The following is a 115,343-nucleotide window of genomic DNA, read 5'->3' as shown; positions in this document are numbered from 1 at the left end:
GGTCAACAAACGCTGGCTGGGAGCAGTATTTTAATGGATAAAGAGCTAAAAAGGACTACTGATGGCGGCGGTACCTGGGAGACACCAGATTCAACTAAGTTTGATTCTATTTTAGGTATTCAAGGCTCCAGTATTTCATTACCCTCAGATGGAGAAACTAGTGTCTCTTTGTTTAAAGCTACCGATATTCCATATGGGATCGGGCATTTTGAGAATAGAATTGCTAAAGATTCTGTCCGTCTAGTTATTCCTGGGAATACCGGGCAAAAGGGTAAAACTTACTCAGGTAAAATCACTTGGACAATGGATAATCTTATTTAACTAAAACCATAAACTCAGTTGTGCAGCAGGTTTTGCTGCACAACTAGTAAAGGAGAATTTATATGGAACGATACGGCTGGATGATTATTTTGGCAGTTATTGGGGCGATTGCTTTGATTGCTTTCTTTTTTTTCCTGTTTGGCGATATGGAGAGAATTAAGGAGCTGAAAAAGCCTAAAGTACATTACGTATTAAATGCATCTCTGTTGCTGATTGCCGCAATCTGTATTGTCTTAACAATTTATCTATATTTTGATGTACAAGAACAAATTCGGCTGTTAGAGAATATGACGTAAGGAGAATCTATTATGCAGGTACTAGTGTTAACTCACAATATTTTGTCGGAGCAAACATTTCAAGAAAAGCTTCAGCAATTAAATCATGAAGTTTTTTGCTCGAAGATAATGTTAGATACATTGAAGGAAAAACCGGAAAGCATTTTGAAATGTTTGTTTTATCAGGTGATTATTCTGAGCGAAAATTTGAGTAATCGGGAGGTTGCCGATATTTTGGCTAAGTTAGGTCAAACGAATCGCATTATTTTGCGTAAAGTAGTAGATAAGCAGACTAAAGAAGAAATTCAGACGATGGAGGAATGGGGAATTAGTGACTGGATCCAGACAACAGTTCCAATAGATCAATTAAGAGAAGTACTTTCTGAAAAATTAAGTGAACAAAAGCTTCAAAACCAAAAAATCATTTCGTTTCCTTTTAATGAAAGTGATCAGGAATTCCATTCTTACAAACAGTTTATCAGTAGCTTATCCAAAAAAGAAAAAAAGGTCTTCGAAAAATTAATTGCGTCAAAGACCCAATTAGTGTCAAGAGAAGAATTTTGTGAGTACTTGTGGCAAGATGTACCATCGAATTCCCATCTTTCTCAGTTATCATTAATCGTAAAGAAAATTCGAAGAAAATTTGTAGATTTCGGATTATCTGAAGACATGTTGATCACTGTGTGGGGGCAGGGATATCGACTGACATCAACCTTTTTTGAAGAGTGTCCAATACCAGTGGTGGAAAAAGTGAGTGAGGGATAGTAGCTCACTTTTTTTCATATTAAATGAGTACCTGGTTGATAGACGGCATTTAATAGAAATTATCAAGAATCCTAATATAAGAATGATGTGGTCTCGACTTTATATTGCCCATTCAATATTGGCTTAATGTTTTGTCAGACCGAGTAGGCATGGTTTCTAAAAGTATTGACAAGTATAAGTTAACGTGATATTTTTATATGACTATAATTCAAAAATGGTCATATAGAAAAGAGGGTTGAAATGCCAAAATTTAATGATTCAGAACGTCTGATCATAAATGATCTACTTTTAGAAAATGGAGAGCAATTGTTTACTGCCTTTGGTTTAAAAAAAGTTACAGTTAGTGATTTAGCTAAAAGTGCAAATATCTCTAAAGGATCATTTTATGCCTTTTATCCAAGTAAAGAACATCTGTACATGACCATCAATTTCTCAATGCAACAGGCAATTTTTGCAGAAATGAATGATGAATTAGCTAAACATCGCTCGATGGAAACTGAAAAACTTACTTTGTACATTTTCAAGTGGATGTTTGAGAAAGTAAAAGAGTACCCTTTATTGCTTAACATGGATAATGAAACAATTCAACATCTTCTTAGAAGGCTGCCGAAAAAATTTATGGATGCGCATACCTTAGATGATGCAAAAATGATAGATAACCTTAAAAAGTATGGCATCGTATTTAGAAGTGAGACAGTGGTCATTGCAAAAGTTGTTCAAGGGATTTTTTCTTGTACAAAATTATTTATGAATGATACTGATGGCGATAAAGTATTGACTATCCTGCTAGAGGGGTTAGTGAATCAATTAGTTTAGGATCGTTGTTATCTGATCCTTTTTTATTACATCGAATATGACCATAATTGCATTTTGGTAATATGAAAAAATCGAATGAGCGTAATAGATTAGTGTATCCTCATTTATTACTTTCTCATATGCATTTGGAGGGTACTGCTATTCTAATAATAGAAAGAGGAAAAAATGAAATCTACTAGCCTACAGGCGTCAGTCTATAGATGGGCACTACATCTTTCAGCGATATCAGTAATTGAGCGTATCCCGTTTTTTTATCAAAAATTTTATCGATTACAGTATTCATTGAACCGAGAGGCTAAGTTAAAACAAAAATATGTAAAAAAGAATAAACTCTCGGATGAGACTCAGCAAGTTGAGCTGTACAAGTTATCGCAGATACGTGATTTTTCAGAGAGTAAGATTATTTTTTATATTCACGGTGGCGCATTTACGATGAATATTACTCAGGCTCACTTTAGTTTTTGTAAAGCATTGAATAATTCTTTATCTGGTTCTGTTATCACTTATTTCCCTATTTATTCGTTAGCTCCGATTAAAACATTCAGCGAAATCTTCGAGGAATGTCTTTACTGTTAGAAACAGGTAGTTAATGATCATCCTGGTAGTCCTATTTATCTTATTGGAGATTCGGCAGGAGGAATGCTTGCATTAAATTTGATTAATTACTTGAAAATTACGGATGCGTTCATGCCATCCAGCATTATTTTGATTTCTCCATGGTTAGATGGTCATTTTAAACTTCCGGTTAGCATGTCCTTGCAAAAGAAGGATAAAATGTTGGGCTTGGGATATATGAAATTGATTGCAAAGGAGATCGATGACTTAACTGACCCTCCTCATCTATCAATGGATTGTTTCAAGTTTGATTATGAAAGCTTTCCAAGGATTTTAATTGTAGGTGGGGAAGCTGAAATTCTAGCACCTTCGTACCGAGCGTTCTCTCATAAACTACAAAATATTCACTCTGAAATATTAACAAGTTATTTGATGCCCAACATGCAACATGTATCTACACTCTTTCAGTTCATTCCTGAAAGCCGAGAGGCAATGATAAAAATAAAAGATTTCATTGAACAATCGTGATTCAAAATCATGGTAAACGCTCTCAGCAATTTAGCTGGAATTTAAGTTTAAAAAATTTCTTATCGTATTAAGTGATAAAGAGATTTTTTAACTGGAATAGCCAGAATTAAGTAAAGTTATCTAAAAATACTGAACGTTACAGTAATTGCATTCGTGGCTTTTTGAATCTAACTTAAAATAGTCAGAGTGTTAGATGCAACATTACCATAAAAATGATATATCAACTTGTTCTGGTAAATTTATCAATGGATTGTGAAACTAAAGAAACGACAAAGTTTAAAAGGTCAAAAAACTGGGGAGCTCCAATCTTTCTATCGTAGATTTAAGGAAGGTTTTACTAGAGCAAAAATTTGTTTAATCAGAAAATAGCTTATTACAAATCAACTAGCCTATATGCAATAAGAAAATTTATAATGGAGGCTTATTAATGAGATGGAAGCAAATTTATTTAAAGAGAGCAGATAAAATATTTTACTGTAATTACTGGATTCATAGTAAAAAAGCCATGAACATAATTGTTACTCATACTCCAATTACATCGACAGATGAAATGAAAAAAACTTATGAACCACTAACAAACTATCCAGTAAATATCTTTGCTTTTGATTTTAGCGGTACTGGAAAGAGCAAAAACGGAAATTATTTGTCGAGAGAGAGTATAGTCAACGATTTAGATTTCCTAGTGGATCATATTCAGAAAAATTTTTCAAATCGTATTTATCTTTATGGCAATACTGGAATTGGTGGTATTTTCGCACAATATTATCTAAGTAAGCGTAATAATTTGAAAGGATTTGCTCAGTTTTCTTGTTTATCTTTCGGTAAAACTGAAGGAATGGGGTATACGACACAGCTGGTTAGGATCATCTGTCCCATTTTAAGATTTATTCCTAATTTTAAGATCAATATGAAACCACCAAAATATTCTGGTTATCATGCAGATCTGGATGATGAAGTATATAGAAAAATGGAAAAAGGACGAAAAAATTTTTGGATGACAGATAGTAAGCTCTTGCTGGCTCTTCTTGAAATGGCCGTTGCTAAGGATAGTGCTTTAAAAAGGAAGATTACAGTTCCGACATTGGTTTTTAAAACAAATCATGATCGGTATTTTACACAAAATCATTTTGATGAATATTATGATCGATTGAAATGTCCAAAAAAATGATCGAAATAGATGACGTTCATAATAGCTATTACATTTATAACGACTATTTCTGCAAACATGTTTTTGAATGGTTTAAAAAGATTGAGAGTGAAATGAATTAGTAAAAGATGACAACTATCAAAAAATTCACAGCTTTCTTTGCTTTTTCAATTCTATTTGCAGAGAGCCATTACATTTTTGGGAAGACTATTCAACGGATACAATGGATAAAATCTCTTTTTCAATATAAATTTTATTTCTGAAAGGAAAAAGTTGATACAAACTTACCCAACGTAACCATGGAATTAGCTAAGTTTTTAACACCTGAGCTAAAGGATATAGATGCCGTAGGGTTAGGAGGCTACTATTATAAAGAAGGAGTATTAATTTTGAATCCTACGGCAACGAGGACTTAATTAAATAATTTACTAAATGAGGGAGTTAATTTATGGACACACGATCAGCAGAAAAAAAAGATATCCCCGCTTTATCAGAGTTGTACACCCATTTCTATAAACACAATGCTTTATTACAGCCAGATGATTGTGTAGCAGTAAAAGAATCTGGAAATTATCCTAAATGGATTTTAGATCAACCGTTACATACAATTTTTCTGGCAGAATCTGAAAACAAAATTATTGGATTTATTCATTTAGAAATAGTCGAAACGCCGAACTATCCTTCAGTTGTTGCACATACCTTTGGCCAAATTACTGATCTATTTGTGTTAGAAAACTATCGTAGAAAAGGCGTGGGTAAACAGTTGATAACCGCAGCAAAACAATGGGGTGCCTCAAATAATTTGGATTATCTTGAGCTTCTAGTTTTAGGAAATAATCCTCAGGCAATCAACTTTTACCAGAAAATGGGCTTGAACGTTGCCAGACTTATTTTGAGAAGTGAATAAGGCTTGTAATTTAGAATGTCAAAGAAGATTAGAAAATGTCTATTAAGGTTATTGATACAAAAATTATTCAAAACAAGAGAATTAGGCGAGTGATCCTGCAATCCAAGAGATACACTCTGAACCAATCTATGACACCAAGAGTGAAACCTGAGTATTTTAGAAAAGATCATTAATAATTACGGAATATTGACGGCAACGGTATTAGTTAATGCCTTGGAAAATTCTAGTGAAAAAGAATATCAGATTAACGGATATATGACTGAAGAAATCCAGACAATAGTGGAATTTGGTCTTTAGCAGATGAATCTGCTAAAGGTACAGTATATGTAGACCGACTATATTATTCACTACTTAAGGAAGAATAGGAGAAAATGCTTGATTAAGAATTTAGTCAGATAAAAGAGTCTAGTTAGTTGTTAATGCACACGTTCTATTTGAATTTTTAGATTAGTTAAAGTGTTCTAAAGTTGATAGAATCAGCTTCAGGATGCTTTTTTATTTATGGTTTCAATTGTAGGAATGGAGTGTGTTGTAATAGTTTATCCCTAAGTTGGTTAGTGTTAGCGAAAAAAATTAATTACAATATTCTTTATTGTGGCAAGCTTTACTAGATTTTTTTCTAAAGTCGTACGTATCCTATAAATCAAATTTCTTGATAATATTTTTCGCATAAAAATAGGTTTCTTCAAATTGCTCGTCCACGTTTGGATGATTCGCTATACGCTTAATATCAGTTGATAAATTAAGTACATATTCTTTGGTGAAACTTTCTACCAATTGAAGTACACCATTTTTCCAAATTGCATCATCAGAATGAAGTACTTCTAGAATATGAGGAGTAAAATCTGCTTGAAATCTTGGCAATAGTTCCATTAGCTCTTTTGCTACCGGCCAATTCAGGTCCTGCAGCCACATAAGCAAATCACCAAGAATAGGTAATACCTCACTGTTAGTTGCAGTGGACAATCTCTCGATAGCTTTAGTATCGAATTTGTCTTTTGGGACTAATTCATTTGATTTCATGAAAGATACCTCGACAAAGTGGGATTTGTTGGTAATAGTATATCAAGTTCTCCTTGACTCTCTCAACATTATATTTTTAAAAAGTAATCGGACTAAAGTATGGTTTTTGTCGTTCGTGAGTGTGATAAGCTTTATACAAGTTGTTTTATTTTTTGTAGATTATTGTATTTGACCAAATATTGACGGAAATGATAGGAGCCTTACCATGATAAGAAGAATTGGAAGAAGAAATGTAATTTGGATCGTTTTACTCGTAGTATTAGCAGGGTCTTTATTATTTAGAAATCTTATTAGTGCTTACAGCTGGGCATTTATAAAACTAGTCCAACCAATAATTGGTCTGTTCTTGTTTCTAGTGATTTTGCTTTTAATGATTTTTAGAAAGAAAAGTAGAAATCTAGCGATGTGTATTTCTTTACTATTAAGTATTCTGACAATCAGTCCCATTCTAGTGACAATGAATAAGATTGCTATTCCTTATCCAGCGAATGTGAACAAGACAAAGCCAGCGTTGACTGTTGCATTTCCTTTTGAAAAAGACACGATTGTTGGTTGGGGTGGAAATAACATGGAAGAAAATATACCTCATGCGATGTGGGCCTCTGAAAGATGGGCCTATGATTTAGTAATGGAACCTTATGAAGTTGGAACATCTGAACTTTCAGACTATGGAATTTACGACCAAACAGTTCTATCACCCGTTGAAGGGACAGTTGTTGCTGCTAAAGATTCAGAGCAGGATATTCCAGCGGGAACAGAAGAGTTTATCACTAGCGAAGGAAACCATGTTTACTTAAAAGTAAAGGAAACTGGTACGTATATTCTTCTAAACCACTTGAAAAAAGATTCAGTTTTGGTAAATGTGGGTGATGAAGTCACGGTTGGACAAAAACTAGGTCGTATTGGAAACAGCGGATCAACCTCTGAACCACATTTACACATTCACCATCAACGGCAAAATCCCAATGATGTGCCGTATCCCGTATTGGCTGAAGGGCTGCCCCTATATTTCTCAATTGATGGTAAATCAGAAATGCCAGTGAAGAGAACAAAGATTGAGATACCTGCACCTTAAATATTTTCGAATAAAAAAAACTTAATCTATTGCTAGTAAATGTTATACTTTCAATAAACTAAGGTAAATGAGTTAGAAGAAAACTAAAGAGGTTCAGATTTATAAAAAGTGGTAGGAGGAAGAATAAATGAACGATAATACACAAGTATCAATTGACGGGGTTCAGCAGGCAGAAAAGATTGTTTACCAGTATATGCAGCCCTCACAGCTGCTGCATTATCAAAATTTGAGTGAGCTGTTTGGGGCGACCGTTTATGTTAAGCATGAAAATCAAAACATGGGTGGCAGCTTTAAAATACGAGGCGGTATCAATATAATGCATCAGTTGAAAAAAGAGGGAGTACCTGGAGTTATTACCTTCAGTACGGGGAATCATGGCATTTCGGTTGCTAAATCTGCACAGTTTTTTGGCTTAGAGGCAATTATCGTAGTGCCAAAACATAATTCTCCTGAGAAGAATCAGCTAATTAAGGATGCTGGCGCAACTTTGGTGGAAGCCGGTGAACATTTCGAGGAAGCTGCTGCCTATGGACAAAAGCTGCAAAAGAAAAATCAGTATCGTTTTATTCATGCGGCGAATGAACCGCATTTAATTCACGGTGTAGGAACGGAATTTACCGAAATCCTTAGACAGCTTCCAGATATTGATGTTATTATTCTTCCAATTGGTGGTGGTAGTGAACTAGCGGCTGCAGTGACTGTTTTCAAAGCACTAAAACCATCAGTCGAAATCTATGCTGTCCAAGCTGAAGCCTCAAAAGCTGCTTACTTGTCGTGGAAAAAGGGCGAGATCACACAAGCTGAAAATAAAACCTTTGCGGGCGGTTTTGCGACTGGGGCTGGATTTGATTTGACCTTTGATATTTATAAGGATCACTTGACCGACTTTATTTTGTTAAGTGAGGAAGAGCTGATGGAAGGAATTGCTTGCGCGTTTACTTATACTCATAATGTCGCTGAAGGAGCAGGCGGATCAACACTGATTGCTTGCCGCAAAATAGCTGATCGAATAAAAGGGAAAAATGTCGTGCTCCAAATGAGTGGTGCGAACGAATCTGCTGATAGATATCTTATGGCTCTAAATAAATACTTGCGTTAAAAAACTTTCGATTCCAAGACTAACTGTTTCTTGTCCTGGAATCGAAGTTTTTTATATCAGCATTAGTATCAGATAATGGTTCGTCGTCTGTGGAGTAACCAACTATCAAATGAGTGTAACATCAGATATCCTTTTGCAAGAATTTCATTACATCCTTAACAAAGTCCTTTTCTTCTTCATAAGCAGCATGACCAGAATTAGGATAAATAAGTAAATGACTATTTTTGATTTCTTGAGCCATTTTTAAGGTTGCTTCAACACCAGCTATTTTGTCCTTTTTTCCTCCGATAAGCAATGTCGGGCATTGAATTTTATGCAGCTCATCATATACATCGTGTTTTAGACAAGCTTGTGCCTGAATGAGAAATCTAGTTAAATCTTTTGGCTTTCCAACCCTACTAATAACAGGATACATTAATCTGATTTTCTTTAGTTTTTTGGGTGTGTAGGACTGTTCCATGGTGTCAATTATCAAAGCTGCATAGTCGTTATTTTGAGCAAAAGAAATCCAGTTATTTGTAACTCGCTTAAGAAGAGCTTCGGCTTGAGAAGTTGATACTGTTAAGATAAGCCTTTCTACCACATCAGGAAAATTGATTGTAAACTGCTGCGCGATCATTCCGCCTTGAGAAATCCCCATCATAAAGCACTTTTTTATGCCTAATTTATCTATGGCGATTTTTTGATCAAGTGCCATATCTTTTATACTATAATTCTCTTCAATTTCATCTTTTCTGCTAAATACATATACTTTGTATCTCTTGGCCAATTTCCTGTAGGTAAGTGCTAAGACTGTTGCTTGTCCTCGAACTGATTTAATTCCATCACTTAAGCCGGGTAATAGAATCAATGGCGTAGATCCTGAACCGAATACTACATAGGGCATTACCGTTCCATCAATAATAACTTCGTCCTCCAGGGCTTGATAAACCATCCTTAAACCTCCTTGATTACAACAAGCTGCTGTTAATTTGACTGCGTTCTACATTGAGCATCAATTTTATGCATAATTAAATTAAATCTTTCAGGTTCCTCAAGATTGGGGGAGTGAGCCGAATTCTCAAATAGAATAAATTCTTTGTGAGGAGCATCTAGAGCTCCCAAGTATTCTCGGGCGAGATCCTGAGAAACCTGATAGTCATATGCTCCTTGAACAATATAAAATGGAATATCAAATGATAGCGATGATACAAAAAGATTATCATTTAGTAGAACAGGAAACAGGTGTACCATTGAAAAATCAGCACCAAGAAACCATTTAACTTTTTCACTAATCGTATAGCCTTTAAAACTAAAAAGTGACTTGATTACCATGGACTTAAAGGTTAGTCCTTCCGGTAGACCCTCGTGAAGATGTCCAATTCCATATTTAATTAGTGTATTCGATCTTGCCATAAGATAATCAAGCTGATGGCCTTTTTCTTTTATAAAAGGAAAAAGTGGTTCTTCTGGGTCAAAGTTCTTCAATGTCGCAATCGTTTCTTCATCAGCAATCCTTTTTGCATGATCCATCATATAGTAATATGCCAAGCGCTCTGACTTTTTTTGGTTGGATATTTGACCCACACCAATATAGGCGAAATAGTCTTCAGGATATTGCTCGATGGTTTTTACGCCCAGATATGACCCCCAGGAATGGCCTAAAAGATATATTTTGTTTTGTTCAAAATGTTTTTTAAGATATTCTGTCACTTCGTGGGTATCCTTAACCATAGTTTCAATAGTCATAGATGAAGCATCAGTTTTTCGGGAGTATGACATTCCAGAGCCTCGCTGATCCCAATAACAAACAGTAAAATATTTTTCTAGCGCTATAGGCTTTTTGATTTTTTCCAAATAAGAAATAAACTGTAGCATTGGAGTTCCAGGACCACCATGTACATACAAAAGAACGGGGTTGCGAGGATTCTCACTGCGAATAAACATTCCTTGCTGAAGCCCATTTACTTCAATCCAAATCTTTTCGGAAATAGAACCTTCAATTTCTTGCTTTGATTGATCTTTTAACGGTGGAAGATTACCTGAACTTTCAAATTTAACTATCAAAATACAGATGACCATTATTAGTAGGAATGAATACGCTCCGTAGATCATGGAAAATCCCTTCTTTCTTTTGTCTATTTTTTGTCCGTACCTTATAGATGATTTAATCTCCTTGAACCAAAAGTGAACATGTGTCATTTAAATTATAAAGTGAAGGCCAGAGGTGTGTCAATATAAAAATGAACATCAGTCATTTTCGTGAAGATAACTGGATAATATAGAGATAAGCGTAAAGAGGTGGTGCAAGATTCTTTAAATATTTTGTAAAAGCAGAGAATTCTACTGACGAAAAAAATTTGCCAATTATAGAAAAAACAGGGTAGAATTTTCTTTTTTTTGCGTAACTTTATTTGTGACTAAAAAAGGTCGATTGCTAACGAATTTTTCTTTTTTTCAAATGTACCGAATGTTGTTTATCTTTTTTATTGCTTTTTTTTGGAAAATCTATTGATTTTAGGTTCAAAGTTATTTATCCTATAAATGAAAACGTATTACTAAAATTGAAGAAAAATTTGAATATATCAGAAATATCTTTAAAACAACAACTACATATTCTAAAAATGAAAAAGGGGTTAGGAACATGGCAGGAATTGAACTTCAAAAACGAACAATCTTTAGTACTCGAAAACGGGAGAATCTTGAACTAAAATTTGAGCAAGCCTATCAAGCTTCAAAAAAAGAAGCCACACATCATTCAGAAAATGTAGCACAGATAATTCAAGCAGCGGTAGCGGTTATGGTTCGCAATGCTTTTTACGTGGGTGATTTTTCTTATTTGTCTAAGAACTTGATTCGCAAGCTGTTTTTGGATGGAGAAGTTCCAGCTTCTGTGCGTCATCTCTGCATTTACTTTGAAGATTATTTTACACCAGAAGAGTGGAGCACCATTATCAGCCATTTATATAAAGACGAAAAAGAATACAGCCAACTTACCGAGGAAGCTCGTTCACATATTGCTCCTTTGCGTCCAGCACTTACTTCTGGTGTGCAAACGGGAGAAAGAAAACTAAACTTGAAGGCATCATTTTTAGATGGAAACAATAAAATGCACAGCTGGAGTCTGAGCAATGTCGTAACTTGCTTAACTACTAAGGAACGCATTGATTTGTTAAATATCTTTGGCGAGTTAACTATTTTCCAAAAGGACGGCCTGCGCCAGTTTACGGAAGTTGTTTGGATGTATTTTGCCGTTGATGAGCGCTTACGCGATTTCGACACCCGCGACGAGAAAGATCCTTTCCATAAACCAAAAGAAACGGTTCAAAACCAACCAGAAAATGCTTCGATTAACAAACAATCAGCTGAAAAGTCCGTATCAAATGATCGTGATGAAGAAAAGACAATTGATGATCAACCAACTACGTCCGTCCAGCCGCCTGTCAATCAGTCGAAGCAAACGTCCCAGTCGAAGAAGAAGACCGGCAAGACACCAACCGATCACATGCCCAGCATGAAAAACTTAACTGCCTCAGGCAAAAAGCAAAAAAAAGAGAAGGACTTGAAGATAGAAAAGGTCCTGCGAAAGGGTTCCGGCAAGAAAAAGAATCGCAAGCGGAATAGGCGGAAGTAGTGTTTAGACATGTAGATAAGGAATAAGTTGATGTGGGGAATTGAGGAGCAAGTACTTCATTTGTCACGTGGTCTTCAGGTATCACAAGCAACTATTGTCTCATTTGATCAAGTCTTTGTTGAAACAGGCGGTTTCTTAGCTAGTACTTTCAAATTAATGATCAATGAAGCAGGAGAGAGTAAGGCTAAAAAATGGTGAGTTGAAACTATTCGATTAATTATCTTTCTTTTTTGTAGGTTCCTCTTTAGTTAATTCAAATAGTTGAGCTGCGGACAAACTATTTTGTGATATGCATTAATATGTAGACAAAATGAACATTTGATAATTGAGGCATCCATGATTGATCTGTTTCTATTCTTGCCTAATCTTCTGGGATTATCTGCCAGTTTCTATGACCTGAAAAGTCAGTCTAGTAAAAGGTTGTGAAAACAATTGTGAGTTTTTATCCAAAAGTCTTTTTCTTGTAAAATTAGTGGGAGAGCTTCAAAGTAAGTAATATCTTTAAAAAGTGTTTACTAGAAATTTAGCGTCCTAAAACATCAATTGATTTCATTACGAGAAGAACAGGTGAAGGGAAAAAAGTGTGACAATTGCAGGTGTTCAAGAAGGAAAAATTGTTTACTAGTACATGCAATCCATGCAGCTGCTGTATTTGAGTGATTTATTTGGTGCAACGGTTTATGTTAAGCATAATAATCAAAATGTGAGGCAACATTAGCAAAAAAGAGCCTGCACCTGGGATTATTACCTTCAGTACAGGAAATTTTGGGATACCAGTCGCTTAATCTGCACAGCTTTTTGTTTTAGAGAGAATTCTTGTGATATCAAAACATAATTTTCTTGAGAAGGATTAGCTAAACAAGGAAGCAGCTGCTTATGGACAAAAGTCAAAAAAATCGACATTACTTTGTTCATGCTGTGAATGAATCACATTTAAGTTACGGTGAAGCAACTGGATTTACGGAAATACTTAGGCAGATTCTTAGCATTGATGTGATTATTCTTCCGCTCGAAGATGGGAGTGAGCTGACTGCTGCCACAGCTGTTTCTTAAGTAATAAACTCATCAGTCGAATTTTATGCTGTTAAAGCTGAAGCTTCAAAAGCTGCATACTTGTCGTGGAAGCAGGGCGAAATTAAACAAGCTGAAAATAAAGCCTTTGCAAGTAGTTTTGCGACTGGGTCTGGATTCGATTTGACTTTTGGTATTTATAAAGGTCAATCGATCGATTTTATTATGTTAAGTAAAGAAGAATTGATGGAAAGGAACCTATACGCATTAACCTTTACCCACAATGTAACCGAAGGAGCAGGGGATACCGTGTTCTTATTTATGTTCCAGGCGAGGACAACCTCAAATGCTGTTCACAAATTGAATGGGTGCAATTTTTTTCGAAAGCATAACAATATCCGTAATTTCTTCTGGAGATTCTTTTCCACCTTTTTTAATCCATAATAAGATAATTGCAAGGATACTTGATAGAACAATTTCTAATGCATACTCCTCAGGAATTTGAAATTCCTTTACGACCTCTTGATTTTTTGCTGCTAATTTTTCTTTAACCACTGCGATTAATAAAACTTTGAATTTTTCTATAAAGCTTTTGCTGCCTTTATCAGTGACTAAGCCATAAACAAGTTGAAAATCTTGTTGGACATATCTTAAGGATTCAAGAATAGCGTCATAAGAGATCAGCAAATTTGGGTGCTCGTTGTCAGAAGAGCTAGATAAGAAAATTTCTGATAAATTCCTCAAAACATCATCCTCTAGTTTTTCCATTAAATCATATTTATCAAGATAATGCAGATAAAAGGTTCCTCGACTAATTCCAGCCCGTTCAATAATGTCCTTCACTGAAATCTCCTCGATCCCTTTTTGAGAAATAAGTTGAGAAAATGCTTCCCGAACATAAAATGTTGTATTTGTTTTGCGCTTCATTTTATTTACCTCCATGTGCTATTTATTCAAGACTTGCTTTTAAATATACACTGCCAAGCAAAATGTACATTGTTCTTACACTACCACCATCTTACAATTAAATAGACATCATGTCTATTTAAAATCAAGGAGGAAATCGATGGCATTTATTGAGGTGAAGAATAGTTGTAAACGGTACTACATGGGAGAAAACACGATTGTAGCTAATGATCGTATCAGCTTTTCTATCGAAAAAGGGGAATTAATAGTTATTTTAGGGTCTTCTGGAGCTGGAAAATCTACTGTATTGAATATTTTAGGAGGGATGGATACTAGTGATGAAGGAGAAATATGGATCGATGGTGTAGACATTTCTCAATACAATGCACGCCAACGCACAGCATATCGTCGAAGCAGTGTAGGATTCGTCTTTCAATTTTATAATTTGGTTGCGAATTTAACAGCTAAAGAAAACGTAGAGCTTGCTTCGGAAATTGTTGATCATGCCGCGGATTCTTATGAGGTTTTAGAACGTGTTGGTTTGCAAGATCGCATCAATAACTTCCCAGCACAACTATCTGGTGGCGAACAGCAGCGAGTAGCAATCGCAAGAGCTATTGCAAAAAATCCCAAAATCTTATTATGCGATGAACCAACAGGAGCCTTGGATTATCAAACAGGAAAACAAGTGTTAAAAATTTTACAAGAAATGTGTCGCGTTCAAGGAAGCACAGTGATCATTATCACCCATAATGCTGCAATTGCTCCTATGGCTGATCGATTAATTCATTTGAGAGATGGAAGAGTGCAAAATACAAAGATCAATGTATCGCCAGTAAGTATTGATTCAATTGAATGGTAGGGAGGATAACATCATAAAAAAGAAGGCTTTGTACAAAGACGTTTTCCTTGCTATTCGAAAATCTAAAGCACGCTTTTTCTCGATTTTTTGCATGATTGCTTTAGGAGTATTTGTTTTTGTTGGACTGAAGGTAACAGGACCTGATATGCGAGAAACTGCTGAACAATTCTATAATCGGAAAAACTTAATGCATTTTACTGTTCTTTCTTCTTACGGGCTAGACAAAGAAGATCAAAAAACATTAAACCAATTATCGGACATCGAACATGTTGAATTTGGCTATTTCAAAGATGTGGTTTTGAGGGATTCTACGAAAAGTATTCGTCTTTTTTCAGTCCCCTCTACTATTTCCCGCTATCAGGTAATGTCAGGAAGACTCCCTGAAGAAGCAGAGGAAATTGCTATGGATTATTTAATGAAAGAACGCTATCCTCTTGGAAGTGCAGTAGAAATTGACGCTGCGGATTCAGTAAAAAGAAAATCCTTCAAAGTTGTTGGTCACGTAAAATCATCTGAATATACGGATAAGAATGACCGTGGTTTTTCTGATGTGGGGACAGGACAATTACAGGGATACGCAATAGTAAATACAGATGTATTTGATTCAAAGTCGTATCATATTGCCCGAATAACCTATAGTGATATGAAAGAAGTATCCACGTTTAGCGAAGTGTATCGAGCTTTAGAGAACAAGCATAGAAGACAATTAGAAAAGACCCTTGAAGACCGTCCAAGACAGCGGCTACAAATGGTAAAAAAGGAACCACAGGAAAAAATCGATAAATCGAAGGCTGAACTCACTAAAGCTAAACAAATACTTACAGAGCAAGATGAGTTGTTTAACAAAGAACAGAAAAGGTTAAGCGAGCAAGGGCTCGCTTTACCAGAAACTGCTATTCATGAAATGTCGGCAGTAAAGCAACGGTTAGCTGCCGAAAAGCATAAAATTGAACATCAAGAAAAATTGATTCAAGAAAAGCAAAGAGAATTGAATGATTTAGAGCTGCCAATATATACCATTAATGCCAGAAGAGATACCCCGGGATTTAACTTGTACAAAGACAATACACAACGAATTGATCGCTTATCGAACCTTTTTCCAATCTTTCTTTTCGGAATTGCGGCACTTGTTAGTCTCACAACGATGACACGTTTTGTTGATGAGGAACGGATTAACACAGGGACGCTGAAAGCTTTAGGCTATAGTGATCGCGATGTTAAGGCAAAGTTCATTATTTATGGATTTGTAACTGGCGGTGCAGGCACTGTTGCGGGAGCTGTTTTAGGTCATTGGCTTTTACCCAAAGTCATTTTTGAGGCGTATGCTTCAACATCTACATTCTCAGCGGTTCAACTTCGATTTTATCTGGAGTATGTGTTGTGGGCTCTCTTAATTGCACTTGCTTGTACTGTTCTTTCGACCTATTTTGCATTGGCTGTTGAATTGAAAAACGAGCCAGCAAAATTGCTCCTGCCTAAGCCGCCACTAAGCGGTTCAAAAATTTTCTTAGAAAGAATTTCTATACTGTGGAAGAAGATGAGCTTCACACAGAAAGTGACAGCGCGAAATATTCTACGTTACAAGAAACGAATGATTATGACAATTTTTGGTGTAGCGGGCTGCACGGCACTATTGATTGCGGCTTTTGGTATGCGCGATTCACTGGAAGGAAGATCTGAAAAGCAATTTGGCCAAATTCTTCGGTATGATCTGATCGCCGTAGAAAAGGAAAGACCCACGCTTGAAGAAAAGGAACAACTGGGACACCATTTGAACAATTCAGAAGGAATAGAGTATTTGCCCATACACTTTGAAGAATTATCAATGACTGGTGGAATTAATCAAGAAAAGCAAACAGTCAATTTAATCGTGTATCAGTCTACCCAAAAAATGAAAGAATTTGTACAGTTGAAGGATCGAGAGAGTCAAAAGAATTTACCATTGACAAATCAAGTAATTTTATCTGAAAAATTAGCTGTGCTGTTTGTAGCTTCTGTGGGAGAACGAATTCGATTGGCTGATTCTGATAACAAAAAACATTCAATGACCATCGATTCGCTTACAGAAATGTATATGGGCCATTATATTTTTATGGAAGCCGAACAATACGAAAAAATTTTTCAAAAAGATTTTACTCGCAATGCCCATTTAGTAAAATCAAAAAATAAAAGTAAAAGAAAGATAGACCAGCTATCTAAAGAGTTAATCCATTTAGATGGAATAAGAGGTGTACAGCAAAATGAAAAATATCAGCGGCTGATATCATCTGTATTAGCAAGTTTGGGAAAAGTCATTTGGGTACTGATTATTTGTGCGATCTTATTGGCAGCTGTTGTCATATACAATTTGACGAACATCAATATTTCTGAACGTTTGAGAGAGTTGTCTACCATAAAAGTACTAGGTTTTTATGACCTTGAAACTACGCTGTATATTTATCGTGAAACGCTGGTTCTTTCATTTATTGGAATTTTTGTTGGATTTGCGATGGGGTGTGGGTTGCATTACTTAATCATCGAAGCCTTGCCGCCAGATGATTCGATGTTTAATCCTAATTTGTGGGGAAGTAATTTCCTACTTTCTGGAAGCATTACTATGCTGATCACCATTTTGATCAGTTTGATTGTTCATTGGCGAATAAAACATGTGGATATGCTAGAGGCATTAAAATCAGTAGAGTAAAACTAAAAGGCAAATAAGCCTATTCAGTATTTTTGGATAGGCTTATTTGCCTTTTAAGTTAGATGCGGCTTCTCTGTTATAATAAGTAAAACCTCAAGTGCTCTTATTTAAGGAAATGAACAATCGATTGCGTCAAAGTTTGGAATAAATCAGCTGTTTCCGATACAAGCTCTTCTATTTCTTGACTATTTTTAATGGAACTAAGTGCTGCATACTGAATAATGCCGTCCACCGAAACGCCGATAAATCGAGTAATAGACGTTATTGGAATAGTTAGTTGTATTTCTTCTTTTTCAATGCTTGCTATAAAATAGTCAATCGTCTTTGATTGAGCATAATCGATGGATTGTTTAAATATTAACCGAGACAAAATAGTCTGTTCTTTTTCAACATCATAAGCATAATAAACTAGAAGTTCAAAAAACATCCTTCCACCAACAGTCTGTAATACCTCCTCAACAAATCTTCCTATCGTCAGGATAACTTCTGTAAGAATAGTTGTCGCTGGCTGTTTTGAATCTAATAGAATATCTACCTCTTTTTCCAAGGGATAATTGATGGGAATACGATTAATCAAGTCGATAAAAATTTCATCAATATTAGCGTAATAGCGGTAAATTGCCCCTTGGCTAAATCCAGTTTTTTTAATGATGTCTCTCATAGATAAATGAAATAACGGCATTTCCTCTAATAGTTCATTGGTACATTTCAAAATAAAGGTCTTTTTTTCCTCCAGATAGGCCTCTGATACTTTCGGCATAATCCATTCTCCCATTTCTTAACATAACGTTGATCGTTTTATCATTGTAGTACAAAAATAGGGGATAGTAAAGCTAAAACTGACATAGTGTCATTAAAAATTGTACCTTTCACACGGTATCGCTTAAAAGATAAGCGGAGGGACCAAATTAAGTTTAGGATAGAAAACCAAGAAACATCTATCCAAGATTTTGATCTCTTGCTCTTTTTTTCAAATAAACAAATAGACAGGCAAATAGGATACTAGTACTTGCTGAAATAATTGAATAACTTAGACTACTGCTACTAAGCAATTGTGTAAAAGCATTTAGACTTGCATGATAAAGTACGCATAGCCATAAACTATTTGTCGTAAAGAAAATACTCGCCAAGATAAAAGAATTGCCCACTAAGCCAATTAGAAAAATAAGTAAATTAAGCAAAGTCATAGAAAACAGTGATCCATCCAGAATGAAATAGAAAAGATGCCATGTCCCCCAGGCAATACTTGTCAAACAGGTAGCTGCAACAAACGAGAATTTCCTTTCTAGTGTTGGTTGAAACATGTATCGCCAACCAATTTCTTCGATGCCACCAAAGATGAGCGATGCCACCAACAATTGAATAAATTTATTGATTGGAAAGGGATCAAATTTCATTCCAAAATTAAGTAGTAAAAAGAAAATTACCATTAAATATGCAAAAGGAGACTGGCGAAGAGAAAAAAATTCTTTTAAGACGGTCAAATAACTTTTTACTTTACCAGAAGTTTTAGCTGTAATCAAACCGGCAAGGGCTGTTGATCCGCCACCAATTATTAAGCCGATGAAGCCCAAAGTATTCCCGATAGTAGATATACCTAATTGATTAAAAATGAAATATAGTAGGGATGTTGGAATCATTAATCCAAAACTAATTAGTAGAAACTGTTTAATAATTTGTTTAGTGGTCATCTAAAGCCTCTTCCGTTGTTAAATCTATTCTCCTATAATAGTACCACTTTATTGTATTTTTAAACAGATATAAAAACAATTTTTGTGAATATAGTATTAAAAATGAGATAATTCATTTTTTAGAAGTGTTTGTTATGTTTTAATCCAAAATCAAGATTTGACTCTAATGTGTAGGTTAGATCTCTAAAGTTTTTGGTGTCTATTTCCCTGGGAGTATCAACAGTTCTTCCTCATTCAAAGTTTAAACCGCTTATTAGTTTATCCGAGTAACAGTACTTGTTCGACATTTATGAGGATGACTCAGTAGTAATTTTCATTTCACCAAAAAACCTTCGATCTTAAGGTAAATGAAGGTGTATCCTTTACTACTTGCCTTTTAGCGTAATAAAGGATAGTAATTTTAGGCTCCTTAAAGATACATTACATTATAGTAAAAATAAGGAAGGATGGTTATCAGAACCGATCTCTGAAGATTATTTCTGGTCACGGGAAGACTCACAAATACTAATTATAAGGAGAGATTATAGAGAAGGCGATTTTAAGAACGACTATATTAAACCTAAACGGTTAAACGAAAAACTAAAAAATTTAAATTCCCTGTTGATTGCGCTATCATAATGTGCTATTATTCGATTACAGCAAAATAACGTTATTGGCATGTTACTGATTATGCAGGCAAGACCAAGACAAACTAACACTTCAATGTTGATTGAGGCGTGGTTTGGCTTGGTCTTTTTTACTGCTTTAAGGAGAGAGAATAATGGATTACAGAGAAGTAGGAAGAAATGTATTGCAACAGGTTGGGGGAAAAGAAAATGTGGTCAGCTTAACCCATTGTGCCACCAGACTGCGTTTTGAACTCAAAGATAAAAAGAAAGCCAACACGAAAGCCTTAGAAAAAACACCTGGCGTAATTAGTGTGGTGGATAGCGGCGGACAATACCAAGTGGTGATTGGCAACGAAGTCCAAACAGCCTTCAAGGAAATTCAAAAGGAAGTGGGGACTTCAGTTAAAAAGGGCCCCTCTTCAGACAACCAGGAAAGTATTATTTCAAGACTGATTAGTGTCATTTCTACCACCTTTACACCGATGATTCCAGCTATAACGGGTGCCGGGATGGTAAAAGCCATTTTAGCAGTCTTGACCTTGACTGGTGTATTATCAGACAGCAGTCAAACTTACATCATTTTGAATACGATCGCTGATGCAGCTTTTTACTTTATGCCCGTACTCTTAGCTTATGGGGCAGCGATAAAGTTTGATGTCAGCCCAATTTTGGCGATTACTGTTGCCGGCATTTTGCTTCATCCTAATATTTCACAGCTTTTTTCTACTGGTGATGCCGTTTCTTTTCTAGGGATTCCGGTATTAGCAGCAGATTATGCGGGATCGGTTTTACCGATTATCTTTACTGTTTGGATCATGTCCTATGTAGAGCCCTTTGCGGATCGAATTTCGCCTTCGTTTATTAAGTTCTTTACTAAGCCGATGCTGGTATTTTTAATTATGGGGCCTTTAGCGTTGGTTGTCATTGGGCCATTTGGAACGTTACTGAACGATCTTGTAGCAATGGGTGCTGAATGGATTAACGGCAAAGCAGCTTGGTTAATTCCATTTTTGATGGGTGGTTTGCAACCATTCTTGGTGGTTACGGGTACAGCTTGGGCAATGACGCCAATCGCTACTATGCAATTGAGCAGTACGGGTTCTGAAATGATCAATGGACCAGGAATGCTGGCTTCTAATATTGCTCAATCAGGCGCTACCTTTGCTGTAGCTGCGAAAACTAAAAACAAAGAATTGAAGCAGCTGGCTGTTTCCACTGGAATTACTGCTTTAATGGGAATTACTGAGCCCTCACTCTATGGAGTAACCTTGAAGCTGAAAAAACCGCTAGTTGCTTCCATGATTGGTGGTGCGATTGCAGGTTTGTATGCTGGCTTAAGCGGTTTGGTGAGATATGCCTTCGTTTCTCCTGGCTTAGCAGCTTTGCCAGCCTTTATTGGAGAAAATCCAATGAATATTGTTCACGCAATTATTACGTGTGTGATCGCTTTTGTTGCAACCTTTATCATTGCTTATTTAATCGGATTTGACGACACTTCTGATGAATCAGAGCAAACGGCAACAACCGCAGCAATCATTGTTGAAAATCCGGTAAAAGGAACCGTGTATCCTATTTCTGAAGTGAACGATGCTGTTTTTTCTAAGGGGTTATTGGGAAAGGGCACAGCCATTCATCCAGAAGAAAACAGCATTTATTCACCTGTTGAGGGAGAAGTCATTACTATTTTAGAATCTAAACATGCGATTGGTCTACGTTCTAAAGAAGGTATTGAATTATTGATCCATGTGGGGATCGACACCGTGAATCTAAAAGGGGAACCCTTTGAAGTATTTGTAAAAGCAGGAGATCAGGTGTCAGCAGGACAATTGTTAATTAACGCCGATTTCGCTGCTATTAGAAACGCTGGCTACGATGATACAGTGATTGTGGTAGTGACCAACAGTGAAAATTACGCAGGAATTAGTGAGGCAAGCGGAAACTTGAAGGAACACGAACCATTGATACAAATTAGTTAAGGAGAGGATTTTTGTGCAATACAAACAGCTTTCAGCATTTCCAGAGAAGTTTTTATGGGGTGCCTCCATTAGTGCCTACCAGGCAGAGGGTGCCTATCAGGAGGACGGGAAACAACCGTCTATTATTGACAAGTATCAGCATACAGAAGGGGTAGCTAATTTTGAATTTGCCTCGGATTTTTACCATCACTATAAAGAAGATATCCAGCTGTTTAAAGAATTGGGCTTAAAGGCTTTTCGCTTTTCCATCGCTTGGACGCGAATTATGGATATTGAAAATAATAAAACCAATCAAAAGGGAATTGCTTTTTATCATCAAGTGATTGATGAATGCCTGAATCAGGGAATCGAACCGATTGTCACTATGTACCATTTCGATTTACCCTATTTTCTTGAGGAGCAGGGTGGTTGGTTAAATCGGGAAACCATCGATTATTTTGTGGACTACGTACAGGTATTGTTTGCTGAGTATGGTGACAAGGTGAACTATTGGCTGACAATTAATGAGCAAAACACGATGATCCTTCACCCTGGAGCGATTGGTTTGCCACCAAGTGGAGAGCTGCCTTCAAAAAAAGAACTCTTTCAAATCAATCACCATGTTTTATTGGCTCAAGCTAAAGTAATTCACTTGTATCATCAGTTGAAGCTTAAAGGAAAAATTGGTCCAGCAATCAATTTAACGGCTATGTATCAAGCTACCTCCAGTCCAGAAGATGCAATTGCAGCCCATAATTGGGAAACATTGAGAGGCTGGTCTTTCTTAGATGCTGCAGTTCGTGGGAAATACAATTATTTGTTTGAAAACTATTTGAATGATCGGGGATTATATCCTAAAATTGAGGCAGAGGATCAGGCAATTTTATCCTCCGGCAAACCCGATTTTATTGCGATTAATTATTATTCAACTGCCACCATCGCTGCCAGCAAAAATGACGGATCAGACGTCTCCGCTAGAGCGGGGGATCAACAGATCATGCTGGGGGAAGAAGGTGTCTACCGAGCAGCTGAAAATCCTTATGTAGATAAAACGCCATATGGCTGGGTAGTTGACCCTACTGGACTACGATTAACCTTGAGGAAATTGTACGATCGCTATGATTTACCTATTTTAATTACTGAAAATGGCTATGGGGCACCCGACATAGTTGAGGAAGATGGACGAATCAATGACCAGGATCGAATTGATTATCTAGCCAAACATATTTTGGCTATTCAAGAAGCTTTAACAGATGGTGTAGATGTTTTTGGTTATTTACCTTGGTCAGCGATTGATGTTGTTAGTACCCATCAAGGCTTCAATAAGCGTTATGGTTTTATATATGTTGACCGAACCGATGAGGGTCTTAAAGAATTAAAACGAATGAAAAAAGAAAGCTTCTTTTGGTATCAAAAAGTAATCGCAAGAAATGGCTTAGCTTAGAGAGAACGGTGGATCTAATGAGAGTAACTAAAACGTTAAACAACAGTCTAATTCTTTGCTTAGATAAGCAGGGCAAAGAAGTGATTTTGATGGGGAAAGGGATCGGATTTCAACTAAAGAAAGGCGATTTGGTTCCAGCTGACAAAATCCAAAGAGTATTTAAATTAGATTCACTTTCTGATGCCCTAAAAAAGGATTACATCAAACTGTTTGAGGCTGCTCCGGATGATCTAATTATTTGCGTCAAGCGAATTATCGATTATGCCAACACCAAGTTTGACTTTAAGCTGAATAAAAGTCTATTTTTTACCCTGGTTGATCACTTGAAATATGCCATTGAACGCAGTCAAAAAGGCATTGTTTTTCAAAATCGCCTGCTGATTGAAATTCAAAAGTATTACCCGAAGGAATTCGAGATCGGCTGCTATGCTATCCAGTTGATCAACAAAAAAATGAATGTTCAGTTGCCAGAAGAGGAGGCTGGAAACATTGCGTTTCACATTGTAAATGCCCAAAGTGAACAAGCAAATATGGAAGAAACCATGCTTTCGGTAAGAGCACTAAAGGATATCCTGGCTATGCTAGGGTATCTGTTTCCCGAGAAAAAGGTTGATAAAGATTCGATGCTTTACTTAAGATTTGTGACGCATTTACAGTTTTTTATTGCCCGAATGATTAAAAAGGAAGAGCTGCCGGAGAAGGATGATTTTTTGCTGGCTTCAGTGAAGCAGCGTTTTCCGAAAGAGTATCGGGCGGCCCTGAAAATCAAGGAGTACATTCAAGAAGAGATGGGTGCCTCAGTGAATCAGGATGAACTGCTTTATCTAACACTGCATATTTCAAGGGTGTATTGAATGAAGAAATATCGGCTGCACAATATAGAAAGACTTAGATTAACTGTTCCTTTTTAGGGGAGCAGTTTTTTGTTTAGCAGAGTGCAAAGCGTAGCTTCTGTGAATCATCTGCTTGGGTGCATCTTTACCAGTTTCTCAAAACTTTCTTGACTTAAGTATAATAAGTATATATATTATAAGTATACTTATAAAAAGAGGAATCAATATGAAATTTAGTTTTGAAGTTGAAGCAGAATTAACCCCGCAACAAATATGGCCTTATTACGCGGAAGTAAACAACTGGTATAAATGGGAAGATGACTTGCAGCAAATTTCATTAGATGGACAATTTAAAACGGGCACAGTTGGTAAAATGACTTTAGCAGGCCAACCACCAATGAATTTTACATTAACCTCAGTTAAGGATAATGAACATTTCACTGATGAAACAACAATTCCTGGTGTGGGAACAATTTCTTTCCATCATGAATTGAAGGATCTAGGAACAAAAACACGCATCCGTCATTCTATAGAATTTACTCCGACCGATCGCAAGGAAAATGTCGAGGATAGCCGATTTTTAGCAGGTATTTTTTCTGACGTGCCAGCAGCAGTTTTTGCGTTAATTGAGGCAGTAAGATGAATCAGTTTCCTTCGAAATATCAAGATAGCTCAGATCATTCGATTGGTTTCTCTTTTATCCGAGTCTATAATATTTGGCATAGACAAATCAAAACAGCGTTAGCTAAGATTGGCTTGACTCATCCGCAGTTTGTGGTAATTGCTTCACTAGGTTACTTAGCTCAGTTTGATCAAGAAATTACTCAAGTAAATATTGCCGGTACATCAGATATTGATGTAATGACTGTTTCTACAATTATCAAGAATCTCGAGAAGAAACAGCTAGTAAAGCGAACAGCTTCTATTAAAGATACACGAGCAAAATCTGTTCAATTAACTACTGAAGGAACTGAAATAATGATAAAAGCCATGGAAATTGTAGAGGAAATCGATCAGCAATTCTTCGGCCAGCTGGGAAATGAGCAAGCAGCTTTTAATCAATTACTACACCGCTTATCACACATAAAAGCTGATTAAGAGTTTTGAGCGAATACAGGCAGGCATTTCCGTTTTAGACAGTTACTTTTGCTGAAAATTCTTTAATTTTCCGATACACTTGATTTAAGAATAGAAATTTTGGGGATAAAACTGGAGGAAATTATGGAAAAATTGCTACACTACTTAAAAGAGCTGCAGCAAAACAATGATCGAGAGTGGTTCCATGCTCATAAATCGGAGCGTTTAGCTGCTGTTCAAGCGTTTGAGCAGCTTGTTCACGAATTGAATGCTGAGCTGATGAAAATGGACGAGACGATTTCTTTGCATGAGCCTAAGCAGTTGACCTACCGATTAAATCGAGACATTCGGTTTGCTAAAGATAAAACACCGTATATGCCGGCTTTTCGAGCCAATATTGCTCCGAATGGCAAAGATTTTATCCCAGTCGGTTATTATCTCTTTCTAATGCCTGGCGATCGTTCTTTTCTTGGTGGTGGCTTGTATGCAGATGGTATGTCAGAGGTAACGAATGCCATTCGAACTCGAATTACTCGTAAGCCTGAAGAATTTTTGAATATCATTGAACAGCCAGAATTTGCAAGGATCTTTGAAGTACAAGGGACAAAGTTGAAAAGAATTCCCCGTGGCTTTGAGGAATACAAGGATAGTGAGTTATCGGAATGGTTAAAGCATAAAAGCTGGCACTTGGCTTACAACTTGTCAGATGACGCCTTGCTATCTTCACAAAATTTTGTTGGGGAAGCTGTGGAAATTTTCCAATTAATGAAGCCCTTTAACCATTTTATCAATGGCGCACTTTAAGAGGAATCGCTGAAAACTTTTGATTTTGAGAGTTTTCGGCGATTTTTTTGAGACTAAAGCTTTATCGACTAACAAATCATAGAGACAGGAACTGAAGGATTTAAAGCATTAGGCTCTAGAAGTTTTAGAATCAAAAGAGGACAGTGCACATACTTTAACATCTAAAGATTGTCTTGAAAAATTGATTCGACAGATTAGAGAGTGTTTCAACTGCTCTTGTGGTATATTTTTATTAGTGAAAAAGTTTTTTGTAGAGAGGTAGCGTCTTAGGATGGAAATTAGCAGCCAGTTAGAAAGAATTTTGTCCCTCACTTTTTCTTCTGAGATAAAGGCGAGAATCGACAGAGAGCTTTTGATAACCAATTTTTCAAAAGGGAAAATCCTCTTAAGAGAGGGGGAGCAAAGCAAACATGTACATATTATTTTGCAGGGGATCGTTCGAGGCTACTATATTGATCGTGACGGCAACGATATTACTAAATGTTTGGCGAGTGAGGGCGGCTTCTTTGCAACGGAAGGTCTGCGGTCTGATGAGCCAGCAACCTTTACCATCGAGTGTCTAGAGGCAGGTCGGAGTATTCAAATTCCTTATGTCTGGCTGCGGCAGCTGCTGGCAGAACAGCCGATGATCAACCATAAACTTCGCGAAATGTTCCAGGAAGAGGTTGCCGTCCAGGAGCAAAGGAGTCGCAATTTGCTGCTGCTAACTGCTGAGGAACGTTATATCGATTTTTGCGAGACCTTTCCAGAGTTAGTTGAGCGTATCCCCTTGAGGTGTATCGCTTCATACATTGGGATTCACTTCGGTTCCCTCAGTCGCATACGCAATAATCTGAACTTAACTTAGGTGAAGGACAAGCATTCCTTTTTGCAGCATAATGCTGACAGAAGGGAGTGCTTTATTTTGCAAAATGTTTTAATTACAGGAGGAACCAGTGGCATTGGCTATAATTTAGCTAAAGAATTTGCCAGAAGAGGATTCGATTTAATTTTAGTTTCTTCCAATCAAGAGAATCTTAGCACAGCGCAACAACAACTGGCCACTTCATTTAATTGTAAAGTGATAACCATTCAACAAGATCTCTCGCAGATTGGATCCGCAAAAAGGTTAGTAAAAGTTTTGAAAGAAAACAAGCTAAAAGTGAATATTTTGATCAACAATGCCGGATTTGGATTGGTAGACCGGACGGAACAGATTGATTATCTTGAAGATGAGAAGCTAATGATCTTAAATACAATTAGCTTAGTCCAGTTGTGTAAACTGCTGTTGCCGGAAATGTATCAAAATAAGTCGGGAAAGATTTTAAACGTAGCTTCAACTGGAGCTTTTCAGCCTGGCCCTTACACCTCTACTTATTTTGCCAGTAAAGCTTTTGTTTTAAGTTATAGTAAAGCCATTCGAATTGAAGCAAGAAAAAGAGGCGTTCAGGTTTGTACCTTATGTCCCGGACCCACTCGAACCAATTTCTTTTTCCGCGAAAGAACTGAGACACCTAGCAACTCAATGAGTGCAGAGGCTGTAGCGCAAATTGCTGTTCAGGGATTAATGAAAAACAAAAATGTCATCGTACCTGGCAAGCTCAATCGAATCATGCAGCTGGCTACAGAGGCAATAAAAACTAAATTTGTCGCTAACATGAAGCGAAACGAAGTAATTAAGCGGTCAACGGAATAATGATAAGCGTAGCGATCTTTGCAATTGCATCAAAATTAGGAGCAACCAAGCAAAGTACTGCTCAGATTATTATTAATTTGAAGAGCAAGGATTATTTGCAAGCGGAAAAAATGCAGAAGATAGCCGATCAGTTAATTTAGTCATCACTGATACAGGAAGAACCGTTTTTCAGCAAAGCAGCGAGCAGGTCTGGGGCTTTTTACAGATGCTTTTTCAGGACTTTTCTGATAAGGAACTGGAAATATTGTGGGCACTGCTCAAGAAGCTGTATGCTTTTGATGGGAAAAGGTAGGGCGGATTTGAAGAGGACGGAAGAGAATTGTAAAAAAACACCTTCGATTAGTAGGCATTTGCCTCAAAATCGAAGGTGATTTGCTTTCAAAAAAGCAGGTCTTTTTATACTAAGGATTTTTCAACCAAATTTTCTCAATCACCTCACGGGGTGCGTCATCTTTGAATAAACGCAGTTCCTCTTTAAATTCCTCTACAATCATCGGATGCTCTAGCATGAGCGGGTTTGCTCCAAGCAATTCAGATTTTCCTTCGCGGATTACCAGCAACAGTTCTTGGCTAAATGAAGGAAAGGCCTCTGCAGAAAAGCTTTCTGAAATACGACGATACAGTTGGATACTGGTAAGGATCGCTTTCATTGTATGACCTTCTACTAGCAGGTTTTCTAAAATATACCCAAAAATAAAGGAAAGATCTTCCTCCAGCTTACTCAATTGGTTTTGATCCGAAGAGTACCGTGAAATTACTCGGTCAAAGGTTCGGTCTATTCCTTCCGTACTACTATCATTAGTCAGCATCTCTTTTATCCTAAAAGCAAAATCAGCATCCTTATGCATGGTATATTCAACTAAAATCAGCAAATCACTCTTTGACAGTCTTTCTAGTTGCATTTTAACCCCTCCATTCCAATGATATCCCTTACAAAATAATCATAGCAAGGATATGAACGAATTACTATTGCTTTTTTTCTCAAGAGAATCTAGACAGGAAAGCTTGTGGAAAGCCCTTAGTCACGCTAAACTAAAGAAGTAAGGAGGTTGGAAAATGAATACCAGCTTGTTGCTGCTTTATATAATCGTCATCGGCGTCTATAACATTTGGCTGAACATCAGCCGGCGCAAGGGGAAACAAGTAAATAAAAAATTAGTGATCGCCCAAGTCGTTCTGAATCTGATTTTGGCAGGGTGGGGCTTGCTTTACCTCTTTTTCGGCTAAAAAAAACCAGATACGACGAAGTATCTGGTTATCTGCTATACACAATTTCAGCACCAAAGGGCATTAATGCTAGACGAGCCAACTTCAGTGATTGAGCCGCAAAGGGAATCCCAATGATGGTGATGCACAAGAAAAAGGCACTGATTAAGTGACCGATTGCTAAAGGAATACCTGAGATAATCAACCAAATAATATTAACAATCAAATTTATTCCCGTTGTATGGTAAACAACATCCTTACCAAATGGGGCTAAACTTAAACTAGCGAATTTGAAACATTGCAGTCCGATGGGAATTCCAATAATGGTAATACACCACAGAATACCGGCCAAACACCAAGTGATGCCGCCCACCAAACCGCCAAAAATGAACCATATAATATTGCCTAAGCACGACATATTTCATCTCTCCTTTGCTAATAGTGTACCATTTTTAGCAAAAATTTCCTCCTACCAAGGATGGATATTGGGAAAACTAGCAAACGCAAACCTTACAAATAACTTTTACAGTTTAGAAAGGCGGAAAAAAGATGCGTGAATCATTTCAACTACTATCAGTTGACCAGCAAACACCACTGCAGGGGTATTTTTGGAGCTGTGAAAATCCAAAAGCTGTCCTGCAGCTGAGCCATGGGATGGCTGAGCACATTTTACGTTATGAGTCTTTTGCCGAATATTTGAATCAGTATCAGATTGCGGTAGTGGGGCATGATCATTTAGGGCATGGAGGTTCGGTAGAAAATGAACGCTATGGACATTTCCATGACAATAAGGTGGAAAACGGCCTGGTTGCCGATCTTCATCAGGTGACTCAATACGCCAAGCAAGAATTCGGTAAGCTGCCTTATTTTTGTTTGGGACATAGTATGGGATCTTTTGTGCTGCGTAATTATTTATACGACTATGCTTATGAATTAGATGGAGCAATTATTGTTGGCACAGGACAGCAGCCTAAGTGGCTAACTAAAACAGGACGAGGTCTGGCAAAATCTTTAGCTAAAATCCAAGGGAAAACGCACTACAGCCGTCTTATTGACCGAATTGCTTTTGGTGGCAATAATCGACGAATTCCACAGCAGAGGACAGAAAAGGATTGGCTGGTTAGCTTGCCAGAGGAAGTGGATAACTATTTATCCGATCAACTGTGCGGATTTCTTTTTACTTTGGGTGGGTATCAAGAGTTGTTTTCATTAATTATCGGCTCACAGGATCAAGAAAAAATAGCCCAGCTGCCTGCTGATTTGCCTTTGCTTTTCTTGTCAGGCAAGGAAGATCCGATCGGTGATTATGGAAAGGGTGTACTGAATGCTGCCAAGGCCTATCAAGAGGCTGGCTTGGAACGAATCGAAGTCCATTTATATGAAAATGCCCGACATGAGGTACTAAATGAGCGGCAAAAGGAACAAGTATATCAAGATTTAATCAAATGGTTAAAAAAATTTCAAACAATTTGATGTTCTTTTCCTCAAAAAAATGATATGATAGGAAAAATATTTTTTTGAGGTGATCGATTTGCCTGCACGCTTTTTAATAGATTATCATGAACAAAACGATTGGCTCCCCATGGCTGGGACGCTGCAATCGCCAATTAATATTGATACCACGCAAACAAAGACGGTTACTGCTAAGGAAGCTTCTAGTTTAAAGCTGTTTTTCAATTCGCAGCAGCGCTCCTTTTTAAACAACGGTCAGAACCTGCAGCTGTTATGTCAAGGCAAGGCTCGTTTGAATGGGCGCCGCTTTTCATTCGTTCAAATGCATTTTCATGCGGAAAGTGAGCATACCATCAATCAGCAGCATTTCACATTGGAGGGACATTTTCTTTATAAGGCTTCCAATGGACAGATGGCGGTCGTCGCAGTGCTGTATACTTTAGGTCGTCACAACCCAGCTTTTGAACAAGTCCTGCATCAGTTTGCTCAAGAGAAAGCAGACGGTGATTGTGCCGTAGATGCCTTGTTGCCTACTGACAAAAGCTACTATCATTATTTAGGTTCACTAACTACACCGCCTTTGACGGAAAACGTGGAATGGTACGTGCTCCAGCAAACGATGACGGTGTCCCCAGAACAGGTAGCTGCCTTTGAAAAAATTCACGGGAAAAACTGCCGTGATTTGCAGCCATTAAACGACCGGACTGTTTTGCATTTCGAGGAACGATAAACGCGCAAGCCCTAAGAGCCTGCGCGTTTTTTTGGTCAATGACCTCGTTTTTTTTGACGTTTCTTTTCTTGCCGCTGTTGAAACCGTTCCTGCGCTAGTTGTTCCTTTTGCGCTTTGGATTTTGAACGACGGGCTGTTTTCATTTCTTCCCGCGCCTCCTGCATAGCAAGCTGCGCCTTGGTAGAAACAACCGGTTGCCGTTTTTCACGGTTAATCATTCGCTGCATACGTTTCGGACTAAGCCTTTTCGTTTGCTTCAAAGGCTTAGTAGTAGAAGCAGCTGGCTGATCCAATAGCTTTGGCAATTGGTGACAAACGAAATCAAAAACCTCGCTGTCTTTTGGTTCAGGACCGAACACATAACGAATTGCCTGATAACAGGTCTCGTCCGTCTCGATCAATCCGCACCAAAAACTGCCATCAAAGTAAATGGTTAACTTCAAGATGACACCTCCCTTTTTGGATGATCGAGCAATGGACGACCCGGGAGGGAAGGCTACTGACATTTTCATGCGGCGGACTACCAACCGCCTCGTGTTTTTATGCTCGCTTTTAGTTTACTTGTTTTTCAAGTGTTTTACAAATAGGCTTCTGCTTCTTCACGAGTCATAAAGAAGTTAATTCCGCCAGTGGAATCCACCCAGCGATCCGGGTTAAAGTTTTTGGCCTCTACCCATTCACCGGTTCGATAAACGAAATTCCCGTCCGCGTAAGCTACGGCTTCATCATAATCCTTATTGGTATACATATCCTTAATACTCAAAACCTTAGCCTTGTCACAACGACAGGTATTATTCGTAGCGGAAGTTCTTCTGGCATCAGCCGGAATCAACAATTGAACAATCCGATAGTCAAAACATTTTTTGTAGCCGATAATAGGGCCTTCTTCAGGACAGTACATTTTAAAATAGTTGGTCTGATCGTCATAGATCACATCCTGCAAATTAGCGCCCTCCAGCATCGAAAAATACATATTTGCTCCTGAGATATCCGCTCCTTGCAGATTGCAGCCCCGTAAGTCCGCACTTTCAAAGGAGGCATTTTTCAGCAGCGCATCAGAAAAATCGCAATCAATACATAAGCAATTTGTAAAATCAGCCCCGGTTAAATTTGCATTGGAAAAATTGACACGTTCAAATTGAATATCATGAAAGGGAGCACCAGCCAATTGACGAAAACTATAATCGTGATCTTTTAAAATTGCGGCCATTTTTTTCACCTCTTTTGATTAATTCCTGCGATTGCTCCAGTTTAAAATAAATGCAATACAGCGGGACAGTTCCTCAGAATCCAAGCCCTCTCGCTGCAACAAATAGAAATTCCGGCGATAGCCCTCTGGCAGCTCCTCATAAATGAGACCTTCAGCGGCTCGTTTGGAAATGATAGATCGTCCAATGCCAGACTTGAGCATTTCGCGGATGACCTCATTATTGTGCACCTCCAGCAATGGCGGCGTCAAGTTGTTTTCTTCTAAATAACGTTTTGTGTAGTAGTACACTCCAGAAGAAGCTTCCCGTACCAGCCAAGGAGCAGCATCCGGCTTGCCGGCTAAAACCAGCTGATCCTCCATTAAAGTATAGCGTTGAACCTTTCCGGTAGAAAGAGGTTTTTCAATAAAACCTACATCCACCTCGTGTTTGCTGAGGGCTTCTAACACCTCCACCGAATTCAATAAACGAATCGAGAAGCTGATCTCGGGAAAGAATGGAACCAATTCCTTCATTAATTGAGGCAGCAGATACACCGCAAATGTGTGAGAAGCCGCAATTCGACAAACTACCAGCTGATCTCGTTCACTGGACAATTCGCTTAACAGCCCATTCCAGTCTTCCAATAAATTCAACGTTCCTTGATAAAGCATATCTGCCTGAGGTGTTGCGACAATTTCTTTCCGACCATTACGCAAAAACAAGGTCGTCTTTAATTCTGCTTCCAGCTGCTTGATTTGACTAGAAACAGAAGGTTGGGAGATAAATAAAACCTCTCCCGCTTTTGAAAAATTCCTCGTTTCATAGACAACCCGAAACGTCTCCAACAATTTGAACAAAGAAACCACTTCCATTTACATATCTTATAGTAACTATTATAACAATCATTCATAAAAATAGTTAGAAACAGGTATAATCTATTTGGGAAAGGAATGATTCAATGAAAAACTATCCAATTTTGCCAGGATTGCTGCTGTCCTTTGCAGTTGCGGCAGTTAGTAAAGGCTTAGCCATATTTTTTCCAGAAATCGGCGGTGCAACGATTGCGATTCTGTTAGGTATTTTATTAGGCAATACGTTTTTCCGTCAGTCTGAGCTGGCAGTGGGAACTAAATTCTCCGAAAGCCGCTTGCTGGAATACTCGGTGGTACTATTAGGCTTTACCGTTACCTTCCAAACCATTAGCGAAATTGGCTTAAAAGGAATAATTTATGTCGTACTGATGATGAGTATTACAATTACCGGCGCTTATTTGATTGGCCGTAAACTGGGCTTTGGTGAAAAAATGCGATTATTGATGGCCGGCGGCAATGCAGTCTGCGGTTCCTCAGCTATTGGCGCAATTGCCCCAGCCATTGGAGCAAAGGATGAAGAAAAGGGGCAGATTATCACCTTAGTCAATCTTTTGGGCACTGTAATGATGCTGACGCTGCCATTTTTGGGAATCGCACTTTTTGGAGATGATTTATTAAGTAAAAGTGCTTTACTGGGGGGAACCCTTCAATCAGTAGGGCAGGTCGTTGCCGGTGCCAGTCTAATTGATGCAGCAACCGTACAATATGCGATGCTGTTCAAAATTATGCGGATTATGCTGCTGGTAGTAGTGGTCTTTGTCTTTGAACAAAAGGTAAAACAAACAGCTGCCACGAGTGATTTGCCAGCTGCAAAAAGTAGAAAATTGCCTGTTCCTTGGTATGTAATTGGTTTTCTAATTGCTTGTATCCTGAACAGCTTTGTTCCATTGCCACACATTTTAGACACAGCTGCCCATTTTATTAGTACCTGGTTCGAAACGACAGCCTTGGCTGCTATCGGCCTGCGCCTGGACTTCAAGAAATTTTTAAAGGAAGGCCCACGTTTCCTAATTTACGGTGTTTCGGTGGGGGCAGTACAGACAGTGAGTGCTGTAATTTTGATTTTTCTGTTGAGGATTTAAAGCTAGGGTGTTTTTATAAAGCTTGTCACTAATTAGAAAAATTTATTAGCACTAGTAAAGGCAGACGTGTAAAAGCGTCCTGCCTTTTTTTGGCAGTCTATGATAATATCTAAGAGAGCGCAAATACGACTAGTAATAGTGAAACGAATGTAGTTATGGGCTAGGGTTCAGTCTTTGCTGAAGCTATAGAAAATAGATAGGTACTGCTGACAAGCTCAGCCACGTATTGGAAAAATTTGAGCTAGAATACTATCAGGAGTTTAACAGTCAATTTAGGAAAATGGGGGACTATTATGAAATTCGATTACCACGTTCATACTAATTATAGCGACGACTCAGAATATCCGATGGAGGAAGTCGTGACGGATGCAATCAAACAGGGAATTCAGGAGTTATGCTTTACTGACCATGTAGACTATGGTGTTAAGTTGGATCATGATGACCCCGTCCCTGCTGGCAAAAACGAAATGCTGCGCAATGTTGATTATCCGGCTTATTTCCAACAATTCAAGGAACTAAAAAGGAATTATCAGCAGGAGATCACTCTGCGTTTTGGTTTAGAGTTTGGCATACAAAGAGAAACAATTCCTAAGTTCGAAAAGCTGTTTTCTTCGTATCCTTTTGATTTCATTCTGTTATCGATTCATCAGATCGACAATCAGGAATTTTGGACAGGGGAATTTCAAGTTGGGAAGACCGATGCTCAGTGTTATCAGGAATATTATGAAGAAATGTTGACGGTTGTTAAAAATTACCACAATTATAGCTGTCTTGCGCACATGGACCTAATCCGACGTTACTTGAACAAGGATAAGAATACCTTTGAAGCAAACAAAGCAATGTTGAGTGAAATTCTCAGCTATATTATTGCAGACGGTAAGGGAATTGAGGTCAATACCTCTTCAATTCGTTACCAAATTCCTGATACCACACCTTCAGTAGATATTTTGAAGCTGTACCAGGAATTAGGCGGCACAATTATTACCATTGGCAGTGATAGTCATACCCCAGAACAATTGGGTGCCCACATTGAGGAAAGCAAAAAGCTGCTGAAAGACTTGGGCTTTAAACACTACTGTACCTTTGAAAAAATGAAGCCTCATTTCCACCCGCTTTAAGACGTTGGTCGCAGGAGCTATTCCTGCGACTTTTTCTTTTGGCGAAAATCATTTGGCGTTTGGCCGGTTTTTTGTTGGAATAATTTGAAAATCGAAGGCGTACTCTTATAGCCGATTGCTTCAGCAATTTCAGAAATACTGTAATTTGTATTTTGCAGCATGATTTTGGCTTCAGAAAGCCGCTTCTGATCAATTAATTCTTGAAAGGTGCTGCCGGTTTTCGCCTTGATCATATTGCTGATATAGTTTTTATTGTAACCAAAATGATCCCCTAGCTGTTTTAAAGAGACTTCACAATAGTGATCATTAATGTACTTCAACAGCTGAAATATCTCTTTTTTTTCACTGTAAGTATTGTTGGTATACAGGGTTGTCGTGTTGGAAAGCTCAACTAGCAGAGCGCTTAACAACAGATTCAAGGAGCGAGCTTTGTTTCGTTGTGGCTGAAAGAATTTTAGCGCCATTAGTTCAATAAGCTGTTTGGCAATTTTTTGTTCAGTTAAATCAAACACCATAAAATTATTATGAGAAGCCTGCTTTTGGGAGGCTTGGACAATAAATTGGGTCACTATATCTTCTGATTGTGCCAGATTATTCAATAGCTCTGTGGGTATCGAGCTATCTTGAACCAAAATATTAAGAATTAAATCCTCCTCTCCAACATAATCAATTTGCTGAATAATATTGCGATCCATCAAAATTAATTGTCCCTGTGATAACGCCACGCGGTCCCCATTAATCCATTGAACACAGCTGCCTGTGTACACATAGTTAAATTCTACAAAGCTGTGGGTGTGAGCAGGAGTGTGAGAAAAGCGAGGATGCTTATTAATAAATATATTTCCTTCCTCAAAAAAATCTACCACGGGAATTTTTGGCACAATCGATTCCTCGTAATTCAAATTCATTTCATTAATATTTTTTCCACTTTGCCGCTGCAGTGTTTCTACCGGAAGTTCTTTCTGCAAAAGCTCTCTTAATTCGTGCATCATTTTTTCCCTTTCATCAATTCGCTAAAAACAGTTTAACAAATAATCTGTAGATTTGATACTAAAATTCTAGATTTATGAAATTGCAGCGGAGGATTGAAAGCGGTTAGAATAAAGACATCAATTAGGAGGGAAGGAAATTATGACACATCAATTGAAAAAGAATACAGCTAAGGAATATACCCCTTTAGCCACAGCAGCTGGTATTGGATCAATGTTAGGTTCAGGATGCATCGTGGGTCTTTCCGCAACTATTCCTGTCTGGCAGCAGGGTCTTTCACTAACTACAGCTCAAGTAGGGATACTCTCAGGAACCTTAACATTCGCTATTGCTTTTGGATCGTTAATGGCAGGGAAAATAACGCAGCTTTTCGGCTTATTTCGCTCCTTTAACTGGGGAAACCTATTTTATGCTATTGGAGCCGGCATTTGCGTGATGTCCACCGGCTTTTATCCACTGCTTTTAGGAGTAGTTGTTATGGGAATTGCTTCTGGGGCTGATTTGCCTATCAGCTTGACGGTTGTTTCTCATGATGCTCCAGATGAGACCACTTCTGCCCAGCTGGTTTCTTCCACCCAAGTTTTTTGGCAAATAGGTATTTTTATTTCTTATATTTGTTCATTTCTATTATCAGGAATTGAAGGCGTGATGGGGGCTCGGATTGTCTTTTTAATCCTGTTTGTTTTCTCAGTTGTTGCTTGGTTGTGGCGAATTACTTCAAAAAAATTCAAGCGATTTCATGAAGAAGGCCTACGTCGCAGAGCCAATAGTAAAGTGGTTGCTGATGCACCGGCAGTTTCCATTAAGTCTGTTTTATTCGGATCACAGAAGAATAAATATTTAGGCTATTTCGCGGCAATTTTAATTTTTTATGTTTGCTGGAACCTGCTAGCTAATACCTGGGGGCAATTCCAAACCTATGCTTTAACAAATGCAGGAGCTACTCAAACTCAGGCAACAGGTTTAGGAATCATTTTGAATGTTGTATCGCTCATCACAACAATCTTATTTGCTTCTGTATCGGGTGGGAAATATCGCAATAAGGCCTTCTTTGTTGGCGTTTTTGTCCAATTTGCAGCAATGATTGGGATGGCTGTTTTAGGTGGCGGTGCTGGCTTTATTGCCCTGGCTGTAACGATTGGTTTCTATAATTTTGGAAACCCGATGGCTGGTGAAGCAATCTATAAAGTTTGGACTCAGGAATCCTTTCCACCAGAAGTACGAGCAGGATTGCAAGGATTCATTAATGGATTTTCACGAATCTGTTGCGGCTTATTCGCTTTTATCACCCCGTTTTTAGTAGCGCCTGGAACTATTCAGGTTTCTATGTATGGTTTTGCTGGAATTGTTTTACTAGCAGCAATTGCCGGCGTTTGGATGATGTCGTTGCAAAAACGATATACAACTGAGAAAGAACTGACTTTAGACAGTGTTCATTCAGTAAAGTAGAGGAGAGAGATCAATGATAAACGAAAATAGTTCCCGATGGCTATGGTACTCTGGCGACTTTGAGATTCGGCAAAGCCTATTACAAAATTTTTCTCGTGAAGAACGGGCGTATGATTGGCCAGCTTATTGGTATATGGATGATTGTCATCGCAATGTGAAATTTAAGCGCTATTATGATTTAGCAGAACCAACTGAATTTAAAGTTGATGCCAAAGGAGTTGGTTACGTAGAGATAAATGATCAAAAATTCCCCTTTGGCCAAACCTTAACTTGTCCGGCTGGTCATAATAAAATTCGCGTTTTTGTAGGGAATACGGAGGGGCTGCCGGCGGTCTACCTTACTGGTGAAATTATCAAAAGTGATATTGGCTGGGTCTGCAGCAACTTTATTGAAGAACACCCAGCCGGTTGGAGTACACTTTATACCAAAGTCGATCAAGATCCTAATCAGGTTTACCATGCAACTGAACCAGTAGCCTATCTAAATAAAAAAGAAATACAGGGAGGGGTTCTATTCGATTTTGGCCGCGCGATCTTTGGCAAACTGCTTATCAAAGAATTAAGGGAAGGAAAACCGGTAACTGTTTGCTTCGGTGAGTCTGAAACGGAAGCGCTGGATGAAGAAATGTGCTATTACAAAGAAATTTCAGCGACCACAGCAACCTCTATCAGAAAACGAGCCTTTCGCTATATCTTCATTCCTAGGATAAAAGCTGAAGATGTGGAAGTTTCCGCTGTACATGAATTCATTCCACTAGAAAATAAAGCAGCCTTTCGTTCTGATAATCCGCTGTTAAATCAAATATGGGATGTTTCAGTTGAGACCTTCACCTTGTGCAGCGGCTTATTTTTTATTGATGGAATTAAACGTGACCGCTGGATTTGGTCGGGAGATGCTTATCAATCCTATTTCATTAATCAGTATCTATTCTTTGATGAGGATATCAATAAACGAACCATGTTGGCTCTGAGAGGTCAAAATGAAATTAAACAGCATATGAACACGATTGTTGATTATTCAATTTTATGGTTAATTGGTGTTGAAAATCACTATATGATGACCAACGATGTCGATTTTTTACAGCAAATCTATCCTAAAATGGTTATCATGATGACTTATTTACAAAATCAAACCAACGAACTAGGGTTTATCTATGGACGAGAAAAGGATTGGATTTTTATTGACTGGTCTGAAATGGATAAAGAGGGGACCTTGGCTGCTGAACAGGTCCTGTTACTGAAGGCATACCATTCGATGATCGTTTGCGGATCAATTTTACAAAAAGAAACCACAGCATACCAAGCCGCATATGATCAGCTATACAAAAACCTGTTGGACTATTTCTGGGATGATGAAAAGGGAGCCTTTATTGATTCTTATGAGTCCGGCAAACGTCATGTAACCCGCCATGCCAATATTTTCGCTGTACTGTTTGATTTAGTAAATCCTAAGCAGCAGCATTCAATTTTAGAAAATGTTTTATTGAATGATGAAATCACTCAGATTACCACTCCATATTTCAAATTCTTTGAGCAAGATGCCCTGTGCAAGCTAGGTGAAACAGCGCGTGTTTATGAAATCATTTTGGATTATTGGGGTGGGATGTTGGCTCATGATGCAGTGACCTTTTGGGAGGAGTACAAGCCTGAGGAAACAGGTGCAGATAGGTATGAAATGTACGGCGATCCCTTTGGTAAGAGCTTATGCCATGCTTGGGGAGCCAGTCCGATTTATCTGTTAGGTCGTTATTTTGTTGGCCTGGTACCAACTGCTCCTGGCTATGAGAACTTTGTCGTTGAACCCAAGCTGAATAATTTTGACTCACTAAGCTGCCAGTTTCCGATCAAAGATGGTTTAGTAACCCTAAACAAAACTGGAGATGAAGTCATCATTTGGACGAATAAAGAGGGCGGAGAGGTGCACTTTAATCAGCAGGTGTTCCCATTAGTTAAAGACGAACCTCTTCATTTAAGTATGTCACTGCAGCCTGTTTAACTAGCTACTCTAGTTTGGAGGAGAAATCATGAGAAAGAAGATGTACCTAAGGGAAAAAATCGGTTTTGCCTTAACCAATCTAGGAAACATTCCGATTATGACCTTACTGAACACCTATTTATTAATCTTTTACACTGATGTGATTGGGATCAATCCAGCCGTTGTAGCCACGCTGTTTCTTGTGTCACGTATGTTTGATGGGATCAGCGATCCTATCCTCGGCTACTTCATTGATAAGTTTCCACAGACCCGCTTGGGAAAATATCGAGTGATTTTAGTTTTAGGAACGATTGTTTGCTGCATCAACTATCTGTTTGTCTGGTTTGCTCCCTTACTGCTTGTTCAGCATCAGGTACTGGTAATCGGTATTTCCTACCTTTTACTGGGAGTGACCTTCGATTTGATGGATATTCCTTTGAACAGTATGATTCCTATTTTAACCAAGGATGAGAATGAACGAAATGTTTTGTCTTCTATTAAAGGTGTATCTTATACAGTGGGTCCAACCATTCTGAATGTACTAGCACCTTTAGCTATTGCTGCATTTACTGATAAGACTGATGGGTATTTGTTGCTGATCAGCGGTACAGTACTAACTGTTTTGTTCTTTACAATTGTTGGTGCTGCTTGTTTAAAAGAAAGGAATTTAGAAGCAGAGGAGCCGGAAAAAGCAGCGGTGCATTATTCGTTTAAGGACATCGTTGCCATTTTTAAAATCCGAAGTGTTTCTGTCCTTTTCGTATCAATGCTTTTTGTTACAGCAGCGACGAATATTTTCAATGGTACGATTTTGTATTACATTACCTACCTGTTAGGGGATGAACGGATATTTAGTATGGCTAGTTTAGTCGGCTTTTTTGGAGCCCTGTTCGCAGGAATGATTGTTCCCAGCGTCTCTAAAAGAATAGGTAAGGAAAATGTTTATATTTTGGGCCTTTTTATTGCCAGCTGCATGATGGTGGCCATTTTATTCTTCCGGCAGCAGGTTATTCTTTTCATTGTATTCTATTTATTCATTCAATTTGGACTCGGACTAATCAACACCATTCAATACAGTATTTCGGCTGATAATGTTGATCGGGTATACGAAACTATGCATATACAAAGTGCGGGATTGATTGCCTCTTTAAACTCTTTTGTTATGAAGGTGGCTATGGCTTTGGGAGGTGCAGCGCCAGGCTTTATTTTAAATCATTTTGGTTATGTATCGAATCAAGATCAATCGCCTGAGGCTCAAACGGGAATCCTGCTGGCAGCCTTCATCGTGCCTTTTATTTTGTATATCATTACTATTTTAGTATTTAAAATAGGTTATAAAAATATCGAAGCTGGAAAGTTAACGACGGTTGTCGATAAAGTGGACTAAGGAATGAGAGGAGGCAGCTGGCCTGCCTCTTTTTTTCGTCAGAATGTTGACATTTCCATTAGCTGTACATGAGCTAACTATTTTTTAAGTTGAACCCTCTGAATAAGTAAATGCCTAAAACCGCATTAAAGCCAGTTGCCGCAAAAACACTAAAACGTTCAGCTATGCCAAAAAAATCTTTCGGAACGATTCCAACGCCAATGGCTCCTGCCAGCATTAACAGAAAAGCCAAAGCAGCCCAAAGTGCTAATGAAGGATAGGCGTTGTTGCGATAGCCAGAAACGATGATGATTACTAATGATAAAACCGATAGCAGCACAACCAGTGCCGTAACAACACCATGCATGGTATTTTGAAAAGAACTGACCTCCCATTTATCGGAAAGAGGAAATATGCCGTAACCAATCGCAGATACCCAATTCATGGCTGCAAATAAATAAATCCCAACTCGTAGTCCAGTCGTAAGCTTTCCTTGAATAAAGACACAAACCATCATGATAGAAATCATTCCACAAATCTCATACAGAGAGGACAACTGATTCCATAGCAAAAGAGACGGGGCGTTGGAAGCACTCAAATCACTTACCGCCTGCTCCATCCAGCGATAGCCAGGATAAGCTAAGGGGCTAAAAATTACTGCGGCGGTATAAGAAATCAGACTGACAACTCCTAATAAACCTAACCAATGAATGAACGATTTTTTCATGAAATACTCCTTTTTTTACTAATAGATTTATTATACTAAAGGATTAAGGGAGAGGATAGTCGTGTATAATAAAAAAGAGAGACAAAATACCTGAAAAGGAGCGTTTAAATGACAACGATTACTCAATTATTAGGCATAAGGTACCCAATTTTTCAAGGTGCAATGGCACAAATATCCAGATATCCTTTAGCTGCGGCAGTTTCCAACGCTGGGGGCTTAGGGATTATTGCCTCTGGTGACATGACTGCAGCCGAGCTTCAAGCAGAAATTAGGGCATGCAAAGCATTAACCGATCAACCATTTGCAGTAAATCTGATGCTGATGGCCCCAAATATTCCAGAATTAATCGAGGTCATTGTGGCAGAAAATGTCAAGGTGGTAACGACTGGAGCCGGAACACCTAAAAAATATATGCCGCAATTAAAATCAGCGGGCATCAAAGTAATTCCGGTGGTTCCTAGTGCAGCCTTAGCTAAGAAAATGGAAGCTCTAGAAGTGGATGCAGTTGTTGCAGAAGGCTCTGAAGCTGGAGGGCACATTGGCGAACTCTCAACCATGGTTTTAGTTCCACAAGTGGCCGCAGCGGTTAACATTCCAGTAATTGCTGCAGGTGGCATTGCCAATGGAAAAGGTATGGCAGCTGCTTTTGCTTTAGGTGCTGAAGGAATTCAAATGGGTACGGCCTTTTTGTTAGCGGAAGAATGTCCGATTCCTTTAAATGTAAAAGAATTTGTAGCAGCTGCCGGAGAACTGGATACTGTAGTGACTGGTAGAAATGGTGTTGCTCCGGTCCGCAGTATTAAGAATAAAATGATTGAACAATACCAGCAATGGGAAAAAGAAAATATGCCCTTCGAAGAATTAGAAAAGCTGACATTGGGATCAGCAAAAAAAGCCGCCGCCGGAGATATTGAACAGGGTTCAGTAATGGCTGGGCAGGTGTCAGGAGCCATACATGAGATTAAACCTGCTAAAAAAATTATCGATGATGTTCTGGCAGAAGCCAAACAAACGATTAAGCAGCTGCAGGTGGAGGTTTAACAGCAAGTGTTTAATCACCCCATGGTTTTTCACTTTATCAGTAAAAACCATTGTATTTGTTTACTAAATATTTTATGATTAGTTTACTTGTATAGTAGTAAGGAGTTTGGCTTATGAAGGTTGAGTTTATTGGAATTGGTGCAATCGCTGAGATTATGGCACAGGAAATAAAGAAGATTAAGGGAATTGATTTAGCTGCTGTTTATGGCCGATCGCTTGAGAAGGCAGAGCAGTTTGCACGGACGTATCAGGTACCCTATTTCACGGATCAGCTGACTGATTTTTTCAGGTTGCCGGAAATCGATTTGGTTTATATCGCGACACCACATAGTTATCATTATCAATACGCAAGGGAAGCTATCCAACAGAATAAGCATGTCCTATGTGAAAAACCTCTAGCGATGAATCATCGGGAAGCTGCTGAGCTTTTTTCACTAGCTGCCGAAAAGAAGCTGTTTTTAGGAGAGGCTTTCTGGACTAGATTTAATCCTGTGTTTAAAGAACTGCAAACCATTCAGAATAATCAGTTGATCGGTTCGTTCAAATCATTGATCACCAATATAGGCGGAAACAGTCTAACTAATCGACGCTTAATCGATCCTAATCTCGGTGGTGGTGCACTAATGGACACAGGGATTTACGGATTGAATTTACTTTTTGAAATTTTTGGAACCGACTATAATGATTACACAACAATCGTAAACATTGGGGAAACAGGTGTTGATTTGCAGCATACATTATGCTTTACGTATCGCAATGGCAGCAGCGGTGTCTTAAATGCAACCATTCAGGCAAAAACCTTAAATGGGGCTTTAATTAGTGGAGAAAAAGGCTATATCAAAATTGACCATCTTTCAGAATTCAACCAATTAGAGGTTTATAATGAGAAAAGGGAACGCATCTATCTTCAGCAATTGCCTGAGGGGATGACAGGCTATACCTATGAATGGTTGGCTGTGAAGGAGTGCCTAGAAGCAGGCTGGACTGAGCTTAAGGAAGTACCGCCTGAATTTACGTTAGAGGTGTTAAGTCTTACAGATCAAATTCGCCGTGATTGGCACATGAAATATCCTATAGATTAAGAGGAGGTGATGGTGGTGAAGCGATCACGCTATGTCGTATTAGACCATTTAAAAGAGTTGGCTGATTTACAGGAACAAATTACCACCAGCGAGGTTGCTGAAAGTACACATCTTAGCCGTAATGTTGTTACTACGTATCTTTCGCAATTATTAGATGAAGGCTTAGTTGAAAAAACGGGAACTCGCCCCGTTTACTGGAGGCCAATTTCCGAAAAGAAGGATGCCTTTTCAAGCTTTATTGGTGCTAAGGGCAGTTTGAAGGCAGAAATTGACGAATGCAAGGCTGCTGTTACCTATCCTCCTAAGGGTTTTCCGATTCTAATCACTGGTGAATCAGGGGTAGGGAAGAGCTATCTGGCTTCTTTGATTCACCAGTTCGCGCTTGAAGAAAAAGTCATCACTTCTTCAGCTAATTTTGTCACATTGAACTGTGCGGACTATGCTAACAATCCAGAACTTTTGTCATCTGTTTTATTTGGTTATCGCAAAGGTGCCTTCACTGGAGCAGATCAGGATACAGAAGGACTAGTTAAACAGGCGGACGGTGGTTTTCTTTTTTTAGATGAAGTCCACCGATTGAACAGTGAAAATCAAGAGAAATTGTTTACTTTGCTGGATTTAGGGCAGTACTATCCCTTGGGAGAAAAAGAACAGCCGGTTGAGGTAGATTTGCGTTTCATCTTTGCTACTACTGAATCGTTAGATCAATCGCTGCTGCGAACCTTCCAACGACGTGTTCCCATGACGATTAAATTGCCAGCTTTTCACGAACGGCCGATTCATGAACGCTTGGAAATTACCTTTGATAATTTTGTGCGGGAAGCCCAGAATTTACAAAAGGATTTTGAGTTAGGGTTGGCGGAAGTTTTTCAATTAATTAATCAGCAATACAGAGGGAATTTAGGGGATTTAAAAAACCGAGTACGACTGCTTTGTGCTCGAGCCTTCATGGAACAGCAGACTGAATCTGTCATTCAAGTAGGCAATTTAATAGAAGGCGCAATTTCCATTTCAAAGGATACGAATTCGTCTCAAGTTACGGAAGAAATTTTTGAGCAAAGCTTCAGCTATTTAATAGAAGAACTATTTGTTTTAGAAAAAATTGCTGATATGAATGAATGCCGATTTTCCATTCGAAAGGAACTGAAAAAGGTTCGAAGACAGCTTCAAAGTCAAGCGAGTCATTCGTTAATTATTGATAGCTTTGTTCAACAGCTTCAGCAGCAGATAAACGAGTTCCAGACTGCTTATGGTATATTCAACCAGTTATCAACTGAGGATTTAACGGAAGCCGCACTAATTTTGTCATTATTTTTAGAATCTTCAGCAACGTTGGAAAATCGCAGTATGCTTGAAAGAATTAAAGCGACCTATCCTCGTTCCTACTATTTAATTGGGGAATTTGTAGCAAAATTGCAGCCGATTTTTGCATTTGAAATGGAACGGGCTGAATTGCTGCAATGTTTGCTGCTGTTTATTCTAGTGGGGGAAGAGTATCGTACCATTGAACAGGTTCCATTTGTCTGCCTGCTGCTGTCTCATGGGAATGTGGCCTCTAGTATTCAACGAGTAGTAAACAGCTTGTGCCAAACCTACTTATTTGAAGCTTTTGATATGCCGATCGATGCCTCCATCAATGAAATTATTGTCGAAGTAGAGAGCTTTTTGCAAAAGCAAAATCGGCGGGATCAGGAAGTTATTGTTTTATTTGACATGGGTTCCTTAAGTCAAATGTATAAGGAAATTAAAAAGCAATCAGATGCGGATTTGATGGTAATTAACAATTTAACTACTTCGATGGCCTTAGACATTGGCTTGCAGGTACAGCAGCAGGTACCTTTCAAAGAAATCGCTAAAAAAGCGGAACATTATAGTGAACTAACCAATGTTCAGTATTACGAGGGCCTATCACAAAATCGCAACATCATTGTTTCCTGCATGTCAGGGGCAGGTCTTTCAGAAGAGATCAAACGAATCATGATAAACTGTCTAGCTGAAGAGACAGAAATTATTACAATGGACTACAAGGATTTGAAGCAAACGCTGAATTCTCACGAGCTGGATTATTTTGCCAATACACAAATGATTTTGACAACGACTGATATTGACTCCTTTGAGGAAATTTCAATTATTAACATTTATGATGTGATGGAGCCAGAGGGTGCTCAGCTGGTTAAGCGGCTGCTCATGCAAAATGGCGAATCGGAGACGGCCTGCAACAAATTGCTGAAGCAGTTTCTGCAATTCTTCACGATTGAAGGAATCGGTGCCCGCTTACAATTTCTTAATCCTGAGATCGTAATTAAGGAAGTTCAAGAAATTGTTGAAAAATATGAGCAGTATTATGAACTAACGCTAACAGGTCGCGACAAATTGAATCTTTATATGCATATTGCCTTAATGATTGAGCGGATGATGGTTAGTTCTCGTCGAAATGAGGCAGCTGCTAGTGACGAAGAAACCCTGGATGCGGAACGCAAAGAATTTTATTCCGTCTCAAAAAACGTCTTTCATGCAGTTGAAAGAAAATACAATATCTTTGTCGATGACTATGAGCTTTCGTTAATGTATGAACTGCTTAAAATGCGTTTTTAAGCTTAAATTAGTGCTTAGTTTGTTAAGCACTATTTTTTTGTGCTTAATAACCCCTGATAGAACAAGTTAGAAATAGTTGGCACGCCATTTGCTTATATTATAGATGAGAAGGAGGGGACGAGATGACAAAGTTTGCAATCGCAACTCATGGAAATTTCGCTAAAGGCCTGCAAAGCACGTTAGAATTATTCATTCCAAATGAGGAGATCGCGTTTTTATCAGCCTATGTAGAAGATGAGCCGCCAATTGATGAACAATTAGACACATTCTTTGCTTCATTAGGAGCGGATGAATTAGCAGTCGTTTTTACGGATTTATTCGGCGGCAGCGTGAATCAAAAAGTTTTATTGGCCAGTGAGGGACGACAGGTTCAAATTATTGCCGGGTTCAATTTACCAGTGATTTTAGAAGTTGTTTTAAATAAAGAAAACTTGACAGTAGAGAATTTGAAGCATTATTTAGAAACAAGCAAAAATGCAATGCAGCTGGTAACACCAATGGTAGAAGAGACAGTAAATGAAGAGGATTTTTTCGCATAAATAAAGGAGAGAAAAATTATGATTAAAGCATTACGAGTAGACGAACGTTTGGTTCATGGACAGATTGCCATGGTTTGGTCAAAAGAGCTGAAGCTTCAAGGATTAGTTATCGCTAATGACGAGGTAGCGAATAATGATACGCAAAAAATGGCGCTGCAAATGGCCGTACCTAGCAATATTAAATCAATCATGAAGGATATCGATGGTGCCATCGCTCTGTTAAAGAATCCCAAGGCTAGTTCTATGAATCTAATGGTTTTAGTGAAAACTGTAGAAGATGCGTTAAAAATTGCCAAAGAAATTCCAACAATCGAATATGTGAATATCGGGAATGCCGGCAAAATGATTAACGAACCGAAAAAAGAAATTACCAAATATGTCATGCTGACTGATTCTGAAATTGCCGCATTAAAGGACCTGGTGGAGGTTTATCCAGAAACAGCCTTCCAAGCAGTACCAACAGAAGACAAAGTATTAGCTAGTACGATTATCAAGGATCAAAAATTATAAGATAAGGGGTGTTACACCATGTGGGATGCATTTTTAGTAGGATTAGTCGTCTTCCTTTGTGTCGGAGGGCATGAATTAATCGGGTTTTCATTACTGTTTCGGCCAATTGTTGTCGGACCATTCTTAGGCTTATTAATGGGTGACTTGCAAACTGGCTTAATGATCGGGGCAGCGCTAGAAACTATTTTTATGGGAGTTATCAACATTGGAGGAGCTTCAGCAGCCGAACCTGGCTTGGCAACAGCTTTAGCCACAGGATTTGCGATTAAATTAGGTGGTGGAGTGGATGCAGCGATAGCACTGGCTTTACCAATTGGTATTTTAGGTCAACAAATTAAACTAGCTATTTATATTTTATTCAGTGGTTCAATGGCTCCAGTATTCGACCGTTTAGCAGCGGAAGGCAAACAAAAACAATTTACTTATTTACACTTTGGTGTGTGGGCCATCTGGTTCTTTGCTTATTCGCTAATCCCATTCTTTGCCATGCTGTTCGGTGCCAATGCGGTTCAAGCCGCTTTAGACATGATTCCAGAGGTCATCATGAATGGTTTATCCATTGCTGGAAATCTATTGCCAGCTGTTGGTATGGCTATGCTGTTAAGAATGCTTTGGGAAAACAAGATTGCCGTGTTCTTCTTCCTGGGATTTATCTTTGTCGCCTATCTAAAATTGCCATTAGTCGCCGTAGCCGGAATTGCTTTTGTGATTGCAATCTTAATCGCGCAACGGGATTACCAGTTAAATAAACTAGAAAAAGCAAAACCAGTTGTTGTCCAAGCAGCCGATGGGGTTGATCAAGAAGAGGAGGACTTTTTCGCATGAGTAAATTGGGGAATGATTTAAGTAAAGAAGAGAAAAAATTAGTCCGTCAAATGTTTTGGCGCTCGCAAACCTTATATGTTTCAGTAAATCCAGCTAAACAAGGAGCCAATGGTTTTTGCTACTCCATGATGCCTTTTATCAATGCTTTTTACAAAGATGAGGATCAGCGCAAAGAAGCTTTGGTTCGTCACATGTCTTATTTCAATACAACAGTTCCAATGGTTTCCTTCATTATGGGGATTGCTGCTTCGATGGAAAAGGAAAACTCTGAAAAGGAAGGCTTTGACGTAGCTTCCATTAACGCAGTAAAAACCAGTTTGATGGGTCCTATGGCTGGGATTGGCGATTCAATCTTTTGGGGTGTTTGGCGCGTTATCTCAGCTGGCTTAGCTGTTGGTCTGGCAACTAGCGGAAATGTGTTAGCGCCGATCATATTCTTGGCAATGTTTAATATTCCGCAATGGTTAACTAGATATTATGGTGCTTTCTTAGGCTACTCTCTTGGATCAAAATATATTGAAAAGCTTTATTCAGAAGGTTTAATTGGCATCTTAACGAAGGGTGCCAGCATGGTAGGTTTAATGATGGTAGGTGCCATGACTAGCTCGATGGTGATCTTTCAAACCAAACTTTCCTTTGATATGCAAGGCGAGACAGTCATGAAGCTGCAGGAAATGCTGGATCAAATCTTTGTCGGCATCGTTCCATTGCTATTAACGCTGCTTTGTTACTATCTATTGAAGAAAAAGGTGAGTATCACTACCTTGATGTTAGGAATTATTGTTTTAGGAATCGTATTATCCGCATTGGGAATTGCATAGGAGGACGAAGAAATGATTACGTTTGATGCAGCAACGGGTATTTTTCATCTTCAAGGAAAGCACACGAGTTACTTCATGCAAAAAAACGAACAAAATCATCTTTTTCACCTCTATTGGGGGAGTCGCTTAGCCAAGCGCCTCCCCGATTATGTATTGAAAGAGATAAAACGCGCCAGCTACATTGCCGATACTGACCATATTAAGGAATATAAGTTAGAACGTCTGCCTCAGGAGTATCCGGCCTTTGGTAATAGTGATTTGCGCAAGCCGGCGTATCAGTTAACCTTTCAAAATGGGACACAAATCAGTGATTTCCGATATACTGCTCACGAGATTACTAAAGGCAAACCAGGTTTAGAAGGATTACCGAGCTTACGGGAAAGCGATGATTGTGAAACTTTGATTATTAAGCTTCATGATGCGTATCAACAAATGGATATGTTTTTGTTTTACACTCTTTATCTAGAAGCTGATATCATTACGCGCCATATTGAATTAAAAAATACTGGTACAACTGCCGTAGAAATCAATCAGCTAAACAGTGCTTGCGTTGAACTGCCATCTAGTGATTTAGACTTAATGCACTTAAGCGGTTCGTGGGCCCGAGAAACCCACATTCAACGAACCCCTTTAAGTCAGCTAAATTATCGGGTGGAAAGTACGCGCGGCAGCAGCAGTCATGAACACAATCCGTTTATTGCTTTAATGGACAAGGAAGCTACTGAAACTGCCGGATCGGTTTACAGCATGAATTTAGTTTATAGTGGAAATTTTGAAGCCACTGTTGATGTGGAAATGCAGGATGCAGTCCGGATGCAAATTGGCATAAACAGCTCACTATTCGATTGGCAGCTTCAACCAGGGAAAAGCTTTGTTTCACCGGAAGCCGTTTTAGTCTATAGTCAGCACGGACTGCAGGAATTAACCCACAAATATCATCGAGCCTATCAAAATTACCTATTGCCGCCGAAATTTGCTCAACAGGAACGACCAATTTTAGTGAATAGCTGGGAAGCCTGCTATTTTGATTTACAAGAAGAGGCCCTGCTGGAATTAGCCAGGTCTTCTAAGGAATTAGGGGTAGAGCTGTTTGTTCTAGATGATGGCTGGTTTGGTCATCGTGATGACACGAGTAGTTCCTTAGGGGACTGGTTTGTGGATCGGCAAAAATTCCCGCAAGGCTTGGAGCATTTTATTGCTCAAATTAAGCAAATCGGTTTGGACTTTGGTATTTGGGTAGAACCGGAAATGATTTCTGAAGACAGCGAGTTGTATCGTCAGCATTCTGACTGGTGTGTTGAGGTGCCTGGGCGTTTGAAATCTTACTCTCGCGGCCAATTTGTTTTAGATTTAACCAATCCTGCAGTGCAGGATTACCTGATCGAGACCTTATCAGAGCTATTTCAGCGTTATGACATTGATTATGTAAAATGGGATATGAATCGCAGCATGACTGAAGCAGGATCTAATGCTCTGACCAGTAGTCAGCAAAAAGAATTTTATCATCGGTATATGCTCGGTTTATATCGTGTGTTAGCAAAAGTAACAGAGGAATTTCCAGAGATTCTTTTTGAGAATTGTGCTGGCGGTGGCGGACGCTTTGATCCAGGGATGATGTATTACATGCCGCAAACTTGGACAAGCGATGATACGGATGCGATTGAACGCTTGGCCATTCAAGAAGGCACCAGTCTGATTTATCCGACCATCTCTATGGGGGCTCACGTTTCTCAAGTACCAAATCACCAAATTGGACGGGTAACTCCTTTGAATACCCGTGGTGTGGTTGCCATGCAGGGAAACTTTGGCTATGAAATGGATTTATCAGCACTTGGTTCAGCAGAAAAACAAAAAATAAAAGACCAAATTGACCAATTTAAACTCATTCGTTCAACGGTGCAATTAGGTAAATTTTATCGTTTAGCAGTACCTAACAAGGAGAATGCCAAGGCTTGGCTGTTTATTGATGAACAACAGGTAGTCATTTCTTATGTCCAAATTCATGCGAAGCCTAATTCGCCATCCAAGCGGCTAAGACTGATCGGATTAGAACCGGAGGCTTTGTATCAGCTGCCCACAGGTGAAAAACGATACGGAGACGAGTTAATGGCCTTTGGTTTAGCTATTGATACTGTGAAGGAAGATTTTTACAGTCAGCAATGGGTTTTAAAGAAAGAAGAGGATGCGTAAATGAACGACTGGTGGAAAAAAGCCGTTTTTTATCAGATTTACCCGAAAAGCTTCAATGATACAAACGATGATGGCATTGGAGACATCAATGGAATCCGAGAAAAGCTGCCATACTTAAAGGAACTAGGTGTGGATGCCTTATGGATCAGCCCGATTTATTTATCGCCGCAAATTGACAACGGATATGATATTGCAGACTATCGTACGATTGATCCTATGTTTGGCACCAATGCAGAGATGTATCAGCTGATCGAAGAAGCTCATCGCGAAAATTTGAAAATTGTCATGGATTTCGTAGCAAATCATACTTCAGATCAATGTGTCTGGTTCCAAGAAAGTCGCAAATCAAAGGACAATTACTTTAGTGATTTTTATATTTGGAAGGATGCGAAGCCAGATGGATCTGCTCCCAATAATTGGGGCTCCAGTTTTGGCGGTTCAGCCTGGTCTTGGGATACATCACGCCAACAATATTATTTGCATTACTATGCGAAGGAACAGCCCGATTTGAATTGGGAAAATCCGACCGTTCGCGCCTATATTTATGATATGATGCGCTTTTGGAAGGCTAAAGGGGTTGACGGCTGGCGAATGGATGTCGTTACATCGATTTCAAAAGATTGGGATTTTCCAGACAATCCTAGACCATTTACTACTGAGAACCAGCAAAATGGTCCGCGAATGCATGAGTTTATTCATGAAATGAATCAGGAGGTCTTAAAGCCCTTTTCGATGATGAGTGTCGGAGAATCACCAGCAGCCAAATCAACCGATGGCCATTTGCTAGTGGATCCGCAACGTGAGGAGCTGGACATGATCTTTACCTTTGAACATATGCATGTGGATCGAGTGAAAGGCAATGTTAATGGACGTTGGGCATTAAAACCGATGGACCTGCCAGCCTTGAAAAAGATTTTAGCCTCTTGGCAAAAGGAATTGCGAGGGCGGGGCTGGAATGCCTTATACTTTGAAAATCATGATCGGGCTCGAGTAATTTCTCGTTGGGGAAATGATGAAGAATATCGTTACGAATGTGCTACTGCATTTGCAACTGTTTTGCATGGTCTGCAGGGGACACCCTTTATTTATCAAGGAGAAGAAATTGGCATGACCAATCCTAAATTTGCGATTGATGAATACGAGGATGTGGAGCTGCGAGGCAATTACGAGTTTTATGTAAAACAGCAGCAGACGATTTCAGAAGAAGAATTTCTAGCAGCTGTTCACAAAATTACTCGTGACAATGCACGAACCCCCATGCAATGGGATAACAGCCAAAATGCTGGCTTTAGCGAAGCGGCTCCATGGTTTAAAGTAAATCCAAATTATCCAACGATCAATGTAGCTGCGGATAAAACGAGCGAAAAATCAGTCTTCAAATTTTATCAAAAACTGATTGAACTTCGTCACACGGAGGAGCTGTTAACAGAAGGCGAGTTTGAACTTTTGTATGAGGAAGATCAAGCCCTGTTTATTTATAAACGAACCTATGGTGAAGCTGCGTGGTATGTTTTGGCGAATTTTTCTGATCAAAAGCAAGCAATTCCAGATGAACTGCAGCAATTGACAGGAAGCTTCATCATTAAAAATAATCAGGCTCGTCATAGTATGCAGGAAACATTAGCTCCTTATGAAGCGTTCATTTTAGCATTGTAGATAATAAAGCTGCAGACATTTGGCTCTGCAGCTTTATTATTTGCTGCTTTGAATCTGAAACGCTGGCACAAAGCTGTGGAAGTTCCAACAGTATTTCCTTAAATTGAAGGTTTGCATTCACAGATAGCTTCGACGTATAATTCACTTGTAGCAATCAAATTTTAAGGAGGAGCAGCATGAGTAAACCATGGAAGATCTCAATTTATTCAGACGGCGCGGATTTAAGCAAGATGAAGGAGAGCTATGCTAGTGGACTGGTTGATGGATTTACCACGAATCCCTCATTAATGAAGGCCGGTGGTGTAACCGATTATCTCAGTTTTGCCAAGGATGTATTGACAGCGTTCCCAAAAGTACCGATTTCCTTTGAAGTTTTTGGTGATGATGCAGAAACAATGAAAAAAGAAGCCCTTATTTTAAAGGATTTAGGCGATCAAGTCTTTGTAAAAATTCCGATAATTGATACAAAAGGCAATAGCATGGCTCCTTTAATTAAAGAACTTTCTGAGTTGGAAATCAAATTAAACGTGACGGCTATTACAACTACAGAGCAGGTACGTAATGCTGTGGATGCTTTTAAAGTAGGAACCACAAACATTGTTTCCATTTTCGTTGGACGATTGAATGATGTAGGAATGGATACCGATGCTTTTGTCAAAGAGAGTCGCGCAATTTGTGATTCTAAACCTGGCAGCTTGCTATTATGGGCTAGCACAAGAGAAGTATACAATATTGTTCAAGCTGATCGTCTAGGTTGTGATATTATTACTGTTCCGCCCCAAATCATTAGTAAATTGAAAAATCTTGGCAAATCTGCAGAAGAGATCTCTTTGGACACGGTTAAGGCATTCCAAAAAGACATTTCTGAATTAGACTTTTCAATTTTAGATTGATTATATACTGTTCACTATATGTATAACAAAAAAAAGACAAGTCAAACTGATTTGTCTTTTTTTGCTGTATAGAAGCTGCCCAAGCAGATACGTTCTCTAATTTGAAGATAAAACCGCAAGACAAGCGGATTACTAAAGCTTTATCATCCATCGAAAAAGTGTACTCATCGTTACGTTCTTTACAGTCTTTAGCTGCCAAAAGGTTAAATTTTTCCTAACTAAAGGAGTAAATGACGCTAATTTCCAAAATAGTACAAAGAGGGTGAAAACAACACGAAATTTTTTTGAAATATTTTTTTTGTTGAAAATAAGGTTAAAATCCGATGGTGGAGTGATAGATTTCACACACTATTTATCAATAGAGGAAGCAAAACCTAATTATGAATATACAAAGTCATCACGCCTTATTTATATATAAATTTTATAAAAGTTTTGTTTTTGCCTTCTTTACTTTCTGTACTTTTCTTTTTATTGAACGGATTACATAATTCTTATATAATTAAAAAAGGCATTTAATAGATTGAATTTATTCGCTGATAACAATATATTCATTTTTGGGAAAAGGAGGGGATCGACTAATGATGAATAAACGAGTCAATGGGTTAGTTGTTTTTTTTATGATGGTCTCTATGCTAGCTCCTATATTTTTTACAACACGTTCGTTAGCTGAAGCAACAGACACCCCAGCAGAATTATTAGCATTTGATCTGATTGAGCAGCAAGCTCAGCAGTTGACTACTGAACTATCGCTTTTGGTTCCTGAATCGGAAAAGGAACAACAAATTACGTTTGATGTTTCTAATAATTATCAAATAAATTCTGAACGACCAGTTGTTATTGATCAAGAAACTAAAGAGGAAATTGGCACTTATTCTTACCACAATCAACAATTAAGTTTAGAACTTAAACCTGTCACAAAAGATACAACAGCTCAGATTCAATTAAGTGGAGAGTATTTACAGGACGAAAATGATCTTTCCATTAGTTATTCAGTTACTAATCAGCAGTTAATTATTCCCCAAGAACAATTACAGCAATCAGACACCGCAATTAAAGAAAGTTCAGAACCAATTGAAAAGAAAGCCCCCATTCAAGAATCTGAATCGAAAACATCCTTGCTCCCATATAGCAGCTCACTAGCTCTTCATGCTGATCTAAACGAGGCAGAAATCGTGGATGGGACCGAAAGCTTTGATGCAAATAATAATCCAGGCAATGATGCCTCCCCAAATAATCAGATAGTTCGTTCTTTTGACACGATTACTTATCCGATAAAAATGACCTTGAATGATTCCAGCGGTGGAACGCTAAACAATATCCGAATCAAAGTTACTGGTACCTTGCATAACGGAATTGTTGCAGGTCGAACAAATGCCGTATTTGCTGACAATTCCACCAATGATTACACTCATAATACTGTGACCTTTGAAGATGAATACGTTGTTGGTGCAACTGGTAATGCAGTTACATTTCCAGTCGTAGTAAATGTCTTAGGGGCAGATAACGGGACAGTATTGCAACCAGAATTTCATGTTCAAGTGATAAGTATTGATGGTGTTGATGTGACCAGTGAAGACATTAAGGTAGATTTCACGCAAGTAATTCCTCGAACGGTTAGCAGCAAAGTTAGTATTGCTCCTAAAATTTCACATGGGACTGTAAAGTTTGCATCTCAGACGTTAGTTACCGCGGGTACATTCAATAAAAATCATCGAACGATTCCACTGGGAGTAGAGTTGATGGCTGTACCATTAGAGGGAAAAACGGATATTAAAGGCGCGGCCTTTCCTAAAGATGATTTACAGATGAAATTGAATTTGACAGGACGGGTTGTTTGGGATAATCATGCTAAGCCAGATCATACTTTAGATTTTAATGGTACAGATCAGTCACCTTTTATTATCGATCATCACAACTACATTGTTAGTACAGGATCAAATTTAATCAGCAGCAATCCTAATACTTGGAGCAATGCAGCCAATGTTGAGTATAAACTGAGAGAGTTTAATGATTCAAGGAGTTATTGGGCAGGTTCAAAAATGTCTGATAAAGCGTCTTATAACGAATTAAATAGTATATGGGATAGTGGCGAATATGGCATTGACCAATACGATTTAAAGAATGAAGTGACCATTGATGTAAAAAATTATCAGATTGGTGCATCTTATCCAATTCGAAGAGCAGATGGCTATACGGGCAGAACAGTTTATAGCCCTAAGGAGAAGGTTTTCACCAACCAAAATATTGATTTAATTCTGCCAAATGACTATACCTATCAAGGGAATTTAAATCCTGAACAATTAGATAATAGTCTTTATTACAGTGCCACTCTTTCCTTTGTAGATGAAGAAGGAGAGACTAAAGAGAGCTTTACTGAATTTTCTATTCGTAATGAAGTACCTGGACTAAAGGGCACGCTATCAGCGAATTTTAAAAATCCAGATACTGGACTTCCATTCGGAAAATACACCATAGCCAACGATATTGATCCTTATGGTGACGGCCAGGCAGTAAGCGGTGCTAAGGTTGCTCTTTCTGGCGGAGGAACCTTTGGTGATACTACGGTGGAGGGCGGTTATCAATATTTACAAAAATGGAACACGGACGCCTTCCAAATGACCAATGAAGATTTTAACTCAAATGAGCTCTTGCTGCAGTCGGTTCCTGTTTTTGGCAGTATCGGCTATCCACATACCGGAAAAGGCTATTGGTATGGCATTAGTAAAAAGACAAACCCTAACTCGCTGGAAAATTTAAAAACAGCGAATGTAACGGATTATGATTGGTACGATGGTGCTACAATTGCTAGCAACCAGACCTACGACAAGGTGGGGGCCGTTTTAATAGACTGTCGCTTACCAATTGCTCGTACATGGAAATATAATGCCAGCAACAATAAAAAAGGCGTTCAGCTGACTATTACTACTGAAAAGCTGGGATCTAGCACGACAGAGGGGACTCCCAATATTTATGTAGCTGAAATGGATGTCTTCCGCGATGAAAATCGACCATTGTTTAATCCTGATAATCCGTCAGCCAGCTACAATGAGCCTAGTAGATACAGTATTTCAAATGGCTATGCTATCCATAAGGAAACCAAATATGATGAAAACAATAAGCTGGTTTCTTTACAAGAACCAGCGCAAGGCCACACTAAATTTGACACATTAGGAATTGTACCAGTTAAGGTTAGTAATGCGATTGAGGCAGAAAAGAGTACCTATCATAGTACCGAAAATGCCAAATGGACGATTCACGACAACGGGCTGATTGCCAGTGAGAATTACAATGAAGAAGATGAGATTTTCTGGACTGTAACGTTGCCGCCGGGATTATCTTATCAATACGGCTCTGGAAAATATGATCAGGCAGGCTTAGAACCTACGGTGACAACAAACCCTGATAATTCTCAAACTTTAGTTTGGACCATAAAGGCGGTCTCGACTCCAGAAGAAACAGCCTTGCTAAAAAACATTGAATTTGAAACGAATTTTGATGACATTAATATTAACTATTCGAATAATGTAGCTGAGTTAACTGTTAAATCAGTCATTAGTACTGAAAAGGACACGAGTCAAGAAGACTTACGAACTTCTACTTCGACTATCAATGTCATGAATATCGGTCGGTTGGGCATTTATCAGACCATTACTCCTTCGATAGAAGAAGTAAATCAAACATATACTTTGAGTATTGTACCTTATTCAACTATGCGAGAAGAAGAAAAGGTACGAGGGGTTGTCCCATTGCCAAAGGATGGCAGCTATTCAGGGAACAGCTTTGAAGGTCAGAATGAACTCACTGAAATTAAGACTGATATTGATCCAGGTAAATCTATCGCTATTTACCTTAATGATGGTTTGATTACTGAAAAAAATCCAAATCTCATTGATATAACTCAGAACGGCTGGTATTTATATACTGGAAGCGGTCAAGATTTATCCAATGTCCAAACGGTCTTATATGAATTTCAGCAAAAGCTTCAGCCAAATGAATCAACCGCGATTCATCTATCACTAAAAAATAAGCAAAATAGTTATGGCAATACGTATCGCCATCAAGCCTTTGGCAATTCACTTTCTGATTACAAAGTCCCTATTTCATCAAATATTGTTGAGCATTTAGTTAAGGGACGAAAAATTAGCGGCAAGGTTTGGTTAGATGAGAATAAGGATGGTCAAATCCAAAACACCGAACCAAAACTAAACAACGTTCCAGTAAAATTGTATCGCAAAGAAGGTACAAATTATATTTTAGTGACAGAAAATTTAAGAGATGAATCACTGAAAAATATAAAAACTGATGCAAATGGTAAATATGAATTTGAGTATTTACCAGCTGGAAAATATATTGTCTTATTTGATTCTGATGCACCGAATTTAAAAGGTAAATTGGTTACAACTTTTAATACAGGTGATGCAGCTACAAGTTCAAAGGTAGATATTGATAATCAATTAGCAGGGTTAGATGGCTGGAATACGATTTTAAGCCAAGAGTTTCCTGAACTAGAGGACATGACTGAAGTACGTTATGAACAAAATAATTTACACTTAGGTGTATATTCTGAAACAGAGCCAAGTACCTCGTCAAGTGAATCAACCGATGACACAACAGAACCAATAACAACTGATAGTGATACAGATACAACAGAACCAACAACAACTGACAGCGACACAGACACAACAGAACCAACAACAACTGATAGCGATACAGATATAACAGAACCAATAACAACGGATAGTGATACAGATACAACAGAGCCGATAGTAACTGATAGCGAAACGGGATCAAGTGGAGATGCGCCATCAACAACCAAACCGTCTAACACTGATTCAAATAAAGATGATAGTGATACGACCTCCGACTCGAACAGGGAAACTAACACAAAGAATTCATCATTGTCGACAAAATCATCGGAAACGGATAAGAATATTGTCGTTGGTGGAAAACAGAATACTCATATACCACCTGGTAGTAAAATGAGTAGAAAAGACTTGCCAGCTACTGCAACCAAACGTTCACTGTTGCCTAAGACAAATGATTTTAGTGATAACCTATGTGTTTTTATAGGGATTGGCTTGCTGATTTTTGCAGGGAGTATGCTAATTAAACAATCAAAATTATCTGATTAGAAAGAAACCGTCGATCATCTTGTGAAGGCTGATTGGCGGCTTCTTAAATTCCCATACAAATGGAGCAGTTTGCAAAATTTTTGCCAGTTGAAAATCCGTACATTACAGTTGGCAAAAGTGAATGCTTTTGATGAACAATCAGCAGTAAGTCTAATGAAATCCTTTTTGACAAAGAAATGGATCATAATTTTATGTTTGCCAAGGTTAGTGATATTCACTTATTTTGCTAAACCATCCTTCAAAACTTAAAATGCCAAATTCTTTGTGTTATGATGAAGAAAAGAAAATCTGATTTGCAAAGGAGATGCCTATGAATTCAGCAGCCCGCAGAGATTTTATTATTAAGGAATTAGAGGAAAATCATACGGTTAAAATCTTAGAGCTTAGCCGACAGTTAAAAGTCACTCGTGAAACTATTCGTAAGGATCTTTACTTCCTTGAAAAGAAAGGGATTATTAAGAAGGTTCATGGTGGTGCTGTCTTGGAAATAACCAACCAGGAAACGGATTATGAAAAACGAAAAAATGAATTTCATGACGAAAAAGCGATCATTGCCAAAAAGGCTGCCTCTTATATTGAAGAAGGGGACACCGTTTATTTGGATTACGGGACGACAACCTTGGCTTTAGCCAAAGAAATCGTCAAAATGAAAAATCTAACGGTTGTGACGAACACGATTCCCATCGTTAATTTATTGCTAAAGAATAAAACCATTAATTTGATTATGCCTGGGGGAATTGTGCGAAACAATGAATCCTCTTTGTATGGGCCTTTTGCTTCTAATAATATTAAGGAAATATATGTTTCGATTGGCTTTTTTGGTTGCAGCGGGATTGATATGGAACGCGGTATTACCTCCCATCATACTGGAGAAAATTTAGTCTCTAAGGAAATGATTCAGCACAGCCAAACGACCGTTATTCTAGCTGATCACAGTAAATTTGGCACGGTGGCCTTTAATAGGACTGCTACATTTGATCAGGTTGATATTGTTATTACCGACCGCCCGAGAAACAAGGAAGAGCAGCAGCAGTTAACCCAACAGGGAGTGGAGCTGATTGATGGCTCAGAAGAAGAATAGATTTATCTAACTGATGCGAATAGCATCAGTTTTTATTTGGCCTTTTCTCTATAAAAAATAGAGTTCACCTCCAACTTATTTTGCTTTATGCTTAAAAAGCAAAATACTTTGTTGCGAAAGCAAATTTATGTGCTATTATAATGGTAACGATTACAAAATATAGGACAGCTTTATTAGCAAGAAAGAGGGGCAAAATGATGAAAAAGATTATTGTGGCATGTGGCGGAGCGGTAGCAACGTCGACTGTTGCTGCTAACAAAATTAGAGAGTTAGCTAAAAGAGAAGGAATTCCGGTAGAGGTTTCGCAATGTCGCGTAAACGAATTAGCATCAAAAAAGGACAACGTTGATCTGATTGTGACAACTGCAAAAGTGAAGAAAGACTATGGTGTTCCTGTTGTACATGGTGTAGCCTTCATCTCGGGTGTAAATATCGCAGCCACTGAAGAAAAGATTCTTGATGTTTTAAAAGATTAAGCGTGGGACGGTACTGCTAAACCGCTGAACTACAGCAGATTTATCAGTGCCGGTTTTAATCACTTATCTTAGTGAAAAGATTAACAGAATCTGCTTCTTCAATCTATAACTAACAATGGACAGCATCACTGCCTCTTTTTATCATAGTAAGGAGTAAAATAATGAATTCGACTGAACGTAAAGAGTATATTCTTGATTCTTTGGATACTAAGCACTCTGTAAGAATCAATGAACTAAGTCAAAATTTAAAAGTAACTAGAGAAACGATTCGCCGTGATCTGAACACCCTGGAAAAAGAAGGAATGATCAAAAAGGTTCATGGTGGTGCAATTCTAGATAATCAAACGGGAGAAACTGATTATGAAAAACGAAAAATCGAACGTTGGCATGCCAAAGAGAAAATTGCCAAACTAGCCGCCAGCTACATTGAAGAGGGTGACAGCATTTATTTGGACTATGGCACGACTACTTTGGCTTTAGCAAAAGAAATTTGCAAAATGAAGAATATTACGGTAGTGACGAATACCATTCCGATCATTAATACGCTGTTGAAAAATGACGAGATTGATATTATTATTCCTGGAGGTTTACTGCGGAGCAACGAGTCCTCTCTATTTGGTCAATTTGCGCTAAATAATATGTGTGAGATTTTTGTAAATATTGGTTTTTTTGGCTGCAGCGGGATTGAAAGCAAGGCGGGAGTTACCAGTCATCATATGGGAGAAGTCCAGGTCTCTAAACAGATGGTTCAGCAAAGTCAGAATGTGATTATTTTGGCTGATCAAAGCAAATTTGGAACTATGGCGTTTAACCGCACGGCCTCACTAGAAGAAATTGATATTGTTATTACGGATTCTTTAGGAACCGATAGCAAGGATTATGATGCCTTAAATGAACATGGGATTGAACTAAATTTCGCCGAATAAAGAAGCAACTAGTCAAACTAAATCGACTAGTTGCTTCTTTTTGTGAGGCTTCGATTAATAAGTAGTTACTTTCAGCGAATCGTAAATTGCATCGATATCTGTTTGCTTTAATTCTGGATACCAGCTTAGTACATTGGCCGTTGAATAGCTGATGGCTATCTTTAGCGTAGTTACGGCATCATTTTGCAAACGTATATTTTTGACTAACCCACCTAGAAAGAAATCGCCGCAGGCAATTGGATTTTTTGCAGCGACTTTTTGCGCCTGTACATGAATGATTTGATCATTAATTTTAGCAATAATCCCTTTAGCACCTAAAGTGATGATAAAGATAGAGGTCTCTGCTGCAGCATCTGATTTCAATAACTCAGCGTAAGAATCTACTGTATCTAGTTTTAGGTTAGGAAACAGATCCAAAATTTCTTCATCATTAATTTTTATGGCATAAGGCTGTGCTTTATAAGCCTGAACCAAGGCTTCACCACTAGTGTCCACGAAAACTTTTACTTCTTTTTCTTGAAATTCTTTAATGAAGTTCGCGATGTAGTCACTGGGCATCCCTTTCATTAACGAGCCGCTGAAGACGACATAATCCCCAGGGACAATTGCTTGTTTTATTCTATTGGTAAAAACAGATAGTAACTTCTGGTTTAAATCAAAGCTGTTTTCATAAATAGGATAGGTCCTGTTGTTTTTCGTATCCATTACAATGTTGCATACCCGAGTGTTTTTGTCAATTTCTGTCAGTTGAAGGGAGATTTTGTTTGCATTTGCCAATTCTTTTAGTAAATCCCCATTTCGGCCACCAACGATGGTATGAACACAGAAATCAGCCTGTGGTGCTTCAAATCCCATTGCATAAGCTACGTTGAAACTTTTCCCGCCAGCAAACTCCTTCACTTCGTAGGGGCGATTAGGTTTTCCTTCTGTAAAGTCATCAATTAACAGTGTACGATCGATTGCAGGATTAGGACAAATTAAGTGTATCATTGTTTGCAACTCCTTCTGTTTTTTGTCAATATTATCATTTATGCAAAGTTAAAGCAATGCAAAGCGAGATTTCCGACTAAAAACTTGGCTTATTTTGCGAATAAAAAGATTTTTAGAATAAAATGCAAACAAAAGTATTGCAAAAGCAAAATATTGTGCTATTATGATGGTAACGATTACAGCAGACGCCAAATGAAAACATTTGACGGGTTGTTCTCACACTTATGCAAAATAAATGCAAATTGTTGTACAAACTTTAAGGAGGAAAAAAATGATTACAAAGGATTTCTTGTATTGCCAGTACACGGTAAAGAACAAAGAAGAATTGTTTGATCGCTTAACCGGTGATTTAATGGCAAAAAATATTGTACGAGAAGGGTTCTCACAAGCATTAAAGGATCGGGAGGCAGAATTTCCAACCGGTTTACCAGTCAAACATGGAGTCGCTATTCCTCATACGGATGGTTCATTGGTTAATTCGGATCAGTTGCTCTTTGTAACTTTAACTGAGCCCATTATCTTTAATGAAATGGGTGGCGATGATGAAGATACGGTTGAAGTAAATGTTGTGGTGATGTTGGCAGTGAAAGATGGCAAAAAGCATTTAACTGTTTTGCAAAATTTAATCGAAGCCATTCAAAAAGAAGGCTTCGTCGATCAGTTGGTTGACGCAACTGATGAGGAACAAATTTTAGCAGCAGTGAATGCGTTTTTATAAAAGAAGGGAAAGATAAAAAGATGAAAAAAGTAATTGTAGCATGTGGTGGAGCAGTAGCAACTTCAACGGTAGCAGCGAATAAGATTCGTGAATTAGCTAAACGGGAAGGCATTCCAGTAGAGGTTTCACAATGTCGAGTCAATGAATTGGAATCAAAAAAAGATGGTATTGATTTAATTGTAACAACTGCAAAAGTGAAAAAGGACTATGGTGTTCCAGTTGTTCATGGTGTTGCTTTTATCTCTGGTGTCAACATGGAAGCAACGGAACAAAAGATTTTGGATGTACTAAAAAAATAATTATTGGAGGAAATGATCATGGGAGTTATTCAATATATTGTTGATCTAGGAGCAAGCGTAATGCTGCCAATCGTTATCTTAATCTTAGGACTAGTTTTAGGTCAAGGAATAGGGAAATCATTAAGATCAGGGATCACGATTGGGATTGGTTTTGTTGGTATTAACTTAGTCATCAGCCTGCTGACAGAAAACTTGGGTGCTGCCGCTGAATCAATGGCGGAGAACTTTAATCTTGGTTTAAATGTAGTTGACCTAGGCTGGCCGGGAACTTCACCCATGGCTTGGGCGTCGGATTTAGGACTTATTGCTATTCCAATCGCTATTGGAGTGAACGTTGTGATGCTCTTACTGAAGATGACTCGCGTAGTCAATGTAGATATTTGGAACATTTGGCATATGGCTTTCACTGGAGCGATTGTACAAACGGCAACTGGCAGTTTTTATCTAGGCATTTTAGGTGTTGCTGTTCATGCAATTATTGCTTATAAGCTTGGAGATATGTTCGGCTCTGTAACTGATGAATACTTTGGATTAGAAGGTATTTCAATCCCACATGGATCTCCAGTTTATATGGGAATTTTCTCCGTACCAATTGACGATTTAATTGAAAAGATTCCAGGACTTAACAAGATTAATATTACTTCAGAGAAAATTGAATCTCGTTTAGGTGTCTTAGGACAACCCACTATTGTCGGTGCATTTTTGGGATTAGCGATTGGTTTATTAGCAGGTTACAACTTTGGCGATTCTATGCAATTGGCAATTCAAATGGCTGCTGTTATGGTCTTGATGCCAATGGTCGTTAAGTTGATCATGGAAGGTTTAATTCCTATTTCAGAAGCTGCTCGTAATCTTTTAGACAAACATTTCAAAGGTAGTGAATTGCGAATTGGTTTAGACCCAGCATTACTTTTAGGGGATGCACAAGTTATCGCAGCCAGTCTAATTTTTGTTCCATTAACCATTTTGATTGCCGTTATCGTACCAGGCAACCAAGTATTACCATTTGGTGATTTAGCAACGATCGGTTTCTTTATTGCAATGGCTGTTGGGGTACACAAAGGTAATTTATTCCGAACGTTGATTTCTGGTTCATTCATCATGTTCATGACAATTTGGATTTCTAATCAGATGATTAATTTGCAAACCTTGCTGGGACAAAATGTGGGCTTGGTTGGTGCCGGCGAACGCGTTTCTTCACTTGATCAAGCAGGTAGTCCTATTACGTACCTATTGGCAAATGGATTGACCTTTGAAATGGGCTTAGGCTTCTTTATTATTCTAGCTTTATATGTTGCCGCCTTTGTTTACACATTTATCAAATACAAGAAGAACACCTTATATATAGAAGTGGAAGAGTTTGAAGGGAATGAAACTGGTGAAAGCATTAGTAGTAACTAACAAGCATAAACTAGAATTACAAGATATTGATAAACCAACTGTTGCTCCCCAAAAGGTACTGATCAAAGTAGCTTATTGTGGAATTTGCGGATCAGACTTGCCAAGATATTTTGAAGGAGGCGTTCATAGCTTTCCTCAAGTATTAGGCCACGAATTTTCTGGTGTAGTTGAAGAAATTGGCGAAAAAGTAACCAACATAAAGGTTGGTGATCGTGTTGCAGTTGCACCATTAGTTCCTTGTGGGACTTGTGAAAACTGTCAAAAAGGTGAACCAGCAATGTGTACCAATTATAGCTTTATTGGCTCTCGTGAACAGGGTGCGATGGCTGAATATGTGGTAGTACCAGAAAAGAATTGTGTAAAGGTACCTGACAGCCTTTCTTTAAAGGAAGCTGCTTTGGTGGAGCCTTTAACGGTTGCAATCCATGGTATCGAGCGAATTAATATTTCAGCTGGTGCAGATGTTTTAGTTTTAGGTGCAGGAACAATCGGTTTACTAACCGTGCTTTCTCTGCGAGCGATCGGTGTTGGCAAAATTACTGTCGTTGATTTGAACGATAAAAAATTGGAAGTTGCTAAAACTATCGGAGCCGATGAGGTAGTTAATCCGACTGTTCAAACCTTGGAAGACTATTACAAAGAAACTAGTTTACCGGAAGCAGTCATCGAAACTGCAGGTAGTTCCGTCACACAAAAACAAGCGATTGAATTTGTCAGCAAACGGGGAAAAGTGGTTTATGTAGGGACAAGCACTAAAGATGTCGTTCTAGATCCTGAAACCTTTGAAAAAATCCTAAGAGGCGAACTTGAAGTTACTGGGTCTTGGATGTCTTACTCGGCTCCTTTCCCTGGTTACGAATGGGAAACCGGCCTACGGTATATGTCCACTAAGCAGGTAGATGTTAAGCCGCTGATTACTGGTTTGTATCGACTCGAAGATGTGGCTGAGCCCTTCGACAAAATGGTTGAAGCAAATTCAACAGCAATTAAACTACTATACGCGATTAATGAGGAGAAATAATCAATGAAAACAATCACAGATAGTCAATTTGAAGCATTAAAAAATACAAGCAATCAAGATGGGGTAATTGGAGCATTAGCGATTGATCAGCGGGGAGCGCTGAAAAAAATGATCGCTCAATACAAGGCTGAAGCAACCGATCAAGACATTGAAGACTTCAAAAAAATTGTTTCTGAAGAATTAACGCCTTATGCAACTTCGATTCTTTTAGACCCTGAATACGGGTTGCCAGCCGCCAATGCGCGGGCTGCTAGCGCTGGTTTATTATTAGCCTATGAAAAAACTGGTTATGATGCCTCGACTCCAGGACGTTTGCCAGATTCCTTAAATGTTTGGTCAGTGAAACGTTTGAAGGAAGCAGGGGCGGATGCTTGTAAGTTCCTTCTATATTATGATATTGATGAAGCGGATGCAATCAATGATCAAAAGAAAGCTTACATGGAAAGAATCGGCTCTGAGTGTGTAGCAGAAGGCTTGCCTTTCTTCTTAGAACTGGTTTCTTATGATGCCAATATTAGTGATGCTGCCTCAAAAGAGTATGCTAAAGTAAAACCTCATAAAGTCAACGATATGATGAAGGAATTTTCTGATCCTCGTTTCAATGTTGATGTGCTAAAGGTTGAAGTGCCAGTTAACATGAACTTTGTGGAGGGCTATGGCAAAGAAGTGGTTTATACAAAAGAAGCTGCAGCTGAATTATTTGCCGAGCAAAGTGCAGCAACCGAGCTTCCTTTCATCTTCTTAAGTGCAGGTGTCAGCGCCCAATTATTCCAGGAAACCTTGCATTTTGCAAAAGAAGCTGGCTCTACCTTTAACGGCGTGCTTTGCGGAAGAGCAACTTGGGCAAACGGTGTTGAACCTTTCATTACTAAAGGCGAAGAAGCTGCCCGTGAATGGTTACGCACGGTGGGACGTAAAAATATTGAAGAATTGAATGCTGTCTTAAAAGAAACAGCGTCATCTTGGCAGGATAAAATCCAAGGTCAATCAAAAGGCCAACGATTCTCATAAAATCATGAAGGTGGCCCAAAATGCGTTTGCATTCTGAGCCACCTTCTTTTTTGAACAAATTGTAATTCTTTATTTGGATAAATAGAAAGCAGGTAAGAAAATGAGTAAACTAATGATCGAAAACGAGAGATTACAGGTTCAAATTTTGACTAAAGGAGCTGAATTAACCAACATTCAGTCTAAAATAGATACTACCGAATTTTTATGGCAGGCCGACCCAAAATACTGGAGCCGACATGCACCGATCCTGTTTCCAATTGTTGGCAAGTTGAAAAATGATCAATACCAGTATCAAGGGAAAACGTATGAGATGTCCCAGCACGGCTTTGCTCGGGATATGGAATTTTCGGTAGTGCTGCAGGAGTCAGATAAAGTCCGTTTAGCATTACAATATACCAAAGAAACCTTAGTAAAATACCCCTTCAAATTTTTACTGGAGGTAGAATACTGCTTACAGGAAGATTGTTTAGTAACCCGTTATTTTGTTACGAATTTGTCAGAAACAGTTGAAATGTGGTTCTCAGTTGGTGCTCATCCAGGATTTAATGTTCCGATAGATAGGAATGCAGCTTTTGAAGACTACACATTAGAGCTATCGCCAGCAACTCAGCGAAAGTTTATTCCAGTTACCCAAGAAGTATTACTGCAAACTGATCAAGCTACTCAAACGGAAAAATCTAGCTTCAGCTTAAGTCGTGACTTGTTTAAAAAAGGAGTATTGATTTTTGAAACGCCAGAAAAAACGCAGATTACTCTTAAATCAGCGAGAAGTCAAAAGCAGATTATCATGGAATATCAAACGCTGCCTCACTTAGGTATTTGGTCAACTTATCCGGCCGAGGCGCCATTTGTCTGTATTGAGCCTTGGAATGGTCTTGCTGATTCCTTCGATGCCAGTGGTTTGCTAGAAGAGAAAAAAGGAATTAATCGGTTAGAACCGCAGGAAGTGTTCACTACCGAATACTGCACTACCTTCCTAACTGGAGGTAAATAAATGCAGGCAGTGATTTTTGATATGGATGGTGTCTTGATTGATACAGAGAAGGTTTCAAAGCAAGCTTTTACGAAAGCTTTTGAATCTGTTGACTTGAAATTCACTGAAGAGCTGTATCAGAAAATTTTAGGACGGAGTTTAAAGGATATTGAAGTGTTCCTTGAAGAAACCTTGCATTATCCCAATATTGCTCGCCAAATCATTCAACAGCGGGAAATTGAGTTTGCCAAGTATTACCAAACTCATCCAGTTGAGGTGAAGACCGGCATCTTTGATTTTTTAGCGTTTATTAAAAATCGCCGACTGAAAACAGCGGTAGCAACTTCAGCGAAAGAATCCATTGCAGTACCTCTGCTAGAGCAGGCAGGATTAATTCAGCATTTTGATACATTGACCTTTGGTTCGCAGGTAAAAAAAGCCAAACCCCATCCTGAGATTTTTCTTAAAGCAGCAGCGAGTTTAGCTGTTAGACCTGAGGAAACTATTGTAATTGAAGATTCTGAATCTGGAATCATCGCTGCTAACCAAGGCGGCTTTCAGGCAGTATTTATTCCAGAGACTAAACCTACAAAAACCTTCAGCCAACAGTACAACTTTGCTTACTATCAAAAGGTACAAGATTTTCAAGCTTCATTGCAGAACTAACGATAAGTCGACAAAAAGAGATTAGCTCTTTTTATCGACTTATTTTTTTACCTGCTGCCTTTAAAAATAAAATAGAGGAGCAAACCAATGATTGTCCAAAAGGTTAGACAAAATACAATGATTCCACGCCAAACAAGATAAGAAGGGATTGATTCGAACCAATCTTCTAATTTACGCCTCACATCTATCACCCAATCTTCTCCAATATCATAACTCAATAATCGCATAATGACGAATACATTACTATACAATAAATATAAAATTAAACTAAACGAAGAGGAAATAACTTTTTTTCTTCATAGAATTAAAGAGGTGGTGACTTTTTATAGTGTTTGAACTTAATTCTAAATATTTTCTAAGTTGAAGGAATCCTCGAAGTTGTTTAAGCTGATACCTGTGCTTATGGAAAGGAGAGACGTTATATTTTCATGTTTTATTACGGAAAAAAAAGCTTGTCCACATATCTAGACAGACATTGACGAAGAAAACGGATACAGAGGATATAGAATATGAATCAAGAGGTGAGGAAAATGATTTTTAGTTCAAACGAAAACATGCTGATTAACATTTTAAATTTTGAAGATTACGTTTCAGCAAAATACCTCTCGGAAACCTTATACGTTTCGACGAAAACGATCTACCGTATGATCAAAAAAATCAACGAGCTGTCATTTGAGGAAAATAAAGACATACTGATTATCTCTGAGCCAGGAAAAGGCTATAAATTGAATAGGTCTTTTCGCAATCAAGATATTTATTCCATGATTGAATTCACCGAAGAGAACAGTTTAAATGAATTGGTTCTCGCTTTACTGTTTAAGCATCCGCGGAAGGTGAAGCGCACCGTATTAGATACTCAGTTTCTAAGTGAAAGCTCTATCGAACGAAGACTTAAAAAGTCCGCGGATATTTTAAAGAAATACGCAATTCAGTTAAAGGCCGATCGAGAATATTTATGGTTAATTGGTGAAGAAATTGATTTGCGTAAAGCCATTAATAATATTTTTTTGGAAATGAACAAGTTGAACAGCTTGAATGAAATTGGTATCGAAATTAATGCGATCGATAAGCATTTCATTGATCAACAGATCAGCCTGATTGAAGAGATGCTAGGGGAGTACATCAATTATCCTTACGACATTACTATTTATACTCATATTTATATGATTATCAAACGCTATCGTGAAGGCGAGGTTCAATACCTAGGCAGCCAGGAACCTTTAGAGAAAGAGGAGCAGCAGTTGATGGCGGCCAATCCTCAAATTACTCAAGTGGCCAAACAAATTATCTGTAATATTGAAAGTTATTTGACTATTCAGATGAATCCGCTGGAAAGCTATTTTGTTTTTCAGAACATCTATTCTATCAACAGTCAAAAACGCGAAAGCAGCAATATAGATAAGAAGCTGGCTGAAGAGATTACTAAACTATTCATCACCGAATATTTTTCTATTTCAGATGTCTCTTTATTACCTGCTAGTCGTTCATTGTACGAAGACCTATATCAGCATGTTTTGCCCATGCTAAGTCGATTACGATCAGGAATAAAGATCGAAAACAATTTGTTGGATGAATTGATGTTGGAATATCGCAGTACTTTTCTAAAGGTAAAAAAAATCGCCGAAGAAATCAATCAGGAATTGATGTTCGAAACAAAAATGAACGATGCCGAAATTGGTTACATGACTTTGTATTTTGAGAAATATAAAATTGATCGGTACAAAAATAAAAATGTTTTGCTGGTTTGCTCTACAGGTGTGGGAACCTCTGAGCTGTTAAAAGTCCGAGTACAACAAAATTTCCCCAACTTAAACATCGTCGCTACCATGAGCCAGCGGCAGATGAAAAAGAATCAAAGCTTCATTCATGAGAATGTTGATCTGATTTTTTCGACTATTCGGATTCCCTTAACCATTGGATACATTCCTGTACTGAATATTAGTCCTTTGTTAACAGACAAAGATATTCAAAACATTAATTACACATTGAAGGAACTAACTGTAACGTAAAAAAGAAGGAGAGAATAGGATGGAAAAGATTGAATTAGACAAAGTTGTTCACCAGGAATTAATAATTGTTGGTACAAAAGCTAAAAACAAGAAAGAAATTATTGATCAGCTAGGCCAGCTATTAGAAAAAAAAGGCTATGTTACCTCTGCAGAGGAATACATTAAGGATGTTTATCTGCGGGAAGAAGAAGGAGAGACCGGTATAGGTCAAGGCGTGGCGATCCCACATGGAAAATCCAGCGCTGTAAAAGAGACAACCGTCGCAATTGCGGTTTTAGATCAAGAGATAGAATGGGAAACATTGGATGGTAAGGGGGTCAAAATAGTTATCATGTTTGCTGTCAAAGATTCAGATGCAAATACAACCCATGTTCTACTCTTGCAGCAAGTCGCAATTTTGTTAGCAAATGACACATTTATCGAAGCAGCTAAAAATGTGAAATCTGTTGATGCGTTGTACCAATTAATCACGGAATTTCAATAAAATTTGGAAATGATAAAGGAGAAGATCACATGTTAGTAACAGGAAAAGAAATTTTGAGTGTCGCAAAGGAACAAGGATTCGCAGTGCCGGCTTTTAATGCCGGATCAGGTCAACTTTTAAATGCGGTAATGGAGGCTTGTGAGGAAGCTCAATCACCAGTTATGATTGCCATTCACCCTGATGAGTTGAGCTTCTTAACTGACAGCTTTGTGGCTCAAGCCATCTATTTAGCCAATCACACAAAAATTCCAGTATGTATCCACTTGGATCATGGTGCCAGCTTTGAACAAGTCATGCATGCCATCAGCATTGGCTTCACCTCGGTCATGATTGATGCTTCTCATTTGTCTTTCGAAGACAATGTAGCGATTTCGAAAAAGGTGGTAGAAGCAGCACACGCAGCAAATGTATCCGTAGAAGCTGAATTAGGCACGATCGGCGACACGGGAAACACAGTTGAAGGCGGCGTTAGCGAAATTGTTTACACCGATCCTAAGGTTGCACAGAATTTTATTGATCAAACAGGTGTAGACAGCTTAGCCGTTGCCATTGGAACAGCTCACGGTATTTATCCAAAAGACGTTGATCCTAAATTACGTTTGGATATTTTAGAAGAAATTGAAGCCTTAACCGACATTCCTTTAGTATTGCATGGTGGCTCTAGTAATCCTGATGAAGAGATTAGCAAGGCTGTAACAATGGGCGTAAACAAAATAAATATCTCTAGTGACATCAAAATTGTTTTTGCTAATGAATTACGTGAGGTCTTAAATAACGGCAACCTGGAAGCTAGAGAACCAAACGTCTTATTCCCTAGCTGTATGGCTGAAACGAAGAAAGTTGCTTTAGAAAAAATCAAGCTGTTTAAATCAAACGATAAAGTCAAATTCTACTAAATAGAGGAGGCGCTGTTATGAAAATTGTTGGTATAGCCGCATGTACTGCCGGGATTGCTCACACCTACATTGCGAAAGAAAAATTGATTCAAGCCAGTACCAATCGGGGACACAAAATCCACATCGAGACTCAAGGCTTAGCGGGTACTCAGGATGCATTAACTCAAAAAGATATTGATGAAGCTGACGTGGTAATTATCGCTGCTGATATAAAGGTCAATGGTCGCGAACGATTCAAGAATAAGAAAATCGTGGAAGTCCCGACTGGTTTAGTCGTAAAATCCCCCAATAAATTAGTGGAAAAGTTAGAAGAAGTGAACGTTTAATTCTTCATGTCGGGGCCCTTGTTTATTCAGTTAACAAGGGTTCCCCAACAGTGAAGCCAAATTACGAGGAGGAAGATCATGGAAAAGATCAAAGCTATTGGTTTCAAAAAACATCTGATGACAGCTATTTCATTTTTCTTGCCAATTATTGTTGCTTCAGGGTTCTTACTAGCCATCGGAAATATGATGGGTGGTGCCTCTATTGATAATTTTAGAGAAGGTTTCAGTTTTGCTGACACGATGACTACCATGGGGGGCTACGGTTTGGGTTTTCTCCCAATGATTGTTTCTACTGCGATAGCTTACTCGATTGCTGACAAACCTGGAATAGCTCCTGGATTGATTGTTGGATTTGTTGCGCATGGTATTGGGACTGGCTTTCTAGGTGGTGTGGTCAGCGGGTATATTTCAGGATACGTTGTAGTAATTATGATGATGATTATCAAAGTACCTAAATGGATGGAAGGCTTGATGCCAACTTTAGTTCTACCTTTTCTTAGCGCATTTGTAGCGGGAATGGTGATGTATTATGTTGTTGGCACACCAATTACTTGGTTTACGGATCTGATTACTGGTTACTTAGGAAATTTAAACACCTCTTCACTATTTGTTTATGGTGCAATTATTGGGATTTTGGCCTCGATTGATTATGGTGGTGCTATTAATAAGGTGGTCTTTGCCTTCGTTTTCGCTTTGTTTTCGGAAGGAATTTATGAGCCAATCACTGTGTTGATCTTAGCCTCCATGGTTACACCATTTGGCTTAACCATTGCCTACTTTATTGGAAAAGTAATTAACAAGAATATTTTCAATCGTCAGGAAATTGAAACTCTGAAGACGGCCTTTCCCATGGGAATTTGTCAGATTACTGAAGGCTGCTTCCCGATCGTGTTAAATGATTTGGTCCGCAATGTTATTGCTACCGGAGTTGGCGGTGCCATCGGTGGTGGGTTAAGTATGCTTTGGGGGGCAGACAGCCACATTCCTGCTTCTGGCATGTTTGCTATTCCAACCATGACTCGTCCTTGGGCGTTCATTGCTGCATTAGCTATTGGTTCACTTGCGACTGCAGTAACAATCCTCATATTGAAAAAACGAGTGGATCCAAACGCTGAAGTCGTTATGGAGGAAAAAGAAGAAGATGATGTTTCTTGGGATGATTTGACCATTTCTTAAGGAAAAGAGGAACAAAAGATGACTTATCAAGAAAAAGTAAAACAACATTTTCTAGCTTCAGGAATTATCTTTACTGAAGCAGAATTAGCATCAATCGATTTCGCTGACTTTGGCCTGAATCGTTTGGAATCAGAGGGCTTGAACTTAATTGTTTATGAGAATAATGATCGCTATTGTGCGAAAGAAATGGTTCTGCTGCCAGGACAAACATGTCCGGAGCATCGCCATCCTCCCCGCAATGGTGAAGCAGGCAAACGGGAGACCTTCCGCTGCCGCAAAGGAAAAGTGTATCTATATGTAGAAGGGGAAGCAACTGATACTATTCAAAGTAAAATCCCAACAGGTCAGAATGCTTATTATACTGTGATGCACGAAATAGAATTAAATCCTGGAGAGCAGTACACGATTGAACCCAATATTAAACACTGGTTTCAAGCTGGAAATGAAGGAGCAATCATTTCGGAATTTTCTTCACCTAGTGACGATGCCAGTGATATCTTTACCAATCCCAATATCCAACGGGTGAGCAAATAATTATTAACAGACTAGGAGCTCGGAGGTTCCTAGTCTCTTTTTTAAAGGAGCAGCTGATGAAAACTTACCAATTAGAAAATGAGCTTGTTCGTATCGAATTTTTGAGCTATGGTGGGACGTTAACCAAAATGATCAACAAAAAGACGGAACAAAACTATCTCCTAGCCTATAAAAATCAGGAGGATTACAAAAAGAATCCCTATTTCCTTGGTGCAACAATTGGTCGAAATGCTGGAAGGACTTATCCGCCCTTTTATCAAAATTATCTCGGGGATAAGGTATTATTGGATACTAACGAAGGACAAGTTCATTTGCACGGAGGAAGGCATGGGCTGCATAAGGTAGAATGGAAAGTAAAAAAATTGTCAAATCAAGCCTATCGCTTAACTTTCGATGATTCTCAAGCTTTTTATGAACCGATGAAGCTAGAACTAATTTATCAACTGGAGAACAATCGATTTATTATTAAAATGAATAGTCACGCTGATAAACCGACTGTATGCAATTTGACAAATCACAGCTATTTCAATTTGGGAGATGAACCCACGATTGAGTTTCACCGTTTACAAACAGCACCCGCAATCCTTCAACTAATCGATAAGCAATTTGTTCCTACTGAAGCGTATTCTGCGATGCAGACATCAGAATATGTTCCGTTTAACTTTACTGAAGAAAAGGCGATTCAAAAAGCCTTGAACCTAGGTACGCCATTAGCAAAAATTTGTGCAGAAGGGATTGATTTGGCTTACTGCTTTACTAACAATGATAGCCAAGAGCCCAAAATTCGCTTAACGGATCGCCAAAGAACAAACAAACTGACTATATACTCCAATCAGGAGGCCTGCGTCATCTATACCCTGAACAAGCTTTCTGATAAAGTCAAACTAGAAAATGATACACCTGTCGTAAAATACGGCGGCATTACCTTTGAGATGCAGCGTAAACCCAATTATGTTCATACGGCTGCTGACTATTTAGTAACAAAATATGATGCATATACTATTTATGAAATTGAGTAGGAGGGGACAACCATGACCTATTTTTTAGGGGTCGATTTAGGCACAGGTTCATTGAAGATTATCTTAGGAAATGAAAATGGAAGTTTGTTGGGCAGCACAAGCAGTTCATTTGTTATCTCTTCGCCTCAAGCAGGCTATAGCGAGCAGAATCCTGCTGACTGGCAACAAGCTTTTGATCAAGCACTGACTGATTTGATTGTTCAATTCCCTGAAATTGTTGAAGCTCCTTTAATTCTAGGATTCTCAGGGCAAATGCATTCGCTGGTTCTAATTAATCAGGCAGGCAACATTTTACGACCAGCTATTTTGTGGAATGATGGCCGCACCACAGCAGAAGTTCAACAACTACGTGACACTTTAGGTGATCACTTATTATCTGTTGAAAAAAATATTCCCTTAGAAGGCTTTACCTTACCCAAAATTTTATGGGTTCAAAAGCATCAGCCAGAAATCTGGAAACAAACTTGGAAATTCATGCTGCCAAAGGATTATCTAGTTTATTATTTAACCGGGCAGGCCTTCACAGATCCTTCCGATGCGGCAGGAACAATTATGTTTGATATCGAAAAGCAGTGTTGGGACGAAGCGCTGCTAAAGCAATTGAATATTTCTTTAGAGCAGTGTCCAAAAGTCCAGCCTTCTACTAAAATTATTGGTGAAATGAAAGCGAATCTAAAACAGCGCTTCGGTTTGAAAGGGTCTGTTGAACTAGTAATGGGCGGGGCAGATAATGCTTGTGGAGCTTTTGGCAATTTAAGCGATCCACAAACCCAAGGCCTTATTTCAGTAGGAACCTCTGGAGTGGTTTTGACCTATGAAACTGGAAAAACGCAACAGGGTCTGGGAAAATATCATTATTTTAATTCGGTGATAGCAGATCAAAATTATAAAATGGGAGTAACCCTCGCTGCAGGTTATTCCCTTGAATGGTTAAAAAAGCTGCTGGCACCTGAAGAATCTTTTCCTACCTTTACCCAGTCAGCAAAAGATAGTCCCATTGGCAGTCAAGGAGTGACTTTCCTACCCTATCTGTTTGGTGAACGTAGTCCATATTTTGATCCGACCTTAAGTGGAGCTTTGCTTGGTCTGAGAGCACATCATACTCGTAGTGACATTATTCGTAGTATTCTAGAGGGCATTGCTTTTTCGTTACGCAATGTTTATGAAAATATGGGAATTCAATCGGCAACCCCTATTCAAGTTTTTCGTATTACCGGAGGAGCGGTTAAGAACCCTTTCTGGTTACAGTTGTTTGCGGATGTTTTTCAAAGGAAAATGGAAGTTCTGAGCTTTGATGAAGGTCCAGCTTATGGTGCCATGCTGTGTGCAGCAGCTAGTAAAAATGATTCTCAGCTTTTAGCAATTTGGCAGGCAGCAAATCCTATAAAGATGATTTATCATCCAAACTCTGAACAGACAATTGAATATCAGAAAGCTTATGTACGATTCAAAAAGTTGAGTGATCAACTGGCTTCCTAGACTCTATCAAAAATAGTTGTGCCAACAAAGCATCCTTAGTAAAATGGACTTAATAAAAGAACCATATTTATTCTATATAATAGTAGAAACACGAAAAAACTAATAAGAGTTCAGCTGATTAATCTGGCTTCTCGGCCAAAAAGTAAAAAAGGACGAGAAAGTTATCAAAAGATGATATTGCATCTTATTAGATAAAGGAGACAGAAATGGAAGAAGCTATCTTTTTAGTTAAGCGGCAGCGATCTGATTTCAAGGATTTTTATTTTTCCTTTTGCGGTCATTCGAAAACATTTCCTGGTCACAGCTTTGGGCCAGCCGTTAGAGATGTCTTCCTAATCCATATTATTTTGGAAGGCAGCGGCTATTATTCTATTAAGAAAACTAAATATCACCTCTCCAAAGGGCAAGGTTTCGTAATTTACCCCGGAGAATCAACTTTTTATCAAGCAAGTGAGGACCAGCCTTGGGAGTATGTTTGGTTGGCAATAGGCGGGAATTTAGTAGAATCGTTTTTAACTAATTTAGGCATTACTCCGGCTCATTTATCTTTTGAAGTAACCAATGCAGCCGATTTTCATGCCTTAATATTGCAATGCTTGGCTTATGAGCAGGATACACAATTGAATGAATTGATTTTGCAGAAAATTGCCTACAGCTTTATGGAGCCATTGTCAAAGTCGATGGTTCATACACTAAAGGATAGTCACAGTACAAAAATGAATAGCTATGTGTTAGAGTCATTAGAAATTATTAGAGAACATTTTTGGCGTAATATCACAGTTAAAGAAATAGCTGAAAAGCTGATGATTGATGCCAGCTATTTATCACGTTTATTCAAAAAGGACATTGGAATTCCCATCAAATCCTATATTAATGAAATGCGAATTTCCACTAGCAGAGACATTATTGCCACCACTAATTTACCCATCTCTAAAATAGCTGAGATGGTAGGATTTCCCACCACACAAGCCTTTTCTAAAGCCTTCAGCAAGGGAATGGGATTATCTCCCTATGCTTATCGCAAAGAACGAATCGGCTCAAATCACGAAATTTCATAAAGTCAGAAATTGACAACTTTCCGTATCAAAGAGCGCTTACTTTTAGGGTAAGCGCTTTTTATAATGAAGCTAAGTTAAACGGAGGTGTCGTAAATATGACAAAACAAAGAAAAGCATCAATTGAATATCTAGCTAATTGTAAACAGTTCCATCTGTCTAATAAACACATCAGCTATATTTTCTGTGTTTCTGAGGATGGTAAATTATTACAACTCTACTATGGGAAAAAAGTCCCACAAGAAAAATCCTATACTCATTTGATTGAGCAACATTATCGGCAGCAGGCACCTTGTCGTAAAAAGGATGACTTATTGTATTCATTGGATAGTTTAAAACAAGAGCTGCCTGAATATGGAACGTCTGATTATCGTCATCCAGCGATTCGCCTGCGCCAGCCTAATGGATCTGCCATTAGTGAATTAGTTTATAGTTTCCATAAAATAAAAGCTGGAAAAGAATCTTTGCCAGGCTTGCCAGCCACTTATACCGAAGAGCCACTAGAGGCAGAAACCCTAAAAGTCTGTTTAAAGGATGAACTTACTGGTGTAGTTGTTGAAGTCATGTATGCTATTTTTTCTGATCTTCCAGTAATTACCAGAAATGTAAACGTTATAAATCAGGGGTCAGAGAACATATTCTTGACGCATTTGATGAGTTTGAATTTGGATTTGCCTGACAGTAATTATGAATGGCTGCAACTTTCAGGTGCATGGGGGAGAGAGCGTCACGTAAAAAAAAGAACTTTACAGCAGGGGATTCAATCGATCGAATCTACTCGTGGGATATCTAGTCCTCAGCAAAATCCTTTTGTTGCCTTAGCACGAGCTGAGACTACTGAATTTTCTGGAGAAGTAATTGGTGCTACGCTCGTTTATTCGGGAAATTTCTTGGTACAGGCAGAGGTTGACACTTTTGACGTTACTAGACTGCAATTAGGAATCAATCCCTTCAATTTTGAATGGAAGCTAGCTCCTAAAGAAACTTTTGTATCACCCGAAGCTGTATTGGTTTATTCTGATCAGGGATTAAACGGAATGAGTCAGACGTTTCATACGCTTTTTAGAAAACACTTAGTTCGAGGAGAATGGCGTGATCGGGAAAGACCTGTTTTAATTAACAACTGGGAAGCGACTTATTTTGACTTTAACGAGGATAAATTACTGGCAATTGCTGAAAAAGCTCAACAGGTTGGAGTCGAACTTTTTGTTTTGGATGATGGCTGGTTCGGTCAACGTACTCATGAAAAGGCTGGATTAGGTGATTGGTACGTTAATAAAGATCGGCTGCCAGATGGGATGGGCGCTTTAGCTAATAAAATTAGGGGCTTAGGTTTGAAATTTGGATTATGGTTTGAGCCGGAAATGATTAATCTTGATAGTGATCTTTACCGTAAACATCCAGATTGGATGCTCCACACTCCAAATCGTAAAGCTAGTCATGGTCGTCATCAATATGTGTTGAATTATGCCAATCCCGAGGTGGTTGACAATATCTTTCAACAGATGTGTCTGGTAATAGATGATTCAAAGTTACAGTACATCAAGTGGGATATGAATCGAGTGTTATCCGAGGTTTATGCTGTTAATCTTCCAGCTGACCAGCAAGGTGAAGTCTTCCACCGGTACGTGTTAGGTGTTTATGATCTATATGAACGTCTAACAACGAAATATCCAAATATTTTATTTGAATCTTGTTCATCTGGTGGAGGACGTTTTGATGCTGGCATGTTGTATTACGCACCTCAAGCCTGGACCAGCGACGACACAGATGCCGTGGAGCGGCTGAAAATCCAATATGGAACCAGCTTTTTGTATCCACTATCTTCCATGGGTTCACATGTATCAGTAATTCCTAATCATCAGACCAACCGGTTAGTCCCCTTAGATACTCGGGCTAATGTCGCTTATTTTGGGACCTTTGGGTATGAACTGGACCTAAGTAAACTAAGTGCAGACGAGATTACAGAAATCAAAGAACAGATAGCCTTTTTCAAAAAATATCAATCCGTATTCCATAATGGAACCTTTTATCGGATTCAGTCTCCTTTCGAGAAAAATAGGACTGAAACTAGCTGGATGGTGGTAAGTGAGGACCAGACCATTGCAATTGCTGGGTATTACAAAATGTTAAATGAAGTCAATCGTTCCTTCCATCGCATGAAACTACAGGGATTGAAGGCTGACTGGGATTATGTAATTGATGGTCACGTCCATAGTGGGGCGGAGTTAATGTATGCGGGATTAGTTTCATCCGACGCTTCTAGTGGATTTTTAATTGATCAATCACCACTGCCGCCCACCCATGACTATGATTCAAGACTTTGGGTCATCGAAAAAGCTTAAGAAGAGAAGGGGAAAAAACATGAAAGTATCAGCAAAAGAAAAGTATTCCTACGGTTTAGGTGCATTAGGAAAAGATATGATTGTCGCTCTAATTTTTGTTTTCGCTATGCTCTATTTTACTGATGTGCTAAAAATATCTGCCTCATTTGTTGGAAGTTTGTTCTTCCTAGCTAAGTTCTGGGACGCAATTAATGATCTAGCAATGGGCGTTATCGTTGATAATACCCGAAGTAAGTTTGGAAAATTTCGGCCTTGGCTAGTCATCGGTACCTTACTAAATGCTATTGTGTTCGTTTGTTTATTTACTAACTGGGGTCTATCAGGAACAGCCCTTTATGTCTTCGCAGCAGTCATGTATATCTTGTGGGGAATGACCTATACAGTAATGGATATCCCTTATTGGTCAATGCTTCCCAACCTGACCAGTGATAAACGGGAGCGTGAAAAATTGTCGGTTATTCCCCGGATTTTCGCTTCGATCGGCGGTTCTTTGATTGTAGCAGGCTTTGGCTTGCAAATTATTGATTTTCTAGGATCAGGTGACATGCAAACTGGCTTTACTCGATTCGCTTGGGTGATTGCTATAATTTTTATTGTGACAATCGGAATTACTGTAAAAAACGTTAAATCAGCTGATCAAGCAGTTAGTCAAACTGCAGAGAAAGTTTCTATTAAACAATTAATGAAGATAATTTTGAGAAACGATCAGTTAGTAGTTGCAATCGGAATTATTTTGACCTTCAATCTAGCAATTCAATTTGTGAATGGTATATCGACTTATTATTTTATTTATGTGACTGGCAGCAAGATAATGTTTTCCGTTTTTACCATGTTTGCAGGATTTGCGGAAATTGGTGGGCTGTTCCTATTTCCTAAGTTAGTTGGAAAAATTTCACGGGCAAGAGTTTATATGCTAGCGTGCTTGTCCCCGATTATTGGCTTTGTGTTATTGCTAATCATTGGCTATGCCTCCCCTGAAAATGTTTTCTTGACAGCTGTCGCCGGAATCCTAGTTAAATTAGGATCTGGTTTGCAGTTAGGGACGGCCACAGTCATCTTAGCTGATGTCGTAGACTATGGTGAATACAAATTTGGTTCCCGCAATGAATCCGTTACTTTTTCGATTCAAACCTTGATGATCAAATTTTCTTCAGCAATAGGTGCTCTATTAACTGGCTTTGCTTTGGATCTAACCGGTTATGTTCCAAACGCTGTGCAGAGTCCTGCTACCTTGATGGGAATTCGAATTGTTATGATTGTCTTGCCGATTGGCTTTACCTTAATCAGTTATCTGATCTATAAAAAATTCTTCAAACTAAGTGGTGAATTTTATGATGAGTTTATGGCGGTACTGATGAAACGAAAAGCTGAAACAGAAGAAAAACAAGAATTATTTCTAGAAGAGGATATAGAATTGCTGGAGAAACAGTCGGTCGATATTTAAGCATACCAACAACAAGTCTATCTCTACTGGTAGGCTTGTTGTTTCCGTTGGTAAAAGAAAATGCTAAGCTTAGTATGAGCTCATTAATTATTGAAAAGGATGGAGATTACATGTATTTATTAGGTATTGATATCGGCACATCTTCTTGCAAAACAGCCTTGTTCAATCCCACGGGTGGGGTAGTGGCACAAGCAAGTGAAAGCTATCCGGTTTTCTATCCTCAAGAGGGCTGGGCCGAGCAAAATCCCCTTGACTGGTGGCAAGCAGTTTGTAAAACCATAAAAAAAATAATTGAACAATCAGAAATTATACCTAGTGAAATTGTAGGAATTGGGGTAGCTGGTCAAAGTTGGTCGGCTGTGCCTCTAACAGCTGATGGGCAAGTTCTAGCCAACACTCCAATCTGGATGGATTCGCGAGCAGCAACTATCTGTCAAAAACTGAAGAAACAAATTGGAGAAAAACGCCTTTTCCAGCTTTGTGGGAATCCTCTTCAGCCAACTTACACTTTGCCAAAAATCTTGTGGTACAAGGAGCATCTGCCAGAGATATATCAGAGAATTGATAAAATTTTGCAATCTAACAGCTATATCGTTTATCAGCTAACTGGCTGTTTCTCTCAGGATGTTTCTCAAGGATATGGTTATCATTTTTTTGATATGCAAAAAGACTCCTATGATCAAACCATTTGTATGGAATTAGGAATTTCACCAGAAATTTTACCAGATATTTATGCCTGCCATGACATTGTGGGCAAAGTGACCAAAGAAGCGGCTCTTCAAACGGGCTTACCAGCTGGAATACCCGTTGTTGCTGGTGGTTTAGACTCGGCTTGTGGCGCCTTAGGAAGTGGGGTAATCCAAGCTGGTGAAACCCAAGAACAAGGCGGTCAAGCTGGCGGCATGGGGATTTGCTTGAACACTTATCAGGCGGATAAGCGTTTGATTCTCAGCAAGCATGTAGTTCCTAACAAATGGTTGCTGCAGGGTGGGACTGTCGGTGGCGGGGGTGTGCTTAATTGGTTGGAGAAGCAGATAGGAGATGCCGAACGACTAACCGCAGCAGATAAAAACACGAATAGTTTTATTGAACTGAGTCGTTTAGCTGAAAAAGTACATCCTGGTTCTAACGGATTAATTTTCTTACCCTATATGGCGGGAGAACGTTCCCCTATTTGGAATCCCAAAGCCAAGGGTGTCTATTACGGCCTTGATTTCAGTAAAACAAAAGGTCATTTGATCCGAGCAGGAATGGAAGGAGTGGCCTATTCTCTTAAACACAATCTAGAAACAGCAAAAGAGTCCGGTATAGAAGTTTCGTTACTACAAGCAATGGGCGGTGCTGCTAACAGTGAGGTATGGACTCAGATCAAAAGTGATATTACTGGAAAAGAAATTCGTGTTGTTAGTACAGATACCACAACTACTTTAGGAGCTGCTTTGTTAGCCGGAGTAGGAACCAGAGTGTACACTGATTTTGAAGATGCTATAGCCAAGACTGTTTCCTTTGGTCGGACGCATTATCCTAATCCTGAATTTGCAGAGATCTACCAAGAAGGATATCAAAAATATCTCGCTATTTATGAAGCCTTGAAGGGACTAATGAATTAACTTCTTAAAACTCGTAAGCAGATACTTAGACACTTTAAGTACTAAGGTAATTTCATAGTTTTCCTTAGGTTTCTAATCAAATAAATCAAGATAAAAACTTCCAAAGTGTTGTCTTCATTATTGGAAGTTTTTTATATAATCCATATTTTTATTATGTAAACAAAGTGTCTGTTATGTATAAAACAGGCTAGATGCATTTCGGGTTATGAAAACAGATTCGCTATTTTCGTAAATGAGCTTTTCATAATCAGAAAATTTGTGGTAAAATTACTGATATAGTAGACATACCTCTTCCTTATCTTTGTAACATTGGCAAATAGTCTCATGAGAATTTGCGCCTTTAGACCGAGGTAGGAAGCAAGAGGAACATGCTACACTTCTTATAGATAGAAAACTTGCACATGCAGGGAACAGTAAGGAGGAAAAAGAAGTGGAAAATGTTGAAGGACGTTTGGGATACCACCATACCGAAGACAAATTAGTTCAAGCTTCTAATCGAGTACGTTGCAAACAAGCAAAAATTTCCGTGGTCACTTCTATGGCCGCCATTTTAACAGGCTTTAATGTGGATGCCTTGGCAGATAGTGTGATCGGACCAGTTATGGTAGCAGGTGGCATTGCAGCAGGTTTTGTGAACATTTATTTATTGAAAAAATACAGCACCAAATAATTCAGCAATTATTTTTTGGCCTTAGTGAGCAAGCTGTTCACTAAGGCCATTTCTTTATTAGCTGGTTTTCTCCAACGCTTGACGCAAGTCTTCAATTAAGTCTTCTTCATCTTCAATACCAATCGACAGTCGCAATAAATTATCTGTTAAGCCGTAAGATTCTCGCAGCTCTAGTGGAATTTCTGCATGGGTTTGAGTCGTTGGATACGTTACTAAACTCTCCACACTGCCTAGACTTTCGGCAAAGGTAAATAACTGCAATTTGGATAAAAAGGTCGAAATTTGTTGAGCGGTCTTCAGCTTAAAGCTGATCATACTTCCTTTGCCAGGATAAAACACTTCCTGAATTGCTGAGTTTTCCTGTAAAAAGGTTGCGACGGCTTGCGCATTTTTTTCCTGTTGATTAACCCGCAGCTTTAACGTTTTTAGTCCACGAATCAACAACCAACAATCGAAGGGGGCCAAAACAGCACCATTAGTATTTAACGAATAAGCCAGCTTTTCACCTAGTTCAGTCGAATTAGTAATCACAGCTCCAGCCAATAAATCATTATGGCCGCCTAAAAACTTAGTGGCGGAATGAATGACAATATCTGCACCTAAATCTAAAGGTTTCTGAATGATAGGGGTCAAAAAGGTATTATCAACAATGACCAAACAGCCATGTTCTTTGGCAAGTCTAGCCACTAATGAAATATCCACCTCATTCATCAGTGGATTAGTCGGTGTTTCGATAAAAATACCTGCATAATTCGAGTTGATTTTATTCTGATAATCTTCAAACGTATCAAAGTATTCAAACTGATAGCTGCCTTTATTCTCTAGGGCATTGAAGTAGCGATAACTGCCGCCATAAAGATCTCGCGAAACTAAAAAACTGCTGCCGATAGGAAATAATTCAAACACCAACTGAATCGCACTCATACCAGAACTAGTCGCAAAACCATGGGTTCCATTTTCTAGCTCAGCAAGAGCCGTTTCGAGAACCTGTCGAGTAGGATTAGCGGTTCTGGTATAATCGAAACCGGTACTTTGTCCTAGCTCTGGGTGTGCATAGGTGGTGGATAGGTAGATGGGTGTGTTAACTGCTCCTGTTTGCTTGTCCGCATTATTACCAATTTGAGCCAATTGGGTTGCTGATTGCCAATTGTTTTTGTTAGACATATGTTTTTTCCTCCTCAATCGTCGCAAAGCCATACTTGCGAATATGTTTCTTTAATGTATTTAAATAATGTTGGCCTAACGAGGATAAATTACTGCGTTTACTTTTGATCCAACCAATTTCCATCCGGTCAGGAATATTTAGCGGAATCGCCACAATACTGTCATCATTCAACTCGCTGCTGATAATTCCAGTACTAAAGGTATAGCCATTCAAACCCACCATTAGATTAAAAATTGTCGCGCGATCACTAACCTTAATATGCTTTTTGTAGGAGCGTGTGCTCAGAATTTCCTCTGAAAAGTAGAAAGAATTGCTGTTGCCCTGTTCAAAGGACAAATAGGGTAAATCTGCTAATTCGTCCAACGAAACTGATTTTTTAGCTGCTAAGGGATTGTCTTTACTGATAAAAATATGCGGTTCAGAAATAAACAAGCGGGAGAAAACTAGATTTTTCTCTTCAAACAATTTTGTCAAAACCTTGCGATTAAAATCATTTAAAAATAAAATCCCAAGTTCACTGCGAAAGCTGGCAACATCCTCCAAAATATTTTGGGTTTCAGTTTCTCTCAAGGTAAACTGATAACTATCATCTTCATATGCTTGAATAAATTCTACAAAAGCATGTACCGAGAAAGCGTAATGCTGAGAAGAGATCGACAAGCGAGACTCACGTTTATTGGAATATTTGTACCGCTTCTGTAGCAAGTCCACTTGATCGGTCACTTGTTTGGCGTAGGTCAGAAACTCGCGGCCTTCCTCGGTTAAGGACACACCTAGTTTGCTGCGGTGCAAAAGACAAATACCCATTTCGCTTTCCAACTCCTTGATGGCGTTAGATAGTGTTGGCTGTGACAAGAATAAACACTTTGCCGCTTCATTGATTGATCCAATTTCGGCAATTTTTTCTAAATACTCCAATTGTTGAATCCGCATATACGCAGTCTCCTTTCATAAATAAACACAAAAAAACGCCCTTTTTCTCATTACAAGAAAAAGGGCGAAAGAATTCGCGTTACCACCTTCATTTGTCCAACCTTCACAGGAGGAACCTTAGCCAGTACGAGCTGTCCGCTGATACTGCGTTGCGATAACGGGCACCTCCGTCAGCTGCTTGTGGTATCACTCACTGCTGAATGCTCAAAGACCATCTTCCAAACATTTCCCATTGCTTCTTTTCACCAACCGAAGCTCTCTTTCAAATGGTTCTCTATTTGTACTCTTCTTTTCAAAGCATTGTTTATTGCTTTATACTATAGGCAAATTTTTCTCATGTGTCAATCATTTTACTAATTATTTTCTCATTTTAGTTATAGAATAATTTTGCAACAGGTTATAAGAATTTACAGTTAGCCAATGGATCGTCACCATGATAAAGTTCTTCTCATAACTACCGAGGAGGCGATTTAATGAAAACTACGGTCATAGGATTTCCCAGAATTGGGGCAGATCGAGAATTAAAGAAAATAACAGAAAGCTATTTACGTCAAGAAAGTACCGCTGAGGAACTAACCCAAGAGGGGAGACGCTTAAGAAAATTTCATTGGCAGCTGATGAGGGATGCTGGAATTGACTTAATCCCCAGCAATGATTTTTCTTTCTATGACACTACCTTGGATACAGCGGTTCTATTAAATATCATTCCGCAACGTTATGCTGAGTTAAATTTATCCGCTTTGGATACTTATTTTGCATTAGCAAGAGGATACCAAGGAAGTGCTGGAGATGTAACTGCCTTGCCTATGAAAAAATGGTTTAATACCAACTATCATTATTTAGTACCTGAATTTGAAGCAGCTACTCAGGTGAAGGTAGCCGGTACAAAGATATTTGATGAATATTTGGAAGCAAAAACGACTGGTATTGAGACAAAACCAGTCATTTTAGGACCATTCACTTTAATTAAGTTAGCTGCTTTTACAAACACAACTTATCAAGAGCACTTAACCGCTCTAATTACTGCCTATCAGGAAATTATTCACCGTTTGGATTTGCAGGGAGCACAGTGGCTGCAGCTGGATGAACCTTATTTAGTCAAGGATTTATCCGAGGAAGATCGTTCCTTGTTTTTGAACATTTATCAAAAATTAACCAACTCACCGAGAAATATCAAGCTTTTGCTGCAAACTTATTTTGGTGATGTTCGAGATGTTTACGAAGATCTCTTAGCGTTGAACCTTGATGGTATTGGTTTAGATTTTGTAGAGGGGAAACAGAGCCTGGAGCTGGTCACTGCTTCTGATTTTCCTGAAGATAAATTATTGTTTGCTGGAGTAATTAATGGGAAAAATATTTGGCGCAATAATTATCAAAAGTCGATAGTTTTACTGGACAAATTACCATCGAAGCACGTAGTTCTTTCTACCTCTTGTTCCTTGCTTCACGTTCCTTTTTCAGTTGAACAAGAAGAATTTCCAGTTGAAATTGCCAAACATTTCTCTTTTGCTAAGGAAAAATTAACAGAGCTGAAAGAGGTAGCTGAAAATGTAGAACAGGAAACAGCAGGCTGGGAACCAAACCAGCGACTATTTCGCGAAAAACGTATAGTTGAAAAAACAATTCTTGCTGAACAGTTAGCCGGATTAACTGAAAAAGATTTTCAGCGCCAGCCTGAATTTAAAAAGAGAAGCGGCCTTCAAAAGCGAACGTTAAATTTGCCAGTACTGCCAACAACCACTATTGGTTCGTTTCCCCAAACTCGAGAAGTTAAGTTGAACCGGGCGCGATTCAAAAAACAGGAAATAAATGATGTTGAGTATACCGCCTTCTTGAAGGAGAAAATTGCTGATTGTGTAGCTTTCCAAGAAGAGATTGAGTTGGATGTGCTGGTTCATGGTGAATATGAAAGAAATGATATGGTAGAGTACTTTGGTGAAAATTTGGAAGGATTTTTATTTTCTAAGAAAGCCTGGGTGCAATCTTACGGAACACGCTGCGTAAAGCCGCCAATTATTTGGAGTGATGTTTCGCGAAAACAATCAATTACTGTAAAATGGTCCGCCTATGCACAAAGCTTAACCAACAAACCAGTAAAAGGCATGTTGACAGGACCAGTAACTATTTTGAATTGGTCTTTCCCCAGAGAGGATATTTCAATAAAAGACTCAACATTGCAAATTGCTTTGGCTATTCAAGAAGAGGTCTTAGACTTGGAGGCTAACGGTATCCAAATTATTCAAATTGATGAAGCTGCGTTAAGAGAAAAGCTGCCGTTGCGAAAAAGCGATTGGTACAAAGAATATTTAGATTGGGCTATTCCAGCTTTCCGGTTAGTTCATAGCAAGGTGGCTCCGCAAACCCAAATTCATACGCATATGTGTTATAGCGAGTTTGCCGATATTTTGCCAGCAATTGACCAAATGGATGCTGATGTAATTTCTTTTGAAGCCTCTCGTTCTAACTTAACCTTGTTGGACGATCTAATTGCTCAAAATTTCCAAACAGCCGTGGGACCGGGAGTCTATGATATTCATTCACCAAGAATTCCTGCCGTCAAAGAATTAGAAGCGACTATAAAAATTTTATTGGAAAAAATTCCGGTTGAAAAATTATGGATTAATCCCGATTGCGGATTGAAAACTAGGGGAGAGACAGAGACATTTGAAAGTTTAACTAACTTAACTCGGGCTGCTAAGGAAATACGGGAGGTGCTCGTTCATGCAGTCAGCGAAAACTAGTTTATCCTTTGAAGTATTCCCACCAACTTCAAAAGCTACTAATGATAGCTTGTTTACTTCACTAAAGCAAATGGAAGGATTATCACCAGATTTCATTAGTGTTACCTGCAGCAATCGGCAAACGTCATTGGAAGACAGCACAGTAAAAATTGCTGAGCATATTCAACAGCAGCATCAAGTAGACAGCATTGTTCATTTAACAGCTGCTTATTTGAATGAAGAGGAGGTGGATACAATTCTGACTTCTCTTCAGCAAAAAGGACTTCAACATATCCTAGCTTTACGTGGCGATCTTTATCCCGATGTGCAGCGAAATAACGATTTCCTTTATGCTAGTGATCTCATAGCTTATATTAAACACTGGGACCCAAGCTTTTCCATTTCTGCGGCTTGCTACCCGCAAGGCCACCCAGAATCCTCTGATACAGTGGAGGACATCCATTATTTAAAACAAAAAGTTGAAGCCGGGGCAGATCAGCTGATTACGCAAATGTTTTTTGACAACCAGCACTTTTACCAATTTCAAGAAAATTGCTGGTTAGCAGGTATTAACGTTCCGATCCTAGCTGGTATTATGCCGATTATTAATAAACGCCAAGCAGAACGAATTTTGCGAACAGCCAATGTCCAATTACCTAAAAAATTTATGGCAATCCTAGATAAATACGCTGACAATCCAGTGGCTTTGCGAGATGCTGGAATGGCTTATGCAGTTGATCAGATTGTTGATTTGGTAACACAAGGTGCATCAGGCATTCATTTGTATACCATGAATAATGCAAGTATAGCTCGGACCATTTACAAGGCTACACATTCATTATTCGACTTAGAAACTATTACTGCCGTAGGATCAGCATAAATATATGTGCTGATTCTTTTTATATTGCATATAAGAATATACGTTCCCATTTGAGATTAAAGTGGACGGATTTCTTTAAAGGTCGGATTTCTACGAGCCACATAGTCGATTAAGGACTCTCCGATAATTGTTGTTGTTCAAACTAACGGTAATTTTACGTGATCACCAAAAGTAAGAAGGCCTGATAGATCAGCGTTTTATCTCATGATCAACTTTCATCTTTCTAAAAAATGTACGTTTTTCGGAAAGATGGATATAATAGATTCTGTAGTATCAGCAATTCTCAGCCATATAGGTCTAATTTGGTCAAAATCGCTGCTTTTTCAAAGGTTTAGTCAACGCTGTACGTTTAGCTGCATTTTATCTCGATTTGTTCCTAATTTTTACTCTTTAGTTGGATCTTTTGTGCTAGATTAGTTGCTGGTTATGAGGTTTGATTTGTACGGTGAACGAGTTCATGCAGATCACTAAAGAAGAAATTTTTTCAAAAAAATGATGATGCAGATGTTTTTAAGCAATTTTTTGAGTCAGCCTGAGTTTAGTTTTTCAAGGTTAGCTATCCATAAATATATTATGTAAACAAAATACCCATCATTCTGAAAAGATATGTTTTTTCAGAATGATAAAATAACAAAGAGCATCCCAAACTCCTCTCCTTTTCTTTGCTGTTTAAAGGTTTTTGAAAAATAAAATAAAAACTAGTTGACAAATTGGTATATACCTAATATTATTATAGTAGGAGCTCCCCCTCTTATTATCGAAAAAATGGTCTACACAGGAAGGTGATTTTTATGTCCAAAGAAAAAGCAAATGAAAAAATTGATCAACTTCTTGAACACATGCCCTCATTCATTCAGGAATTTGTCGAAATAAAAAGTGCAGATGAATACTCACCCAATACAATTCTTGAATATTTAAAAAATTATCAGCAGTTCTTCCAGTGGTTGATTCAACAAAAACAAGTTCCAGAAACAGAAATGAGCGCCATCTCTCCTGCTTCCTTAGACAAACTGCAGCTGAGAACCGCTACGCAATACAAGTCTTACCTTTTAAGACGCAAAAAGCAAAATACTCGGCAACTAAATCAAGATGGCACAAAAAAGCAGTCTAGTGATACCTTGTCCAAAGTCACCATTCAGCGAAACATCACTGCTTTAAAAGTTTTATTCAAATATCTTGCTGAAAGCTCTAATAATAGTCAAAACAAGCCCTATCTTACCCATGATATCATGCGGGAAATTTCTAATGTATCTGATCGGCGGACCTTACAGTCACGAGCAGATATGATTGAAGATAAACTGTTTTTAGGTGACGAAACTGAAAATTATTTAGATTATATTCGCGATGTCTATCCGGAAAACCTCTCTCCACAGGCAATGAAATTTTATCGCCGTGATTGTGAACGTGACCTTGCTATTAATGCCCTAATGCTTGCTTCCGGTCTTCGTTTGTCGGAGGTTGTCAGTATTGATCTCGAGGATATTAACTTTGAACAAAATCGTGTAACCGTCGTTCGCAAAGGGAATAAAACTGATTCGGTACGAATTGCAGCCTTTGCTATGGAATACTTGGCTAATTACCTGGCAATTCGAGAGGAACGATATCATCCAGATAAATATGAGCAAGCCTTCTTCCTTTCTATTAGTAAAGGAAAGGCTAACCGAATCACCGGATCGGCGATTGAAAAAATGGTGGAAAAATACTCTGCACAGTTTAAAGTACGAGTGACTCCCCACAAGCTGCGCCATACCTTAGCAACCAGACTTTATCAGCAAACCAATAACCTGGTTTTAACAGCTCAACAGCTGGGACATAGCTCGACAACTACAACAACTTTGTATACTCATATTGAAAATGATAAGACCACTGATGCCTTGAATCAGTTGTAGCAAAAAAACTCTCAAAGCTTTGTTTTTCTAAGCTTTGAGAGTTTTCTTAAAAGACTTTACTAGCTATTCTGCAGTTTGTTTTTCATCCATGGCTTGTTCCTTCAGCTGGCCATCTTTCATTTCCAATACTCGGTCACAATATTTTACTAAGCGTGTGTCGTGGGTTACCATGATGGTCGCTTTGTTTTTTTCTTTCGTTTCTTTGGCAAGAATCTTAACCACCTCATAAGCCTTTTCAGAATCCAAGCTAGCAGTTGGCTCATCAGCAAGAATAATCGTGGGATCATGATACAACGCACGAGCAATCGCCACTCGCTGTCGTTCACCACCAGAAAGCTCTTCCGGATATTTATTCTCCAGGCTGTCAATCCCTAGCTGCTGAAAGAGTTTTTCCGCCACGTCTGCATTATCCTTTTTGCTGACCTTATCCACTAATTTCAGCTGCTTCTTAACAGTTAAAAAAGGAACTAGGTTAGAAGCCTGCAAAATAAAGCCGATTTCTTTAAAGCGTAATTTTGCCCGCTCCTTTTCTTTCTTTTGGCTAAAATCTTCGTTATTGATCAACACTTCGCCTTCAGAGGGGGATTGCAAACCACCGGCAATCGTCAGAAACGTACTTTTTCCAGAACCAGATGGACCAATGATGGCAATAAACTCGCCTTTTTCAACAGAAAAGTTGGTTTCTTTTAACGCTTCAATCGTGGCATCGCCATCTTTAAAATTTTTCTTTACCTGCTTAAATTCAATTGCACTCATGATTCGTCCTCCTATCCGATCGCCTTCAGCGGGTCAATCTTGACTATCGTTCTAACTGAAAAGAATGCGCCAATCAATGCGACTAAAATCATCAGCACACTGATTCCACCAAAGAAGAGCATATTTACTTGAAATGGTACGGCATCTGGTAAAACTAAAGCAGTTCCCAAAGTAGCTGCCAATCCAACGACTACACCAACCGTCGCTAATAAAAAGGTCTGAGCGATTACCGAATTTGAAATGTAACGGCTGGAAATTCCTTGTGCTTTCATTACGCCAAAGATTTCTGCTTTTTGCATTGTCAGAACGTAAATGAAGATGCCTATGACAATTGCGGCAATTACGATCAAGAAGCCAATCATGAAGCCGAAAGTCAGCACCTGTGCACTATACCCGGGCAACTCATTGATAAAACTTTTAATACTGGTCTTATCCAAATCATCTGGAATAGACTGAACCTTTCCGCGGGTAATAATTGCATTGATTCGGGTATTTTCATCGGTTCCCTGTGTTTCAAATCGGATCTCTTGGTAGGCACCAATTGTCGTATACAGTACAGGCGCAACATTAAATTTTGCGTTGTCGGTGAAACCAACGATGGTTAACTCTTTGTCATTTCCGGCAAGTTTCACCTTTTCGCCTAGTTTAAGATTATACTGTTCCTTCAACGAGTTATCTGCCACAGCTTCATCATCTGATGCGAACATTTCACCGCTGGTAAGCTTAGGGGCTAAAAATTGATCCCTATCAATTCCAAAGAAGCTGACATCAATTTTTTCTCCACTGTCGCCTTTTATGACCCCTGCAGTCTGGGCAAGATAGGCTTTTTCATCGGCCTTTACTTCATCAAAGGTCTTTAAAGGAATCATCGACATATTCAAATTATTATTTGCTTCCTCTGTTAACAAGATATTGTCCGCATTCCATTTATCTACCGCTGTACGATTGTCTTGTGCCAATCCATAAGCTAGGCCTGTTAGGAAGAACACCAAATAAGCAATCAGAAACATCACACCGATGACCAACGTATAACGAAGCTTTGAATGCCTGATTTCATTAATCGCTAAAAACATAAAAAGACCTCCACTTATCACTTGATAAAATTACCGTAACACGATTTGTTTTTAATGAACAACAAAATGCTTGGAAAGCCTCTCACAACAAAAAACATCCTGAACGTTGAAATTCAGGATGATAACTAGAATTCATTTCTGAAAATGGTTTGTACTTTTTAGACGATTTGGATTATTTAGTAAATCCCATATTTTTTATACCATGCGTAGATCCTATCTAAGATTACTAGATGACCAAAGGACTTTAAAGTACCTACAAGAAACAGCAATACCGTAAGTTTAAGAGTCGTTTCCAAAAATATAAATCGCTTGTGTAACATCAAGTAAACACCCGTACTGATTATTCCCATTGCAAATCGGCGAATCCCTTTATTTTGGAGAGTATTTCTGATTTCCATGTACCGATTCATAAATCTCTTTTTCTCACTAACTGATAAAGGTGCTATTTTCTTTCTCATAGTTCTCCTTCCATGACTTCGTGCGCAGAAATTATATTGAATACGCAGTCATCGGTTTATTTACAAAATAAAATACGTAAAATTAGGCGAAATCATTTTTAATCGGTTCAACTTTTTATGAGAAAGTCTTCAAAGCTGTGTTGCAACCAAAAAACCATCATTTCAATAAGATATCAGTCAGAATACCTTAGAAATGATGGTTTCATTTTTATTAGTTTGGACTTTTAGCACAGCCAACAATTATCTACTAGCTAGTTTTCTTCGGGCCCGTTTTTGCAGTGATAAAATCCACCCCAATTTTTTCCGCTTGTTTCCATTCTTTCTTAGGAATTGTCCAGGCATTTATTTTCAGACCAATTGATTGAGCTTTGGTTACCAGATCAACTTGAGAAACAATATTGTCGTAGCGAACATCTAATCCGGCATTGTTACCTAGATGATAGACATCAGCAATCACTTGTTCAGTCAGCTCATTACTCAATAACTGCACATGGATATTCGGTAAGCGCTGCTTTATCTCCTGCAAATGAAGAAAATCAAAAGAGATCACCATACCGGTTTCTCCAAAACCATAATGATCCAACCAATAAGCAAGATTGTCATAATCATCTGCCGTTAAATCAGTTGGCTTCAAATCAAGCAGAGGAACCTTGTGATATTGCTGCATAGTAGCTAGATAGTCCTCTAAAGTCGGTATCATCAATTGGCTTTGATCAAAGGTCTCGACATTTTTGCCATGATCGATACGCAGCTGCTTCATCTCCTCCAAGGTAAATTCACTGACTAGCCCGCTGCCATTGGTCATCCGATCGACACTGTCATCATGCATAATGACCCATTGCCGATCCTTGGTTAATCGAAGATCCGTTTCAACACCCCATGTATTAGCCTGCTGGAAAGCCGGTAAAGAATTCTCAGGGGCTACACGACTATTTCCGCGATGACTGATAAAACGAACCTCCTCATCCGTTTCAACAACCGCTAAATTATCTGCTGGAATATACCCACTATCGGTTTTGAAAATTTTTAATTCTTCATTATAGACAATCCCCTCAACCCTGAGCATCGTATTATGGGCCATCTCACTAGCTCCTTCGTTTAGGGCACGATTTTGATAACTTGTTGTATCCTGCAGCACCCGAATCCGTTTTGGCAGAGTCAAATCGATCGTTGCCTCGTTTATTTCACTTTGAGCAGACAAGCCATTTTGACTGGTGAGAAAGGCCTCTGTATAGTAAATCCCATTTTGGAAATCGAAATCTTCATAATCCATTCGGATACTATAAGTTGTAGGTGATTGACGTTGGCCTTGATAGACTTTCAGATCACTTTTATCCTCTTTTGACCATACCGGAACCTCCAATGTTTCCACCTCAGCTGGACTATCTACCTGGACGAGCACGTCAAATTGTCCTTTGTCTGTCCTAGCTGGATCAAGCTTGGCTGAAATCGTTGGCTGTGTCACCTCAAATTCCCCAAAGTCGATCTTATCATTGCGACCATCTTTCTTCGTCACTAATATAAGAACCTGATACCGGCCAACTAATTTGTGATTGGTAATCGGTACATCTGCCTCCCACTTTTTAGTAGCAGAATCAAAAACAGCCGGATATTTTTGAAGATCTGTTTTGTTCTCCGAATCACCCCAAACAACAAATTCGACCTTCTCAGTATCATTGGTATAAGTAAAATCAGCCTGTAGCCGATAAACTGTTTGCTTTTTGTTTAGATTAATCAAACGAAAAACAGGACGGACATTGACAATGCTGTTGGCTTCCAAGTCTTTTTGGTAAAAGTGATTGTCTAAGGTCGTTGTGAACTGACTGTTTACCCAGCTATCATCCGAATCGATTCGCGTTGTTTCTTTATTAGAAACCGCCACTGGAAAATTAGTCTGCGCGAATGGCGACTCGTGGAGACTAGCAGAAAACTCTTCAGCCCCAAATACCACCTTACCGCCACCATTTAAAAGCAGCAGAAAGAAAAGAAAGACACCGTTTATTCTGATTAATTTTAGTAAAGTTAATTTCCTCATGTGAGCAGTATAAGGATAATTTCCCAATTTGTCCATTTTTCTGAAAAAAGACCCTTTTCTGTGCTAAAACTCTGTATGCGGATGATACCTGCATCATTTAACTTGTTAAACAGAAATTCTGACTGTAATAATAAATATATTAGATACCGCAGCGTGTATTTAAAATAAATACCGATACATTTATATGTTAAAATAGCACCTTGACATCTTTATAAAATTTCAGTATCCTTTTAAGCAGATGTATTTGACCATCCTGGTATGTGAAAATATTAACGAAATAGTTTAATAGTAATTTTATAGACATTCATGGCGTAGCTACCGTTTTTAGAAAAACGAGGTGATACAACATCATTTTAAACAGTACCAATCAGGCTCTTTTTAAAGGTTGCTTACCAACAGAAACACAGACTAAAAATTTAATATAAAATGATAAGGCTTTCATTAACCAGGTAAAAGTAGATTCCTATTTCCCAAGTCAGATAAAAACTTCGAAATCTCCATCATCAGAAAGGTGTGATCGCATGACTGTTATTATCTTTAACGATAGTCTCACAGCAACAATTAGTGAAAAAGGTGCTGAGCTAGTTAGTCTCAAGTCAAACGGAATTGAATACATCTGGCAAGGCAATCCGACCTACTGGAAATGGCATGCGCCAATCCTCTTTCCCTTTATCGGGCGGCTTAAAAATAATCATTACAGCTATAAAGGCCAACAGTATCAAATGCCCGAGAACGGATTCGCCCGGGACTGCTTATTCGATTTGGTGGAACAAACAAATGAATACGCTATCTTTTCGCTGAGTTCAAATCCAGAAACGTTAAAAATATACCCATTTATCTTTCATTTAACCGTGAAATATGAAATATGGGGTGAAGGCCTGCGCGTGCATTACAACCTCCAGAACCTAGGAGAAGAGGAAATGATTTTTGCTTTAGGCAGCCGCCCAGCCTTCAATCTTCCATTAAAGGAAGAACACAAATTTGAGGATTATTATTTCTCTTTCTTGCCATCAAAGTGTCGAATTAACATGCCTTTGGAGGAACAGTTTGTTAATTTAGAGCAGCGGACTCTGGGGCAAACCAATACCTATTTAGGAATCAACCATGAACTTTTCAGCAACCATTCATTGATCTATGAGACACGAGGATTCAATGCCTTTACGATTGAAACGGAAGATTGTCCTCATAATGTCACGGTCGCTTATAAAAATATTCCTTATGTATCTTTGTGGTCCCCATATCCTGAGAAAGCTCCCTTTGTCTGCATCGAACCTTGGTGTGGGCTTGTAGAGACCACGGATTCAAACGGTCGGCTGGAGGATAAAGTAGGAATGAATCGATTACCGGCAGAGGAACAGTTCAAGACCCAATACTCCATTATCATCCACTAAATTTAACCACAAAAAAATGACCTTCATTTCTAAGCTGTTTTCACCAATTATGCTTAGAAATGAAGGTTCCTTCAAAAATTTATGCTTGTCATAATCCTCATAAAAATATTATGGTAAACTTACAACCTTGCAAACTATTACTATGAAAAATCTCGTTCACCGATTGTAATCTGTTGAAGAGTGGTGGTTACTATTGCTTTTTGTTGTGGTTCTAATCGTTGGACAAAGGATTTTATTCCCTCAATTGCTATCCCCTCTTCCTCCATTTGAAGTACATCCTCCCAAGAGGTAAGCTTACCTTCCTGATAGTGATTAATCAGCAGCAGCAATCCTAGTGCTAATTCAAACGAAACATTTTCAAGCAGCTGCAGACAACATTCACGAGAAACTACATCTTGTTCCAAAAAATCTAACAGATCATAGGGAGAGTTGATTTTCTTCATTAAATACTTTACCTGCGCCTGCTGATTTTTCAGCGTTTCGACAGTTTCCAGTATTCTAGCAAAATCAACTTCAGACATTGCGGGAGTCAGGGTCAACAGATGCTGTTGGACCTCCTTCAACAGTAAAACATTTTTTATTGATGCCATCCCATCTAATGAAAGTACCTGCTGGACAAAACGATGAAAAGTTTGTTGATGATAAGGCTGAGTATTTAAAAACTGAACTAACTCAGCCGGAAAGTCCCTTTGAAGAATGCTGCTATACACAAACTCCGTTTCTGGTAATGTTAGCAGCAATGAAGATACCCCTGAACCAGTGATTTGTTTGGCAACCCATTGATTGAAAATTACTTGGTATAAGTTGTTGATATCCTGGCGATAGCTGAAGCCTAAGCGTTGTTGGTAAACCTGCAAAAGTTCCTGGATCTGATCGGAGGAAATTCGGGCGATGAAGTTGTTTTCTTCTGACAAGCGCTGAAGATATTGTTGAACAAAATCAATTCCTTGATACTGTTGATCATCAACAGGGTTGGCTAGTTGATAGTCTATGAATGCTCCACCAGAAACTGTAGCACCATAATCTAAATCGTAGGTACAGAAAAACGTACCGAACTCAGCTAACGTATCCTCCATCGATTCAATTCCATAACTATGGAGATTTTCCTTTAGCTGCTGGTAAAAATTAGCTGTTTCCTGCAGTTTTTTGGTCAGTATTTCTTTTCCATTCTTAAAACGTGCTTCAACAGAGTGGCCCTCGATGGCATGATCCAGTACAAATTGAACAGACAAGCGAATTCCTTCGATTTCATCTATCGGCATCACACTTGTTCCGCTTAACCGTTGTTGAACCTTTTGGATAAGAAACTGCTGGAATTCAGCATTGTTAAAGTAGCTTATCTCGAACATTTACTCATCCTCCTTACTTACTGGGAAATCCTCAATATACCCTTGCAGATACTCCAAGTTACCATCAAATTTTTCATAGATTTCCTGTAGTTTTTCCCAAAGTACTTCATCTTCGGCTGGGTGCAGGCTGTGCAAATAGTAAAAGCTTTCCTGCAAAACCTCCACCATAGTTAAATAGTCCCTTTTCGTCATTCGCCGCTCCTGTGCAGCTTGTTCCATAAAATGCAAAGTGTTGGATAAACTAAAATCAATTAGGTGATGATCCTTTAACGTCTGATTTCGATTGTCCAGTACTGTCTCAACATCAGCTGCCGTCAATCTAAAGGATTGATTGTTCAATTGCAAAAGCTGATTTATCTGCTGAGTCATTTGAAGCTTTTCTTGCTGATTAAATAACGATAGATCATACTATGCCATTTCCTTCTCCTGCCTTTCCACAGACTAAATACCATAGTCTGACAGAGAAGACAATATTGAAATTCTGCTCGTTTTATGGTAATATAAAAGAGTGGCTGGTGATGAAAAAAGTATCCATTTAACCATTTCTTAACATCAACCCAATCTAATTACATAATGAATCAATTATAAAAAAACAGAGAGTGCAAATAATTTGCACTCTCTGTTTTTGTCCCTAACAGCGTAAAATGCAAAGTTTTCTCTACGATTAATTGACCACTTTATTCAACGTAAGTGTCACCTTCTTCAACAGTCCAAAAAAAGACACGCAAATCACTGCGCGTCCATCAATCCTTTTATCTAGTTTATTACTTGTTCCATCGCCTTAACCTTTTCTCTGTATGATCCAGGTTCATTGTTAAACAACGCTGAAGTTCCCACTACATATAGGTCTGCTCCAAATTGACTGATGGCTTTTGCTGTTTCAACATGAATATTTCCATCAACCTCAATCAAAGGGCGCTTCGGTTTGTTAGCAATCTCTTGGTTTAGTAAAGCAATTTTATTTAATACGTGCTCTTGAAAGGATTGACCAGCGAACCCTGGATTTACAGTCATTATTAAGATCAATTCCAGATCATCTAGGTAAGGAAAAATTGATTCCACTGACGTCTCAGGACTCACAGCAATGCCCGCTTTGCAATTTGACGCATGAATTTGATCTATAATTTTACTAGGATCATCTGTTGTCTCCACATGAAACGTAATATAATCCGGCTTTATTTTGGCAAACATTGTTACATATTTTTCTGGATCAACACAAGCTAAGTGGATATCAATTGTAAATTTTTTAGTTTGAATAATCGGTTCCAATACATAAGGACCCATTGCTAAATTATTTACAAACTGACCGTCCATTACATCACAGTGAAGCCAACTAATTCCTGCCTCGTAAAGCTTCTTCAACTCCTCAGCTAAATGTAATTGGTCAGCACACATGATTGAAGCTACTACTTTACTCATAACTTAGCTCCTTTTTTATGGATTCATAAAAATCGCCATAGCTTCTTTGGCATTCTTTTTCATTGCTTCAGTGGCAGCCAGCGAAATTTCGTCAAAGAAGATCGGTGCCCCAGCATCCTGTTCAATCAAAAATTCTTGCACCGCTTTTCCAGCCGCTTTATTCATATAAGTATAGTAGTTGATTTTGCAAATACCGTTTTTAATGGCGATTTTATAATTTTCTTCCGAAACCCCTGAGCCGCCGTGCATAACAAACGGTACGTCAATTTTATCCTTAATCAGTGTAATTCGATCCAAATCCAGCTTTGGTTCTTTCAAATATACTCCGTGAACGGTTCCAAAACCAATGGCTAAGCAGTCTACTCCCGTTTCTTCTACAAAACTTTTCGCTAAATCAGGATCAGTGTAGACATCATCCAGATCTGCATAGTCTTCACTGGAATCTGATCCGCGACCTTCTCCGCCGCCAACTGCCGAAGTGAAGATGTGACCTAATTCAGCCTCCACGGAAACTCCAACAGCGTGAGCGATTTTGACAATTTCTTTGGTTTCATCACGATTTACTTCATATTCTTTGCTGGAAGCATCGTACATCACTGAAGTAAAGCCCATTCGGATGGCCTTGACACACATTTCAAAAGATGCGCCATGATCTAAATGTACAGCTACCGGAACCTTGGCCTTGCGAGCGTAATCTAACATCACTGGACCAATTTCTTCTATTGATACTAAACCTTCATGGACCTCCGCATGTTGCAAAATTACCGGTGAATTTAACTCTTCAGCCGCTGCAACAACGGCTCTAATGGCCTCTAGGTTGGGAACATTGAAGGCCCCCACTGCATATTGCTTCGCCTTTGCTTCAGTCAAAAGTTCTTTTAAGGTTACTAACATCTTACTCCTCCTCGGTATTTGGAGAATCATTTTCAGGGAAAAATGATTCTGATTCTTGCTGCACTACCCTTCCATTTAGTTATCATTAAAAGTGGAAAGGCTATTCTTATCGTTTGAAGCGATATTCAAGATTGGTGGAGAAGACATCTGTATACACATAGGAGAGTTCGATCGGCTTATCGTCAAAGTAAGCCATATTATTGACCACCATGACTACTGCTGGATTGGTGATGTTCAAGTATTGAATTTCAGTATAATTTGCCATGCGGGCACTAATTTTCTGACTAATAATTTCCGGATAAATCCCAAATTCATTTAAGGTTTTCCATAACGACTTATCCGTTAAGTCATAAGTACCGATTTCCGGACAGCGAGCTAAAGGAATAAAACTTTCAGTCAAGGAATAGACCATGCCATCCACACTCCGTAAGCGTAACAGATAAAAAACATAATCGTTTTCCTTGATTTTCAGCTTTTTACTAAGCTCCTTGTCGGCTTCAAATACATTCTTTTTCAATACTTTTGAACTAATCTTCTTTTTTCTGGAAACAATATCTTCATAGAATCCAGAAATATGCATACTTGAATTGATTTTTACATCTCGGTCGGGAATAATGTAGCCTTTCCCTTCAATATAGGTCACAATTCCTTGTCTTTCCAATGATTCTAAGGCGCGCTTAACCGTCGTTCGGCTTACCTTAAAGGTATTTGATAATTTTCTTTCACTAGGCAACGGTTTGCCCTGACCACTTAGAACTTTAGCTAAATTTTGAATATCGTCACTGATCTTTTTGTATTTCGGAATAAATTCTTCCATTGAAAAACCTCCTCAATTGTCCGTTCTCATAAGAAAGTCTTCCAAGGAAGAATTCTTTAAACAGACAGCCTTACTTGCTCTATTGTCAATTTGATTATATCCCATTTTTTATAAACCGACATATCTAAGAAGAAAAAGTCAGGCTGTCTATTAACTAAAACTTCACTACCACTCGATATTTATCACCTTTGATTGCTGATTTGAATCCTTTCTCAACGTCCTCAAACGAAACAATTTCACTAATAAATGGACGAACATCAATCGTTCGTTCACTAATCATTTTGGAAGCCCGTATAAAATCACGACTATTGGAGTTAGCAGTTCCACGAATACTATAGCCACCCTTGTGCAGCTGATCCGGACTGAAACCGACTGGCTCATCTGGATAAAAGGAGGAATAAAGGATTACTCGACCGGTATTAGAAACAATTTCGATGGCATCTTGAACTAAATCCGCAATAGGTGTTGTATCAAAAACAACATTGGCCCCTAATCCATGAGAAATCCGTGCTACCTCTTCCGCTAAGTTTTGCGTACCTGAGTTTACAATATACTGAGCCCCATTTTCCTTGGCTAACGCCAAACGTTCATCATTTAAATCACAAGCAACTACTGTGGCACCACTTTTCACAGATAAAGCGACATGCAGCTGCCCCATAATACCGCAGCCAATCACTACTACAAGATCTCCATATTGGATATCAGCCGTCTCACAGCTGTGAACGACACATGACAGTGGTTCTGTTAACGCAGCTTCTTCAGGTGAAACATTGTAATAATGGAACAAATGCTTCGGCTCTACTAGCATGTACTCTGATAAACCACCCATTCCTTTATGTGGCAGACCTTCTAAATGTTTACTGTGATCAAAATCTAAACAATTTTGTTCTTCGCCACTCTTGCAAAATTCACAATTGCCGCAAGCCAAATTTGTCCCAAAAACCACTTTGTCTCCAATTTTCCAATTCTTTTGATCAATTTCACTGCCTAAATCAACAATTTCAGCCGCAATTTCGTGACCACCAATGAAAGGATAATCCACTTTTTTTACACCCGTGTATACCCGCTGTTCCCAAGTACAAATAGCACATGCATCGATCCTAATCAAAATCTTATTAGCGGATACTTCCGGTTTTTCACACTCCTCAATTCGTAAATCCTCTACTCCATAAAAAACTGCTGTCTTCATCTAACCATCCCTTAAAATATATTTAGCGCGCCAAAGACTACGCCTATCACCACAAGAATCAACATAACCGTGGTGGATTTTAACTTTTTCTTCACCAATAAGTACAAGGTTTATAAAGTAATTCTAACGTCAATGATTCACCTGTGAAACTACTGATAACAAACCAGCCCTTTTTGCTTCTTAATCGAAAATCCTTTGGTTCTAAAAAAGAACCATTGGTACTATTCACAAACCCAATATAACTGTTGAGAAATAGATTGTCAATAAGAAAAAAATATATTTTCCCAAAGTGTTGTCAAATCAATGTTTCAGACACTTTTTCATGGCACAAAAAAAGAGCCATTTACTTATACAAATGACTCTTAACTATATTTTTCACATAACTTGAGGTTTTTTGACATTTTTTTTAGAACCACTTTGCTGATAAAAAATAAGCTCTCTACTAAAAGAGTTGGACCGGAAAACTGATGGATTTTTGAAAAAACAACCAAGCAATGCCGAAAAGGCTTCGCTTGGTTGTTTTCGTCTGAGTAATTAATAATTTACACGAACACCAAAATCTGGTGTGAAGTATTGAGTAGATCCATATTTTACATCTTCTCCTGGTTGAGAGGCATGAATATAGCCATCACCACCGGTTGAAATTGCTACGTGATAAGTTGCTCCTTGATCTCCCCAGAACAGCAAATCACCTTGTTGTGCTTGATCAACGGCAATTTGAGTACCAGAAGATTCTTGTGGTACTGTCCAAGCACCGATATCTTGACCAGTTACTTGTTTATAAACATATTGAGTGAACCCTGAGCAGTCAAAGCCATCAGGTGTTCGCCCACCCCATTCATAAGGAGTACCAACATATTTTTCAGCCTCTTGAACAATTGCTTCGCCAGTTGGATTGGCTTGGCCTTGCTGCGTTTGATCAGTAGCTGGTTGTTCTGGTGCTGGAGTTACTTGCTGTTGATTATTTGTTGCATCATTTGATTGGTTAGTATCAGGTGTTACCTGTTCAGTACCGTTATTCACAGTATTATCAGGAGCTACGTTATTATCTGCTGCTGGTGCTTCACCCTGATTTGTAGTATCTGGAGCCGGAGTAACATCCGGTGTCACAGTATTATCTTCAGTAGGAGCAGGATCTGTTTTAGCAGGTACTTCAGGAACTGGTTGTGTTTCAGGTACAACTGGCGTTTCCTGTAATACTGGTGTTTCTGTCCCCAAATTTTCGACATTTGGAGTTTGCTCTGGTGTTGGCGCAACATCGACATTAGCAGTGTAATCTACAGCAGGCGCAGGAGTTGGTGTAGCTGTTGCTCCTTTACCTACGATCACTGATTGACCAGAATAAATGACATTGTCTTGTAAATTATTCCATACAGAAAAATCTTCCGTAGTGATTCCAAAATTGGATGTGATTGAAGACACTGTATCACCAGATTGAACGACGTATTGGGTTACTGGCTCTGATGTCGGAGCTGCTGCCGCTACGGGTGCCGGCGTTTCAATAGCTGGTTGTACCGCTGCTACAGTATCATATTTAGTTAAATCATTTTCTTCAATTGCTGAAATTAAAGCATCCGCATAGCCAGGTTGTTGAGTAAAACGACCTTCCAAAGCTTTTGCGGCTGTTTGGTAATCACCAGCATTACTCTTCCAGCTATTAGCAAAATACAAATCTTGACCATCTTTTTCAGTGGTCTTCATGATTTCTACATAATCCTGTGCTGCTTCTTTGAATGAACCATAAGTTTTTAGTTCTTTTTTAGAAGTAACAGCAGCACCTTCAGTGAAGTCTTCCTTGTCCAACATAGCTGATTGACCTTTGTATTGGCCTTCAAATCCGAACAAGTTATAATAAGGGGCTTTTGCAAAGCTGTTTTGTCCCCAGTTGCTTTCTACAATTGCTTGTGCCATCATTACTGAGGCGAATAAGTCATTTTTTTCAGCTAAAGGCTCTACAACTTTAGCAATTTCGTTGATGAATGCGGCTTTATCAACGTTTGATGCGGAGACTGTATTGTTATTGTCTACGGCTTCTACTTCGTTAACGCCAAATAACGGTGCCGCTACAGAACAGGTTACTAGTGCGGTGCCGACAACAGCTGAGCCCTTCTTTAAGTAGTGATAATTATTAGTAAAACGACGCTTTTGTTGGCGTAATTCTCTGCGTGTGAGTACTTTCTTCTCCATTAACACCTCTCCATTCAATAAAATATTACTTCATCTTCGATTATATCACATTTGGGAAAAACTCGTGATCAAAAGCTTAGATTTTTTTCAACTTTTCGAGGAAAAATTGATGTTTACTGACGTTTTCACAAATTAATTCTTTCAGGCTGGACATGTTTCTTTCTTTAAATTAACAAAAAATAAAGATAATGAATTGAATTCTTTTGAGCCTTCTCTATCGAATTTTCTTTGCCAAACGATTACAATAGAAAGAGACAGGAGGTCGTTATGTTAACACTCAAAGAAAAAGTAAAACAGCTTCCTGAAACACCAGGAATTTACTATATGAAAAATGCTCAAAACCAAGTAATTTACGTGGGAAAAGCCAAAAAATTGAAGCAACGCGTCAGTTCCTACTTCGTTAACAGTAAAGCACATGCTAACAAAACAAAGCAAATGATCCGCTTAATCGACGATTTCGATTTTCAAATGGTGGATACTGAATTTGATGCTTTGGTACTGGAATGTGAGACTATTCATGCTTTACGACCACCCTTCAATCGTTTAATGAACCATTATGAAGAATATGGCTACTTTCAGTTTCTAGATACCTCTCCTTTTTTCAAGGTTTTAGATGACTGGTCCGATAAAGGCTTTGTAATTGGCCCTTTTTATCGAAAAAGTAAAATGTTGGAATTTAAGGATACGATGAACAGTGTGTACCATTTGGAAGGCCCTTTGCGCTATGCCAAAGGAGTCGTAGCGGATTATCAAAATATCTCTCCTAATGAAGAGTTTCTCTTGCGTTTAGAAGAAATTAAACAAACTTTACTGGGACGTTCAACAGAGGTATTGACTCGTATTGAAGAACGAGTGGAAGCTGCCAGCTCTCGCAAAGATTTTGAAACGGCTCAAAGATGGTGGAGTAATTACTTAATGGTTGAACGTTTTTTACGACGTAACCGCCAGCTGTTGCAAGCGACCAATGATTCGGTTTTTGTTGGTATTTTACCGGAAAATAACAAGTATTACTGCTATCTGTATGCTAAAGGGCAGTTAATTGGTCGGACTATCTATCAAAGAAAGCCTCAACCGGAGCAAGCCTATCGTCGTTTGTTGAAAAAAGTTTCGGCTAATAGCTGGCAAAAATTGCAGGAAAAAAAGTATTTAGATAAACAGGATGTGGACCTTTTTCCAATCTTTTTTAACTATCTTCAGCGCAATGGACAAGTCAATCGCTTTTCTTGGCCGGAGCAGTAAAAACAATTTGTATTCGATTTCAAAGATTGCTACAATAAACTCACCACACCACAGAATGGAGCCTTTACATGCAGATTGAACAAATTCTAAAGCCTGAACAGTGGGTAGTTTCCATGTCAACCCACATTTCTTACGAACATCTACCAAAATATATTGGTACTGCTTTCGCGGAGCTATCCGCCTACATTCAAAAGAATGAAGCTCAATTAGTTGGCACTCCGTATATCTCTTATCTGAATTTAGACGAAAGTGGTCAAGCGAAGGACGAGCTGCAGCATGTAGAAATCGGTTTTCCAGTGGAACGTTTACTGCCTTCAACTGCACGCTTTCAAGCGTACCAGCAACCAGCTTATCATGCAGTACGAACAGTCTTCATTGGGGATTATGAAGTATTGACTGAACCTTATCAGGAATTACTGCAGGCTATCAAAGAGCTAAACGGCATTTTTGCTCAGCGGAGCTACGAATATTTCTTAACGGATTCCAGCATACCTTTGGAACAGCAAGAAACGATGATTGAATTAGCTTATATGCCTAAAGAACGGTCAACTATTTTAGAGTAAACTCAAACCACCAGTATAGAAATCTATACTGGTGGTTTTATCTGTTCATGTATTTAAAACTAACTTAGTCGCTCCAACTTATAAAGCTAAGGGCCGGTTATCTCCTTCATGAACAATTTCACGAAAATCAGCTAAACCTTCTTGCAAACCTCGAATCAAAATTTCGGCAGTCCCGATATTTGTAGCTAAAGGAATCTCGTAAACATCGCTTAAACGAATCAAAGCATTTACGTCTGGTTCATGGGGCTGAGCAGCCAGAGGATCCCGTAAAAAAATTACCATATCCATTTTATCCTCAGAAATCAAAGCACCAATTTGCTGGTCACCGCCTAGTGGTCCTGACTTAAAACGATGGACTTGCAATTGAGTGGCTTCCATAATTCGGGTACCAGTTGTCCCAGTAGCATACAATTGATGATCCTTCAAAATCACTTCGTAAGCCGTGACTAACTTTACCATCAAATCTTTCTTGCGATCATGAGCAATTAAAGCAATATTCACGTGATCTCTCCTTTTTTAAAATGTTTGTCCCCATTGATCAAACAATAGTTGATCTCCTTCAGTATGAGCAATTGTTACACTTGCATTGGCAAAGGGAGCACCCTCTCGAGTTTTGGCTAAAGGAATCCCTTGCAATGTCTTCAACAAAGTTCTTAAAACAATTCCATGACTAACAATAAGAATCGTTCCATCAGGGTATTTTTGCTTCAGCTCTTTCAAGACTTCGTTGGTGCGAGTCAGCAAGCTATCATAGGTTTCGGCCCCGATTGATTCAGCATCAAAAAGATCTGGCCGCTGCATGTAATGATCAAACTCTGGATGGTCTGATACACTATTAATCTCGACGCCTTCCCATTCACCTAAGTTTAATTCAATAAGTCGACTATCGGTAGTTAAAGCACCCGCATCCAATTGGTTATGATGGTCCAATAAAATAGTAGCCGTCGTTTGCGCGCGCATTTGTGTCGACGAAATGACTAAATCAAAAGGAACATCCTTTAACTGTTCAGCCAATCGTTCCGTTGCCTCTACGCCCTCTTTTGTTAAGGGTGAATCTACTGTTGCACCGTTAAACCGTCTTTGGCGGTTAATTTCAGTTTCTCCATGTCGAACAAAGTAAAATGTAGTCAATTGAGTTTCTCCTTTAATCGTTTAAAAATCCTGGATTTCTGTAAACTATTCATTTCTTTTCATGATAAGTATACAATAACCCCTGTCATTTTAGAATGACTAATCCTTACAAATTTTAGATAATCACTGGGGTTCTTGGAAACAAAAACCTTCGTTTTGCAATAGAAATTTCTGACTTTAACTATGCTGTTGAAAATATTCCTGCTCCTGTTGCTGCATCCGCTCTCTTTCCTTTTGGTTATACCAAGGCGAAACAGTGAATGCCAATACATCATTAATTAAGTAAACAGAGCTGTTAATGAACATTGCCAGGCTTGCTGAACCATGAGTAAAAGAAATAAACCATAAAACCATTTGAGCTAAGCCTGAAGCCAGCCACCAATAATACTGGTTGTTGTAACGTAAAAAACTGATAATCCCTGCAGACAAGCTAATAGAAAAAGCAATGGCATCAATCCACGGACGAGGATCATCAGTGAGGCGTTGAATCAAACTACCGGAAACAAAATAAACAAGAACTGTGCCGATAATCGCAATCATCCAGCTTTTACCAGTGAATCGACGAATTTTGCTAGCCATATTATTGTTCCACTCTTTACTTAAAAGTACAGGGATATCCAAAGTAACCATATAAGCAATTTGCTCACCGATACTTAAGTAATTTTTAGCGGAATAACCAACAACAATAAAACAGGCTGCTGACAAGATTCCTAAAATGCCATTAACAGATTTGGCCGCATTGATTGACAAAATACACAAAACGCCTAAGTTAGTTCCTATAAAAGCTATTATTGATAACCAAGTGATCGGACTATTGACTAATGTCATCAGCTGACACCCAAGACTAAAATAAAACAAATAGTAATTTTGTTGTGGCCATCCTTTTAATTGATGACCTAAGAAGTGCAAATAAGAACCCATGTGAAAACCTCCAAATAAATAATATTCCTCGAACATCCTACCTCTTTTCTTTATGAAGGTTAAACGAAACGTTTGGTTCCCCTTACTTGGCTTTTTCAAGGTATATTTTTTGTTAATTATGACGAAAAAAGCTACTCTTAAATTAGAACGAGAAAGAAAGGTGAACAAGATGAAACAAGTACCGGAAATCAAAATTAAAATGACCGAAGTGAATGAACGATTAGACGAAGGCTACCTGCTTTTAAGCGAATTACGTAAGGAGGCAGATGCTCCAGTGGTCAAGGCGCGTTTGCTGAACAAGGAAATTATCGCAATTTACGGTCAAGAAGCAGCTAAAATCTTTTATGATCCCCGCAATTTCAAACGTGAAGGTGCGATGCCTAAGCTAGTATTAAAAACCTTATTTGGCGAAGAAGGTGTTCAAACCCTTGATGGTCAGGATCATACCCATCGTAAAACGATTTTTATGGAGCTAATGACTCCTAAACGAATGGAAGAATATCACCGTATCTTGGACCGCCGTTTGACGGAAAAACTTGATCAGCAGCATGGTGAGTTTACCTTGTTTGACATAGCGAAGGATGTATTGTTCCATTCTATTTGTGAATGGGCAGGCATCAATCTAGCTGACTACAGTGAAGAAGAAATAGAAACATTGACTGACTATCAGATTTCCATGATCAGTTCAGCTATCACCAGCCCTACCGCTCACATTAAAGGCGTTGAAAATCGTAACAAATCAGAAAAATGGGCTCAAAGCTTAATTGAGCAGGCTCGTACAAATCCGGTTTCTGGTAAAAAAGACGTTGCTTTGTACGCTTTTGCTCAAGCTACTGATTCTAATGGTGAGTTATTGCCAATTGATACAGCAGCGGTAGAATTATTGAATATTATTCGGCCAACAGTCGCTTTAACAGTTTGGATCGCTTTGATGGGGCATGCGCTATTCAGCCGTCCGGACATTTATCAGCGTTTAAAGGCCGAGTTTTCGGAGCTGCAGGATTCATTTATTCAAGAAATGCGTCGGTATTATCCTTTCTTCCCAATGCTGCCAGCCTTTGCAGTGAAAGATGTTGAAGTTGATGGCTATTTGATTCCAAAGGACAGCTGGGTTGTGTTAGATATCTATGGTACAAACCACGACGAGCGAACCATCGAAACACCAGATGTTTTCCGTTTGAAACGCTATGTAGGCAAAGAAAAACATATTTCTTATGATGAGGAATATGAAATGATCGCCCAAGGAGGCGGAAAATTTAATGAGATGCATCGCTGCGCGGGTGAATGGATTACCTTGCACACTATGCGTGTTTTTTCTGATCAATTAGTAAACAAATATACCTTTTCTATTCCTGAGCAGGATTGGGAAATTCCAATGAACAGCTTTCCAACCTTTCCTAATAGCAAAGCCAAGCTTTACAAAGAGTAGCGAGACGAAATTGTTGCCTTCTTTGAAGCAAGGAACCATAATAAGGGCGATTGGAAGTGAAAATTATGGAAACAAAAATTCCTATACACGAAACCCTAATTATCGGTGCGTTATTGGCAATGGCTGCTGGCAGCTTAGATGCCTATACTTATTTAGTACATGGTGAAGTTTTCGCAGGCTTGCAAACAGGAAATTTAATTCTCCTGGGTATCCATCTTTTTGCGGGAACAGGGCCCGGCGTAAGCCGCTATCTGATTGCAATTGGCGCCTTTATGATAGGAACAGTTATCATTCGACTCCTGCAGCAGCATTATCCTGAAGATCGGAAACCCAGACGACAGTTAATTGTGTTAGCTTGGGAGATCATTTGTATAGTAATTGTTGCTCTCTTTTCTGCACAAATTGCTGATTATTGGGCCAGCGCACTGTTGTCCATTACTGCGGCAGCTCAATTACAAGAGTTTCGCAAACTAAAAGGAGCTCCCTTTACTTCTTTGATGATGACTGGGAATTTGCGGACATTGGCTGCTGATTTAGCGGATGGTTTCTTTTTAAATGATAAAAAAGCTCTTCAAAAAGCCAAGGATATTGGACTTATTATTGTAAGCTTTGTTTTTGGAGCGACCTTAACTAGTGTCTTAGTTCCCTTTTTACAAGATCAAACCATTTTATTATCAGGACTATGGCTAGTGTTAACCTTTGTTCTTTTGATTATTTCACCACTAAAGATGGCACACAAGTAGAAGAAACTGCACATGACTAGAGACTTGTTAAAAACATAGGCGCTAGTTATTTGCAGTTTGTTTTTCTTAGAATTTATGAAGCTTTTCCACTATGAAAAACCAATACAAAAACCAGTGACTTTGTAAGCGGAATCACGTATAATAATTAAACACGGGGTTTGGTGAGGAGCGAAAAAGATGGAAAAACGACAACAAAAAATGAACAGCAATGAATTCGCAATGGGCACAGCTGCGGCATTTAGTCTAATCTTAGTGAGCATTCTTTTGATTGCCCGCATTATAACCGACCATCAGGTGATGGATATTTTAAGTTTGATCTCAGGTGCAGTTGGGGCATTTTGCTACGGAAAATTTATTATGATTAAGCATAAAAGCTGGCTGATTGTATCTGGTGTTTTCTTCTTAGGCTGTATTTTTTTCTTCATGAAGTACATTTTGTAGCGAAGCTTACTATAAAAAGGACTTGTTTTTGTCGACAAGTCCTTTTTTACATTATGATAATTTATCTTCAAATTCTAAAAGTGTGGTTCCATAGGAGTTATCAATTGCGCACAACCATTGTCCTTCCACCTTTTGAAACACATAAGTAGCTCTTCGCTCCATCGAAAATTCTGAATTTTTGACGGCCTCTTCACTAGCTTCTAAGAAAGTTTGGGCTAAAACTAGGACAACATCTCCACCTGATAAATAAATCATCTTTCCTTCGGTTGGTTTAATGGAGTTAGCAAAATAAGCCGCAATCTTAATGAAGGCCGACTTGATCTGGGCTCTCCCATGAACTTCCATCCCTGGTTTAACCACCAGCACAGCATCTTGAGTGTAATGATTTACCAATTCATCAAATTTTTCAGCCTGAATTAGACGATCACATTCATCGATGATTTGCTTAATCTGTTTTTCTACTCGTTTTTCCAGCATACTATCACTCCCCTGCTTTTTTAATATTTTTGACAGTTCAACACTTTAGTTGAAAACTGCTCTGTTTGCCTTCTTTTGACTTTAAAAGTGTTACAATACATATTAACAGTTTTATACTACACGTAAAGGAGTTTTTTATGTTCAAGGACTTAGCACTATTGGTTGACTATCTGACTACATTTCCTAAAAATGCCACCTTTGAATCGAATACCTTGCTGATTGCGGGGAATAGCATTCCTGAGTTAACGGAAGCTGCCGCACACTTTTGTCAACAAAAGACTGAAATTACTCAGGTGATTTTTGCTGGCGGGATTGGTCATGGTACTCAACGTCTAATCGAAAGCATTAAAAAGCGTGGCCCTGAAATAAGTTTACCTGACTGGGAAAAGAAATCAGAGGCAGAAATTACAGCTGCTTTATTTAACAAGTATTATCCAACTCATGAGCTAACTTTTTATCTGGACACTCAATCTACTAATACAGGAGAAAACGCCCAGTTCTCTCGTGATCTGTTTACCAATGAAAATCGACCAAAATCTTTCTGGCTAGTACAGGACCCGCTTTTGCAGTTGCGCAGTTATGTCACTTTGCTGCAAGAATGGACTTTGTCTAAGGAGGCTATTCAACCAATTCCTTTAGAACCGCCAGTTTTAATTAGTTACGACAATGCGCCACAGTTCGCTAATTCTGTAATGAACGATTGGTGGAGCTCCGAGTATTTTCTTTCTTTAGTAATCGGCGAAATTCGGCGCTTGCAGGATAATCCCAACGGGTATGGTCCGAAGGGTGCAGGCTTTATCCCCCATGTGGATGTGCCTTCTGAAGTGATTGACAGCTACCAACGTTGTCAGCAGCTATTGCAAAATGATGTTCGAAAGGTCTAAAAATCCCCCAAGAGTTAACTCATGGGGGATTTGTTTTAAAATTAAAAGGCGGGGATGTTTGCTCCAGCAGAACTATTTTTAATGTAATCGGCTACTTCGCTTGTTGTCATCGCTTCTTTTAAGACCTTAATTTTTTCACTGTCTTTTTCATCAGCACGAGTGACTACTTGCAAAGCATAATGCTTACTCGCCTCTTCATCTTCTAACAAGATCGCATCTTTTGTAGTGAGCTTAATTGGTTCCAAATACGCAGGATAACAGAAGACCATTGCGATATCATTTTCATCATAGGCTTTTGCCAAATTCAATAGATCAATTCGTTCAAAGGTTAAGTTTTTAGGATTTTTTATAATGTCATCAATGGTGCCGTCAAAACCGACTCCTTCTTTTAATTCAATAATGCCTTTAGCATTTAAAATAGCTAGTGCCCGTCCTTCATTGGTTGGGTCACTAGGGATGCCAACTTTCCCATTGTCAGGCAGTTCATTGGCATCTTTGTATTCTTTGGAATAAAAGCCGCCAGCAAAATAATAAATTGGTTGGACAGCTACCAGATCTGCTTTCTTTTCTTGGTTGAACATCTTCATAAATGGTTCGTGCTGCGCAAAATTTGCATCAGCTTCTTCATGCTGCACAGCATCGTTATAAGCTACATTATCGCTAACTTCCATAATATTGATTGTATAGCCTTTCTTTTCGGCGTCCTTTTTAGCAATTTCCAAAATGTCTTTGGAGGATTCCAATTGCACTGCTACTGTAATTTCTTTGTCATTCTTATTTGCTGCAGAGTCCTTTCCTCCACAAGCTGCGAGCATCAAAACTGCTGCCAAAACCAATCCAACCAAATAAACTTTCTTCATTCTTTTTCCTCCTATTTTCGTTTATCAATTGTTTGGGCTAGTAAATTTCCCATCATTTGTAAAATAAAAACCAAGGCAATCATAATAATAATGGCAACGTACATTATTCCATATTCATATCGTTGGTAGCCGACTCGAACCGCAAAATCACCAATTCCTCCACCGCCAACAACGCCCATCACTGTTGAATAAGACACCATGCTTACAGCAGTAGTAGTATAGGCCAATACCAATCCGCTTCTAGCTTCTACTAATAAAAAATTCCAAATATATTGCAGTTGAGTCGTGCCTAATGAATTAGCTAGAAAATAGATTTCTTCTGGGACATCTAGAAGAACTTGTTCAACTAAGCGAGCAAAAATCGCTACAGCAACAATACTTAATGGAACCGATGAAGGAATTGAACCAAAAGCTTTCCCCAACATCCCGCGAGTTACCGGAATTAACGCGATGACCAATAGTAAATATGGAAACGAACGTATTACTGTGACAATAAAATTCAGACCCCAATACAAACCAAGACGATTTCCCTTGACTTTCGGATTAGCCAAAAACAAACTTAATCCTAATGGTAAGCCAATTAGTAAACAAACAGCCATTGAGATCGCCATCATAATTCCTGTTTCTTTTAGCCCGATTATTAGTGAAGGCCAATATTCCATAAAGGTTTCGGGAAATGTCATGCCTGTAAACTCCTTTCTACCTTTTGCAGATAAGAAAGGTTGTCGTCTAAAAACTTGCGAGGATTGTTCTTGAATTCTCCAACCAGTTGACCATTTTCCATTACCAAAATTCGGTCACACAAGCTTTTTACCGTTTCCAATTCATGGCTAACAAAGAAAATCGTTGGCTTTAATTCTTGGTGAGTTTTATGCAATAAACGAACAACTGTCTCTGTATTCTCTTCATCCAATGAGCTAGTGGCCTCATCACACAACAGCCATTTGGGATTTCGACTTAAGGCACGGGCAATGGAGACCCGTTGCTTCTCACCTCCAGAAAGCTGCGCTGGATACATTTGAGCCTTATGGTCCATATCAACGAAGTTTAATAGTTGATTGATTTTCTCCGGTCGCTTTTTCTTTAACAGCTTCAGTGGCAACGCAACATTATCGATGACTTTCAAATTTTCCAATAAATTGTAGTTTTGAAAAATCATGCCCATTTGCTGCTGCTGTTGACGTAGGGCTTTTTTAGAGAGGGTTTGAACATCTATTCCGTCAATCAAAATTTGTCCTGAGCTGGCCTGCTCCATTAAATTCAGCAAACGCAGCAGCGTAGTTTTCCCAGAGCCGCTTTTTCCAACAATCCCAACAATTTCTCCTGCCCGAACGGAGAAGGTTATCTCTTTTAGTGCTTGTGTTTTTCCGTAAAGCTTCGACACATTTACCAGCTCTAACATAGGCGCCTCCTAAGATAAAGTAACAGAATACAACAATCAATTATTCTGTACTAAAAAAGAAGTTCTCTCCTGTCACAAAAGAACACCCATTTTACAAGTGCGTTTCCAACTATCTCTATAATCCCTTAAAACAAAAATAATTTCAAGTTTTTTATTCTAAAGGATTAAAACAGCTGTTTTTTATCTGTATCATTTCATAAGATGAAAAGCTGTTATAAGAAAACACGTATTATTCAATTTACTAATCTGCTAATTCTTTTTGCTTTCTTAGTTATTACTTATTTTACTTTCCAATATTATATACAAGCGTAAGACAAACAAATAGCCAAACAGAAAATCTGCCTGGCTCAATGAGATATCAATTTTATTTAATTC

At 38.6% G+C, this 115,343-nt stretch carries 106 protein-coding genes, 1 pseudogene and 1 other annotated feature (1 of these 108 only partly in view); of the genes and pseudogenes, 74 read left to right on the top strand and 33 right to left on the bottom strand.

Annotated elements, in window-relative coordinates; genetic code table 11:
* From I588_RS01715 to I588_RS01680, 7 genes and pseudogenes are all read left to right on the top strand, one after another.
* On the top strand, positions 1-321 hold the 3' end of the coding sequence (locus tag I588_RS01715; RefSeq protein WP_010757209.1) for a WxL domain-containing protein. The gene continues 3,573 nt to the left of window position 1, outside the view; 321 of the gene's 3,894 nt are visible here — the last part of the coding sequence; its start codon lies off the left edge, out of view; the stop codon is at positions 319-321.
* Between the two features lie 62 nt (positions 322-383).
* Positions 384-617, top strand: a complete 234-nt coding sequence (locus I588_RS01710; protein WP_010757208.1) for a hypothetical protein — start codon at positions 384-386, stop codon at positions 615-617.
* Between the two features lie 12 nt (positions 618-629).
* Positions 630-1,361 (top strand): winged helix-turn-helix domain-containing protein, encoded by a 732-nt coding sequence (locus I588_RS01705; RefSeq protein ID WP_010757207.1) that lies wholly within the window; start codon positions 630-632, stop codon positions 1,359-1,361.
* A 240-nt stretch (positions 1,362-1,601) separates the two neighbouring features.
* Positions 1,602-2,177, top strand: a complete 576-nt coding sequence (locus tag I588_RS01700) for a TetR/AcrR family transcriptional regulator (protein ID WP_010757206.1) — start codon at positions 1,602-1,604, stop codon at positions 2,175-2,177.
* A gap of 165 nt (positions 2,178-2,342) precedes the next feature.
* A pseudogene (locus I588_RS01690) lies at positions 2,343-3,260 on the top strand (alpha/beta hydrolase).
* Between the two features lie 427 nt (positions 3,261-3,687).
* Positions 3,688-4,428 carry a serine aminopeptidase domain-containing protein gene (locus I588_RS01685; RefSeq protein WP_010757203.1) on the top strand — a complete coding sequence of 247 codons (741 nt, stop codon included), beginning with the start codon at positions 3,688-3,690 and terminating at the stop codon, positions 4,426-4,428.
* Positions 4,429-4,855: 427 nt separating this feature from the next.
* On the top strand, positions 4,856-5,314 hold the full coding sequence (locus I588_RS01680; RefSeq protein ID WP_010757201.1) for a GNAT family N-acetyltransferase: 459 nt from the start codon (positions 4,856-4,858) through the stop codon (positions 5,312-5,314).
* Between the two features lie 636 nt (positions 5,315-5,950).
* On the opposite strand, the gene I588_RS01675 is transcribed toward I588_RS01680, so the two are convergent.
* A complete protein-coding gene (locus I588_RS01675; RefSeq protein WP_010757200.1) occupies positions 5,951-6,337 on the bottom strand; it encodes a DUF5071 domain-containing protein in 387 nt (128 codons plus the stop codon).
* Between the two features lie 205 nt (positions 6,338-6,542).
* On the opposite strand from I588_RS01675, the gene I588_RS01670 reads away from it, so the two are divergent.
* On the top strand, positions 6,543-7,412 hold the full coding sequence (locus tag I588_RS01670; RefSeq protein WP_010757199.1) for a M23 family metallopeptidase: 870 nt from the start codon (positions 6,543-6,545) through the stop codon (positions 7,410-7,412).
* Between the two features lie 127 nt (positions 7,413-7,539).
* Positions 7,540-8,511 carry a threonine ammonia-lyase gene (locus tag I588_RS01665; protein WP_010757198.1) on the top strand — a complete coding sequence of 324 codons (972 nt, stop codon included), beginning with the start codon at positions 7,540-7,542 and terminating at the stop codon, positions 8,509-8,511.
* A gap of 121 nt (positions 8,512-8,632) precedes the next feature.
* On the opposite strand, the gene I588_RS01660 is transcribed toward I588_RS01665, so the two are convergent.
* Together I588_RS01660 and I588_RS01655 are read right to left on the bottom strand one after the other, a co-directional pair.
* Entirely contained in the window at positions 8,633-9,445 is an 813-nt protein-coding gene (locus I588_RS01660) for an alpha/beta fold hydrolase (protein WP_010757197.1), read from the bottom strand.
* Positions 9,446-9,477: 32 nt separating this feature from the next.
* The gene (locus I588_RS01655) at positions 9,478-10,605 is read right to left on the bottom strand and encodes an alpha/beta fold hydrolase (protein ID WP_010757196.1); all 1,128 of its coding nucleotides are present in this window, start codon (positions 10,603-10,605) and stop codon (positions 9,478-9,480) included.
* Positions 10,606-11,134: 529 nt separating this feature from the next.
* On the opposite strand from I588_RS01655, the gene I588_RS01650 reads away from it, so the two are divergent.
* The 3 genes from I588_RS01650 to I588_RS27165 all read left to right on the top strand — a co-directional run bounded on the left by I588_RS01650 (position 11,135) and on the right by I588_RS27165 (position 13,177).
* A complete protein-coding gene (locus I588_RS01650) occupies positions 11,135-12,124 on the top strand; it encodes a hypothetical protein (RefSeq protein ID WP_010757195.1) in 990 nt (329 codons plus the stop codon).
* A 30-nt stretch (positions 12,125-12,154) separates the two neighbouring features.
* Positions 12,155-12,322, top strand: a complete 168-nt coding sequence (locus tag I588_RS27170) for a hypothetical protein (protein ID WP_010757194.1) — start codon at positions 12,155-12,157, stop codon at positions 12,320-12,322.
* A 678-nt stretch (positions 12,323-13,000) separates the two neighbouring features.
* Positions 13,001-13,177, top strand: coding sequence for a hypothetical protein (locus I588_RS27165; protein ID WP_010757193.1), 177 nt, complete (start codon positions 13,001-13,003; stop codon positions 13,175-13,177).
* Between the two features lie 300 nt (positions 13,178-13,477).
* Here the strand turns inward: I588_RS27165 and I588_RS01645 are convergent, their stop codons facing one another.
* Positions 13,478-14,062, bottom strand: coding sequence for a TetR/AcrR family transcriptional regulator (locus tag I588_RS01645; protein ID WP_010757192.1), 585 nt, complete (start codon positions 14,060-14,062; stop codon positions 13,478-13,480).
* Positions 14,063-14,201: 139 nt separating this feature from the next.
* Here I588_RS01645 and I588_RS01640 point away from each other — a divergent pair, with 139 nt between their 5' ends.
* Positions 14,202-14,903: an ABC transporter ATP-binding protein gene (locus I588_RS01640; RefSeq protein ID WP_010757191.1), complete on the top strand. Its 702-nt coding sequence runs from the start codon at positions 14,202-14,204 to the stop codon at positions 14,901-14,903.
* A 91-nt stretch (positions 14,904-14,994) separates the two neighbouring features.
* Positions 14,995-17,586 carry an ABC transporter permease gene (locus I588_RS01635; RefSeq protein ID WP_139243965.1) on the top strand — a complete coding sequence of 864 codons (2,592 nt, stop codon included), beginning with the start codon at positions 14,995-14,997 and terminating at the stop codon, positions 17,584-17,586.
* Between the two features lie 103 nt (positions 17,587-17,689).
* Here the strand turns inward: I588_RS01635 and I588_RS01630 are convergent, their stop codons facing one another.
* Positions 17,690-18,346, bottom strand: coding sequence for a TetR/AcrR family transcriptional regulator (locus I588_RS01630; RefSeq protein ID WP_010757189.1), 657 nt, complete (start codon positions 18,344-18,346; stop codon positions 17,690-17,692).
* Positions 18,347-18,524: 178 nt separating this feature from the next.
* Complete coding sequence (locus I588_RS01625; RefSeq protein ID WP_010757188.1) at positions 18,525-19,277, bottom strand: CPBP family intramembrane glutamic endopeptidase; 753 nt, start codon at positions 19,275-19,277, stop codon at positions 18,525-18,527.
* A 760-nt stretch (positions 19,278-20,037) separates the two neighbouring features.
* Between I588_RS01625 and I588_RS01620 the strand changes: the two genes are divergently transcribed.
* The 8 genes from I588_RS01620 to I588_RS01585 all read left to right on the top strand — a co-directional run bounded on the left by I588_RS01620 (position 20,038) and on the right by I588_RS01585 (position 27,673).
* Positions 20,038-21,861: a beta-glucoside-specific PTS transporter subunit IIABC gene (locus tag I588_RS01620; RefSeq protein WP_010757187.1), complete on the top strand. Its 1,824-nt coding sequence runs from the start codon at positions 20,038-20,040 to the stop codon at positions 21,859-21,861.
* Positions 21,862-21,874: 13 nt separating this feature from the next.
* Complete coding sequence (locus I588_RS01615) at positions 21,875-23,284, top strand: glycoside hydrolase family 1 protein (protein WP_010757186.1); 1,410 nt, start codon at positions 21,875-21,877, stop codon at positions 23,282-23,284.
* A 17-nt stretch (positions 23,285-23,301) separates the two neighbouring features.
* Positions 23,302-24,138, top strand: coding sequence for a PRD domain-containing protein (locus I588_RS01610; protein ID WP_010757185.1), 837 nt, complete (start codon positions 23,302-23,304; stop codon positions 24,136-24,138).
* Between the two features lie 205 nt (positions 24,139-24,343).
* A complete protein-coding gene (locus I588_RS01605) occupies positions 24,344-24,760 on the top strand; it encodes an SRPBCC family protein (protein WP_010757184.1) in 417 nt (138 codons plus the stop codon).
* The gene (locus I588_RS01600) at positions 24,757-25,215 is read left to right on the top strand and encodes a MarR family winged helix-turn-helix transcriptional regulator (RefSeq protein ID WP_010757183.1); all 459 of its coding nucleotides are present in this window, start codon (positions 24,757-24,759) and stop codon (positions 25,213-25,215) included. Before I588_RS01605 ends, I588_RS01600 begins: the two co-directional genes overlap by 4 nt.
* Before the next feature lie 123 nt (positions 25,216-25,338).
* Positions 25,339-25,998, top strand: coding sequence for a DUF2461 domain-containing protein (locus I588_RS01595; protein WP_010757182.1), 660 nt, complete (start codon positions 25,339-25,341; stop codon positions 25,996-25,998).
* 271 nt (positions 25,999-26,269) lie between these two features.
* On the top strand, positions 26,270-26,845 hold the full coding sequence (locus tag I588_RS01590) for a Crp/Fnr family transcriptional regulator (RefSeq protein WP_010757181.1): 576 nt from the start codon (positions 26,270-26,272) through the stop codon (positions 26,843-26,845).
* 57 nt (positions 26,846-26,902) lie between these two features.
* On the top strand, positions 26,903-27,673 hold the full coding sequence (locus I588_RS01585) for an SDR family NAD(P)-dependent oxidoreductase (protein WP_010757180.1): 771 nt from the start codon (positions 26,903-26,905) through the stop codon (positions 27,671-27,673).
* A 401-nt stretch (positions 27,674-28,074) separates the two neighbouring features.
* On the opposite strand, the gene I588_RS01575 is transcribed toward I588_RS01585, so the two are convergent.
* Positions 28,075-28,575, bottom strand: coding sequence for a hypothetical protein (locus I588_RS01575; protein ID WP_010757178.1), 501 nt, complete (start codon positions 28,573-28,575; stop codon positions 28,075-28,077).
* Positions 28,576-28,729: 154 nt separating this feature from the next.
* Here I588_RS01575 and I588_RS27540 point away from each other — a divergent pair, with 154 nt between their 5' ends.
* Positions 28,730-28,900 (top strand): hypothetical protein, encoded by a 171-nt coding sequence (locus I588_RS27540; protein WP_010757177.1) that lies wholly within the window; start codon positions 28,730-28,732, stop codon positions 28,898-28,900.
* 28 nt (positions 28,901-28,928) lie between these two features.
* Here the strand turns inward: I588_RS27540 and I588_RS01570 are convergent, their stop codons facing one another.
* Positions 28,929-29,297, bottom strand: coding sequence for a YccF domain-containing protein (locus I588_RS01570; protein ID WP_010757176.1), 369 nt, complete (start codon positions 29,295-29,297; stop codon positions 28,929-28,931).
* A 131-nt stretch (positions 29,298-29,428) separates the two neighbouring features.
* Between I588_RS01570 and I588_RS01565 the strand changes: the two genes are divergently transcribed.
* On the top strand, positions 29,429-30,352 hold the full coding sequence (locus tag I588_RS01565; protein ID WP_010757175.1) for an alpha/beta fold hydrolase: 924 nt from the start codon (positions 29,429-29,431) through the stop codon (positions 30,350-30,352).
* Positions 30,353-30,410: 58 nt separating this feature from the next.
* Positions 30,411-31,061 carry a carbonic anhydrase family protein gene (locus tag I588_RS01560; protein WP_010757174.1) on the top strand — a complete coding sequence of 217 codons (651 nt, stop codon included), beginning with the start codon at positions 30,411-30,413 and terminating at the stop codon, positions 31,059-31,061.
* Positions 31,062-31,096: 35 nt separating this feature from the next.
* On the opposite strand, the gene I588_RS01555 is transcribed toward I588_RS01560, so the two are convergent.
* The 3 genes from I588_RS01555 to I588_RS01545 all read right to left on the bottom strand — a co-directional run bounded on the left by I588_RS01555 (position 31,097) and on the right by I588_RS01545 (position 33,108).
* Complete coding sequence (locus tag I588_RS01555) at positions 31,097-31,504, bottom strand: YjdF family protein (RefSeq protein ID WP_010757173.1); 408 nt, start codon at positions 31,502-31,504, stop codon at positions 31,097-31,099.
* Between the two features lie 134 nt (positions 31,505-31,638).
* Positions 31,639-32,271, bottom strand: coding sequence for a pentapeptide repeat-containing protein (locus tag I588_RS01550; RefSeq protein ID WP_010757172.1), 633 nt, complete (start codon positions 32,269-32,271; stop codon positions 31,639-31,641).
* 18 nt (positions 32,272-32,289) lie between these two features.
* Complete coding sequence (locus I588_RS01545; RefSeq protein WP_016250027.1) at positions 32,290-33,108, bottom strand: LysR family transcriptional regulator; 819 nt, start codon at positions 33,106-33,108, stop codon at positions 32,290-32,292.
* A gap of 101 nt (positions 33,109-33,209) precedes the next feature.
* Between I588_RS01545 and I588_RS01540 the strand changes: the two genes are divergently transcribed.
* Both I588_RS01540 and I588_RS01535 read left to right on the top strand, forming a co-directional pair.
* Entirely contained in the window at positions 33,210-34,205 is a 996-nt protein-coding gene (locus I588_RS01540) for a YeiH family protein (RefSeq protein ID WP_010757170.1), read from the top strand.
* A gap of 293 nt (positions 34,206-34,498) precedes the next feature.
* A complete protein-coding gene (locus I588_RS01535) occupies positions 34,499-35,323 on the top strand; it encodes a histidinol-phosphatase HisJ family protein (RefSeq protein WP_010757169.1) in 825 nt (274 codons plus the stop codon).
* A 17-nt stretch (positions 35,324-35,340) separates the two neighbouring features.
* Here the strand turns inward: I588_RS01535 and I588_RS01530 are convergent, their stop codons facing one another.
* A complete protein-coding gene (locus tag I588_RS01530; RefSeq protein WP_034693278.1) occupies positions 35,341-36,312 on the bottom strand; it encodes an AraC family transcriptional regulator in 972 nt (323 codons plus the stop codon).
* Positions 36,313-36,454: 142 nt separating this feature from the next.
* Between I588_RS01530 and I588_RS01525 the strand changes: the two genes are divergently transcribed.
* From I588_RS01525 to I588_RS01515, 3 genes are read left to right on the top strand one after another with little or no spacing between them, the layout of a single operon-like run.
* On the top strand, positions 36,455-37,762 hold the full coding sequence (locus tag I588_RS01525) for an MFS transporter (protein WP_010757167.1): 1,308 nt from the start codon (positions 36,455-36,457) through the stop codon (positions 37,760-37,762).
* Between the two features lie 13 nt (positions 37,763-37,775).
* Positions 37,776-39,758, top strand: a complete 1,983-nt coding sequence (locus I588_RS01520; RefSeq protein ID WP_010757166.1) for an alpha-L-rhamnosidase-related protein — start codon at positions 37,776-37,778, stop codon at positions 39,756-39,758.
* Between the two features lie 28 nt (positions 39,759-39,786).
* Entirely contained in the window at positions 39,787-41,124 is a 1,338-nt protein-coding gene (locus I588_RS01515) for an MFS transporter (protein WP_010757165.1), read from the top strand.
* 73 nt (positions 41,125-41,197) lie between these two features.
* Here the strand turns inward: I588_RS01515 and I588_RS26690 are convergent, their stop codons facing one another.
* Positions 41,198-41,830 carry a DUF998 domain-containing protein gene (locus I588_RS26690; RefSeq protein WP_010757164.1) on the bottom strand — a complete coding sequence of 211 codons (633 nt, stop codon included), beginning with the start codon at positions 41,828-41,830 and terminating at the stop codon, positions 41,198-41,200.
* Positions 41,831-41,938: 108 nt separating this feature from the next.
* Between I588_RS26690 and I588_RS01500 the strand changes: the two genes are divergently transcribed.
* The 14 genes from I588_RS01500 to I588_RS01435 all read left to right on the top strand — a co-directional run bounded on the left by I588_RS01500 (position 41,939) and on the right by I588_RS01435 (position 61,597).
* A complete protein-coding gene (locus tag I588_RS01500) occupies positions 41,939-42,871 on the top strand; it encodes a DUF561 domain-containing protein (RefSeq protein ID WP_010757163.1) in 933 nt (310 codons plus the stop codon).
* Between the two features lie 113 nt (positions 42,872-42,984).
* Positions 42,985-43,953 carry a Gfo/Idh/MocA family protein gene (locus I588_RS26310; protein WP_010757162.1) on the top strand — a complete coding sequence of 323 codons (969 nt, stop codon included), beginning with the start codon at positions 42,985-42,987 and terminating at the stop codon, positions 43,951-43,953.
* Between the two features lie 9 nt (positions 43,954-43,962).
* On the top strand, positions 43,963-46,548 hold the full coding sequence (locus tag I588_RS01490) for a sigma 54-interacting transcriptional regulator (protein ID WP_010757161.1): 2,586 nt from the start codon (positions 43,963-43,965) through the stop codon (positions 46,546-46,548).
* 122 nt (positions 46,549-46,670) lie between these two features.
* Positions 46,671-47,087 (top strand): PTS sugar transporter subunit IIA, encoded by a 417-nt coding sequence (locus I588_RS01485; RefSeq protein WP_010757160.1) that lies wholly within the window; start codon positions 46,671-46,673, stop codon positions 47,085-47,087.
* Between the two features lie 18 nt (positions 47,088-47,105).
* A complete protein-coding gene (locus tag I588_RS01480; protein WP_010757159.1) occupies positions 47,106-47,597 on the top strand; it encodes a PTS sugar transporter subunit IIB in 492 nt (163 codons plus the stop codon).
* Positions 47,598-47,615: 18 nt separating this feature from the next.
* The gene (locus I588_RS01475; protein ID WP_010757158.1) at positions 47,616-48,422 is read left to right on the top strand and encodes a PTS mannose/fructose/sorbose/N-acetylgalactosamine transporter subunit IIC; all 807 of its coding nucleotides are present in this window, start codon (positions 47,616-47,618) and stop codon (positions 48,420-48,422) included.
* Positions 48,419-49,243 carry a PTS system mannose/fructose/sorbose family transporter subunit IID gene (locus I588_RS01470; RefSeq protein WP_010757157.1) on the top strand — a complete coding sequence of 275 codons (825 nt, stop codon included), beginning with the start codon at positions 48,419-48,421 and terminating at the stop codon, positions 49,241-49,243. Before I588_RS01475 ends, I588_RS01470 begins: the two co-directional genes overlap by 4 nt.
* Positions 49,244-49,255: 12 nt before the next feature.
* Complete coding sequence (locus tag I588_RS01465) at positions 49,256-51,433, top strand: alpha-galactosidase (protein ID WP_010757156.1); 2,178 nt, start codon at positions 49,256-49,258, stop codon at positions 51,431-51,433.
* The gene (locus I588_RS01460; protein ID WP_010757155.1) at positions 51,434-53,089 is read left to right on the top strand and encodes a glycoside hydrolase family 13 protein; all 1,656 of its coding nucleotides are present in this window, start codon (positions 51,434-51,436) and stop codon (positions 53,087-53,089) included. It abuts the gene before it with no gap.
* Positions 53,090-53,265: 176 nt separating this feature from the next.
* Positions 53,266-53,982, top strand: coding sequence for a transaldolase (locus I588_RS01455; RefSeq protein ID WP_010757154.1), 717 nt, complete (start codon positions 53,266-53,268; stop codon positions 53,980-53,982).
* A 578-nt stretch (positions 53,983-54,560) separates the two neighbouring features.
* The gene (locus I588_RS01450; RefSeq protein ID WP_010757153.1) at positions 54,561-59,114 is read left to right on the top strand and encodes an SdrD B-like domain-containing protein; all 4,554 of its coding nucleotides are present in this window, start codon (positions 54,561-54,563) and stop codon (positions 59,112-59,114) included.
* Positions 59,115-59,424: 310 nt separating this feature from the next.
* A complete protein-coding gene (locus I588_RS01445; protein ID WP_010757152.1) occupies positions 59,425-60,195 on the top strand; it encodes a DeoR/GlpR family DNA-binding transcription regulator in 771 nt (256 codons plus the stop codon).
* 194 nt (positions 60,196-60,389) lie between these two features.
* Positions 60,390-60,671, top strand: a complete 282-nt coding sequence (gene gatB / locus I588_RS01440) for a PTS galactitol transporter subunit IIB (RefSeq protein ID WP_010757151.1) — start codon at positions 60,390-60,392, stop codon at positions 60,669-60,671.
* Positions 60,672-60,832: 161 nt separating this feature from the next.
* On the top strand, positions 60,833-61,597 hold the full coding sequence (locus I588_RS01435; protein WP_010757150.1) for a DeoR/GlpR family DNA-binding transcription regulator: 765 nt from the start codon (positions 60,833-60,835) through the stop codon (positions 61,595-61,597).
* A 54-nt stretch (positions 61,598-61,651) separates the two neighbouring features.
* Here I588_RS01435 and I588_RS01430 read toward each other — a convergent pair whose 3' ends face one another.
* Positions 61,652-62,587, bottom strand: coding sequence for a 1-phosphofructokinase family hexose kinase (locus I588_RS01430; protein WP_010757149.1), 936 nt, complete (start codon positions 62,585-62,587; stop codon positions 61,652-61,654).
* Between the two features lie 271 nt (positions 62,588-62,858).
* On the opposite strand from I588_RS01430, the gene I588_RS01425 reads away from it, so the two are divergent.
* The 20 genes from I588_RS01425 to I588_RS01330 all read left to right on the top strand — a co-directional run bounded on the left by I588_RS01425 (position 62,859) and on the right by I588_RS01330 (position 83,723).
* Positions 62,859-63,305, top strand: a complete 447-nt coding sequence (locus I588_RS01425; protein WP_010757148.1) for a PTS sugar transporter subunit IIA — start codon at positions 62,859-62,861, stop codon at positions 63,303-63,305.
* 20 nt (positions 63,306-63,325) lie between these two features.
* The gene (gene gatB, locus I588_RS01420) at positions 63,326-63,604 is read left to right on the top strand and encodes a PTS galactitol transporter subunit IIB (RefSeq protein WP_010757147.1); all 279 of its coding nucleotides are present in this window, start codon (positions 63,326-63,328) and stop codon (positions 63,602-63,604) included.
* Positions 63,605-63,622: 18 nt separating this feature from the next.
* Complete coding sequence (locus I588_RS01415) at positions 63,623-65,005, top strand: PTS galactitol transporter subunit IIC (RefSeq protein ID WP_010757146.1); 1,383 nt, start codon at positions 63,623-63,625, stop codon at positions 65,003-65,005.
* On the top strand, positions 64,974-66,026 hold the full coding sequence (locus tag I588_RS01410; RefSeq protein WP_010757145.1) for a galactitol-1-phosphate 5-dehydrogenase: 1,053 nt from the start codon (positions 64,974-64,976) through the stop codon (positions 66,024-66,026). The genes I588_RS01415 and I588_RS01410 overlap by 32 nt, the downstream gene beginning before the upstream one ends.
* A 3-nt stretch (positions 66,027-66,029) precedes the next feature.
* Positions 66,030-67,037: a tagatose-bisphosphate aldolase gene (gene lacD / locus I588_RS01405; protein WP_010757144.1), complete on the top strand. Its 1,008-nt coding sequence runs from the start codon at positions 66,030-66,032 to the stop codon at positions 67,035-67,037.
* A 100-nt stretch (positions 67,038-67,137) separates the two neighbouring features.
* On the top strand, positions 67,138-68,031 hold the full coding sequence (locus tag I588_RS01400) for an aldose 1-epimerase family protein (protein WP_010757143.1): 894 nt from the start codon (positions 67,138-67,140) through the stop codon (positions 68,029-68,031).
* The gene (locus I588_RS01395) at positions 68,032-68,676 is read left to right on the top strand and encodes an HAD family hydrolase (RefSeq protein WP_010757142.1); all 645 of its coding nucleotides are present in this window, start codon (positions 68,032-68,034) and stop codon (positions 68,674-68,676) included.
* 530 nt (positions 68,677-69,206) lie between these two features.
* Positions 69,207-70,685, top strand: coding sequence for a BglG family transcription antiterminator (locus I588_RS01390; RefSeq protein WP_034693275.1), 1,479 nt, complete (start codon positions 69,207-69,209; stop codon positions 70,683-70,685).
* 19 nt (positions 70,686-70,704) lie between these two features.
* Positions 70,705-71,169: a PTS sugar transporter subunit IIA gene (locus I588_RS01385; protein ID WP_010757140.1), complete on the top strand. Its 465-nt coding sequence runs from the start codon at positions 70,705-70,707 to the stop codon at positions 71,167-71,169.
* Positions 71,170-71,198: 29 nt separating this feature from the next.
* Positions 71,199-72,065, top strand: a complete 867-nt coding sequence (locus I588_RS01380; RefSeq protein ID WP_010757139.1) for a ketose-bisphosphate aldolase — start codon at positions 71,199-71,201, stop codon at positions 72,063-72,065.
* Between the two features lie 17 nt (positions 72,066-72,082).
* Complete coding sequence (locus I588_RS01375) at positions 72,083-72,391, top strand: PTS fructose transporter subunit IIB (RefSeq protein ID WP_010757138.1); 309 nt, start codon at positions 72,083-72,085, stop codon at positions 72,389-72,391.
* 78 nt (positions 72,392-72,469) lie between these two features.
* The gene (locus tag I588_RS01370) at positions 72,470-73,567 is read left to right on the top strand and encodes a PTS fructose transporter subunit IIC (RefSeq protein ID WP_010757137.1); all 1,098 of its coding nucleotides are present in this window, start codon (positions 72,470-72,472) and stop codon (positions 73,565-73,567) included.
* Between the two features lie 18 nt (positions 73,568-73,585).
* Positions 73,586-74,101, top strand: coding sequence for a D-lyxose/D-mannose family sugar isomerase (locus tag I588_RS01365; RefSeq protein ID WP_010757136.1), 516 nt, complete (start codon positions 73,586-73,588; stop codon positions 74,099-74,101).
* Between the two features lie 56 nt (positions 74,102-74,157).
* Complete coding sequence (locus tag I588_RS01360) at positions 74,158-75,120, top strand: aldose epimerase family protein (RefSeq protein ID WP_010757135.1); 963 nt, start codon at positions 74,158-74,160, stop codon at positions 75,118-75,120.
* A gap of 12 nt (positions 75,121-75,132) precedes the next feature.
* Positions 75,133-76,599, top strand: a complete 1,467-nt coding sequence (gene xylB, locus I588_RS01355; RefSeq protein WP_010757134.1) for a xylulokinase — start codon at positions 75,133-75,135, stop codon at positions 76,597-76,599.
* Positions 76,600-76,805: 206 nt separating this feature from the next.
* A complete protein-coding gene (locus I588_RS01350) occupies positions 76,806-77,657 on the top strand; it encodes an AraC family transcriptional regulator (RefSeq protein ID WP_010757133.1) in 852 nt (283 codons plus the stop codon).
* 95 nt (positions 77,658-77,752) lie between these two features.
* Complete coding sequence (locus tag I588_RS01345) at positions 77,753-79,999, top strand: alpha-galactosidase (protein WP_010757132.1); 2,247 nt, start codon at positions 77,753-77,755, stop codon at positions 79,997-79,999.
* Between the two features lie 19 nt (positions 80,000-80,018).
* Complete coding sequence (gene melB, locus I588_RS01340; protein ID WP_010757131.1) at positions 80,019-81,443, top strand: melibiose:sodium transporter MelB; 1,425 nt, start codon at positions 80,019-80,021, stop codon at positions 81,441-81,443.
* A 110-nt stretch (positions 81,444-81,553) separates the two neighbouring features.
* Complete coding sequence (xylB, locus tag I588_RS01335; RefSeq protein WP_010757130.1) at positions 81,554-83,053, top strand: xylulokinase; 1,500 nt, start codon at positions 81,554-81,556, stop codon at positions 83,051-83,053.
* Between the two features lie 430 nt (positions 83,054-83,483).
* Positions 83,484-83,723 carry a hypothetical protein gene (locus tag I588_RS01330; RefSeq protein ID WP_010757129.1) on the top strand — a complete coding sequence of 80 codons (240 nt, stop codon included), beginning with the start codon at positions 83,484-83,486 and terminating at the stop codon, positions 83,721-83,723.
* Positions 83,724-83,780: 57 nt separating this feature from the next.
* Here I588_RS01330 and I588_RS01325 read toward each other — a convergent pair whose 3' ends face one another.
* Together I588_RS01325 and I588_RS01320 are read right to left on the bottom strand one after the other, a co-directional pair.
* Entirely contained in the window at positions 83,781-84,887 is a 1,107-nt protein-coding gene (locus I588_RS01325; protein ID WP_010757128.1) for a PLP-dependent transferase, read from the bottom strand.
* Complete coding sequence (locus I588_RS01320) at positions 84,880-85,821, bottom strand: LysR family transcriptional regulator (RefSeq protein ID WP_010757127.1); 942 nt, start codon at positions 85,819-85,821, stop codon at positions 84,880-84,882. Before I588_RS01320 ends, I588_RS01325 begins: the two co-directional genes overlap by 8 nt.
* A gap of 57 nt (positions 85,822-85,878) precedes the next feature.
* Positions 85,879-86,126 (bottom strand) — a binding site (T-box leader).
* A 168-nt stretch (positions 86,127-86,294) separates the two neighbouring features.
* Between I588_RS01320 and metE the strand changes: the two genes are divergently transcribed.
* From metE to xerS, 3 genes are all read left to right on the top strand, one after another.
* Complete coding sequence (gene metE, locus I588_RS01315; protein ID WP_010757126.1) at positions 86,295-88,562, top strand: 5-methyltetrahydropteroyltriglutamate--homocysteine S-methyltransferase; 2,268 nt, start codon at positions 86,295-86,297, stop codon at positions 88,560-88,562.
* Positions 88,543-89,421: a methylenetetrahydrofolate reductase [NAD(P)H] gene (gene metF, locus I588_RS01310; protein WP_010757125.1), complete on the top strand. Its 879-nt coding sequence runs from the start codon at positions 88,543-88,545 to the stop codon at positions 89,419-89,421. Before metE ends, metF begins: the two co-directional genes overlap by 20 nt.
* Positions 89,422-90,212: 791 nt before the next feature.
* Entirely contained in the window at positions 90,213-91,310 is a 1,098-nt protein-coding gene (gene xerS, locus I588_RS01305) for a tyrosine recombinase XerS (protein ID WP_010757124.1), read from the top strand.
* A gap of 63 nt (positions 91,311-91,373) precedes the next feature.
* Here the strand turns inward: xerS and I588_RS01300 are convergent, their stop codons facing one another.
* From I588_RS01300 to I588_RS01285, 3 genes are all read right to left on the bottom strand, one after another.
* Positions 91,374-92,066: an ABC transporter ATP-binding protein gene (locus tag I588_RS01300; RefSeq protein WP_010757123.1), complete on the bottom strand. Its 693-nt coding sequence runs from the start codon at positions 92,064-92,066 to the stop codon at positions 91,374-91,376.
* An 11-nt stretch (positions 92,067-92,077) separates the two neighbouring features.
* The gene (locus I588_RS01295) at positions 92,078-93,139 is read right to left on the bottom strand and encodes an ABC transporter permease (protein ID WP_010757122.1); all 1,062 of its coding nucleotides are present in this window, start codon (positions 93,137-93,139) and stop codon (positions 92,078-92,080) included.
* A gap of 705 nt (positions 93,140-93,844) precedes the next feature.
* Positions 93,845-95,668 (bottom strand): glycerophosphodiester phosphodiesterase family protein, encoded by a 1,824-nt coding sequence (locus I588_RS01285; protein WP_010757120.1) that lies wholly within the window; start codon positions 95,666-95,668, stop codon positions 93,845-93,847.
* A 485-nt stretch (positions 95,669-96,153) separates the two neighbouring features.
* Here I588_RS01285 and I588_RS01280 point away from each other — a divergent pair, with 485 nt between their 5' ends.
* The gene (locus I588_RS01280; protein WP_010757119.1) at positions 96,154-97,023 is read left to right on the top strand and encodes an aldose 1-epimerase family protein; all 870 of its coding nucleotides are present in this window, start codon (positions 96,154-96,156) and stop codon (positions 97,021-97,023) included.
* 140 nt (positions 97,024-97,163) lie between these two features.
* Here I588_RS01280 and I588_RS01275 read toward each other — a convergent pair whose 3' ends face one another.
* The 7 genes from I588_RS01275 to I588_RS01245 form a co-directional block, all read right to left on the bottom strand.
* The gene (locus I588_RS01275) at positions 97,164-98,372 is read right to left on the bottom strand and encodes a DUF6179 domain-containing protein (protein WP_010757118.1); all 1,209 of its coding nucleotides are present in this window, start codon (positions 98,370-98,372) and stop codon (positions 97,164-97,166) included.
* Positions 98,373-98,741, bottom strand: coding sequence for a DUF6323 family protein (locus I588_RS01270; RefSeq protein ID WP_010757117.1), 369 nt, complete (start codon positions 98,739-98,741; stop codon positions 98,373-98,375). It lies immediately after the preceding gene.
* A gap of 387 nt (positions 98,742-99,128) precedes the next feature.
* Positions 99,129-99,791, bottom strand: a complete 663-nt coding sequence (locus I588_RS01265; protein WP_010757116.1) for a ribulose-phosphate 3-epimerase — start codon at positions 99,789-99,791, stop codon at positions 99,129-99,131.
* A gap of 15 nt (positions 99,792-99,806) precedes the next feature.
* Positions 99,807-100,685 carry a class II fructose-bisphosphate aldolase gene (locus tag I588_RS01260; protein WP_010757115.1) on the bottom strand — a complete coding sequence of 293 codons (879 nt, stop codon included), beginning with the start codon at positions 100,683-100,685 and terminating at the stop codon, positions 99,807-99,809.
* Positions 100,686-100,791: 106 nt separating this feature from the next.
* Entirely contained in the window at positions 100,792-101,502 is a 711-nt protein-coding gene (locus I588_RS01255) for a GntR family transcriptional regulator (protein WP_010757114.1), read from the bottom strand.
* 154 nt (positions 101,503-101,656) lie between these two features.
* Positions 101,657-102,691, bottom strand: coding sequence for a zinc-dependent alcohol dehydrogenase (locus I588_RS01250; RefSeq protein WP_010757113.1), 1,035 nt, complete (start codon positions 102,689-102,691; stop codon positions 101,657-101,659).
* A 534-nt stretch (positions 102,692-103,225) separates the two neighbouring features.
* On the bottom strand, positions 103,226-104,878 hold the full coding sequence (locus I588_RS01245) for an NlpC/P60 family protein (protein WP_010757112.1): 1,653 nt from the start codon (positions 104,876-104,878) through the stop codon (positions 103,226-103,228).
* A gap of 267 nt (positions 104,879-105,145) precedes the next feature.
* Between I588_RS01245 and I588_RS01240 the strand changes: the two genes are divergently transcribed.
* Together I588_RS01240 and I588_RS01235 are read left to right on the top strand one after the other, a co-directional pair.
* Positions 105,146-106,117 carry a GIY-YIG nuclease family protein gene (locus I588_RS01240; RefSeq protein ID WP_010757111.1) on the top strand — a complete coding sequence of 324 codons (972 nt, stop codon included), beginning with the start codon at positions 105,146-105,148 and terminating at the stop codon, positions 106,115-106,117.
* Positions 106,118-106,185: 68 nt separating this feature from the next.
* A complete protein-coding gene (locus I588_RS01235; protein WP_010757110.1) occupies positions 106,186-106,680 on the top strand; it encodes a GyrI-like domain-containing protein in 495 nt (164 codons plus the stop codon).
* Between the two features lie 78 nt (positions 106,681-106,758).
* Here I588_RS01235 and mgsA read toward each other — a convergent pair whose 3' ends face one another.
* From mgsA to pnuC, 3 genes are all read right to left on the bottom strand, one after another.
* On the bottom strand, positions 106,759-107,181 hold the full coding sequence (mgsA, locus tag I588_RS01230; RefSeq protein ID WP_010757109.1) for a methylglyoxal synthase: 423 nt from the start codon (positions 107,179-107,181) through the stop codon (positions 106,759-106,761).
* A gap of 15 nt (positions 107,182-107,196) precedes the next feature.
* Positions 107,197-107,811, bottom strand: a complete 615-nt coding sequence (locus I588_RS01225) for a histidine phosphatase family protein (RefSeq protein ID WP_010757108.1) — start codon at positions 107,809-107,811, stop codon at positions 107,197-107,199.
* Between the two features lie 177 nt (positions 107,812-107,988).
* The gene (gene pnuC, locus I588_RS01220; RefSeq protein WP_010757107.1) at positions 107,989-108,732 is read right to left on the bottom strand and encodes a nicotinamide riboside transporter PnuC; all 744 of its coding nucleotides are present in this window, start codon (positions 108,730-108,732) and stop codon (positions 107,989-107,991) included.
* Positions 108,733-108,901: 169 nt separating this feature from the next.
* Between pnuC and I588_RS01215 the strand changes: the two genes are divergently transcribed.
* The 3 genes from I588_RS01215 to I588_RS01205 all read left to right on the top strand — a co-directional run bounded on the left by I588_RS01215 (position 108,902) and on the right by I588_RS01205 (position 111,345).
* Positions 108,902-110,161 (top strand): cytochrome P450, encoded by a 1,260-nt coding sequence (locus tag I588_RS01215; protein ID WP_010757106.1) that lies wholly within the window; start codon positions 108,902-108,904, stop codon positions 110,159-110,161.
* Between the two features lie 62 nt (positions 110,162-110,223).
* Entirely contained in the window at positions 110,224-110,904 is a 681-nt protein-coding gene (locus I588_RS01210) for a YoaK family protein (protein WP_034693514.1), read from the top strand.
* 177 nt (positions 110,905-111,081) lie between these two features.
* On the top strand, positions 111,082-111,345 hold the full coding sequence (locus tag I588_RS01205) for a DUF6442 family protein (protein ID WP_010757104.1): 264 nt from the start codon (positions 111,082-111,084) through the stop codon (positions 111,343-111,345).
* Positions 111,346-111,396: 51 nt separating this feature from the next.
* On the opposite strand, the gene I588_RS01200 is transcribed toward I588_RS01205, so the two are convergent.
* Positions 111,397-111,822, bottom strand: a complete 426-nt coding sequence (locus tag I588_RS01200; RefSeq protein ID WP_010757103.1) for a YybH family protein — start codon at positions 111,820-111,822, stop codon at positions 111,397-111,399.
* Positions 111,823-111,959: 137 nt separating this feature from the next.
* Between I588_RS01200 and I588_RS01195 the strand changes: the two genes are divergently transcribed.
* Positions 111,960-112,706: a YdcF family protein gene (locus I588_RS01195; protein WP_010757102.1), complete on the top strand. Its 747-nt coding sequence runs from the start codon at positions 111,960-111,962 to the stop codon at positions 112,704-112,706.
* Between the two features lie 41 nt (positions 112,707-112,747).
* On the opposite strand, the gene emtC is transcribed toward I588_RS01195, so the two are convergent.
* Genes emtC through emtA form a run of 3 tightly spaced genes read right to left on the bottom strand, consistent with a single transcriptional unit; the run spans position 112,748 to position 114,968 of the window.
* Complete coding sequence (gene emtC / locus I588_RS01190; RefSeq protein WP_010757101.1) at positions 112,748-113,566, bottom strand: metal family ABC transporter substrate-binding protein EmtC; 819 nt, start codon at positions 113,564-113,566, stop codon at positions 112,748-112,750.
* Between the two features lie 11 nt (positions 113,567-113,577).
* Complete coding sequence (gene emtB / locus I588_RS01185) at positions 113,578-114,249, bottom strand: metal ABC transporter permease EmtB (RefSeq protein WP_010757100.1); 672 nt, start codon at positions 114,247-114,249, stop codon at positions 113,578-113,580.
* Entirely contained in the window at positions 114,246-114,968 is a 723-nt protein-coding gene (emtA, locus tag I588_RS01180; RefSeq protein WP_010757099.1) for a metal ABC transporter ATP-binding protein EmtA, read from the bottom strand. The genes emtB and emtA overlap by 4 nt, the downstream gene beginning before the upstream one ends.
* Positions 114,969-115,343: the final 375 nt, after the last annotated feature.

Origin of the sequence: Enterococcus pallens ATCC BAA-351, from assembly GCF_000407485.1 — a bacterium.
In the GTDB taxonomy this organism is placed as follows: domain Bacteria; phylum Bacillota; class Bacilli; order Lactobacillales; family Enterococcaceae; genus Enterococcus_A; species Enterococcus_A pallens.
This window is presented reverse-complemented; position numbering and strand designations above follow the sequence as displayed.

Bases quoted from the DNA above. Each gene is read 5' to 3' on its own strand.
- I588_RS01710 (WP_010757208.1), top strand. From the start codon at position 384: ATGGAACGATACGGCTGGATGATTATTTTGGCAGTTATTGGGGCGATT.
- I588_RS01705 (WP_010757207.1), top strand. From the start codon at position 630: ATGCAGGTACTAGTGTTAACTCACAATATTTTGTCGGAGCAAACATTT.
- I588_RS01700 (WP_010757206.1), top strand. From the start codon at position 1,602: ATGCCAAAATTTAATGATTCAGAACGTCTGATCATAAATGATCTACTT.
- I588_RS01685 (WP_010757203.1), top strand. From the start codon at position 3,688: ATGAGATGGAAGCAAATTTATTTAAAGAGAGCAGATAAAATATTTTAC.
- I588_RS01680 (WP_010757201.1), top strand. From the start codon at position 4,856: ATGGACACACGATCAGCAGAAAAAAAAGATATCCCCGCTTTATCAGAG.
- I588_RS01675 (WP_010757200.1), bottom strand. From the start codon at position 6,337: ATGAAATCAAATGAATTAGTCCCAAAAGACAAATTCGATACTAAAGCT.
- I588_RS01670 (WP_010757199.1), top strand. From the start codon at position 6,543: ATGATAAGAAGAATTGGAAGAAGAAATGTAATTTGGATCGTTTTACTC.
- I588_RS01665 (WP_010757198.1), top strand. From the start codon at position 7,540: ATGAACGATAATACACAAGTATCAATTGACGGGGTTCAGCAGGCAGAA.
- I588_RS01660 (WP_010757197.1), bottom strand. From the start codon at position 9,445: ATGGTTTATCAAGCCCTGGAGGACGAAGTTATTATTGATGGAACGGTA.
- I588_RS01655 (WP_010757196.1), bottom strand. From the start codon at position 10,605: ATGATCTACGGAGCGTATTCATTCCTACTAATAATGGTCATCTGTATT.
- I588_RS01650 (WP_010757195.1), top strand. From the start codon at position 11,135: ATGGCAGGAATTGAACTTCAAAAACGAACAATCTTTAGTACTCGAAAA.
- I588_RS27170 (WP_010757194.1), top strand. From the start codon at position 12,155: ATGTGGGGAATTGAGGAGCAAGTACTTCATTTGTCACGTGGTCTTCAG.
- I588_RS27165 (WP_010757193.1), top strand. From the start codon at position 13,001: ATGGACAAAAGTCAAAAAAATCGACATTACTTTGTTCATGCTGTGAAT.
- I588_RS01645 (WP_010757192.1), bottom strand. From the start codon at position 14,062: ATGAAGCGCAAAACAAATACAACATTTTATGTTCGGGAAGCATTTTCT.
- I588_RS01640 (WP_010757191.1), top strand. From the start codon at position 14,202: ATGGCATTTATTGAGGTGAAGAATAGTTGTAAACGGTACTACATGGGA.
- I588_RS01635 (WP_139243965.1), top strand. From the start codon at position 14,995: ATGATTGCTTTAGGAGTATTTGTTTTTGTTGGACTGAAGGTAACAGGA.
- I588_RS01630 (WP_010757189.1), bottom strand. From the start codon at position 18,346: ATGCCGAAAGTATCAGAGGCCTATCTGGAGGAAAAAAAGACCTTTATT.
- I588_RS01625 (WP_010757188.1), bottom strand. From the start codon at position 19,277: ATGACCACTAAACAAATTATTAAACAGTTTCTACTAATTAGTTTTGGA.
- I588_RS01620 (WP_010757187.1), top strand. From the start codon at position 20,038: ATGGATTACAGAGAAGTAGGAAGAAATGTATTGCAACAGGTTGGGGGA.
- I588_RS01610 (WP_010757185.1), top strand. From the start codon at position 23,302: ATGAGAGTAACTAAAACGTTAAACAACAGTCTAATTCTTTGCTTAGAT.
- I588_RS01605 (WP_010757184.1), top strand. From the start codon at position 24,344: ATGAAATTTAGTTTTGAAGTTGAAGCAGAATTAACCCCGCAACAAATA.
- I588_RS01600 (WP_010757183.1), top strand. From the start codon at position 24,757: ATGAATCAGTTTCCTTCGAAATATCAAGATAGCTCAGATCATTCGATT.
- I588_RS01595 (WP_010757182.1), top strand. From the start codon at position 25,339: ATGGAAAAATTGCTACACTACTTAAAAGAGCTGCAGCAAAACAATGAT.
- I588_RS01590 (WP_010757181.1), top strand. From the start codon at position 26,270: ATGGAAATTAGCAGCCAGTTAGAAAGAATTTTGTCCCTCACTTTTTCT.
- I588_RS01575 (WP_010757178.1), bottom strand. From the start codon at position 28,575: ATGCAACTAGAAAGACTGTCAAAGAGTGATTTGCTGATTTTAGTTGAA.
- I588_RS27540 (WP_010757177.1), top strand. From the start codon at position 28,730: ATGAATACCAGCTTGTTGCTGCTTTATATAATCGTCATCGGCGTCTAT.
- I588_RS01570 (WP_010757176.1), bottom strand. From the start codon at position 29,297: ATGTCGTGCTTAGGCAATATTATATGGTTCATTTTTGGCGGTTTGGTG.
- I588_RS01565 (WP_010757175.1), top strand. From the start codon at position 29,429: ATGCGTGAATCATTTCAACTACTATCAGTTGACCAGCAAACACCACTG.
- I588_RS01550 (WP_010757172.1), bottom strand. From the start codon at position 32,271: ATGGCCGCAATTTTAAAAGATCACGATTATAGTTTTCGTCAATTGGCT.
- I588_RS01540 (WP_010757170.1), top strand. From the start codon at position 33,210: ATGAAAAACTATCCAATTTTGCCAGGATTGCTGCTGTCCTTTGCAGTT.
- I588_RS01535 (WP_010757169.1), top strand. From the start codon at position 34,499: ATGAAATTCGATTACCACGTTCATACTAATTATAGCGACGACTCAGAA.
- I588_RS01530 (WP_034693278.1), bottom strand. From the start codon at position 36,312: ATGCACGAATTAAGAGAGCTTTTGCAGAAAGAACTTCCGGTAGAAACA.
- I588_RS01525 (WP_010757167.1), top strand. From the start codon at position 36,455: ATGACACATCAATTGAAAAAGAATACAGCTAAGGAATATACCCCTTTA.
- I588_RS01520 (WP_010757166.1), top strand. From the start codon at position 37,776: ATGATAAACGAAAATAGTTCCCGATGGCTATGGTACTCTGGCGACTTT.
- I588_RS01515 (WP_010757165.1), top strand. From the start codon at position 39,787: ATGAGAAAGAAGATGTACCTAAGGGAAAAAATCGGTTTTGCCTTAACC.
- I588_RS26690 (WP_010757164.1), bottom strand. From the start codon at position 41,830: ATGAAAAAATCGTTCATTCATTGGTTAGGTTTATTAGGAGTTGTCAGT.
- I588_RS01500 (WP_010757163.1), top strand. From the start codon at position 41,939: ATGACAACGATTACTCAATTATTAGGCATAAGGTACCCAATTTTTCAA.
- I588_RS26310 (WP_010757162.1), top strand. From the start codon at position 42,985: ATGAAGGTTGAGTTTATTGGAATTGGTGCAATCGCTGAGATTATGGCA.
- I588_RS01490 (WP_010757161.1), top strand. From the start codon at position 43,963: ATGGTGGTGAAGCGATCACGCTATGTCGTATTAGACCATTTAAAAGAG.
- I588_RS01485 (WP_010757160.1), top strand. From the start codon at position 46,671: ATGACAAAGTTTGCAATCGCAACTCATGGAAATTTCGCTAAAGGCCTG.
- I588_RS01480 (WP_010757159.1), top strand. From the start codon at position 47,106: ATGATTAAAGCATTACGAGTAGACGAACGTTTGGTTCATGGACAGATT.
- I588_RS01475 (WP_010757158.1), top strand. From the start codon at position 47,616: ATGTGGGATGCATTTTTAGTAGGATTAGTCGTCTTCCTTTGTGTCGGA.
- I588_RS01470 (WP_010757157.1), top strand. From the start codon at position 48,419: ATGAGTAAATTGGGGAATGATTTAAGTAAAGAAGAGAAAAAATTAGTC.
- I588_RS01465 (WP_010757156.1), top strand. From the start codon at position 49,256: ATGATTACGTTTGATGCAGCAACGGGTATTTTTCATCTTCAAGGAAAG.
- I588_RS01460 (WP_010757155.1), top strand. From the start codon at position 51,434: ATGAACGACTGGTGGAAAAAAGCCGTTTTTTATCAGATTTACCCGAAA.
- I588_RS01455 (WP_010757154.1), top strand. From the start codon at position 53,266: ATGAGTAAACCATGGAAGATCTCAATTTATTCAGACGGCGCGGATTTA.
- I588_RS01450 (WP_010757153.1), top strand. From the start codon at position 54,561: ATGATGAATAAACGAGTCAATGGGTTAGTTGTTTTTTTTATGATGGTC.
- I588_RS01445 (WP_010757152.1), top strand. From the start codon at position 59,425: ATGAATTCAGCAGCCCGCAGAGATTTTATTATTAAGGAATTAGAGGAA.
- gatB (WP_010757151.1), top strand. From the start codon at position 60,390: ATGATGAAAAAGATTATTGTGGCATGTGGCGGAGCGGTAGCAACGTCG.
- I588_RS01435 (WP_010757150.1), top strand. From the start codon at position 60,833: ATGAATTCGACTGAACGTAAAGAGTATATTCTTGATTCTTTGGATACT.
- I588_RS01430 (WP_010757149.1), bottom strand. From the start codon at position 62,587: ATGATACACTTAATTTGTCCTAATCCTGCAATCGATCGTACACTGTTA.
- I588_RS01425 (WP_010757148.1), top strand. From the start codon at position 62,859: ATGATTACAAAGGATTTCTTGTATTGCCAGTACACGGTAAAGAACAAA.
- gatB (WP_010757147.1), top strand. From the start codon at position 63,326: ATGAAAAAAGTAATTGTAGCATGTGGTGGAGCAGTAGCAACTTCAACG.
- I588_RS01415 (WP_010757146.1), top strand. From the start codon at position 63,623: ATGGGAGTTATTCAATATATTGTTGATCTAGGAGCAAGCGTAATGCTG.
- I588_RS01410 (WP_010757145.1), top strand. From the start codon at position 64,974: ATGAAACTGGTGAAAGCATTAGTAGTAACTAACAAGCATAAACTAGAA.
- lacD (WP_010757144.1), top strand. From the start codon at position 66,030: ATGAAAACAATCACAGATAGTCAATTTGAAGCATTAAAAAATACAAGC.
- I588_RS01400 (WP_010757143.1), top strand. From the start codon at position 67,138: ATGAGTAAACTAATGATCGAAAACGAGAGATTACAGGTTCAAATTTTG.
- I588_RS01395 (WP_010757142.1), top strand. From the start codon at position 68,032: ATGCAGGCAGTGATTTTTGATATGGATGGTGTCTTGATTGATACAGAG.
- I588_RS01390 (WP_034693275.1), top strand. From the start codon at position 69,207: ATGATTTTTAGTTCAAACGAAAACATGCTGATTAACATTTTAAATTTT.
- I588_RS01385 (WP_010757140.1), top strand. From the start codon at position 70,705: ATGGAAAAGATTGAATTAGACAAAGTTGTTCACCAGGAATTAATAATT.
- I588_RS01380 (WP_010757139.1), top strand. From the start codon at position 71,199: ATGTTAGTAACAGGAAAAGAAATTTTGAGTGTCGCAAAGGAACAAGGA.
- I588_RS01375 (WP_010757138.1), top strand. From the start codon at position 72,083: ATGAAAATTGTTGGTATAGCCGCATGTACTGCCGGGATTGCTCACACC.
- I588_RS01370 (WP_010757137.1), top strand. From the start codon at position 72,470: ATGGAAAAGATCAAAGCTATTGGTTTCAAAAAACATCTGATGACAGCT.
- I588_RS01365 (WP_010757136.1), top strand. From the start codon at position 73,586: ATGACTTATCAAGAAAAAGTAAAACAACATTTTCTAGCTTCAGGAATT.
- I588_RS01360 (WP_010757135.1), top strand. From the start codon at position 74,158: ATGAAAACTTACCAATTAGAAAATGAGCTTGTTCGTATCGAATTTTTG.
- xylB (WP_010757134.1), top strand. From the start codon at position 75,133: ATGACCTATTTTTTAGGGGTCGATTTAGGCACAGGTTCATTGAAGATT.
- I588_RS01350 (WP_010757133.1), top strand. From the start codon at position 76,806: ATGGAAGAAGCTATCTTTTTAGTTAAGCGGCAGCGATCTGATTTCAAG.
- I588_RS01345 (WP_010757132.1), top strand. From the start codon at position 77,753: ATGACAAAACAAAGAAAAGCATCAATTGAATATCTAGCTAATTGTAAA.
- melB (WP_010757131.1), top strand. From the start codon at position 80,019: ATGAAAGTATCAGCAAAAGAAAAGTATTCCTACGGTTTAGGTGCATTA.
- xylB (WP_010757130.1), top strand. From the start codon at position 81,554: ATGTATTTATTAGGTATTGATATCGGCACATCTTCTTGCAAAACAGCC.
- I588_RS01325 (WP_010757128.1), bottom strand. From the start codon at position 84,887: ATGTCTAACAAAAACAATTGGCAATCAGCAACCCAATTGGCTCAAATT.
- I588_RS01320 (WP_010757127.1), bottom strand. From the start codon at position 85,821: ATGCGGATTCAACAATTGGAGTATTTAGAAAAAATTGCCGAAATTGGA.
- metE (WP_010757126.1), top strand. From the start codon at position 86,295: ATGAAAACTACGGTCATAGGATTTCCCAGAATTGGGGCAGATCGAGAA.
- metF (WP_010757125.1), top strand. From the start codon at position 88,543: ATGCAGTCAGCGAAAACTAGTTTATCCTTTGAAGTATTCCCACCAACT.
- xerS (WP_010757124.1), top strand. From the start codon at position 90,213: ATGTCCAAAGAAAAAGCAAATGAAAAAATTGATCAACTTCTTGAACAC.
- I588_RS01300 (WP_010757123.1), bottom strand. From the start codon at position 92,066: ATGAGTGCAATTGAATTTAAGCAGGTAAAGAAAAATTTTAAAGATGGC.
- I588_RS01295 (WP_010757122.1), bottom strand. From the start codon at position 93,139: ATGTTTTTAGCGATTAATGAAATCAGGCATTCAAAGCTTCGTTATACG.
- I588_RS01285 (WP_010757120.1), bottom strand. From the start codon at position 95,668: ATGGACAAATTGGGAAATTATCCTTATACTGCTCACATGAGGAAATTA.
- I588_RS01280 (WP_010757119.1), top strand. From the start codon at position 96,154: ATGACTGTTATTATCTTTAACGATAGTCTCACAGCAACAATTAGTGAA.
- I588_RS01275 (WP_010757118.1), bottom strand. From the start codon at position 98,372: ATGTTCGAGATAAGCTACTTTAACAATGCTGAATTCCAGCAGTTTCTT.
- I588_RS01270 (WP_010757117.1), bottom strand. From the start codon at position 98,741: ATGACTCAGCAGATAAATCAGCTTTTGCAATTGAACAATCAATCCTTT.
- I588_RS01265 (WP_010757116.1), bottom strand. From the start codon at position 99,791: ATGAGTAAAGTAGTAGCTTCAATCATGTGTGCTGACCAATTACATTTA.
- I588_RS01260 (WP_010757115.1), bottom strand. From the start codon at position 100,685: ATGTTAGTAACCTTAAAAGAACTTTTGACTGAAGCAAAGGCGAAGCAA.
- I588_RS01255 (WP_010757114.1), bottom strand. From the start codon at position 101,502: ATGGAAGAATTTATTCCGAAATACAAAAAGATCAGTGACGATATTCAA.
- I588_RS01250 (WP_010757113.1), bottom strand. From the start codon at position 102,691: ATGAAGACAGCAGTTTTTTATGGAGTAGAGGATTTACGAATTGAGGAG.
- I588_RS01245 (WP_010757112.1), bottom strand. From the start codon at position 104,878: ATGGAGAAGAAAGTACTCACACGCAGAGAATTACGCCAACAAAAGCGT.
- I588_RS01240 (WP_010757111.1), top strand. From the start codon at position 105,146: ATGTTAACACTCAAAGAAAAAGTAAAACAGCTTCCTGAAACACCAGGA.
- I588_RS01235 (WP_010757110.1), top strand. From the start codon at position 106,186: ATGCAGATTGAACAAATTCTAAAGCCTGAACAGTGGGTAGTTTCCATG.
- pnuC (WP_010757107.1), bottom strand. From the start codon at position 108,732: ATGGGTTCTTATTTGCACTTCTTAGGTCATCAATTAAAAGGATGGCCA.
- I588_RS01215 (WP_010757106.1), top strand. From the start codon at position 108,902: ATGAAACAAGTACCGGAAATCAAAATTAAAATGACCGAAGTGAATGAA.
- I588_RS01205 (WP_010757104.1), top strand. From the start codon at position 111,082: ATGGAAAAACGACAACAAAAAATGAACAGCAATGAATTCGCAATGGGC.
- I588_RS01200 (WP_010757103.1), bottom strand. From the start codon at position 111,822: ATGCTGGAAAAACGAGTAGAAAAACAGATTAAGCAAATCATCGATGAA.
- I588_RS01195 (WP_010757102.1), top strand. From the start codon at position 111,960: ATGTTCAAGGACTTAGCACTATTGGTTGACTATCTGACTACATTTCCT.
- emtC (WP_010757101.1), bottom strand. From the start codon at position 113,566: ATGAAGAAAGTTTATTTGGTTGGATTGGTTTTGGCAGCAGTTTTGATG.
- emtB (WP_010757100.1), bottom strand. From the start codon at position 114,249: ATGACATTTCCCGAAACCTTTATGGAATATTGGCCTTCACTAATAATC.
- emtA (WP_010757099.1), bottom strand. From the start codon at position 114,968: ATGTTAGAGCTGGTAAATGTGTCGAAGCTTTACGGAAAAACACAAGCA.